This is a genomic window from Bacillus sp. B4EP4a (assembly GCF_006680105.1).
In the GTDB taxonomy this organism is placed as follows: domain Bacteria; phylum Bacillota; class Bacilli; order Bacillales; family DSM-1321; genus Peribacillus; species Peribacillus simplex_E.
Map to the genome: position 1 here is coordinate 1 of NZ_VHIK01000014.1, position 114122 is coordinate 114122.

Consider the following 114122-nt stretch of genomic DNA (forward strand, 5'->3'; position numbering starts at 1 on the left):
TGTGCTCACTTAAAATTTAACGTTGGCGCTTTGTTTTGTTCAGTTTTCAAAGAGCAATTTGTTGTCGTTTCTCTCAGAAGCGACCTCTATAATGTAACACATTCTGTCACGTTTCGTCAACAACTTTTTTAAAATGTTTTTTCCAACTTGTTAGTTGTTTAAGTTGTTGTCTTAGCGACAAGAAATAATATACCATGTACTAAATATGTTTGCAATACGTTTTTTAAAACTTTTTCAAAAAAAAACATTTTCACCTATTCCCTTCTATATATTCTTTACATCATCATCACACCCATTCCCTGTTTCCGGGCCAAGCTCATGTATTATGATTAAACGAAGCATATTTCCAAAGAAACACAAATAGACATATATAGATATCTTTTTTCCATGAGGTGAAGCAATGAATCTCGCATTAATCGGATTACTCATTTCTTACTGTATGGCCCTTTATTTATTCAGTACCGCTTTTTATGAAGCCATCAAGTTCAGCAGAGAAAAAGGCAAGGTGAATGGTACGACGTTTTTATTCAGCTTTACTTTTGCTTTGATTTTTACACGGATCACCTATTTGTTTCTCCCCTATTAAATAAAAGCAGTAAGTCGGGAGACTTACTGCTTTTATACGGGAACTTGCGCTTCTTTATTTACCTTGCTTTTCTTTTCATCCTTTAAGAACAACATCAAACCACCCAATATGATGGTACCTCCAAGGACCTGCGTCCAGAGTATCGGTTCATCTAATATGAAGTAAGCCAGAATTGTCGCTCCCACCGGTTCAAGTAAAATTCCCATCGAAAGCGTCGAAGTGCTTAACCACTTTAGTGACCAATTGAATAAAGAATGCCCTAATAAAGTCGGGAAAATGGCAAGCAAAACGAAATTGATCCAATCGGAAGCAGGATAAGGCGCCAATGCCTCTCCTTTGAAGATCACATATAAAAACAATGCGACAGCGCTGATTGCATACACGACAAAAGTATATGTTATAGAAGAGATGCGTTTGCGAACATTTTGACCAAACAGTAAATAACCGGTTACCAGCGCACATGCGATAAGCGAAAGAATATCTCCCCAAAGCGCCATACCGCTGATTCTCAAATCACCCCAGCTAATGACAAGGCTGCCTGCTATCGCAATGACGCCGCTCAATATCGCCTTCATTGAAAACCTTTCTTTAAAAAACAGGTAGGCTCCGGCAAAAGCGAATAAAGGCTGGAGGGTGACAAGCACAGTTGAACTCGCGACCGATGTGTAATTAAGCGATTCAAACCATAAAATAAAATGGAAAGCCAAAAACACTCCTGCCGCAATCGAATACAGCCAATCCTTTTTTTTAATGAATTTAAGTTCATGACGGTATTTCACCAAGAAAACCGGCAACATAAGAAGAACAGTAAATAATAAACGGTAAAAGGCGATAACACCCGATGGAGCGGTCGCCAATTTAACAAGGATGGCCGAAAACGATACGGATGCCACACCGATCGCTAACGCTACATAAGGATTCAATTTTGGCATTTGACTTAAATTCCTCCTTTCAACGGAATTACGTTTCATTGAACTCTATTCTACTATGTTAAAATTATTAGGGTAGTCTTTTTTAGAAAACCGGTATATGGCAACAGACGATCTTATTATTCGATAATAATTCGGAAGTGGTGAAACAAAATGGAATGGACATTCGACCCTCAATCGGAACTGCAAATCCTTATCAAATTGGGGATTTCAGCTCTCCTTGGACTAATTATCGGACTAGAGCGAGAAATGAAACGAAAACCCGTTGGATTAAAAACAAGCCTGGTCATTTCAATCGTCAGCTGTTTATTAACGATCGTTTCCATGGAATCCGCTTATAAGTTCCCGGGGAGCAACGACGTAAATATCACAATGGACCCCTTGCGTCTAGCGGCCCAGATCGTTTCCGGCGTCGGCTTTATCGGTGCAGGCGTCATCCTCCGGAGGGACAACAACAGCATATCCGGATTAACGACAGCCGCCATCATCTGGGGAGCAGCAGGAATCGGAATCGCCGTTGGAGCAGGATTTTTTCTCGAAGCAATAGCCGGCGTCATCCTATTGATCATAAGTGTCGAATTGGTGCCCGCAATTGTCACCTGGCTCGGACCGAAGAGGTTACGGCAAAAAGAAATCTTTCTGCAGCTGGTCGTACAAAATAAAGATGACATTGCCATTGTACTGAAAAAAATCAAAGACGAAAAAATATTTATCAAAAACCTTAGAATCAAAGATGTGGCAAATGACAACCACCTTTTGACACTTAAAGTTCTGGTCGATCATAAAGTCAGAACATCGGAAGTGTATTACACCGTCTCCAATCTCAAGGAGATTAAAAGGGTAGAGATCGAAAATACATGATAAAAAAACCATTTGACTACCCTCAAACAGTTCACTAGATAAAAGGGGTTCGGAATTAAACATTCCGAACCCCTTTTAATTTCCCACAATATTAAGAGATCGTGCCTCAACGCGTCCACTATGTTAGACCACTTTTGACCCTTGGCAAATTCCAATTGGGCATCCTCTTAAATTAATGGCTAAGTCTTGCCTGCATAAACCAATCGAAACTTCCGCAATCCTCAGGTTTTATCCCTAACATCAAAATCCAACACCATGCATATATGGACAGGTCAGTGAGAAAGTCTAGTGTTAGTGACTTCACTGTGGCCTGATCCATTATTTATTTTAGGGGTCCACTACATACATATATTTTAAATTCGCAAAATATTCAAACCGATATCCTTCTCTATACGTTTATATATAGTGAAAGGACGAACTCCGGCTTGATTAAACATTTCAAAGGAAGGTGGGCAGGACAACCAGCAAGATATTGACAGGGATTTAAACAATTATCAAGAAAATAATTTTTTCGAGGTGAGTAATGTTTAAAAAAATGAAGTTAATAAGTATATGGATTATCACCTTACTATTTGTGGTTTTTATACCAAATGTAATTGGTGCTTCTTCTGCTAAAGGTGAAAGCCCGGTGTTAGGGACAGGCTTTGACACCCACATCACCAACAATTCCCTTGCCGTAAGTCCTGATGAGCAACTAGCGATTGTCTCAGACAGCCGTGAACACTCCATCCTGGTCTATGATCTCGCCAAAGGCAAGTTGCGCAAAAAGATTGACGGCTTCGGTTCACCGAGAAACATCATTTTTATTGATGGTGGTTCAGAGTTTGTCGTCTCAGACAGTACGCTCGGTACACTTCGGTTTTACAGCATTAAAAATTTCACCTTGAAAGATGAAGTTGTCGTTGGTCCAGGTGCATTCGGGACTGCTGTGAGTCCGGATGGAAAGACAATGTATGTGAACAATCAAGCACACAATTCCGTCACGGTCGTCGATTTGGAAAAACGAAAACCCATTGACGTCATTACAGGTTTCGCCCAACCAAGGCAAGGCATTAAAGTCTCTTCAGACGGAAAATATATCTTTGTCACGAACTTTCAAGGAGATAAAGTGTCCATCGTTGATGCCACCACAAAAAAAATCATTCGTGAAATATCAGGGTTCTCCAGTATTCGCGGAATCTCGATTACCGCTGATGGAGGAACATTATATGCCGCAAACAGCGGACGCAACAGCATTTCTGCAGTTGATACGCTAGACGGTAATATAAAGGGTGAAATCAAAGTGGGACGTGAGCCATATGGCGCGGCTCTATCGCCTGATGATAAACTCCTCTTCGCAAGCAACAAAGCTGATAATACGATTGACGTGATCAATGTCGCTGATCACCGCGTAGTTAAAACAATTGGGGGTTTCAAAGAACCAAGGCAAGCAATTGTCTTTAGCCATGACGGGGATCAGGCTTATGTATTGAATCGGGATCTCTCCATTGCACGTGTTGACGCTAAAACATATGCCATCACGGATATAATTCAGGATAAGCAAAAAAAATATAAGCTTAAAACACTAGAATCTGACGAAGTAGGAAAGTATGGGGCAGATCAAAACGGAATGACACTTTATCACTTCACAAAAGATGATTCTAATGTCAGTAATTGCAAGGGCCAATGTCTTGAAATTTGGCCGCCATTCCATGCAGATAACATCATCTCGAATAAAGGAATCGACAAAAAAGACTTTAAAACAATCATAAGAGATGACGGACAAAAACAAACAACATATAAAGGGCATCCACTTTATTACTATGTGAAAGATAAACAGGCAGGTGATATAAATGGGCAAGGCGTCAATAATGTCTGGTATGTATTGAAAAAAAAGATTTTTGAGGAATAAGCGCAAGAACAAGGAATCAGGAACGCAGAAAAGTGGCCCAAAAAATTGTATAAATTAGAAAATAGAACACATAAACGCCCTTGATATTTTTGATCTGATGAAAAAATAAACTCAGAGATGGATTAACAAGATCAAATTCAATTATTATTTAGTGGTAATGATTTTTTGCCTTTAATGATAGCTGGCTGCATCTCTAATGTTGAAAAAGCCAATGAAAAGAACCACCCTCCTACTTTCGATTTCATTGGTGTAATGAATACATTTTGCGGCAGGTCTCTATCGTATAAACAAAAAAAACTGTAGGTTAACTCGATTCATCAAGTCTATAGTCTGATCCGTTTGACTGCCCTCAAACGGTTTTTTTATCATTTTTACAAAAATCTCATATTTAATATTGACTTTTCACCAAAATCCGATAAAATAATTATTGTACCTCAATTCGGGGCATTAGCTCAGCTGGGAGAGCGCTACGCTGGCAGCGTAGAGGTCAGCGGTTCGATCCCGCTATGCTCCATACTTTATACGAAATCAACGTCACGACAACGTTCGTGGCGTTTTTCGTTTTCGTTGACTTGTTTCGTTGACTTGAATGAATTACAGCTATACCAACAAACCGATAACACGTCTTTTCTTTACGATAAATAATCGTATAGAAGAAACTAATCAATCGAAAGGAGAATCGGATAATCACGGAGTATTTGTACGACCGACTACCTGTTCAAGGAATCGAAGCACATATCCGACTAATGAATGAAGGGGAAGCCGCCAACCTTGAACCGTTTGGTTTCGATACGGGTACGCCGATTGACCGAATTGATCAATACAATGCTTTAATGGTATTGTCTAAATTAGATTTCCCACTGGAAGAATCGCTTGATCCGAAAAGCCAAGCAACGAAGTATCTGGATTCAACGTCGAAACCATTATCGAAAAGTTAGTCGCATATAAGGATGAAAGAATCAATTCATGACGGTTTGGCCCGTTTTTTATTTTTTGAATATTCCTTAAAATATGAATCTATTTATATTACGGTTAAAAAAGGAAATTACATAGGGGCGATTTGCATGAAAGGGAAAAAAATTCTCGGTTGGATAATAGGGATTGCAATTGTTGTCGGATTGGGTACTTGGGGAACTTTCGCAGTATTAGAAAACGTCAATGATTATAAAGCGATCGAAAAGAAACATGAAACAGCGGCAGCGGACGAAGGGGACATCCCCCAAGACGTTGACCAAGAAGTCGTGAACACACCGATTGCAATGGACGTTGTAACATTGGCGGACGGCGGGGACGGTCACACGTTCATTGCGGATACTCATTCATTCTTGAACGATACGCTTGGTTATGGTGGCGTTAATTCGGCGGAATATAGGTCACAACGAGCGAATGCCGAAGACGTGCTTCAAGCGTTGAAGGGTGCAAAAGTGAAGAACAAAGAAATAACGGCGGACTTCAAGAAAATCGAAGAATATGCGAACGTCGTATTCAAAGAAGATAATCGTGACGCAATGGTTCAACTTCACCGATTGTTTCACGATTTGGATATCTACTTCAACGGATATGATTATGACCAAACTTGGGGTGTAACTGATTTCGAGGGCGAATAATTGGGTCATTGGTCATTTCGTTGCAAATAAATCGGAGATAGAAGCACCATACTATTGCGGCTAACAGTTCCTAACGATATAAATAGACGTGTGACTTTCGAAAGACTTGACGCTTAATTTCGTAATAGATGATAACTGGCAGCGTAGAGGTCAGCGGTTCGATCCCGCTATGCTCCATATCCGAAAACCCTTGCGTAGCAAGGGTTTTTTTCTTTGGCTTACAAGAAAATAAACGAGCGGATAAAGCCACTTCTTCTTGCATGTTTGGAAATACATCGCGACGGAGTTAATGAATCCTTTTATTAACAAAATGCACCTACCTCCTTTACGGAAGCAGGCGCATTCAAATTCAATAAAAAAAGCTTCGAAATAGCGTGGAGTGTTAACCATTGCAATGATTAACTAACTAAGAATCCTTCAGGACAATCTATGAAAAAAAGATGCGATAAGCTGTCCTAGTCTTCGAATTCCCTCATTTATTTCTTTCTCATTGGCATAACTGAACGAGAGCCGGAGAAACTCGGTTCCATCGTTTTGATCCAAGAAAAAGTATTTCCCTGGAACATATGAAACACCCTCAGCTAGTGCCTGTGATAATAGATGCGAAGTATCAACACCTGGAACTCTCAACCATACAAAGTAACCACCATCTGGTACATACCAGGAAACAGATTCTGGAAGAAATTGTTCCATCGCACGGATTAACGCAGTACATTTTGAACGATACACATCTTTTAGAAGGTCGAGCCGTTTTTCAAAATCGGTATTTTCTAAGTATACAGCCATTGTACTTTGAGCAAATGGATGGTCTAAATCTTTTTTAAACCACTCTAAAGCCTTAATGAATTCACTTTCTCCTGCTATCCATCCAATCCGCATTCCTGGAGCAACAACCTTGGATAATGACCCAACTTGGAGGACTCGTCCGCATTTATCCAAAGATTTTATTGGCACCGGATTTTTATCGAAGGATAATTCTCCGTATGCATCATCCTCTATTATGAGGAAATCAAACTCGATGGAAAGCTCCAATAAATGCTTCCGGCGCTCAATTGTCATAGTCGTCCCAGTTGGATTTTGAAAGGTTGGGATTGTATATAGAAAACGCGGGAGGGTTAGACCTGTACGTTTCCTTTCATCCAGCATTTCTTTTAATCGGTACGTTTGGAGTCCTTGTTCATCTATAGGTATACTAATAATCTGCTTCGTATAGTTTTGAAAAATCTCTAAAGCCTCCATATAGGTGGGAGACTCTACCGCTACGACCGCTTTATCATCAAGAAGGACGCGGGCAATAAGATCAATCCCCTGGCAAGCTCCTGATGTAATCAAAAGCTGATCTTCCAAAATGCAAATTCCACGCTCTCCCAATCTATTCTGGATTTGATGCTTTAGTCTTGCAATTCTCGGACTTCCGATATAATGGAGCGGCAAATCCTGCTCCTCATCAAGAAGTCTGGCTACAGCTGCCTTGAGCTCCTCAGCAGGAACAAGAGCAGGATCAGGATAGCCTGAACTCAAGCGAATGCAACCATCTGGCAGATCTGGCATCCATGCACCGGGCGGATCATTCTTAAGTGCCGCTTTAATGTTTTCAGAAAAAAAAGATTCAACATTCACTTCAACCATACACCACCTTTCCGTCAATCAAACCTGATTGATACTCGCGATTTTTGAAGATAGCTGCTTATTTCATGATACACGAAGATAGCCATCAATCTTTTGTAAAAAAACTGAAATTAATTTTAAACTTTCTTCTGATGAGAGACAACAATGCCTCTTTATATTTTTGAAATGCCGGAGTCTCTTTTACACAGACTCTCTTGGCCGGTCCAATAGAATAGGAGCTTTTTTCTTTAAACTTTATGTGTATAGATGAGGACATTTTTTGTCTATCAGTACCTGTAAAGCTGATAAAAGAACCTAAAAAATAAAGAAAGGCAGATCGTCCGCCTTTCTTCACTTTTTATGCAACTCATTCCATTTCTTAACCAAACGCTTCGGTGCCGCACGTAAATAGGCTTCTTTAATTAGATAGGTCAATTCATCCCAGTCTTCCCTATCCGGATTTTGAATAGAAACCCAACCGTGATGACCTATATATGGGGTTTTGAAAAAATTCTCTTTCTGTAGCAATAATTCTTGAGTTTCTCGATCTGACTTGAACGACAAGCTGAATCCTTTCTCGCTTTCACCTGAAATCACGAAGGATTTTCCATTGATTTTAAAAGTATTGTGACCGAAACCATCAATATATTCAGCAGCTTCGGGCAATGCAAGACAGATATTGCGTAGACTTTCAAGCATGCCTGCCGTGTCTTGTAATTTCATGTTTTAATTCACCTATTATCAAATCTATTTTGCATTCACATCGGGTTGATGAATTCCGAATAAATTGCCTTCGGTATCAATATAGTATCCTTGCCACGCCATACCAGGCAGGGCATATTTAGGCATTGCGACATTGCCGCCATTCTCAATAATTTTAGCTTCCGTTAAATCGTAATTTTCCACACCCATTGTACAAGCAAATGCATTTAAAGCTTGGTTTGTTTCCGGCGGAGCACTTTGACGCTGCATCAAAGCACCATTGATCCCAGGTTCATTCTCATCGCCAGTTACTGCTCCAAAGTAAGGCATACCTGCATAATCACTCCAATCTTGAAATGACCATCCGAATACCTCTCCATAAAACTTCTTTGCCCGTTCCATGTCATTCACATGAATTTCGAAATGAACTAATCTTCCCATGATTCCCTCCTAAGTAACATATGAATTAACCATTTACTTACCTTATCCAGTCTGTGTTCGCTTACAAATACCCTTTTATTATTATAATGTAAATGGAAATAAATTCAAAGAACTTAGAGCTTCATCATACAATCTGTCATAACTTTTCCACAAGAACCGCTTTTCAAATATCGTTTGTTCCGACCAACCGTTTGTATTACCAAATATTTGCGAAACTATGCGTATATTTTTGTGATAGTTTGACTAGACTGCTAGTAAATAATTCTAGGAGGTAATCAAAATGTTTAGATTCGGGAAGAGAAAGCTGCGGAGCAAGGTCGGTAAATTAATCGATAAGCACGGATATACTCAAGAGGAGTTTGTAAGTGCGTCAGGAATCTCACGTAATACGATTAGCAGAGTTTGCAGCGATCCTAAGTATGTACCGTCAGCCGGGGTTTTAAAGAAAATCATGAAGGCGGTTCGAAGCATAGATGCTGGCGCAAAGGCAGATGACTACTTTGATTTGTAAACAAAAAGGGCCCTAGCGTAATGGCCGGGGCTAAATGTATTTGTTCAATTCTTGTTCATGCCCTCCTTATCCATGCACCCATAATCCAAGCGTCCCCCCACTTTGAAGTCACCTAAAAAGAAATCATTGCCTGATACTGTGTCCATCTTCCCCCAACTTTTCAAAGTTCACTTATGTCCGTAGAGTTTCCGTGGAAGAAATTATTAGGTAAAAAAGATTTAAATGAGATTCAACAACATCCCCCGAATTTGAAAATTAAAATTCCCCATTTCCATTAGGAGCAGGGGTTTTCAGTTTTTCAATAAATAGGGTTCGGAATGGTCCCGAATCCTTTGCACGCTTTTGCCGAGGAATTATTACCATGATTTCTTCGGTTATATTTTTTATTTTTTTATACGGCTGAAACCTATTAGATTGAAGAAATTTGCGACAATCCTGCCGAATAACTGGCCAGCCGAGACCCCACAGACGCTTGCTTTGATGAGGCTTAGCAGACAGTCGGCAGAAAGGGAGCGGATTTCTGAAATCAACTGTAATTTTTAGATAAAAATAGACACTCTCTCTTTTCTTCCGAATTTGTCTACAGTCTGAAAACCCCCACTTCCATTAGGAGCGGGGGTTTTCAGATGATATGTATATCTTGCGGTTCTTTTGTCCCTTTTAAACAAGCCCTGCAGCGATTTCTTTAAACAACGGCTTGTTATCGATTAGGGACAAAAGGTTATGTATTCCGCTTAAGCTATTTTCGACTAACCATTTTCTTTATGAACTGAACCACAGGTGACACGATCGATTCATGTACATTCGTAAGGGCATAACCGATCAGACCCATTATTACCAGGGCCAAGATTAATCCTATTATCAATCCTGATGTTTCTCTAAGTTCTTCAAGTACAGCATCCATCATTCCTTATCCTCCCCGGCTTGCCGATGCGACTTAATTTTACGGTTTTACATCCATTTTATTTCTGACATTTATCGTTTTTTCTTGGCCTTTGTCCCATTCTGTTAAATAAGGTTCATTATAACGCATTGGATGATTATGGTCGAGGTTCCACTTTTAAACGTATTTATTGATGTCATTCACATCATTGCTTACTAATAAAGGCTCTACCTCTAGCGTTTCTCTTTAAGTTAAAATATAAACCTTCGTTTAATCCGAACAAACAAGAAACAATGTAAACCTTTTCATTTGTCCAAAACCGACAAACAAATGACAGAATTATTGTTTTTTTAGAACATTGAGAATTTTGTCGAAAAACCGTAAGCTTAATTTATTGAAATACATCTTCTTAGGGGGTGCGCTTTATATGGAAGCCATTACAAGGGACTTTTTCTTATTTTTATCTAAAAATAATCTGCTTAATAATATTGCTAAAAAAAGCGGAGGAAATTTCGCTGCTGGAAAGATCATTGGGGGAACTGATTTCCAAAGTTCCATTAAATTCATTAAACAACTTAACAATAGCGGCTTGTCGGTTACAGTAGACCATCTTGGGGAATTCGTTGATTCTAAGGAAGTGACTCAGGAACGGACGGCAGAATGCATCGAAACCATCGAAATGATCAGCAGGGAAAAACTTGATTCACAGGTTTCTCTGAAGATGACTTCTCTGGGACTTGATATCGATCATAAACTCGTGATTGAGAATATGACGAAAATTCTTGATACAGCCGAAAAACATAAAGTCATGGTCACGATCGATATGGAAGATGAAGTTCGCTGTCAGGCAACTATCGATATCTTTAGACAGTTCAAAGAAAAATACAGCTGCATAAGTACTGTTCTACAAGCATATTTATTCCGCACAGAGAAAGATTTGGAGGACCTTGGCCAATATAAGCCATTCCTGCGTCTCGTAAAGGGTGCCTACAAGGAATCTGCCGAGGTGGCTTTTCCCGAAAAGAATGATGTAGACGAAAACTATAAAAAGTTGATTAAGCAAAGTCTTCTTAACGGAAATTATACGGCCATTGCCTCACATGATGACAAAATCATCGAATATACAAAAGAGCTGGCTAAGAAGTTCGACATCCCGAATACACAATTCGAATTTCAAATGCTTTATGGCATGAGAAACAAAACTCAATACGAATTGGTCAAGCAAGGTTACAAAATGCGCGTCTATGTACCATATGGTCTGGATTGGTATGGATACTTCATGAGAAGGCTTGCAGAAAGGCCATCCAATATTGCCTTTGCCTTCAAAGGGATGGTCAGAGGCTAAATATACATTCAACATTACTAATGCTACAAAAATTCTATTAAAAGGTGTGATTATCAATGATTTCATATAAACACGAACCATTTGTTGATTTTACAAACGAGGAAAATAAAAAAGCATATCAGGAAGCACTTCAAACTGTTGAAGGCTACTTAGGGCAAGACTACCCTCTCTATATCGGGGCAGAGAAAGTGACGACTGATGAGAAAATCGTTTCATATAATCCTGCAGATAAGCAAGAGGTCATCGGCCGAGTATCGAAAGCGAACAGAGATCTTGCTGAAAAAGCCATGCAGGAAGCTGTAACCGCTTTTGAAAGCTGGAAAAAAGTGAAGCCGGAAATCCGTGCTGACGTTTTGTTCAAAGCGGCTGCCATCATTCGCAGACGCAAGCATGAGTTCTCTGCGTTATTGACGAAAGAAGCGGGAAAACCTTGGAATGAGGCTGATGCGGATACAGCGGAAGCAATCGATTTCCTTGAATTCTATGCCCGTCAAATGCTGACGCTTAAAGATGGTGTGCCTGTTCAAAGCCGTCCGGGTGAATTTAACCGCTATGATTACATTCCATTAGGGGTAGGCATCATCATTTCTCCTTGGAACTTCCCATTTGCAATCATGGCAGGTACAGCTGTTGCCGCTATCGTTACTGGTAACACAATCCTGTTGAAACCAGCTTCGACTACTCCTATCGTTGCTGCGAAATTCGTTGAAGTGATGCTTGAAGCCGGCCTTCCAGCAGGTGTATTGAATTTCGTTCCAGGAAGCGGAGCCGAGGTGGGCGACTACCTGGTTGATCATCCTAAAACACGTTTCATTTCCTTCACAGGTTCACGTGATGTAGGTCTGCGCATTTACAAACGTGCTTCTGAAGTGAACGAAGGCCAAATTTGGCTGAAGCGTGTCATTGCCGAAATGGGCGGAAAAGATACGATCGTCGTCGACAAAGAGGCAGATCTTGAATTGGCCGCTCAATCGATCGTGAAATCTGCATTTGGCTTCTCGGGACAAAAATGTTCTGCTTGCTCCCGTGCTGTCATCGTGGAAGACGTATACGATCAAGTATTAGATCGCGCTGTTGAATTAACAAAACAACTAACAGTTGGTAATCCTGTAGAAAATCATTTCATGGGACCAGTTATCGATCAAGCTGCTTTTGACAAAATCATGAGCTATATTGAAATCGGGAACCAAGAAGGACGCATTCTGACTGGAGGAGAAGGAGATAGCTCTAAAGGCTACTTCGTTCAGCCGACAATCGTTGCTGATGTCGATCCGCAAGCCCGCTTGATGCAAGAAGAAATCTTCGGACCAGTTGTTGCCTTCACAAAAGCGAAGGACTTTAACGAAGCTCTTGAGATTGCCAATAACACTGAATATGGTTTGACTGGGGCTGTCATTACGACAAATCGCCTTAACATGGAAAAAGCACGCGAAGAATTCCATGTAGGGAACTTGTATTTCAACCGCGGCTGTACTGGCGCAATCGTAGGTTATCAGCCATTCGGCGGGTTCAACATGTCTGGAACTGATTCCAAGGCAGGCGGACCGGACTACTTGCAACTTCATATGCAAGCCAAAACAACATCCGAAACATTCTGATAATGTTCGATTAAGCAATTTGAAGATGATTTGAAACACACTATGGTTATGTATCTCCCATCATGGATACGGAAACCAAAATGAGGTTAAATGGAGGAAGTGACAACTAGGTTGCTTCCTCTTTTAAAACAAAAAATTACTTATTTCAACCTGAAGGGAGTCTTTTATGGATTACGCATTAATAATTTCGATCAGCATTTACATGGCTGGCATGCTTTTAATCGGTTACTTCGCTTACAAAAGGACTTCCAATTTAAATGATTATATGCTGGGCGACCGGGGTCTTGGACCTGCTGTCACTGCATTAAGCGCCGGTGCCGCGGATATGAGCGGCTGGCTTTTAATGGGTATGCCTGGTGCCATGTTCGCAACAGGACTAAGTTCCATCTGGATTGTAATCGGTCTCACGTTAGGAGCCTATGCGAACTGGCTGTATGTTGCACCAAGATTGAGAACTTATACGGAAGTCGCCAATAACTCCATTACGATCCCCGCTTTCCTGGAAAATCGCTTTGGCGAGGGCTCACGGATCTTAAGGCTCATTTCGGCATTGGTTATCCTGATATTCTTCACCTTTTACGTTTCTTCCGGAATGGTATCCGGCGGAGTCTTATTCCAAAGTACATTTGGCCTTGATTACCACTCAGGTCTATGGATCTTGACAGGTGTCGTCGTCGCCTATACTTTATTCGGCGGATTCCTGGCAGTAAGCTGGACAGACTTTGTTCAAGGAATCATCATGGTCGTCGCCTTGGTTCTTGTACCGATTGTCACCCTTTTCCATGTTGGCGGTTTCGGTCCTTCGATCGACACGCCACGTTCCATTGATCCAGCTCTATTGAACATTTTCACAGGAACGAGCTTTTTAGGAATCATCTCATTGTTTGCATGGGGACTGGGTTACTTCGGACAGCCTCATATCATTGTCCGCTTTATGGCGATCAGTTCTGTTAAGGAAATCAAGAAAGCCCGTAATATCGGGATGGGCTGGATGATTTTCTCCAGTGTCGGTGCGATGTTGACAGGATTCATCGGAATCACGTATTATTCCCAGAACAACCTGAAGTTAGCTGATCCTGAAACGATTTTCATAGAGTTAGGGGAAATACTATTCCACCCATTCATTACTGGTTTCTTGATTTCAGCAATACTGGCAGCCGTCATGAGCACGATTTCTTCGCAGCTTTTGGTTACAGCCAGCTCTTTAACGGAGGATATCTACAAAACCTTCTTCCGTCGTTCCGCTTCAGATAAAGAACTTGTTTTCCTCGGCAGGCTTTCTGTACTGATCATTTCAATCATCGCTCTCATTCTCTCTTGGGAGAAAAATGACACGATTCTTGGACTTGTCGGGTATGCTTGGGCTGGATTCGGTTCTTCATTCGGTCCATTGGTCTTACTAAGCCTCTGCTGGAAACGGATGACAAGATGGGGAGCATTAGCAGGGATGGTCGTTGGTGCCGCTACTGTAATCTTCTGGTCCATGGCCGGATTATCCGATACACTTTATGAAATGATTCCTGGTTTTGGCGCAAGCTTGATTGCCATCGTCCTGGTCAGTCTTCTAACAGCGAAACCATCAAAAGAAGTAGAAGATCAATTCGAAGAATTCGAAAGAACACTAAAACAATAATAAATCCCCTTAAAAGGAACGGTATTTTTACATATACCGTTCCTTCTTTGTTCTTGCCCCTATACACATCATAACTTTAAAAGTATTATTATACTAAGTTGTCATACACTTCAAAAATCTACAGGGGGCCATATATGTCATTAGAAAAAATCCTGACTCTCACAAACATCAACGATATAACGGATATGGTCAGCACTTATTTAAAAAAACCAGTCGTCATCGAAAATGATCAATTTTTATTGCTGGCATATAGTTCATATTATATCGAACACTTCGACCAAGCCAATCGGCAAACCATCTTCACAAAGCATTGGCCGATTCCAATTCTGGAAAAATTCATGGATGAGGGCATTGTCGAACAGCTTAAAACCGTGGAGCATCCATTCAGGGTGAAACAAATCGAGGAAATCGGATTAAATCAAAGAGTCGTTGTGAGCGCCGTTCACAAAGGACAGGTCTTCGGATTCATTTGGGTCCAAGAAACGGAAATGATGACTGATTCCGATTTGGAATTTTTACATGAAGTTTCCCATCATATCGGCAAGCTCCTTTATCAGAAAAAACAGATAAACATGAAAAAAGATGAAGAAAAAAATGAGTTTTATCAAAAGGTCATTGACGAAGTCTATCAAACGGAAAATCAAATAAAATGGGAAGCCGCCAATATGAGTCTTCTCATTCCGGAAACTTTCCTTGTCAATGTCTTTACCATCGCTCAATCCGATGCGGAACATTTCGATGAATTATCGGATACAGTCAGTCTATTCGCCAATGCATTGAATCATTTTACACATGTATTCACAAACCAATTGAAGATCATCGTCTTGATTGGCAGTAACGGAAAAGGGAAAGACCTGCTTACCGATAGCGCCAATGATTTAACGAACACCGTTCTTTCCCAATTCAATGACAAAAAGGTATTCCCGGGAATCGGAAATGAGTACTCTTCCATTCTTCAATTAAGAAAATCCTATCTCGAAGCTCTGGAAGTGATCAACGCAGCCAAGTTCATCGGTGAACCTGAACAGCTTCCCTTCCAATATAGCAAGCTTGGGATTTTCCGTTACCTCGAAATGATCTCCAACCATCATACTAAAACGAATTATATCAATACGGATTTAGAGATTCTTCAAAAGAAGGACCAGGAAAGCCAAACCAAACTCCTTCAAACACTGGAAATATATCTGTTTAACAATTGCAGGATTAAACCGACAGCTGAACAGCTATACATTCATACCAACACGTTGAAATATAGATTGAATCAAATAACCGATCTCACCTCAATCGATTTTGATGACTTTCATTCAAGAATGCAACTATACATCGATTTACAGCTTATAAAGCAGAGATCTTAAAGAGCGTCCCCGGTTTTTGAGTTCGGGAGATTCAACAAGCTAAGGAGAGAAGAAACGCGGCTAGGTCTGCCGTTTTCCTCTCTCCTTATACATGTTTCTTCTATTATTTTTTTATAGGGTAACAGTTTCTTTCCTTTGTTACGATTTTACTGGACTCACTTTATGCGTCCCAGTAAGAACGAAATCCATGATTTCCTCTTTCGATAGTTTGCTAAGACCAAGAGTTTCAATAGTCCTTCCACTTTGCGGAGTGCCTCCAGGATGATGAGCGAAAGAAGAAATGGGCCATGAAAAAAACACCAGCGATTCCGCCGGCGTCATGTTTTTGCATATAGGTCAAGATACTCCAATCGCACCCGATATTTCCTGTTCCAATTGATTGGTCCTCTCCATTTTTGTTGATTCCGTCCATCCAAAATATCCAGCCATATAATCGATCACTCCATGTTTATGCGTTTGGACTAAATCGATATCGAATAATAGCGTCCCCGTCCTGCGGAAGAAGAAATCCACTGGAGTTGCGGCCATTTCATGATCTAGTGCGTATTTTAGCTGTACGAACAATTTCTTTGGAAGGCCACTGCTTGCTCCTCCGTCTCCTTCGCTTTTTGCGATATCGAATATCACAGGTGCGTTGGACCCGTACATGGCCAATATTTCTTCGGAGTCCTTAACTGCAAGCCCTGAGTCAACTCCCATTTGAATATGTTGCTTGATATAATCGGAGAAGTTGCTTGATCCCCCGACATCCCCACCAGAAATCGGCATTCCTTTAGTACTGCTGGCTGGGTAAGTTTTATTGGATTGCTGGGCAAGCTTCCCTGCCAAAAGGTCGACCGTCGTTTTTGCCATTTTGCGATAACCGGTCAATTTCCCTCCCGCAATCGTGATAAGGCCCGAATCGGACTCCCAAATTTCATCTTTCCTTGATATTTCGGAAGGATCTTTCCCTTCTTCAAGAATCAACGGCCTCACTCCAGCCCAGCTTGATTCAATATCATCACCCGTAATGTTCACTTCTGGAAACATATAATGTATCGACTTTAATAAATAGGCACGGTCTTCGGAAGTAACGGTCGGCACTGCAGGATCACCATCATAAAAAGTGTCCGTAGTCCCTACATAAGCTTTACCGGCTCTCGGAATGGCAAAAATCATCCGGCCATCAGGCGTATCAAAATAAAGCGCCTGCTTCAACGGGAATTTCGATTGGTCGATGACCACATGAACACCCTTGGATAACTTCAGCGTTTTCCCTTTTTTCGATTGGTCCTTCTCACGAATGGAATCGACCCATGGACCTGCTGCATTAATAACTTTGTCTGCGTATATTTCATATGAATCACCTGAAAGCAAATCGGCAACTTGGACGCCGTTCACCTTTCCATTGTCATATAACAATTTTTCCACTTTTGTATAATTTATCGGTGTTGTACCTTTATCGACAGCCGCCTTCATCACTTCAATCGTCAGACGTGCATCATCTGTCCGGTATTCAACATAGTAGCCTCCGCCCTTCAGTCCCTCTTTCTTAACGAGCGGCTCCCGTTTTAGTGTTTCCTCCGCCGAAAGTATTTTCCTGCGTTCAGCTTTTTTAACCCCCGCAAGGAAATCATATACCCGAAGGCCAATGGAGGTACTGAATTTCCCGAAGGTGCCACCTTTGTGCATCGGTAACAGCATCCATTCCGGCGTGGTAACATGCGGTCCATTTTCATAAACGATTTCCCGCTCTTTACCAACCTCGGCAACCATTTTTATTTCAAATTGCTTCAAATACCGCAATCCGCCATGAACAAGTTTTGTCGAGCGGCTTGAAGTACCTGCTGCAAAGTCCTGCATTTCAACCAAAGCCACTTTCATTCCACGGGTCGTTGCATCCAGGGCGATCCCTGCACCGGTAATTCCCCCGCCAATGACAACCACATCATATTTCTCTTTTTTCAGAAGTTCGATCGTTTCTTCGCGATATATATTTGAAAACCTCATGCCTGACTCCTCCTTTAAGTATTGCATTCTATTTTTTTTCTTGAATTTTACACATTTACTCGTGAATTCACACGGTTTACTCGTGAATTCGATCGCTTTACTCGTGAATTCACACGGTTTACTCGTGAGTTTGGTCATTATATTCAATTGGTTCATTTGTTCGCATAGTTTATATAGATATTAATATCCCTAATCTGCCATTAAAAACAAAAAAAGAGACCATAAATGACATTATCGAATTAACGATAACGCATTCATGGTCTCTCCTGTTCTCCGGCCGAGTTATTAACTTGATTTCATTATAGCATACTCCAGCTCGTTTGAGAAAGAATACATCTTGTTTTTTATTTAAATGCCATAGCGGCATGTACAGCTTTTTTCCAGCCTTCATATAATTTTTCACTATTTTGCTCTTCCATGGAGTGTTTAAAGGTTTTGTCTACCGCCCATTGCCGGGAGATTTCTTCTTGATCCTTCCAATACCCGACAGCAAGGCCTGCTAAGTATGCAGCTCCTAATGCTGTAGTTTCGTTTATGGTCGGCCTCTCGACGGGCACCCGTAATAAGTCGCTTTGGAATTGCATCAGGAAGTCATTCTTGACTGCCCCGCCATCCACTCTTAATGTCTGGAGCTCGATTCCTGAATCCGCCTCCATTGCATCAAGGACATCCTTCGTTTGATATGCCAGTGATTCAAGTGTGGCACGAATGAAATGTTCTTTGGATGTGCCGCGCGTCAAACCAAAAACGGCTCCTCGCACTTCGCTGTCCCAATATGGAGTTCCAAGTCCTACAAAAGCCGGTACCACATATACTCCATCGGTACTTTCCACCCGTTTTGCATAGGCTTCGCTGTCCTTGGCATCATGAAGCATCCGCAGGCCATCGCGCAGCCATTGGATTGCGGAGCCCGCTACGAATATACTGCCTTCCAGTGCATATTCGACCTTCCCATTCAGTCCCCAGGCAAGGGTCGTCAATAGTCCGTGTTCGGAACTGACAGCCTTGGCTCCTGTATTCATGAGCATGAAACAGCCTGTTCCATACGTGTTTTTAGCCATTCCTTCATTAAAGCAGGCTTGGCCGAATAATGCTGCCTGCTGATCACCGGCTGCCCCGGCGATTGGAATCGATTGGCCGAAGAAATGATATTCGATCGTACGTGCATACTCCTCAGAGGAAGGCCTCACTTCCGGCAGCATTGATTTTGGTACAGTCAATATATCGAGCAGTTCTTCATCCCATTTCAGTTCATGGATATTGTACATCAATGTCCGGGATGCATTGGAATAGTCCGTTACATGGGCCTTGCCTCCTGATAGCTTCCAGATCAGCCAGGTATCGATGGTACCGAATAACAGCTTGCCTTCATCCGCCTTTTGCCGGGCCCCTTCCACATTATCGAGGATCCATTTCACTTTCGTTCCGGAAAAATAAGCATCTATCAACAATCCCGTTTTATCCCGGAATAGATCATTAAGTCCCTTTTCCTTCAAATCATCACAGATTTCACTTGTTTGCCTGGACTGCCATACAATCGCATTATAGACAGGGGTACCTGTTTCCTTATCCCAAACGACTGCCGTTTCACGCTGATTGGTGATCCCGATCCCGGCAATTTGCTCTGGCTTTACACCGGATTCAGATAGTACACCGGCAATCACCGCCAGGATCGATCCCCAAATCTCATTGGCGTTATGCTCGACCCAGCCTGGTTTAGGGAAATGCTGCGTGAATTCCTTTTGGGAGGAATGGACGATTTCCCCCTTTTCGTTAAATAAAATCGCCCGCGAACTCGTTGTTCCTTGATCTAATGATAAAATGTATTTTTCCAATGTGTATGCCCCTCCTTTTAATTAACTGGCAATATTTCTGCTTTCCAATTCATGTGACTGTTTTTTACCAAATGCATAGGCTAATATCAATAGTACCAGGCTTGCACCCAAAACAGACCAAAATCCTGCTGTTATTTCTCCCATAAAGAATGCTTTATAACAAACGGCACCAAGTGAACCCCCAATAATCGGTCCAACGACCGGAATCCATGAATAGCCCCAATTGGAATTGCCTTTACCCGGGATCGGCAGCAAAAAGTGAGCGATGCGCGGCCCCAGATCGCGTGCCGGGTTAATCGCATATCCTGTCGTTCCCCCAAGAGACATCCCGATCACGACAATCAATAACCCGACTGCGAATGGATTTAGTCCCTCTGTAAAATTATTGGCACCTATAAATAATAAACCAAGAATAAGGATGAAAGTTCCAATCATCTCACTTAATAGATTTGAAAATGTATGCGGGATCGCAGGTGAAGTCGCGAACACACCAAGCTTCGCTCCTGGATCATCAGTAGCTTTCCAGTGTGGCAAATAATGCAGGAATACTAGAGTTGCTCCAAGGATTGCGCCAATCATTTGGGCAACGATGTAACCGGGCACATCACTCCAAGGAAATTCCCCAATAATCGCAAACCCTACTGTGACTGCCGGGTTTAAATGCGCCCCGCTTATGGACCCCACTGCAAAAACACCCATCGTAACAGCCAATCCCCATGCAATCGTGATAACGATCCAGCCGGCATCTTTTGCATAGGAACCCTTTAAGGATGAACCAGCCCCAATGCCTGCTCCGAATAAAACTAATATCATCGTACCTAACACTTCTCCCCAAAATGGAGTCATGAATAAAACCCCTCCCCTGATAAATTTTTAAACCATGCCAACAAATAAAAGGAGATCCACAGCAGAACTATCTTCATAAAATAAATTATGAATAGATCTGTTGTGAATCTCCTAGTCTCCGTCACATATATTAACTTGTACAATAAAATATACTAGGTAATGAAAACGCTGTCAATATTTTGTAAAAAATTAATCTATTTTTCTGTGATTTTTTTTAATTTCCCCTATTAAACGATATCCCATAATTCAGTTTTGGAAGTGGTGATTGACGACGCTCCAGCATCAAGGGCGTTCATGACTTCATCCGAAGTACGTATGAGGCCGCCTGCAAAAATCGGTGTCTGCAATCGTTCCTTCACTTCTTTTATCATCCATGGCATAGCGCCCGGCAATACTTCGATATAATCCGGCTTGGTTTTCTGCACCAGCTTATAACTTTTCTCAAGCGCATGTGAATCTATTAAAAAGATTCGCTGGATGGCAATGACTCCCTTTTGCTTCGCCTTCAATATAACGTTTGATTTAGTTGAAATCAGCCCATATGGATTATATTCCTGACAAATGAATTCTGTCGCGTACTCATCACTTCTTATGCCATGGATCAAATCGACATGATAAATCATTTTCTTATTATGCTGCTTTGCCATCATACTTACGTTTTTCAATTGTGATATATGCAAATCAAGAAACACACCTATTTCATAGGAACTTTCTAAAAATCTTTCGAAATCCTTCATGCTTGCTGAAGCAGGCAAAATCTTCTGATCCATCATTATCCTCCTCATTCCCAGAAAAACTCAAAACTTCAAGTCATTTAGTATATTTTAAAGAGCTTGATTTATCAAACACATTTTTTTCATGACCAATGTCACCATAACACTATCATACCTGTCACTCCCTTTATAGTTTTCGGCTAAGAATGTATGTAAACTCCATCATAAAGTAATTTTCATTTTCAATGCACCTTCGACGAGTTCATACGATTTAATTGTGCCAACGGGAATTTTTCTCACGATGCTCCAAGCATTAACATTCATTTTGATCGTTCTTTTTTCAAATTCAAAAAATGGAGGTCTGTTAAATATCCTTTGGTTGATGAAATCCCTGTCAATTGGTTCCATTTCCACTAATTCAAATACAATCGTTCTTTTTTCCACATGAACCGGTTTTAATGTAATCCGAAAAGCTACGTTTTTCTTAAACATCATTTTTTTCACTTCCATCGTTCCGGAAAGCACTATATGCTTTGGCGTAATCTCGACTTTAATATCCTGACCATATGATTTCATTCTTAAGATTTTCTCTATCATGGCTTCAGTTACCGTTATCGGTATGCCATTTTTGAATGGACTGAATGTACTCATCCTTGCATTCCCTTCCTGCCGCTCATACAGAACGTCGGTTATAGCATATGCCAGGTTCCTTGATGTAGTTAACTTTTCAACCCATATTAATAATCGGTATATTCAAAATCTTCCACCTTCAATACTTGACCTTTATAAAAACTATCTGTATAGTCATAATTAATTTAATAGACAACTCTTATCCAGAGAGGTGGAGGGACTGGCCCTTTGATGCCTCAGCAACAGACTGATCATGTACTGTGCTAATTCCAGAAGTGTAAAAACTTGAAGATAAGAAGAGTATATAGCTTTGCTGCCAACACCTCTTCTTATTTTTAAGAAGAGGTTTTTTATTTTTAAAAGGAAAGAAGGAATGCAACATGTCAATCACATTAACGAAAGCACCATTCAGGGCCGATCACGTCGGAAGTTTATTAAGACCAGAACGTTTACATATTGCCAGAAAGCAATTTAAGGAAGGTACCATTTCAGCAGAGCGGCTTCGTGAAGTTGAAACCGAAGAAATCAATCGGATTGTCGAAAAACAAATTGAAGTTGGATTAGAGGCCGTGACGGATGGTGAGTTCAGACGAACATGGTGGCACTTTGACTTCCTCGAACATTTAAATGGCATCGAGGGATATGTGACTGAAAAAGGTCTCACATTCGATGGTGTGGAAACAGAGAGATATAACGTTCGCAATACCGGGAAGGTTTCATTCAATCCTGAACATCCCTTCATTCGCGATTTCATTGAATTGAACAAAATCGTGAACGGACGCGCCGTTGCCAAGCAAACCATTCCCAGCCCAAATCAATTATTTGCTGTAGGCATTCATAATGAAGACATCTACCCTGATATTGAAGACTATGCTAATGATATCATCAAAGCGTATCAGCATGCTTTGAAGGCTTTTTATGAAGCAGGTGTACGTTATCTTCAATTGGATGATGTATATATTGCCAGACTTTCAGCTCCAGATTTCCAGTTCAAAGATGGAAAATATACGAGGGAACAGTTAATCGATCTTGCACTTCGCGTAATTAATGGCGCATTGGAAGGCAAACCAGAAGACCTTGTCGTCACTACACACCTATGTCGTGGGAACTACCAGTCGACTTGGGCGTTTGAAGGAAGCTATGCCCGTATCGCCCCAACTTTATTGGCAAAAGAAACAGTGGATGGATTTTTCTTGGAATATGATGATCAACGCTCAGGAGATTTCAAACCATTGGAATACATTCCAAATGGCGGAGCACGGGTCGTACTGGGTGTCGTCACTTCAAAAAATGGAGAAATCGAAGACAAGGAAGCTGTTAAGGCACGCATTGAAGAAGCCTCGCACTTCGTTCCTCTCGAACAATTATGCTTAAGTCCGCAATGCGGCTTCGCCTCCACCCATCACGGCAACAAGCTGACCGAAGAACAGCAATGGGAAAAGCTGAAATTCGTCGTTGATGTAGCAAAAGAAGTATGGAAATGATTTTTTAGCGGAGACTTTAATTCTGATTTACAGGATTTGAACAACCTAATCGGCCCACACTTATAAGGGAGCCGATTAGGTTCTTGCAATAATACATTTCCATTCCTTTAATGACTCTTTAGATAACGGTATCAAGTTTTGCTATTTATGAAACTAACGATGAATGATAAAACCATTTGACATATCGATAATTCTCGATATAATGAAATGTATGAAAACAATCGAGATATTTAAAGCATTATCCAATGAATCCAGGTTGCAAATCTTACAATGGCTCAAGGCGCCTGAACTCCACTTCACCCCTCATGAGGGAATAGACATGAAGGAAACCGGCGTTTGCGTAAGTCAGATTACGGAAAAATTAAACATGACCCAGTCCACGGCCTCTCAATACCTCTCGATGCTTCTTAGAGCAGGATTGATTAAAACGGAGCGGATAGGAAAGTTTACGTATTACAAACGAGATGAAGAGGCAATCTCAAAAATTACTGATTTCTTGAAAGAAGAAGTATGAAAATGAACCTGATCCGTACCTTAGAGGGTTGGGTTCATTTTTCTCTCTAACATTTCGATATTTCGCGATATGTTTATTTTTTTATTCATACATATTAACATATTTCGATATGTCTTTATATAAAATTAATAATCATTAATGAGGAGTGAATCTATTTTGCTTAATACATGGAAAATTTACATGTTAGCGATTATCAGTTTTTTAGTAGGAACATCCGAATTCATCATATCCGGAATTTTGGATAAGATTGCGGATTCTCTTGGAGTGACCCTTGCTGCCGCAGGACAGCTCATTACAATTTTCTCCCTTGTCTACGCAATCGGTACACCCATTCTCATGGCTTTGACAGCAAGTTTAGACAGACGAAGATTAATGTTGTATTCCCTTGGACTATTCGTAGTGGCCAATCTGCTTGCCTTTCTATTACCAGGCTTTGGACCGTTTCTATTTGCACGCATAATCATGGCACTTGGTGCAGGATTGGTTGTAGTCACCGCTCTGAATATTGCCGCTAAGCTAGCTCCGCCAGATAAACAAGCAAGTTCTATTGCGACAGTTGTCATGGGGTTTACAGCTTCCCTTATCATTGGCGTACCTCTCGGAAGAATCATGACAGATGCATTCGGGTGGAAATCCGTCTTTGGCGGAATCGCCCTATTCGGCCTGATTGCCATGATCGTTTTATTCTTTACCATTCCTCCTACCAAAGGGGATAAACCAGTACCACTTCTCCAGCAGCTGGCCCTTCTTAAAAAAAGGAAAGTTGCCCTTGGATTATCGATAACCTTCTTCTGGCTTGGCGGATATTCGATAGCTTATACCTATCTATCCCCTTACCTGCTATCCGTATCAGGGATAAGTGACTCTCTACTTAGCACGGCCTTGCTTATATTCGGTATCGCAAGCTTGATCGGATCAAAGTTTGGCGGTTATAGTACGGATCGATGGGGTGTATCATTTACACTAATTGGCGGTATGGCTCTGCATATTATGATGATCATCATGTTATCCATCGTTACGAATTCATTGATGGCCGTTTTGATAATCCTTACATTATGGTCGTTCGCAGCATGGTCATCAGGGCCGACACAGCAATATCATTTAGCGACCCTTGAACCTGAATCATCAGGAGTCATGCTCGGTCTGAATCAGTCGATGATGCAATTGGCCATGGCGGCAGGTGCTGGAATTGGCGGTGTTGCTGTAGAACAAGTATCCCTTGCTTCCATAACCTGGATCGGTGCAACAGGGGTTGCCATTGCCATGGTCATAGTTCTGGTCCTTTCAAATTCATCGTCAAGCAGTAAAATAGCACAATCCATAAAATCCTAGACCGTTATATAAACATTTATCATAAGGCTAGATTTTAGCCTTATGATAAATCCTAAAGCTGAAAGCAAACAAAAAAAGAACGGTCACCAGCACGTCCCCTTTTTACTTGCAGTTATCATCATCATCCATTTTCTTCACAAATATATCATCCGTCACCCTATCTTCCAGCTTGTTCCTCAAGGTCAATTCCGCAGCCTTCCCATCACTAGGCGACCCGTCCGAGAAATACATCGGAAACAAGGAGAAAAACATAACATAGAAAGAAAAATAGATGAATTGATACCAGATCACCGAGCTGTCCAGGATATTCTGATACACTAAACTATAGATGGTCAGCATGCTGACTAAATTAAAGATAGCCCCCCCTAAATATATCAGCGTATTCGTCAATCGATTATCATGTTTCAATCCCTTGAACTCGCAAGTCCCATTCCAAAAATAATATTTCCTCACCTCTATGTTCCGAAAGGCGAAAAGTTTATTACCACAACCGATCAAGATCTTCTTTTCTGATCCCCCAAAGATCGTAACAAAGAAAATATGCCCGCTCAAATGTATCAGCGTAACGATCGGCATGATCAAAAAAAAGGAAAATAGAAATTTAATGATATCAGAGAGACCAAACATGTTTAAGCAACCCTCCTTACCAGGATGCTACTCTGATACCCTGCCCACATTAGTTATAACTGGTAAATTTTTCACAGTAGTCATATGTTGCTTTCCACAAGTGCTATTGTTCTCCTTCTGCTTAATTTGGGTTGTTTCCAGCTTAATATGGCCTTCCTCCGCTTATTTCGACCTATCTCCAACTTAATTCGACCTTCAAAAAGAAGGCTATCCCCTTCCAAAAAAACTCGGAAAAGTGATAGCCTTTACATCTTTATTTAGCGATTGGGGGTGTGAAGAATTTCTGCGTTGTTTTGTCCTGGCCTCAAGCCTGCATGTTTATATTCAGGGGTGAAAACCGATGTTTTGATCGGGCAGGCGATTTGCTTCTGGGCATTTCCTTTTCCGTCCGGTACCTCGACGATCATTCCCCTGTCCTTCAATTGGGGGTGTTCGGCCGCTTCAGTGAAGGTCAGCACTGGTTCTGCGCAGGCCTCGAAATCAGCGAATATTTCTTGCCATTCATGAAAATCCCTTTCAAGGAAAGCCAGTCGGACGGCCGTTTTAAACCTGGTTCCGCTTTCTTCATCGCTTTTCATGCTAAGTTCATACAATTCGGGTGCACCGATCGCTTCACATAAGGCTTTTCGAAAAGGGGGCTCAAGGCTTCCTACCGAAAAATAGCGTCCATCTTTCGTTTCATAAAAGTCATAAAAGGACCCTCCGTTTAACATCAGTTTTTCTGGTTCAAGCTCGTTTCCCCCTTGTAAATTCAGAGGTGCGGATATGGCATTCAAGGCAAAACTGCAGTCGGTCATGCTGATGTCGATGGCTTGGCCTTCTCCTGTTCTTTCCCTGTGAATGACTGCAGATAATATACCGATAACAGCATGCAGTGAGCCTCCGGCAAGATCTGCTATTTGGGTTCCGTTTTTTGCCGGGCCGTCCTTTTTCGTACCGGAATAGCCTGATAAGCCTGCAATCGAAATATAATTGATATCATGTCCCGGTCGGTCTTTATAGGGACCAGTCTGGCCGAAGCCCGTGATGGAACAGTAAATCAGCTTCGGATTGATCCATTTTAATGCCTCATACCCCAGTCCTAGGCGTTCCATGACACCTGGCCGGAATTGTTCAATGACGATATCGTATTCCTTCACTAGATTTTTAACGGATTCGATGGACTCAGATTGTTTTAAATCAAGTGTGATCGACTTCTTCGATCTGTTAAGATATTGGTTCACACCCCATGAATCCATTGCTCCCGGCCTCTCTACTTTCAAAACGTCCGCTCCTAAATCCGCTAGCATCAAAGTGGCAAATGGGCCTGGCAGTAACGTTGAAAAGTCCAATACTTTTAAATGAGTCAATAAGGTCATCAGCCGTGCACCTTCCCTTTCCATTGGAAATATTAAAAGCTTTCCCCGTCGTTCTGTACATGCAATTTAGCAGAGTTTACGATTATCATATAACACCTCCTACAATTTTTGTATAAATTTCCATTTAATAAAAATAAAAAGCTAGGAATCAGCTTCCTAGCTTTTTATAATGAGCCTATAGAAAACAAGTAAAAGCCGGACACATTGTCCGGCTGATTTTACTTTAAGCTTGTTCATTCATATTTTTTGTCAAAGTCAAATTCGACTTCATCAAGTTTAACGAATTTAGTTTTTCTTACCAGTTTATATCCAAGCCATAGACCAAGGAAAAGCGGGATTCCCAGGTATGCAGCTACAACACTGCCCCAATCGATCTGGTCTGAGAAAAAGGCTTGGATATTTTGGGACAGGATGACGATCATCCCAATTAGAATGGCAAAGATCGGTCCAATCGGGAACCATAATGCCTTATATGGCAGCTTCTCCAATGAATGGCCTTGTGCGATGAATGCTTTCCGGAAACGGTAATGGCTGATGGAAATGCCGAGCCAAAAGATAAACCCTGTAATTCCAATGGCATTCATTAACCAAATATACACTTTACCATCACCGAATACGGAGGCTAAAAAGGCCAGCATGCCGATGGAACATGTCAAAATCATGCCTGCAACCGGTACTCCGCGTTTATTAAGTTTTGCAAAAATACGCGGTGCTTGTCCATCTTTTGCCATTGAGTATAACATACGCGTTGATGCATATAGACTTGAGTTACCTGCAGATAATACCGCTGTTAAAATGACGGCATTCATAAGCGAAGCGGCAAAGGCCACTCCAGCTTTTTCAAAAATGAGCGTGAATGGGCTTACCATGACGTTATCACCTTGTAAACTTGAGTTCGTATAAGGGATAAGCAGCCCTATTACAAAGATCGCCAATACGTAAAAGAGCAAGATTCTCCAGAAGACACTTTTAATGGCCTTCGGTATATTCCGTGCAGGATCTTCACTTTCCCCGGCAGCCACACCGACAATTTCGGTACCTTGAAAAGAAAAGCCAGCTGCTATGAACACGATGAAGACACCCATGAACCCACCCGGGAAAGGAGCGTCATCGACGGTGAAGTTTTTAAAACCAACTGCTTCGCCGCCCATAATGCCGAAGATCATTAGCAGCCCGACGATTATAAAAATAACGATGGCTGTTACTTTTATGAAGGAAAACCAGTATTCCCCTTCCCCATATCCTTTAACGGATAAATAGTTCAATAGGAAAATGAGCACCAAGAATGATGAACTCCATAACAATGATGGACTATTCGGAAACCAGAATTTCATGATCATTGTCGAGGCTGCCAACTCTGCCGCTATCGTCATCGACCAATTGAACCAATACGTCCATCCCAAGGCAAAACCAAATGCCGGATCGACAAATTTCGTTCCATAGGTACTGAATGAGCCGCTTGTCGGCATAAAGGCTGCCAGTTCCCCTAAGCTCGTCATCACAAAGTAAACCATTGCCCCAACTAAGGCATATGCAAGTAATGCGCCGCCTGGCCCAGCTGTATGAATGGCTGCCCCGCTGCTAAGAAACAGCCCGGTGCCAATAGCCCCGCCAATGGAAATCATCGTTAAATGGCGGGATTTTAAACCGCGCTTTAGTTCTTGTCCTTCTTGCTGCGGAGGATGTTGAACGATGTCATGTTCTTGTTTTGGTATCATAATTTTTCATCCCTTTCTATATAAGCGCTTTCATATATGGGAAATCCATTTAATAAATTTTCCTATTTCATAGACTTCAAATAGATCTAATTTACAATTCGAATTCCTTTTCTGAATATATGCAATTTTCATGCCAAATTTATAAAACGCAATATTTCAACAAATTATCAAAAAAAACACCCTCAATAGACAAAATATTTTGCACTTTACGCCACATTTTTTTGCACATTATGCCATGTTTTTTTGCACTTTTATTCATTTGGTTCAATTTAAATACATTCCAAATATTACTAAAAGAATATATTCAGAGAATATTTCTATCAAAATCCATTTTTCTCCATTTTATTCCTTTAAATGTCATATTTTTTGCGAGTTTTCTCCATTTGTAAATAATATGAAACGATGCAAAAATGAGGTTATTCTCATGAAGGAGTTGAGTGTTATGAAAGGTAAGGTATTTTTAGGAACTGCACTATCTCTCGGTCTATTATTTTCTGCCATTCCCCATCAAGAAGCTTTAGCGGCAAAAAATGTGTTGAGTGTTGAAAAGTACAATAAGCATAAGGATTCGCTAGAATTCAAGTCTGGGAAACTTACGGACCCATCGAAGCAAACTGCAGAAGATATCATTCTTACCTTTTTTGATGAAAACAAAAAGTCTTACAAGCTAGAAAAGCAAAAGGCGAAAGACTCCTTCACGATCCAGAAAGAAAGCAAGGATGAACTAGGCAATACCGTCCTTAAATTGCAACAAACCTATAAAGGCGTACCTGTATGGAATTCCACACAAGCGGTATTGATTGATACTAAAGGTGTATTGACGGTCGTGTCCGGTACGGTTGAAGCCAATCTAAACACGAAATTAGGGAAAAAGGCTAAAAAAGGCATCAGTAAATCCGAAGCTATCAAAATAGCTGAAGCGGATCTTGGGTTCACTCCTGCCTACGAACAATCACCTGAATCTGACCTATATGTATACGCAAATGAAGGCAAGGCCGATTATGTATATAAAGTCAATTTGAAATTCTTAAGTCCTGAACCAGGAAATCATAATTATTTCATATCAGTCAAAACAGGTAAAATCCTGAATAAATTTAATACACTAGATGAAGTGACGGGGACCAATTCCGTCGGAACGGGCACCGGCGTCTTAAACAATACCGTGTCATTGAACACTACCTTATCCAGCGGCCGATACTATTTACAGGACAATACACGCGGTAAAGGCATCTACACTTATAATGCCAATAACCGTTCAAAATTGCCTGGTACACTCTTTTCCAACACGACAAATGCTTTCACTACTTCTACCGATAAAGCTGCGGTTGATGCCCATTATTATGCAGGTAAAACCTATGATTATTATAAATCGACATTTGGACGGAACTCTTATGATGGAAATGGAACCATCCTGAAATCAACCGTTCATTATGGCTCAAGATACAATAATGCATTCTGGGATGGCACCCAAATGGTTTACGGTGATGGAGATGGCACGACGTTCATCCCATTGTCCGGCGGTCTGGATGTCGTTGCACATGAACTGACGCATGCCGTGACTTCCTCGGAATCGAACCTTACCTATCAGAATGAATCCGGTGCTTTGAATGAAGCGATTTCTGATATATTTGGCACCGTCGTCGAATTCAAGAACCAAAGTGCCAAAGCCGATTATTTGGTCGGAGAAGATATTTACACACCTAACATTTCCGGTGATGCACTCCGTTCAATGGCTAATCCTACATTGAATGGTGACCCTGACCATTATTCGAACCGCTATACGGGAACGGGTGATAACGGCGGAGTCCACACGAACAGCGGAATCATCAATAAGGCGGCCTATTTGATTTCTGCCGGCGGAACTCACCATGGTGTGAGCGTATCCGGGATCGGCATCGATAAACTGGGAACCATCTTTTACCGGGCAAACACGATTTATTTAACTTCCTCGTCGACATTTTCACAAGCCAGGGCGGCAGTCGTACAAGCGGCCTCTGATTTATACGGTTCTAGCAGTGCAGAAGTCACAGCTGTCAAAAATGCCTTTACAGCTGTCGGTGTGAATTAAGGGATTTACCTATATGACCGACACCTCCCTAGCTTCACTTCTAGCGGAGGTGTTTTTTTATTGTAATGGATAAACGGGACCATCCCGATTATTTCAGCCGTTCGCTACCTTTTTTCGTCCTTCATGTGACGAATTCCGTCCTACGGTACCGGTAGAGCCTCAATAAAAAACAATCGTGCCGTTTGCTAAAATTGATTAATTCCGTAAAATAGTTGCTTTTCTTCTTATTAACTGTCAAGCTTAGATGATCTGGACTATATTGAAAAGAACAAGTAGGTGACGAACATGATTGAAGTTAAAACTTCCACACTCAGTGATGGTGAGTTCAATAGAGGCGTATTCGCAACACGAGACATTAAAAAAGGTGAGCTTTTGCATGAGGCACCTGTCATTGCTTATCCGAACGAGGAGCATGTTTTCATAGAGAAGACATTGCTGGCTGATTATGCGTTTGAATATGGAATTAATCATACTGCCATGCTTTTAGGTTATGGCATGCTGTTTAATCACTCTTATACACCCAACGCTACGTATGACATAAACTTCAAGAATCATACGTTTGATTTCTTTGCTTACACCGACATAAAAGCAGGAGAAGAAATCCTGATTAATTATAATGGTGAAGTCGATAATGAGGATCCGCTTTGGTTCAATAAAGAAAATGACGGTGAAGATGAAGCTGAATGATCATTGACCATTCATGAAAGCACTTGTACTTTTGAAAAACCTCTCCAAGGTTTTCGAAAGAAACGGGTGCTTTTCCTTTTTCCTTTTACCGGCTTGATGAATTCACTGCTGGGTTTTAATCGTTCACCAAAAGAATGTTAAGCAATTAAAAAGCCCCATTAAGAACTACTTAATGGGGACAGCTTGACGACAAAAGAAAGTTCGAGATGCTCTCACCCCGAACCATGATTTTATTATACGAATGAACCCTCTCAAGGTTGAAGAAATGTGCGACACAGACGCTTGCTTTGATGAGACTTGGCAGACAGTCGGCGGAAAGGGAGCGGATTTCGGAAATCAACTGGCACTTTTTTTCAAGAAAAAAATGACTGTAAACTAGTTCTTCACTAATTTACAGTCAGGTCCCATTAAAACTTTTAATGAGGTTATTTCACCTTAACGTACGGATGGGTTACTTGATTTTGTTTTGGTTATTGATTGGAATTGGCTCTTAACCTTATCAATGGTTTCCGGTGTCGCTAAGGACCTTATTTGACTCATGGTTTTTTCACGGGTTTTCTTATTGCGCATTAAAAATGCGGCTGCTCCTATCAGGACGGTTCCAAGCATTTTGTTTGATGGCATGTTAGTTTCCTCCTTCAAGTTAGTCATATATAGTATTCCCTCTATCAGCTGATTTAAACAAAAGCATCCTTTTGAGAGAGTAGTTTCGCTTTTATTCATCATCGCCCAGGCTTTCAATATACTTTATGCTTTCGGGATTTTTCACCACTTTTTCAGCTTGATCCGGGTCAGCTTTCTTTTGCTTCATATTGTAAAGTTTATATGTCAGCACTCTTTTCACTGACTCGTTAATTCTATCGATTGGAACTTCCCCTGCTTTCACTGCTTGGAGTAATCCGTTATATACTTCAAGCTCATGGGAATATTCATGACAGACAAGTAATAAATCAGCTCCTGCAAGGATTGCCTGCTTCCCCATCTCTTCATAGGAGTAATACTTGTTCACAGCACCCATTTCCAAATCGTCGGTAACGACAAGTCCTTCATATTTGAGTTTCCCACGAAGCAGTTCTTCTATGATGATTTTAGAAAGGCTTGCTGGTTTTTCTTTATCATAGGCTGGATATTTAATGTGGGTCACCATCACGAAAAACTTTTGGTTATCCATTTCACTTATGATTTTCTTGAAAGGATAAATATCCGAATTTTCCAGATCCAGTTGGTTTGCCTCCACGGAGGATGTTTCGACATGCGGATCGATTTCGCTGCGTCCGTTTCCAGGAAAGTGCTTCAATGCACCAGTTATCGATACATCGTTCAAGCCTTGAATGGCTTTCTTTCCGTATTGATAGACCTTTTCGGGATCTTTCCCAAATGAACGTTTATCCGTTTGCGATAGATCTAGTACAGGGGCGAAATTAATGTTAATCCCCATGGATCCAAGTTCTGTTCCATTCAATTTGGCAACTTTGTACACTTCTTCAATAGATGCATTTTTTCCAAGATCCTGTTGCGCCGGGAGTGGCGATACCCTTTCCTTCATCCTGATGATGTCCCCGCCTTCCTGATCGATGGCCACCATCAACGGAAGCGAATGTGTACTTTGATTGGCCGTTTGCTGAAGCGAATTGGATAACCTGGCCACTTGTTTAGGTGATTTCATATTGCGGTCAAAATAAATGACGCCTCCTATATGTTTTTGTTCGATAAGTTCCGTAATTTCATTGCCCTTTTCAGTTCCCTTGAAACCGACCATCATAAGCTGCCCGATTTTTTCTTCAAGCGTCATTTTTTTCAGCAATTGTTCTATTTTCTCATGACTATCCGCTTCGGCGTCTTTCCCTTTTCCCTCTCTGGAATTCACATTGATATTCAACTGAATGAACAATATTGAAAAAGCGAGGATTGCGATGAAAAGCAGTCCTATATAAATTTTTTTATTCTTCATGATTTGACCTTCATTGACATTTTCTCTGTCCTTCCTTGATTGCCCTTTTTGATTTCGATGCACACTTCTTAATCATGTTCATAAAGTGTCAATTCTATATCATCAATGCGTATTTTTTTTGCATAAAGCATTAGCCACGCACCATACTACAAACATAGCCTAATTAAAAGGAGATGCCCCCCCATGAACGGAATGTTGAAGAATCTTGCCGTCACCTTCAGTCATGCAGTCGATTATGCAAAAGAAAAAATAACAGCCTTTACAGGAACAACCCCTGTTACGATAGCGGAATTGAGTGAGCACATCATCAATCAGCCTGAAACAAAACTAATCAGGAAAAACCTTTTAGGGATACCTTTTTCTTTTTATCATTTACAAAAAGAAGACGTTACGTACTATTTGGAAATGAAAAGCTCACAGGTTCTTCAGTTGGATGTTCAAGCGCATAATCATCCGATTGTGTCTTACAGGTCTTATCGAGATAAATCCAGCTTGCCCACGGCCATTAGATTTCCTAAAACCCTTTTATCCGAATGACACTTTGGTACAAATATAAAAAAGCTGATATTCCCTGCAATGGGGATATCAGCTTTTTTTCTTATAGGGAGAAAAACCGTTCTCTTTCACTTGAAATCCAATTCTCGGTATCTTCTTCATCCTTTTTAACCAAGCGGTTAACGAGGATATCATGCCAAATGTAATTTTCGAGAAAATTGATATGAATGGGATCATCTGTGTAGAACGCCGTTTCCCTCGTTTCCGGGGAGGGGCCGTAAATCGTCTCCTTGCCATCGATGGATAAGATGAACCATTTGTTTTCTCCGATATTTTCCACATAGCTTGTTTTGCGATGTATATCTATACCTGATAATGGGTTTTCAACCTGAAATGCAATTCCCTTGAGAGTGCAATGCGCAGCAATCCCTTTTAGCTCTTGTTCAAGATTTCCATACATCTCGTCCCATAAGGAAACCACCACCCTTTTCTCGGCCTTTTGAATCAAAGTACGGCAAAAGGAAAGGATGTGCCCTTCACCCTTAAGGGTCATTACACGATTGTCGGACATCGGTTCGATTTTCTCGAATTGTTTCAGTGTATGGCTGATGGATTGATAGGTATCGTTCCATTTTGATTGGACAGATTCCAGAAACACATCGACTGGTAGCGGTGAATATTGTATCGAGTCATTGATTTCCTCTTTTAAGACGATTCCTTCTTCTTGCAGTCCATTTAATATTTCATAGATACGGGCCCTGGGAATTCCTGATTCCTTGCTTACTTGATAGGCACTGGTTGGACCTTGGCGAACCAAAGAAACATAAGCCTTTGCTTCATATTGACTAAACCCGAGAGACTGTAGTTTTTGAATGATATCTTGCATAGTACCTCCTAGTGCTTTTAGTAAGTTATATGCCTATCATACCAAATCTCTTATCGAAATCTATTCGATTTCAAATGGTATGACTCATAATGTTCTTATTTACAGAACGGTTTTTATTAGTTACTATCTAAATAGTGACTAAACAAAAAAACTTGGGTTATGGCTTCAGCATAACAAGCATTTCAGCCATAATGCCATTGATACGGAGGCTTCTTGGATGGAGGATATACATATTTCAACACTCTTGCTGCTGATGTTTTTCGGATTTTTGGCAGCATTCATTGATTCTGTGGTAGGCGGCGGAGGCCTGATTTCCATACCCGCTTTATTATTTTCAGGACTTCCCCCTTCTCAAGCGATCGCAACGAATAAGCTAGCAAGTTCCATGGGATCTTTAACAAGTACCATTGCCTTCATTCGCTCAGGTAAGGTTGATTTTCGATTGGTTTCCAAACTTTTTCCACTGATTTTCATAGGTTCCCTGCTAGGCGCTTGGGTTGTTAATTTCGTCTCGCCTGAATTATTAAAGCCAATGATCTTGGTCCTATTAATAGCTATTGCCATTTATACCTTTTTTAAAAAGGACTGGGGACAGAAATCGACTTACCATAAACTCACATGGCAAAAGGCTGCACTATTTGCGTTAGCTATATTTGCCATTGGTTTTTATGATGGGTTTTTGGGCGCTGGAACGGGATCTTTCATTCTGTTTGCCTTTTTAATGATTGGCTTTGATTTTTTGCACTCTGCAGGAAATGCAAAATTTTTGAACTTCGGAAGCAATCTGGCAGCACTGATCATGTTCATATTCCTTGATACCGTCAACTTTTCCTATGGAATACCGATGGGGATCTCCATGATAGCAGGTGCATTGGCCGGATCTAAATTCGCCATTAAAAAGGGAGTGGCATATGTAAGGGTATTATTTATCATAGTAACCGTCATTCTGATCTTGAAAAATATAATGGATTATTTAATGGGCGGCTAATTTTTAGAATACAGCACATGTTCCCGCCACAGAATGTGACATATAGGAATTATTTGGGTATATGATAGGTATAGACTGTGTGGGAAGGTGTGATTGGATGATTGAAAAGTGGAATGGCGAAGAAATAGCAGATGTATCGGGGCAAACCATTGTGATTACTGGTGCAAATAGTGGAATTGGCTTCGAAACGGCTTTTGCACTGGCCGGTAAGGGGGCAGAGATCATCCTTGCAGTCCGGAATGCTTCGAAGGGTGAAAAGGCAGTCGATAGAATCTTATCGGTCCATCCTAAAGCAACTGTACACGTGATGCAGCTGGATTTAAGTGATTTAAGCAGCATTCGGCATTTTGCTGATTCCTTTCAGGAAAACTATGACTCTCTATCCGTCCTCATCAATAACGCAGGTGTGATGATTCCGCCATACAGTAAGACGAAAGATGGTTTCGAACTACAATTCGGCAGCAATCATCTCGGCCATTTTGCTTTGACAGGACTCCTTCTTCCGCGTATCCTTTCTACGCCAAAATCGCGTGTGGTCACATTGAGCAGCTTGGCCGCCATCAATGGATTTATAGACTTCGAAAACCTAAATGGTGAAAACGGTTATAAAGCGATGAAATACTATGGGCAAAGCAAGCTGGCCAATCTGCTCTTCGCCCGCGAATTACAGAATAAATTCAACCAGCATGATGCAAACCCAATAAGCATTGCCTGTCACCCGGGCCTTTCCCATACTAATCTCATGTCTCGCGGATCTGGCAAACCCATAAATAGATTCGTGCATTTTCTTTCGAAAACCATCACCCAGCCGGCGAGTATGGGAGCATTGCCTACCCTTTATGCCGCAACGGAACCAACATTAACAGGCGGGGAGTATATCGGACCCGATGGAAAGAAGAGCAGAAAAGGCTTTCCGAGAAAAGATGATATCATCGATTCCTTATATAATGAAGAAACCTCGAAAAGATTATGGGATATTTCAGAAACCTTGACAGAGGTCAAATATCGTTTCACTGAAAGCATGACGCCAAAATGACTCTATCATTCCCCTGTTTTCACTCATGATCAGTGCAAAAAGAAAGAGGGAGCATAATGCCCCCTCTTTTCGCTTTCATCATTCAGCGTCAAAAATTTCGACTTTTTCCATTTTGTCGCCATTTTTCATAGCTTTGGCTGTTTCAAGTCCAGATGTCACTTTACCGAATACTGTGTGAACACCGTTAAGATGCGGTTGTGGTTCATGCACGATAAAGAATTGGCTTGAGCCTGTGTCTTTTCCGGCATGTGCCATCGATAGGCTTCCAGCCTCATGTTTGTGAGGGTTTCCTTCTGTTTCACATTTGATTTGCTTGCCGCTTCCGCCTGCACCTGTACCTGTTGGATCTCCGCCTTGGCTTACGAAACCAGGGATGACACGGTGAAAGACTACACCATTATAAAAACCTGTGTTTGCTAAGTTTTCGAAGTTAGCCACTGTGTTCGGTGCTTCGTTCGGGAAAAGGTCGAATTCGATCTTTTCTCCATTTGCCATAAGTATGTATCCTTTTTTAGCCATGTAAAACATCTCCTTTAATATGAACTGAATCAAATCTAATAGTACCATTTTTAGAAGCAGAAAGAAAAGCAAGCGCTACTTATTTCGAATTGTATCATTATACATTCCTATATTTTTTCTTTTATAATGGGGTAGATTCATTATTATAAGGGGGAACGAACCATGATACAGCAATTTGATGCATTAGTCGTGAACAAGCAAGATGATCAATTCACCGTTAACATTCAGCAACTATCACTTGATGATCTACCTCAAGGGGAAGTGCTCATCCGTGTTCATTATTCCGGTGTGAACTATAAAGATAGCCTTGCAGCAATTCCAAATGGAAACATTGTCAGCAGCTATCCGATCGTTCCGGGAATTGACATGGCTGGTGTTGTCGTTTCATCTGAGGATTCCCGCTTTAAAGAAGGAGACGAAGTCATTGCGACCTCCTACGGAATTGGCGTTTCCCAATCAGGGGGCTATAGTCAATTTGCCCGCGTTCCTGCAGAGTGGATCGTCCCGCTTCCTGATGGCCTTACAATGAAAGAGGCGATGATCATCGGAACGGCCGGTTTCACTGCAGCCTTATCGGTTCTGCGACTGGAAGAAAATAACCTCACCCCTGAGCAAGGGAGCGTTCTCGTCACTGGTGCAACTGGCGGGGTCGGCAGTTTCGCAGTCTCGATCCTTTCCAAACTTGGCTATTCCGTTGAGGCGAGTACAGGAAAAGATTCGGAACATGGATATTTGAAGGAAATCGGCGCGGCGACCATTGTATCGCGTGAAGATGTATATGATGGCAAGCTGCGGGCACTGGGCAAACAGAAGTGGAGCGGGGCGGTAGATCCCGTCGGCGGTGAACCGTTAGCTTCAGTCCTTAGCCAAATCAAGTATGGCGGAGCTGTGGCGGTCAGTGGATTGACAGCTGGTACAAGCCTGCCAGCCACCGTCTTTCCATTCATCCTAAGAGGGGTTAATCTACTTGGGATCGATTCAGTCAATTGCCCGATGGATACAAGATTGAAAGTTTGGCATCGCCTTGCCACCGACTTTAAACTCGAAAAATTAGAACAGCTCATTCAACAGGAAATTACACTTGAAGAATTGCCTGACGTACTTCCTACCCTATTAAAAGGGGAAGCAAGAGGCAGGACGATCGTTAAGCTATAAACCAAAAAAGTGACGAGAGCATAGCTTCTCGTCACTTTCATTGTGAACTTTCATTGATGGGAAGACTGATATCTACAATCGTCCCTTCTCCCACTTCGCTGCTGAAATGAATTTCCCCATTATGCTCATGGATGATTTTAGTACTGACCATGAGCCCAAACCCCGTTCCTTTTTCAGAGGTGCTATAAAAAGGCTGCCCTAGATGCTCCATGCGCTCATTTGAGATTCCGCAGCCTGAATCAATGAATCGGATCATCGCAGAGTCTCCTCCATGGTATAACTGTATATGAAGTTTGCCGCCATTCGGCATGGCTTCTATCGCATTATTGACGACATTCGTGAATACTTGTTTTAACTGATTCGGTTCGCCAAAGACAGATGCCGAATCCGTATTATATTCCTTGATGATTTCAACATCATTCAAAATCGCTTGTAACTCGGCTAACGTAATCACACTATCCAATATATCGTTAAGCTGGATGTATTCACAAACCTTCGCTTCAGGCTCTGCTAAACTTAAAAATTCATTGGCCAGGGTTTCAATTTTTTCCACTTCGCTGACCGTCATTTCAAGATAGTCCTTTTGCTCAGGATTTTCCCTTAATAATTGTAAAAATCCTTTGACCGTAGTTAATGGATTTCTTAATTCGTGCGCGATACCCGCAGCCATCTGTCCTACCGCTGATAACATATTGGATTTACAGAGCATCTCATCGGTCTTTTTACGCTCCGTAATATCCCTGCAGAATACCTGTATGGCCGGTTGACCTTTATAAATAATCGGAAGACCGAGTGTTTCTCCATAAAATACTTGTCCGTCAAGTCGAATGAACTTTTGTTCCAGTAAACCAACCGCCTGATGATCATCTCTCATGATATCGATTCTTCTTTGGACACTTTCCCGGGACTCCAGGTGAACGAACTGAAAAACCGATTTACCGATAATATCTTCCACACTATCCATCCCAAGCATTTTTGCCCCCATGGGATTCATATACTCGATGATCCCATTGCGATGTACAAAAATCGCTTCAGGTGACACCTCCACTAAACTGCGATACCTTTGCTCACTTTCCTTCAAGGCAGCTTCAGCAAGTTTTTGATTCGTGATATCCCGATAAACGAAAACCAGAGCGCACGGCTCATTTTCATCATCCCGAATATTGAACAGGGAGATGCTTACATCGATTAACTGGCCATCCTTCCTTAGCCTGACCGTTTCAAAGCCTTTCTTTTGTACCCCTGCCTTAATCTGGTCATGCAATTCATTGACTGATTCCTTCAAGAAATCAGGAATAATAGGAAACGGCATGCCAATGAGCTCATCATTCGTCCAACCGAAAAACTCTTCAAAAGCTGCATTCACTTGAAGGGTCTTTCCTTCCAGATCAACAATGGAAATGGCGTCCGGGTTGTTCTCCATGAAAGACTTAAATTTCTCGGTATTATCCTCCGGCTGTACTCCCATTTGCCCTTGTCCATAATTAATAAGCCTTTTACTCATCAATTTTTTATTCCTTTCTTATCCGGAAATTTACAGTCTCAATTTTACAGTATCAGTAAATCATTTGCCAGTTTTATCATATGATTTTTCCTAGTTAAAGACTGATGCACAAAGAGGCCAAACCTCCATAAGGTTCAGCCTCCTCCTTAAAATGTATTATAAATGTTCGGACATTCTGTACCTGTTGGTTCATAAAAGCAATGAAGCTTGAAACGCCCAACCAGGGGCTGATTATACCAGGTTGCCGGACAATCTCCCGGTGGCCTGAAGTACCATAGGCTAAATTTCGAGGGCCATAGCCTTTCACCATTTACGTTCCGGCGCGCAAGCCTTTTTTCCCTATCCCTTGCCCGCTGATAAAAATACCCCTTCTGTACAGCTTCAAAGGCATGCTCCTGATAAACCATATCTGGAATCGTCCTCAACCCTATGAAATCGGAACAATTCGACCTAATCCGATTGACCCCTACATTACCGATCATCAACATGCCTTGATCACCTTCACCCTCACCTTCCGCCCTAAGCAATCTTGCCAATAAGGCAATATCGGCATCCGTGTGCTTAACAACGGCCATTCCATCACCTCCACTTTTTTATCCTATGTCTTGGAGATGGAAAAATACTCCGTTTATTAACAAAATCTTCATAGATAGTACACGTCCTATCAATAATACAACCCTATACTTAAGTAAGGCTGGATAGCACGCGTGGCTATCATGGTATTTGGCGAAGGCGGGGCCGATACTTTCTTTATACATAAAAAAAAGGCGACACACAATGTGCCGTCTTTTATCTTGTCATTCTTTCGCTTCAAATGCCGCTTCAAACGCCAATGATACCTTTTCGAACTCTTCATCCGATTCGATATCGAGCAGTTCACCTTCGCCTTCGACCCTGAAAAAGAAAATATCGATATCTTCATCTGTATCCTCTTCAATATCTTCAAGCAAACCTACTGCTACATATTCCGTTCCTTCTACATCCAATGATCCTAAAACCTCAACTTCATGGCCCTCATCGCTGTCATCAGTAAGGGTGAAAACTTCACCTTCACGAATTTTTCCCATACTACCTCTCCTTTCATATCCATTAATAATGGAGTTGTTTCAATAAGTATATCGACTATTCCATTTAGAAACAAATTTTGGCCCTGGAAAATGCTTAATTTCATTCTTTCCAAGAATAGAATCTATCAAGAAAAATTATGGAAGAAAAATATTATAACATAAGCCATTTATCATTTTTTAAGTATTCACCAATACTTTCCCTATATTAACATCATTTAAAAAATTATCTAAAAACGGCTATAAAAATGTAATTTAATTCCGAATATTCTTATATATACTAATATTAGCATTTTGCATCTGGATATAATGAAGGAGGAAGATTTCTTGGCTGTGAAAAGGGTCGATCACATTGGCGTCGTTGTAAAAGATCTTGAAAAATCCATCGCCTTTTATCAAGATGTGCTGGATTTAAAATTAAAAGCACGCATGACTCATACTAATGGGGTAATCGAACTGGCATTCCTGGGTTACGAAGAGTCGGACGAAACAGAAATAGAATTGATTCAGGGATATAGCGACACACTGCCATCCGAAGCAACGATCCACCATTTTGCCATTACCGTGGATGATATCGAGGAAGAATATGCCCGGATCAAAAGCTTGGATAACACTGAGCTGATTGATGAAGAGATAGTCACCCTTCCAAATGGCTATCGCTATTTCTACGTATATGGCCCGGAAAAAGAGTGGATTGAATTTTTCCAAAGGTAAAAAGCAGAGTCTTAGAGACTTCTGCTTTTTTAACGTTCACTCTACAAGCCGCTTCGTCAATGTTCAACAAAGTTTACAGTCAAAAACCCTTTTTTTACCAGTATCCCTTGTTTAACTTAGGCTCCTTTTTGTATGAATGATTTCCATAAAAAGTGAATGAAAGAAAGACTATTAAATCACCTTTCACCTCCCCACTTCACCAGCTTGACTTTTTGACACCCGGCAGTTGCCCTTTATGAGCAAGCTCCCTAAAAACGATACGTGACATGTTGAATTTGCGCATATATCCACGGGGCCTCCCCGTTACTCCACAACGATTGTGGACCCTTGTCGGCGAGGAGTCACGCGGGAGTTTGGCCAATGCGGCATAATCCCCTTTCTCCTTCAATTCCTTTCTAAGTTGTGCATACTTTTTGACCATTGCCAGCTGTTTTTCCGCTTTTATCACCTTGGATTTTTTCGCCATTTATATTCTCCTTTTTAAAGATCTTTTTTTTATAGATTCTATAAACTATTCACAATTCGTTCCGCTGTCTGTCTTGCTCCCGATATATTCCTCGATATCGGGAGCATGTTCACCAATTGTATGGATGGAGAACGTAAATATGGCATTGCAAAGAATTCCGTACAATGCAGCCATCATCATACTCGAATGCCTCCGCCAATAATAATCCATTCCAACATGAACTTCCCGCCTTTTACATCCATCTCTGCAATAAAACATAATCATTACGATTTAAACCTCAAAATTACTTCGTTTCACGGTGTAGCGTGTGTTTCTTTAATCGCGGACAGTACTTTTTCAATTCGATCCTGTCCGGGTTATTCCGCTTGTTTTTCGTCGTGATATAATTTCGATCCCCTGATTCTGTGCATGCTAAAGTAATGTTTACTCTCATTTTTGTTTCCTCCTAACGTTTTTTAATGAACGATTTCCGTAAATGCAGGCAATCGATCTTCATACAGAGACCAATCCTGCTGCAACTCAATTTCCGTTAATAAGCATTGATCTAATTCAGTTTCGATTTCCTGCTGATTCATTTGAATGCCAATCATCACCAGCTCCGTCATCCTGTCACCGTATACTGCATTCCACCGTTCCAATAATTCAGGTGCTTCCTTTAAAATTCGGCGCTGTTCTTCCTCAGGGTATGCTGCAATCCATTTACCGGCTGCTTGTAAAGTTAATGACGGTCCTGCCTGCGACAGCAAGCCTGCCGTATCATTTCTCGATGCCAGCCAAAGGAAGCCCTTTGCCCTCACCACTTGTACGGGCCAGTTTTCTAACCACTCCATTAGCCTCTCGGGATGAAAGGGTATTTTCCTTCTATAAACGAAGGAAGAAATCCCGTACTCCAGGGTCTCCGGAATATGCTCTTCATTCAATTCCTTTATCCAGCCGGCTCCTTGGCTCGCCTCTTCAAAATCAAATAAATGGGTATTCAATACATCCTTTAGCAGCACCTTGGAATGATTTGTTTCGATGATCCTCGCATCCGCATTCATTTTTTGAAGAACCGCTTTCAATTCCTCAACGGCTTCAGCATCAATTAGATCGATTTTATTCAACAGGATGACATTGGCGAACTCTATCTGATCTATTAATAGATCGACCACTTCCCTGCCATCCGCAGCATCAGTTGCCTGCATCCTGTCAATAAGTGTTTCTCCGGAAGTGAAGTCTTGCCAAAAGTTATACCCATCAACAACGGTGACCATCGTATCAAGCCGGCAATATTCCGCTAAATCAATTCCCATGCTTTCATCAACATAGGAGAAGGTTTGGGCTACAGGTACCGGTTCGCTTATCCCAGTCGATTCAATCACGATGTAATCAATGTCCCCTTGCTTCGCCAATTTCTCCACTTCAATCATTAAATCCTCACGAAGCGTACAGCAAATGCAGCCATTCTGCATTTCCACCAGTTTTTCATCCGTCCGGGTAAACCCTCCCTGTTTGACCAGAGAAGCATCAATATTGATTTCACTCATATCATTAACGATGACGGCAACCTTCAGATCATTCCTATTTTCAAGAATATGATTCAAAAGCGTCGTCTTTCCCGCACCAAGGTATCCACTCAATACCGTAACCGGAATTTTCTTCATCTCCATCGCTTCCCACTCCTTTACCTGATACCTTCGCATAAATCAAAATAATTACGATTTAAATACCAAAGCTATCTCTCATGTAAAAACACCCTTTAATAATAAAACGTAATCATTACTATTTGCAAGTTTTTTTCGAAATTACCCCCGAATACTTTTCCTGACAAATTTAATCACGATTGCTTCAATACTGCTGCAGGGAATCACGGATAAATGAAAGGTGCTGACATTCTTCATGAAATTAAAACAAAAATTAAATGGAAGCCCAATCACACATAACATCATGTGTAATGAACCTCCATTGAGTTTTATCATTTAATGTACGTTTGACAAGCTGCTGATCATCTACAACGTTTCATTTTCCAATACATTTTTCTTTTTCTTGTTGCAAATCGAGAAAAAAGTTATTGGTCACTATGCTTATTCCGCCATTTCCCACCCTGAAGATTTTACTGTCTTTTGTTCAAAAGTTTCAATTTCTCTCTGTTTCGCCAGTTTAGAAGCTTGTGACACGGACCACGTTAAATTCCCAAAAGCAATCACTGTCCCGATCGAGATAACTAACACCTTTTTACAAAGTATTTTCTTCAATAGCTTCCTCCTGAGAATGTATTGGAATACTCTAAATATAAACCAACATTGTTAACCTAGCATGGAGCAGCTGTAAATGTACGAAATTATTTTTGGACATATGTAAACTTAAGTTTGCACACAAAAAAGCTGAGTGCATAAGCAGTCAGCTTTTCATAGGTACATCTTATTTATAAAACACTTTGTCGACGTTGTATTTAGCATGAAGCTTATTGATCATGTACGTTTCATAAATTTCACGTTCCATAGCGTCTTCGACTAAAAGAATGTCAATTTTCTTGACTTCATTACGATGCTCTTTAATCGGAGAAACATTATCCTCGAAATGCTTCTTGACCCTTGGTCTTAATTTACGGGCCTTACCGACAAAAATCAGTTCATCATTCTCATTGTAAAACAAGATGATGCCGCCTTTATCACGGGGAATCAAATGAAAATCGATAAACCCGTAAATTTCAGGAATGACAGCTTCATCTCCTTCTATAACTTGCTTTCTTTGTTTGATGCTTATATCCGCTGCAGGGATTTCAATTTTAATCATTACAATTCACGTCCTCTATTTGTATAAAGTGAAACTTTCAATCGGAATCGAAACTCCGGTTTCACGCCAAGCTTATCACTTCAATCTTAAAGGTAAATGGTATCATAATTATGAGTGAAAAGCCATGTATGCCTTGATCGGTTTTGGATTAAATATAAAGAAGAAGACTCGCTGGGAGCCTCCTTCTTTGTCTGAAATATCCGTTACCACCTGTGAGCCTTTGCATTGCTTCTTAGTATAATGTTTGTTTGTGATTCTTGCGTATGGCCATTAACTTGAGAATTTGAACGCTTAGGTCTTGTCCAATTATGGTGAAACTTTTGAGAATGTGGATCTAATTGATCTTTATAGCTCATTCTGTGTCACCTCATCATTAGGATTTGGATATTCCGTTCAGTGATAGTAATCTCCATCACTTGTTCTAGTATTTTATTTTTCCAAGGCATTTATACATATTCTTTAAAAAGCGAATTCAGCTGACTTGCCTTTTGCAAGGACTTCCCCTTCTTCATCCACCGCATCACTTGTCATGACGGATATGCCCTTTATGTTTTCATCATTTAGAATGAAACCAATGTTTCCGCTTTTTGAACCGTTTCCTTCTATTTCACCAGCAAGTTCTTCTAAGTAGATATCATCTTCCCATGTCAGATGTTCTCCTCTGTCCGTTTCAAGGAAAGCAACTGGGGAAAAATTAATTTTTTTATCCGTATTGTTTTTGATTTCCACGTTCATTTTTACGATATCGAAATCTTCATCATGCGTATAGCCGTGGAAGAAATCAATCATGCTGTAATCCGGAGTGGCATGCATCACTTTCATCTCTTTGACCTTAACCTCGATCGGGCCAACATTCACTGTTTCATTCACTTTTTTATAGGCCTTCAAAGTTAATTCGCCTTTTGCATCGGAAACGTTCTGACCGATCTGGTTCAATTTTATATCATCAGGAAGCTGTGGATTCGGAACATAGACATCCTTTTTTACCAGTGGTCGTGCAACTTCCTCTGTTTTTTCTTTAGCTGTCGTTTCTTCTTTGTAAGCTGGTTGTGTATTAAGAGCACCAAATGCAGTTAATAACAGGGCACCAATCATCAGTCTGTTCATTGAATCCCTCCCTGAAGTTTTTTTACTTCTTTAATAGATCAAAGATGATTTTGGCATGATCCGTGTTATCGACCTGTCCTGCAAACCGTTCTTTATATGGTCCATATGCGTAGACCGGAACATCTTCACCTGTATGTCCCCCGGTAGTCCATGCAGTATTGGTCCGATTATCGAATATGGCTTCGATGGCATTATCGACGTTCGTCACATTCTTTGATTTGGCAGCTTCTGTTACCGTTTTGATTTCACCGTCAGTTAGCTTCACTTCATTTTGATCAATATATTGCTTTAACGTCTTTTCAACATCGGCCCCTTTGACGATGGCATCCGCCATGAAGTCAGGGGTGCGTTTGGCTGCCTTGATTGGTTCACCATACCAGTTATATATTCCTTTTGCCCCGATCGAGAATCCTCCTGTAGAGTGATCCGCAGTAGCCACCACTAAGGTATGTTTGTCTTTCTTCGCAAATTCAATGGCCTCTTTGTATGCTTTTTCAAAGTCTTCCATTTCACTCATTGCACCTACGATATCATTATCATGTCCGGCCCAATCGACCTGGCTTCCCTCGACCATAAGGAAGAATCCATCTTTGTCTTTATTCAAGCGCTGGATCGCCGAACTTGTCATGTCTGACAAAGAAGGCGTTTCACTTGGGCGGTCAATCATTTTCGGAAGTCCCTCAGAAGCGAATAAACCAAGGACCTGTTCATTTTTGTCCTTAAGCATTTGATTTTTATCAGTCACATAACTGTAACCGTCTTTTTCGAAGGCTTTCGCCAAATTGACATCAGGCCGGACAAAATTGGACTTCCCACCGCCCAATAGGACGTCAATTTTATGTTTTCCCTTGATTAAGTCATTATAATAATCGTCTGCGATTGAATTCATGTTTTTCCGATTCTCATCATGGGCGCCAAAAGATGCAGGTGTAGCATGAGTGATTTCTGAAGTGGCAACCAATCCCGTCGCTTTTCCTTTTTCCTTTGCTGCTTCCAATACGGTTTTGACTTCAGATTTATCGTTATCCACTGCAATCGCAGCGTTATAAGTCTTCACTCCGGCAGACATTGCCGTTGCAGCTGAAGCTGAATCCGTTATATTTTGTGCAGAGTCTTCTGGGTAAGTCATCTGCTGGCCAACCAAGTATTTATCAAACTCTGTCCGTTCTGCCACCTTCGTACCAGGGTTATCTTTTAAATACCGGTAAGCGGAGGTATAGGAAACACCCATGCCGTCACCGATCAGGAAAATCACGTTCTTGATTTCCGGTTCTTTTTTTGTCTTATCCTTTGCCGAAACACGATCCGCAGCGGACCATGATAAACCTCCAAATGCTAATGCAGAAGCCAGTGTGATGGGCAATACCTTTTTACTCCATGTGCGATCCAAATGAATAGCCTCCCTTTAATGTTTTCTATTTAATTAAACTATAGGTGAAGAAGATGAACTCAATGTCAAGGCAATGTAAAAATGCAGCAGGATAATTGTTAAGACAAAGTAAAGGAGACATGTCACGGAATTGCATGCCACTTTTATGAGGGACGTTGGTTGTTGGAGAAAAATCACCAGTAGTGGGGCATGTTACAGGGTTTAGCGGAGTTAACACCAGCGTGGGTAAGTGATCTTTCATTTAACTTCTTCAAATCAGGGTGATTTGAAAGTGCTAAAAAATTAATGGACAAAAGAAAATAAAGCACCCTATCAGGGTGCTTCAGAGTCAGACTGCCTATCCCTACAGTTTTTCCAGAAATCCGATCCCTTTCCCCCGGCTGTCTGCCAAACCTCATCAAAGCAAGCGCGTTTGGAGTCTCGGCTAGCTAGCTATTCGCCAGAAGTGTCACAAATTTCTTCAATTTAATCGGAGCTTTATAAAAGAGTAAAAAACCATGGAATAAACTAGTCTTAAACAGTTCGGGATGAGACCAGCCTACAATTTTTCTTTAGGGCGGAAAGCGAGTGCCTGGAGTGGAATCAACGTTTCAGTTGACATTAAAGAAATCCGATCCCTTTCCGCCCCCCTTTGTCGACAAAACTGAAGCTCTCCATTCAAAGGGCTTTTTGCACGATTACTTCATTCTACAACTAAACATTCCAAAGCACGGGCCGCATTCACTCTCGCCAACTCGATTGAATCGGCAGTCGACAGGGCGACTGCGACCCTTCTACCTGCCTTTGTAACAGGTTTTCCGAAAAGACGCACTTGTGTATTAGGTAAAGCCAAAGCCTGTTCAACACCGACTATAGAATATTCCGATAACTCATCCTGCGCTTTTAATGGACGGCTGGCACCTGGGCTGATCAGCTTGATTTCCGGGATGGGAAATCCTAGAATCGCCCGAATATGCAGGGCAAACTCCGACAAATTCTGAGTCACTAAAGTCACTAGTCCCGTATCATGAGGACGTGGGGAAACTTCACTGAAATAGACTTTATCCCCTGAAAGGAAAAGCTCAACCCCGAATAATCCGTATCCTCCAAGTTCATCCGTAATAGCATGGGCAATTCTTTTCGCTTCCATGATTTGCGCCTCTGTCATATTATGCGGCTGCCAAGATTCAATATAATCCCCGCCCTGCTGAATGTGACCGATTGGGGCACAAAACATCGTACCATTTATGGCCCGGACAGTAAGCAGCGTGATTTCCGAATCAAAACGGATAAATTCTTCAATGATCACCCGTCCATTTTGAACCCGGCCGCCTTCCATCGCGATCCTCCAGCAATCCTCCAGGTCACCTTCCGTGCGGCACACACTTTGCCCTTTACCTGAGGAACTCATCAGCGGTTTTACGACATTGGGAAATCCAACTTCCTTGGCAGCTTGGACAAATTCTTCATATGTATCGGCGAATTTGTAGGCTGCGGTCGGAATCTCCATGGTTTCAGAAGCCAACCTCCTGATTCCTTCACGATCCATAGTCAATTTAGCCGCTCTTGCCGTCGGAATGACATGAAATCCTTCTTCTTCCAATTTGATTAATTCAGATGTAGCGATGGCTTCGATTTCCGGTACAATCAAATCGGGTTGTTCTTTTTCCACAATTCCCCTTAGTTGTTCCGCATCCAGCATATCGATCACATAACTGCGATGAGCCACTTGCATGGCAGGTGCATGTTCATAGCGGTCTACAGCAACGGTCTCCACCCCAAGTCTCTGTGCTTCAATTATGACCTCTTTCCCCAATTCACCTGAGCCCAATAATAAAATCTTTTTCGATTTATACATTCAGTCTCTCCTCCTCCATATCCTCAAAATCATTATATACGAACTATAAATGAATAAACATAAATATTTATTCGTATTTTCATTTAAAATGCACCAAAAACATTAAACAAACGTATTTCATTTAAGTTTTTTTAAATACACACTTGACAAATAGGAATAATAAGCATTATGCTAGATGAAAATATATACGCTGACCAGTTCACTGGAGGCTCCCTATTCAACATGAGTAGGGAGCCTTTTCGTTTTTATCAATAAGGGAGGAAATACACTATGCAAAAGGAATTGGTAAGTCCCATTTTCCCTATTTTGAATGAGAAGAAAAATGGCCGCTTTGAGGATATGAAGTACATCAATCTGCCTGACAGATTATTCTTCGAATGGTGCCGGCAGCAATATGCCCTGAATAGAGGGGTTTACAATGCAATCGATAATTGGTTCTATCAATATGGCATTGACCATATACTTTACCGAAGGATCAACCTATTAGCCTTTTTGGAATTTGCTGCTCCCCCGGCACAAGCAGCCGGAAAGACAAAGTTCATTAAATTTGGCAGTGGCGGACTAACAAAAAAGCTGCAGGAGTTCATTGCAGATTAACCTGAATCTTATAGTGCCCTTATCAGTAATACGCCCATTCTCATCCTACTGGTAAGGGACACTTATGCGAATGTCGAAATTTGCATTACGATTATTTTTGAAAATGTAAGCGCTTTCTATTATAATGAAATTAGGTTGGATGGCATGCGTGGCCGTCACAGTATTTGGCGTAGGTGGGGCCAATACTAGCGTTAAGGAAGTCAAACTTCTTACCGTAAAACTTTAGAATTCCTTTTGTTAAGGGCTGCAATATTACTGGGACATGGAGAATGTCCGTTAATTTCAGGCTAAAAAGCGTGTCATTCATGCAATCGATAAGTAAAGCATGACTTTACTTATTTTTTGCAGCAGCCCTCATCGTTTCAAGTCTAATAGTTTATAAGACTAAAAAGCTCTTCCCCATGGTAACGGAGTTGAGCTTTTTCATTTGGTCAAAATTCACATATATAACCCTGCCAAGAAAATTCCAAGCGACTTCTGATAAATCTCATCGAACTGTGATATAGGGAGGGGATTCGTTCCTTTGCCCAGCTCCACGGTAAACCCCGGCCTGCGCCAATCCTGAATGAACCAATCCTTATACCCTGCGTAACTATTGGCGGATTTGACAGGCTCATATCCACTGACCCTCGCAAACTCATTGACTATCGTTTCCGACTCGGGCGGTTCCAAACCTTCAAACCCCCAATAAATGACTTCTCCTTGGGTATGGAACGCAAGGACTTTGCCAAAATCACGTTTTCTTGTCAACTCTGACATTGCAATGGCCTCTGGCTGTGTAAGCGGCCCTTCCCCGGAATAATTTGCCGGACCTGGCTCCGTTACATTATTGCGTTCTTTTTCCAGTTCCCATTTGGCGGGAAATTGATCATTCAGATCCACCCCGTTAATATTTGCCTTCCAGCCAGAGAAGTCTTCGCTTCCATTATTCCATTCCACGAGCCGTCGCCTCAATGACTCATCTGCAGGAGGGCCTTTAAGAACCAACTCCACTCCGTCCGGATTCACCATTGGGACGATCGACAGCATCGTCTGTTGATAAAAGGGAAACAGAGATAGACCGCGGATGTCTGCCTGATTCGTGATTGCGAGTAAATAATCATTTAAAAAGGTCATGATCACAGGCGTCGTTATCCACTCATTCGCATGAAAGGAACCATTATAGTGAACTCGTTTGTTACCATTTCCAATCAGCACTTCAGGGATATCCCTTTCAAGCACAGAGTCTCCGATCGGGGAGGTTTTAATAAATGGATAGATAGTTTTCAACCGTCTTACATCGGTCATCATCGTCTCATAATCATATTCCCGGTTTCCTTGAATTAGCCTCCACGTAATCCTTAATGGCACAGAAATTGTCTGACCAACTTGCAGGGCATTCGGGTTGAGATTGGGATTAACCAAAAATAGGGCATCCAATGAAAGATTACGTGACCTGGCAATTGCCCATAACGAATCACCTTGTTTAATATTATAACTGGTCGTCGTAAAGCCAGGAATTTTGATTTGTTGGCCAATCATAAGTGCAAGTGGATCAATCCCACTATTGGAATCAATGATAAGTTGGTAATTCACCTTGAATAATTGGCTATAATACCACAAGGAATCATTTTGCCGCACAAAAACGTCCATACTGCACCTCCTCTTAACCAAATGTATGCTGATTCGATTTAATTATTGCTTTGACATTGTTCTGCTCCTGACTGAAATCTTCGAGCAATTTGCTTGTCATCAATTAAGAAAATGCCAAGCTCCATTCCCTCCCCATCCAACCATTTAAGTGAGAGCTGGATTTTCTTGTAAATTGGACTACCAACTAACACCCGATTCTTATTACTAGTCATTAATTCCACCCTTTACCGAATCTAAGTAACTGCCCCCCCAATTAATCTGAAAGCATGACTTCCTTACAAACATTTATAACTATATATTCTTACCGAACTTGTCGGGTGTCATTTATATAACGGAGCCCTCCATAAACAAACAAAACAGGCACCCATTCATGAATGGATGCCTGTTTTCATTTAATAGATTGGGAGTCCCATATTTTACGCTTCTTGCGGTACGGGCAAACCTAAACCTTCGGCTATGCGCGTTCCGTATTCCGGATCGGCTTTGTAAAAATGACCGATTTGACGAAGCTTGATTTCTTCCAATTCCACAGGTTTCATTGCGCCCACGATCGTGTCAACAAGGCGACTTTTCTCTTCGGCACTTAATAGACGGTATAAGTCACCTGCTTGAGTGTAGTGATCATCACTATTATGACCGACTTGTGCAGCTTTCCCAGTCACCTCGAAAGGAGTGACTTTATTTTCCGTTGTTTCGGCAGGGCCGCCAAAACTATTCGGCTCATAATAAACAGATCCCTTGCCATTGTCATCTGCACGCATGAAGCCATCACGCTGATAGTTGTTCGCCTCCACTTTCGGACGGTTCACCGGAAGCTGGTTATGATTCGAGCCCACACGGTAACGGTGTGCATCTCCATATGCGAATAGGCGTCCTTGAAGCATCTTGTCTGGGGAAGCTTCAATTCCCGGTACGAATGTTCCCGGTGAGAACGTGGCTTGCTCTACTTCAGCAAAGTAGTTTTCAGGATTTCTGTTCAATACCATGCGACCAAGCTCGATCAGCGGATAATCTTTTTGAGACCATACCTTCGTCACATCGAATGGATCGAAACGGTATGTATCCGCATCTTCCAGAGGCATGATCTGAACATATAATTTCCATGCAGGGAAGTCCCCTTTTTCAATGGCATTGAAAAGATCTTCCGTATGATAATCAGGGTTTTCACCTGCTAATTTTGCAGCTAGATCCACATCAAGGTTTTTGATGCCCTGTTCTGTTTTGAAGTGGTATTTCACCCAAACGCCTTTTCCTTCAGCATTCACCCATTTAAATGTGTGGCTTCCGAAACCATGTGTATGACGAAGTGTAGCAGGAATGCCCCGATCGGACATCAGGATCGTCACTTGGTGCAGAGATTCCGGTGAATGTGACCAGAAATCCCAAACAGCCGTAGGGTTTTTCAAATGTGTTCTAGGATCTCTTTTTTGTGTATGGATGAAGTCGGGGAATTTAATCGCATCGCGAATAAAGAATACTGGCGTATTATTACCGACGATATCGTAGTTTCCTTCTTCCGTGTAGAATTTAACAGCAAATCCACGCGGGTCACGGACTGTATCAGCAGAACCCAATTCTCCTGCAACTGTGGAGAAACGGATAAAAAGATCTGTCTTCTTGCCCACACCATTGAAAAGTTTAGCTTTCGTGTACTGAGAAAGGTCGTTCGTTACTTCGAAAGTTCCGAATGCACCGGCACCCTTCGCATGAACTACACGTTCAGGCACACGTTCACGGTTGAAGTGAGCTAGTTTCTCCAATAAGTGTACATCCTGAATGAGTACCGGGCCGCGTTCGCCGGCAGTAATCGAGTTTTGATTATCTCCTACTGGCGCTCCCCAGCTTGTAGTAAGATTTTTCTTATTCGACATAATTTGAACCACCTTTTCATTAATATTTATGTATATAATGATAAAGCTTCTTAGAAAAAAATCAATACTTATTTATAATAATTTTAATATAATAATCAATTCATTATTTTTTCGTTGATGATATGACTTCACCTCCAACCGTAATATGGAGAATTCAAAATTTATAAACGTTGACGGAACAACTTATAGGCATAATAGAATTCCTAATAATGGTATACGACCCTCATAACCAATAATCCTTCATGACAAGTGATTTTATCATTTCTCCTACCAATGGGTTAGTAATCGAGAATGATAACGAATATTCATGGATACTTTGCGCTACTTTACCTATTTCCTTCTATTTATCTTATAACAAACCGAAATGATCTCCTGTGACTTTGTTCACTACATCAGGCTTTATTTACATGACGAATAGAAGGAGGCATAGAAACTGACTTTTGTGAACCTTATCTTCAGCAGAACTATTCATAAACGGACTGAAACAAAAGGCCTTCACCCTTATTTTGCTGGAGAAATTGTAAACATACTGGTTTGTGTTCGTATAGAAAATAAGATACTATTACGTTAAAATGACCGTCCAATAAGAGTAAGGGTGATATATATGAATGAGCGCAAACAACTGGTAGTTAAATATGCACACCAATTATTTATTGAAAAGGGTTATCAAGCCACTTCCATTCAGGATATTTTAGATTATAGCGGCATTTCAAAAGGAACATTTTATAACTATTTTTCTTCTAAAAGCGAATTGCTTAAGGCAGTTTTCCTGACTTCGCAAGAAAAATTCGAAAAAGAGCGGAATGAATTGCTGATTGGGCAAAACCTTGCAGATATTGAAATATTCATCAAACAATCCGAATTACAAATGCACTCCAACAAAAACAATAAAATCTTTTTCTTATATGAAGAAGTAATGATTTCAAATGATACCGAACTTAAGAACTTCATAACTCATGCTAAATTCCAGCATATCCATTGGCTATCAAAACGGTTTCTGGACATTTTCGGTGCTGATAAAAAACCTTATATTTTGGACTGTGCCATTCTCTACTCGGGGATGATGCATCAAACGATTCATTTTAATGCCTTGGCTAAAGAGCCCGATTTCAACCCTACTGAAATTATCCGTTATTGTGTCGATAGGATTAAATCGATTTTCGAAGATGTCAGCACGTCAAAAGCACAGCTATTGGAACCCGATCTCATCAAGCAATGGCTGCCTGAGTGCTTTCATACACAGCAGGATTTTCATACAGCACTCCTGCACTCTGCAAATGGCCTAAAAAAGATGATCTTAAGGCTATGCCAAGATGATGAAGCGGAAAGGGTCAAAAACTTAAAATTGATTCACTTTATCCAAGAGGAATTATTACAAAACACTGAACCGCGAACCTTTCTCATCGAAAGTGCTCTGCTTTCCTTAAACACCAACCCAAAATTGAAAAACACATTGGAATTAAGTGAATTCGAAAGAATCATTGCCAACAACTAAATAGAACCTAATGGGTCCCATTTTGCAGACAAATGGGGGTTCTTTCAGCGGAAAGGGAGCGGATTTCTGAAATCAACTGGACCTTTTTTTAAGTAAAAAGGTCCTTTCGGTTCTGGGGGAATACATATCGTATTCCTCTTTTTTTTGTGACAATTCTGCAAACATATAACTGAAATTCATGAAATTTTAGTATAATGACTTGTAGTAAAGTGTCTTCAGGAGGAGTTATTCATGAACATAATAATGCGTTTTCTTATCAACGGGCTGGTATTGCTCGTTATTGACTGGCTTCTCGACTCCATCACGATTAAATCTTACGGAACAGCCTTGCTGGCGGTTTTTATATTATCGATCATGAACTTGCTGGTTAGACCCATTCTCCTACTTATCACATTGCCGATCACCATCCTGACGTTCGGGTTGTTTTCTTTCATTATCAATGCCTTCACATTCCAAATCACTTCCTATGCCGTCAGTGGCTTTGTAATAAATTCTTTTTGGGGAGCTTTAATCGGATCATTGTTATTGAGTTTCATTCAAAGTCTTCTTATAAAACAGAGTAAAAAAAACCATCAGTAGCATGCTGTTAGTTAAAACTGTAGACAAACTCGATGAAAATCGAGTTTGTCTACAGTTTTTTTTAGGATCTACATACTGAAACAGTAAGTCGAATGCTGACGGTTTTTCGTATCATTTTCATTTCCATAACAGCCTTCGCTATTTCCCGGGCAATTCCCCTAAATTCCGCAAAGCTTCACTTTACATATAAATCGACTTCTCTGGAAATCAGTATCAAACGATTCATGGAATGGCTTCTTACTGGAGTGGTATGAACAGAAAATCCTGTAGATGCCTTCGAGCTTAACCGAAATGAGGTCATTTATAATCAGTATCAGCATAATCGCAACCCTTTCGTAGATCATCCTGAATTGGCCTCCGCCATCTGGCAAAGATGGAACGAATATGCTGTTCCTTATTTTGGAGCCAGCTTTTCCATCATCAAAAGTCTAAATTTTTAGAAAAATCACATAATTATATTTTGTTTGAATAGCATTCTAATAGTTTTTGAAAGATTATATATACGAGGAAAACAGATTGAATCACTTTGTAGTAAGCGTTTTCATTTTTTACTTTACATTCTTCCTATTAAAATATATTATTTAGTTGTAATATTATGTGAAAAATCAATAAATTATATGTATTCTCCTCTACTAGTGATAAAATGCTAGATAGAGAAAATTAAACTCCAACATAGAAAAGGGGAAAATTATGCAAAACTCCAAAGAATCTCAACTGCATAGAGGTTTGGAAGAAAGACATATCGCATTAATGTCTCTTGGCGCAGCCATTGGAGTCGGTTTATTTCTCGGCTCGGCCTCTGCGATTAAATTAGCCGGCCCAGCCATCATCATTTCCTACGCCATTGGCGGGCTTATGATCTATCTTATCATGCGTGCACTAGGGGAAATGGCGATTAAAAATCCTGTCGCAGGTTCTTTCAGTCGCTATGCTAGCGAATTTGTCGGTCCTCTTGCCGGATACATAACCGGATGGAATTACTGGTTCGTTTGGATTGCCACCTGTATGGCTGAAATTACGGCAGTCGGAATCTATATGCAATTTTGGTTCCCTGACACCCCGCAATGGGCTTGGGCGTTAGCCGCTCTTGCCATCATGACGACGATTAACTTTCTTGCTGTAAAAGCATATGGTGAATTGGAGTTTTGGTTCGCCTTAGTGAAAGTCATTACGATCATCCTTATGATCGTCCTTGGCTTCGGAATGATCATCTTCGGATTGGGGAACGGCGGAATCGCGGTCGGATTCGGCAACCTTGTTGAACATGGAGGGTTTTTCCCTAATGGGATTTCCGGTGTCATCCTCTCTTTCCAAATGGTCATGTTCGCCTATTTGGGAATTGAAATGCTTGGAGTAACCGCAGGTGAAGTTAAAAATCCTGAAAAATCTTTAAAAAGAGCCATCGATACCGTTTTTTATCGGATTTTACTTTTTTACGTTTTAGCTCTGACAGTCATTTTATCGATCACTCCATGGGATGAAATGAATGGAGAAAACAGCCCATTCGTTATGATGTTTGATAAAATCGGTATACCAGGCGCAGCAGGAATCATTCAGTTTGTCGTACTGACAGCAGCCCTTTCATCTTGTAACAGCGGGATCTTCAGTACAGGAAGAATGTTATTCAACCTAGCGCAGCAAGGTGAATCACCAAAAAGTTTCGAACGTACTACAAAGTCAGGCGTTCCTGGCGTTGCCATCATCGTTTCGGCTGTCGTGCTTCTTTTCGGTGTTTACCTTAACTACATGGAAGCCGATAAAGTTTTCACTTACGTCACAAGTGTCGCTACATTCGGTGCCCTCTGGACATGGGGAACCATACTTGTCACACAGATCATGTCTAGACGGAAAATGAGTCAGGGAGAAAAGCAAGGCTTGTCTTACAAAATGCCGCTTTTCCCATTCACTTCTTATTTCACTTTAGCCTTTTTAGTATTTGTAATGGTAGTACTCGGCTTTTCAGCAGATACAAGAATCGCTCTAATCGTTGGTCCGATTTGGATCTTACTGTTGGTAGCCCTGTATTATGTGACTGGCTTGCATAAACGGAATAGATAAATGTCAGAGGGTGCCCAATCTAATTGGCACCCTCTATTTCTGCCTTTCACCTACTACCCCTTCTTTTGATCACCCAATAAGCCACCGCACCAGCTCCGCCTAAAATGATGAGGATAGGCAAGTTTCCTATTATGAAAACAATGATTCCTGAACCCGCTTTAAGTAATAGATTCGCACTCGTTGCAAGTTGTTTCTTCGTTCTCTCCCATGTATTCAATTCCTTATTATCAATGCCCGGCACAACTATCCGGTCCTGTGATAACGTGATGGTAACCGTCGAATATGAGGTTTGGTTTTCAAGATACTTCATTTGCCCGGTCAGCTGTTCTATTTCTTCTTGCACCACGGCAAGATCGGATGATATTCTCAGTAAATCTTCCGTCTTCTCAGCATCCTTCATGAATGCAAGTAATCTTTCCTCTACTGCCCTCTTTGATTTCAATCTTGCTTTTAGATCTACATATTGCTCCGTTACATCCTGTCCTGTCACAGTCCTTCCGACCACTTCTGAAGCCTCGCCCTCGCTATCGGCCAGAAAATCCTGAAAATGGGATTCAGGGACCCGAACAGTGATCATTCCTTCCACCAGTTCTTCATCTTCCCTGTATACATTGGACTCGACCACATATCCGCCATATTCAGCCACCTTATTCTCAATCTTCATTTGTGCTTTTTCAAGGTTCTTCACCTTCAGCTCAAGCTGGGCTTGATGGATGACCTTTCTTTCATCCGTCATCCCCTCCTTTTCCGCTGCTTCTTCCTGCACCTTATTCCCGGAAATTGAAGCGTCCATTTTACTGTCCGCCGTTTCATCCTGTGCTTTAGATGCTGAATCATCTTTTTCATTACTGCTGCATCCAGCAAGTAAAAGTAACAAACAGAACATAAGCATCATTGTTTTACGGTTCATCGGTATTCCCCCTTTTCTTAATAGTACCGACGTATAATTTGGAAGAAAGTTACACTTGGTCATTAAAGGCCATGTTTTATTTTCATATGAATAGGTAAAGGTATAAGAACATCCAAGTTATGAAGAAAGAAGTGAATTCATTATGAACTACGGAAAATTCGCTAAAAGTTTATTGGTACCTGTGGTCGGAGGTTCACTTGTGGGTATATTCGCCACAAGGAATTCAAAAGAAATTTATGATGAACTCAAGAAGCCTTCATTTGCGCCTCCTTCCTGGACTTTCCCCGTTGCTTGGACAAGCCTTTATACCATTATGGGAATAGCGAAATATCGCATTGCATCCAAAGAAAAAAAATCGAAGTCCGCTGAACGCCTCTATGATACTCAACTAGGGTTGAATTTCTTATGGTCTTTTTTATTCTTCAAATGGGGATTGCGCGGAACAGCCTTTATTGAAATGGCTGCACTGCTGACCCTGATTACTTTAACGGCATTCGAGTTTTATAGAATAGACCGTGCATCCGGTTTAGCGATGATTCCCTACATAGCATGGGTCACCTTCGCATTAGGATTGAACTTTTCCATTTTCAGAAACAATTAATCACATAAAGAAGCGCCCCTTGTATTAAGGGGCGCTTCCTTTAGAGTTTCACGAGTAAATGATCAATTTACGAGTAAACCTAAATTAATTATTGATATTCGTAATTCTGCCTTCGATTTCTGCCGTGATCTTCCCGCCTTTAAAGGTTTCTTTCACATAGTTAACGAATGCTTCCAGGTCAGCATGTCCAAACACACGCTCTTTTCCTTTCAGGACGGTATAGTTATCACCGCCGCTAGCCATGAAATCATTGACGGCCACCGTGTATGTTTCGGTATCCTTGATCGGCGTTCCGTCCGCTTCCTTCAATAAGGTGACACGTTCCGTGACAGGTTTACTGAAATCGGCTGTGTAGCTAAGTCCAGAAATTTGCAAAGTTTTCGGAGATCCTTCGACGACCCATTGCTGTTGAAGCAGCGTTTTCACTTCTGCTCCAGTCAGTTCCAGCTTAACCAATACGTTTCCGAACGGTTGGATTTTCGCTAAATCGGAAAAAGTGACTTCCCCCTTTGGAATATCTGCACGAATTCCACCTGGGTTCATGAAGGCAAAATCGGAATTCAAATCTGCCTTCATCGAATCGGCAATTAAATTCCCAAGGCCCGTTTCCTGTGTATAGGCATTAGCTCTTAAAATTTTCTCATCCGTTGTCCCAAGCGGGGCCTTCAACTCGGGGAACATGTCTAGGTAGTCGTTAATGAATTTCGTCGTCCCGGCATCAGGCGTGATGCCATCTTGTGTAACCGTAACAATCTCAGCTGATCTTTTAACAATATCCTTTGTGTTTGGGTCGATTTCCAAATCCACATCTTCAAAAGCCGTTCCATAAGAGTAAGCTTGTACAATCAATTTATCATCCACATAGTTGTTGACCTTTGCATGATTATCTCCGGCTAAGATCACATCTACTTCATCATCCACGGCATTAGCAAGATCAGCCACTTCGCCTGTGATGAACCCTTCCTTTTCCGTGCCTGGGTCATGTGAGATGATCACAATCGATTTGACGCCTTTTTCTTTCAACTCTTTAACCGCCTTATTTACGGCAGGTGCCTGTTCTATGAATTCCACATTCTTAATGCCATCCGGACTTACTTTTTGAGGTGTGGCATTCGTGACTACACCTATGAACCCAATATCAACTCCGCCGACCTCTTTTATGACGTAAGGGTCCAAAATCGGTTTTTTCGTGTCTTTATATACGACATTGGCTACTACATACGGGAAGTTCAATTTATCGAATACCACATCGGATGTTGGCGACTTTCCTCCATTGATTTGAGCCATCAGGGTTTCTACCCCTTTGTCGAATTCATGGTTCCCGACAGTTCCGACATCGAATTTCATATTATTCAAAAACTGAAGCGTCGGTTTGTCCTGAATCAATGAAGAAACGGGAGCACTTGCCCCAACAGCATCCCCTGCCGAAAGTAAAAGTGTATTTTCAGGGTTTTCAGCTTTACGCTGCTTCAAGTGCGCAGCTAAATAATCAGCACGCCCTAGTTTGATACCGCCAAAATCGGAGGTGGTATCAAGCTGGCCGTGAAGATCATTGATCCCGAGCAGTTGCACCTTGACGTTTTCTTTCCCCAAATTGAATTTGTAAATGCCAAAGCCTTTATCATCCTTTTTGCCTGTATAGGAAATCGCGCTGTCTTCATTTAAATATTCCGCACCTTTTGGTGATGAGGTGAAGGTAACGTTCACCTTGCCTGAAATCGGGGCGATCGACCAGTTATTATCAGCGGTTGGATTGATCTCACCCTCTTGTGTGATGTAATCCATCAAGATTTGGCGATTTTCATCCGCAGAGTCAACTACATATTCGCTGCCCTTGACTCCCGGGAAGTTCCCCCCGCCCGAAGCACGGTAATTATTCGTCACGACGATGAAGTCTTGATTCGGATCCACTGGTTCACCATTATACTTCAAATCTGCAATCCTGCTGGAATCCGACACTTTTACCCCTTTTTCATCATAGCGCGGAGCCTTGGTGACATCGATTTGGTAAGTGACGCCGTCAATCACATCAAAATTATAGACGGCAAACTTTCCATTAAGCAGCTCCTGTTCCTCGGACTTGGCCGGATCGATTGTATTATATTTCCCTGCAGACATCTCAAGCCACTCTTTAACCACAGACCCTTTGATCTTGATTGCCTTCAATGTATTATCGTATAAATATAAATCACCGGCGCTGCGAATGGTCAGTCCGCCTTCCTTGATTTCGGTGAATTCCTCGACTCCATTGCGACCTGCTTTGAAAGGGGCCCCTACAGAGAGAATGGGCAGGTCCTTGTATTCTGGGCGGTTGCTTTGGATGTATTTCTCTACATACCATTTCTGTGCGCTTGTCACGACCTGTACGGAAGGATCGTCTTGCACAAGGGCGAAATAACTATGAATTGGAGCTGTAGTCGTTCCAATTGGCGTGTTAACATACTTGATCGTTCCTTCGTGATCCTTCTTCACGGCTTTGACGACAGACGCATCTTCAGCTGCTTTTTTTCCTGTTATTTTGTCGTTGATTGCCCGTGTTGATGAATCGGAATTGACGACTTTCCATTTCCCCTTGATATTTTGGATATCAAGATCGATGATCCCGAGATTACTGCCGCCATATCCTGCTTGAACGGCTGGTACACCATTGATGGTACCCTTTTTATTATCCACGCCTTTAAGGATTTTTCCTTGGCCATCTTTGAATAGGCTGTCTAAAGAAGCCTCATCTTGTGCCGGAAAGACCTTATGCGTATGGGAGAACGTGATGGCATCGATGCCGGATACCTTGCTTAATGAGTAGATGACATCCTCGGTATTCTTGGTGTCGCCATTAAACCCGGAATGTGTGAGCGCCACGATGACATCCGCGCCCTTTTTCTTCATTTCAGGTACATATTTATTCGCTGTCGTGACGATTTCCTTTGTAATGACCTTACCGTCAAGATTCGCTTTATCCCAATCCATGATTTGCGGAGGGGCAAATCCAATGTAGCCTATTTTCACTGATTTTTCTTTTCCATTGATGTCCTTCACTTTCTTCGTGACGATTTTATATGGAGTATATTTATTTTTATCATTCTTTGGATTATTGTCTTTATCTTTTTTATAAACATTGGCATTGACGTATGGGAAGTTCGCATCGTTGATGGCCTCGTCCAAATAAGATAAACCATAATTGAATTCATGATTGCCGAACGTGGCCACATCGTAGTCAAGCAAGTTCATCGCTTTATAGACGGGATGGACTTCACCTTTTTTCAGTGGCGCTATTTTCGCTTTGTACGTACCTAGCGGGGTCCCTTGAATAAGGTCGCCGTTATCCACTAAAACGCTATTTTTCACTTCTTTTCGTGCCTGTTTGATTAAAGAAGCCGTGCGCGAAAAGCCGACCGAGTCCGATACGGCATCCTTATAATAATCATAGCTCACCAGATTAGTGTGTATATCAGTCGTTTCCATGATCCTTAGTTCAAATGGTGCATCCGAAACGGAGGCTGCCAGGCTGTTGCCGAAGTTACTAGTATTGCCGTTATACTTGGAGACAACCGATACTTTGACCCAATAACCCGATTTGTACGAATTGAAGTACGCGGAGAACTTTTGGGCCGATTTAATATCCGCCTCAATGGCTGACTGTGAAATGACCTTCTTCCCATTCATCAATTGGAAGACAACGGTTTCATTTCCTTTGTTCCCTTTTTTCGGTGTGACCGTTACAGTCGCTTTTGTGCCTTTTGTGTAATTAACAGTAGGAGCTGTAATGATAAATGGTTCAGTCGTGACAGGTTTCTTATTAGACTCTTTGGCAGATGTCTCCCCCGGTACGGTAAATGGGGCTGCAACCAAACTCACAGCAAGAATCGGGGCGAGCATCTTATTAACATGCATCTTGAACGACATACTTCACAACCCTTCTATTTTTTGTAAAATGCTAGAATAATATATCATGATTTTGTCGAATAAGCGCCAAAATTTACCGTAATATTACGAATTTTGAATAAATGGTACTTTTTAACCATTTCCATTCAGAGTCCATAGCTCGTTATACCTTCAATCATGTATATAATCATCATTGAATCCTTAGGGAGAAAGTTCCCTATTAATAAAAATCTAGCTTAGATAGATATCAAAGATAAGTTTCTTAGACTCTATACTTCAATGAAACATTTTGAAAAAACCTCGGAATTCCTTTCAATATAAAAAACTGGTAATGCAACTTGCATTACCAGTTTTAAAGTATAAAGCCTATAAAGCCCGATCTATTAAACTGGCGGATACCGGTTCGATGCCCATTTCCCTCGACCAGATGGACAGCTGGCCTATATGGTGAATTTCGTGTGCTATCAGATGGCGCAGTATCCTGCCTTTTTCGTATGTCCCCTCCATCCATGATGGCTGAATCATTCCATTCTCATCATCAATTGAATGCGAGTTTAAATAGTCCATGACCTCAGAATGATAACGGATAGATAGATCTTCCACTTTTTCGATCGTATCATAAGCGTCCAAATCGATCGCGACATCAGGCTTCCCTTGTATGGCCTTGATCCAGCTGCATTCGACATCGATAATATGGGCAAGAGTCTTCAGTATATTGCCCATCCCTCCTGTGCGCTGCCGTTTCAGTTCCTCACTCGGCATGGCCCTGCACCATTTGAACCACTCACTTCGCACCTGCCAGTTATAAATGAATAATGTCAACATCATCCCAGCCCCTAACTCTTTGTCGTCCCTTTGTATTGATAATAATCCTGTCTTTGGATGGTTTTGAATCCACAAGATTCATAGAGTCTTAAAGCATGCTCATTAGTCGCCTCGACCTCGAGAAAAATTTCATATCCCAGCTGGCATTGTTCGGCTACTACCTTTTTCAATGCCTTTCTGCCAAGTCCTTTTCCCTGGTATTTTGGCAAAATGGAAAATCCGTAAATCCATGCTTCCCGGCCTGAGTGATCAACACGGATCTTACCGACCGCGCGGCCATCCTTTTCAATCATCATGGTTTTCAGAGTATCCTCATATAGGATGCGCTGATAATAATCCTTCGCCTCTTGTTTCGTAAATTGAAAACATTGAATATCCAGCTGAATTTCCGTTTTCTCATCATCTCTCCTTGAAGGACGAACGACTGCATCGCCATAATCGTCAAGCTCCGTTTCGGACCACTTCATTTGAAACTCAGAAAAAGCAAACTCACATGGGAGCTGTTTCAAAAATCCTGTCCCTGAATGGGATTGGGCAGGTGAGTTCAAGAGAATCAACTTATAGTTGCGCTCCACAGCACTCCTTATAGCCTCTTCCAGCAGCTTTGTAAAAATGCCTTGCCTCCGGTAATCAGGATGCACCATCCCGCATATCTCCATTTTGTTTCCGAAATCGTAAAGACCAATAAAACCAACAAGCTTCAATCCATCATAGTGAAAAAAGTCATTCTTATGCACACCATTTCGACTGCGAAGCGTTTCCCAGTTCAGCTTTAAAGTAAAACCTTCACGTTCACATTCTTGCTGTAGGATTCGAATATCTTCTAGCTGTTTATCCTTCAAATTATCCACCCCTTTTCCATATTATCAGTTTATTACCAAAAAATAAGAAAAGCAGCACCCTTTTACTTGGATGCCGCATACTATTCATAAGTTTATTGATGAATGTTGTTTTTTTAAAAGTATTTTCACTTTAATCCATAAAACTAAAATCGTACGAGGGGAGGATTTCCTATCTAATTCCATTGTCGGATGAATTATAGTAGTAAAATGATTCCAAATGACGATTATTTTTTACCTATTTTGTGCTATATTCCAAATAATGGTTTACCATTATTTTACTTGAGTTTAAAGGAGGGATTTAACTAAGTCTTGATTTTCAGAGTACCCATTTCTTTATACCCGAATTCCGGACCCTTTTTAGAATAGAATCCGAAATTCGGTGTTTATCACCTGGCACATTACGTCCTGAGGTTATCGTTTTTTCGTTTTATGAGCGGACTTTTTTAAGTTCTCTACGTCCGTTGTCAGTTCTTTTAATTGTTTACCGAAGCGGAAGAGCAAAAACATAGAAACGACGAATGGATAGCCAAATTCGCTAACTAATGAAACCCACATACTAGCATCCTCAATCATCATCCTCTTCACCCCTTTTCTTGTATCTGATATCTAAAGTGAAACTTGTTTAAAAAAATCAATCTAGCACTATTGATTTATGGAAAAAAGAACGAATGTTCCTATATAATTGATTTATTCCCCTTGTCTTTCACTTTATTAATTAAAGGAGGGATAACAATGAACCAATTAACTTCTCATTTTTTTTCTCATTCATTGGAGTTTCTGCAGCAACAGTACTCATCTTTCTTTGAACAACCGATCATTCAAGTATTTTTACAGAACCCAGAGCATTTAAAGATTTTCACTGAAACTCTTGATTCCCCTTCAACCTACAACATTGGTCATCTGAACGAGACTTTCAAAATTTTCTATTACCGGGCTAAAGTATACAAATACATGTGCTCCTTAATTTACTTTTTCTCTGTTGATTTTGATAAAAGGGCACGGAAGCAGCGGGAACGCTATCGAATGGTACTTGATGCGACACCAAGGGATACTGGTGGATTGATCGATCTAATCGGCACCTTGGACGGTCAACTTGAAAAGATGGGGGAAACGAATGAACTCGCTTCACACATAAGTGATGAAGAGATGATAAAAGCCTTGAAGAAGTTAACAGTCAAACAAAGCCTGGTATTGACCATGATCTTTTCCTACGGCCTATCCAACAAGGAAATTGCTGCCTATTTCCATGAGTCGCCACAGAATATCTCAAGCATCCGTAAACAAGCTTTAAAAAAACTTCGAAAGCACTATATGGATGAGGTATATGTTAGAAAGGAGAAAAGCCATTGTGGATAAAAAACTGTCAAAAGAAGAATTGTTGGATCTCATAGACTCTTTGAATCCTAAAATAAAAAAATCGTTAAAAAACACGAACTATCAAGACCGAAATGATCTGGAGCAAGAAATTAAACTCAAGATCATTGAATCATATGAAAAAATCGCAGCAATCGAGGCCCCTAATTTTGAGGAGTTCCTTGCAGAATTCTTTACTAAGCAAAAACAATGAAAAAGTACCAAGTCCAGAGCAAGGATGCTGGACTTGGTATTTTTTTTCTGAATATCAGTATGATGGTTTCAATGTCAGCTTATCCCCTTTTGGATCATCCATTGTGGTCTTGTGATAAGTACCTTCTGCCCAATCATCAAGCTGATCATGGTACCACTTACTTTTAACGTTACCTGATTGACCCGGGCCAACGAGGTGATATCCTTGATTCATGTCGGCTAGGTCGATGACGAATCTCCAGGAGCCACCGTGATTAACGGTTCCATCATCTAAAAATGCCGCCGCCTGTACGGTGACACTGCTACCGCCTACCGGTATTCCGCCGCCGCTGTTAAATAAATAATTTAACGGGACTACACTCGATAGCGGGTGGTTAAACCTGACCTGATGATAGTCTCCCCATTCCCAATCAGTTATATCGTCACCTTGTGATTCTTCAAGATCCGTTAACGTCATCTGTAACGACTTGGCAAGCACCTGCTCAAGTCCGCCTGCCTCTTCAATCCAAGGGCCCGGTTTACCGTCCAGCGCCCGCCTTAGTAGTTCATCAACGGCCGAACGCCTTCCATTAAAGAGGTTGAGGGTTTCTTCCGGTATTTCTTCCGTAAGCAGAACATCCCCTATTTTTTTCATCCAGACATTGAAAATCATCGGTGCCGCTTCATCAACGGAATCAATATGATTCCATTTCTTCAGAATCGTTAGTGCCTGGTCTTCCTGTTTCCCCGATGGACCTTTCAATACATCCACGAATTGAGGAACAAACTCCTTGGCTTGCAAATTCACCTTATCCATCTGCAGGCTTTGCATATCCTCTGCCGTAAGCTTTTTATTGGCTTTTAAAAACTCCTGTATCCTCATCTGACGGTACGGCTGTGCCCAGTTATTGCTGATGTGGTAAGGGTAATCATCCGAGATGACTTTATTATTCGCTGTCGAAATGAATCCCTCTTCCGGATTCACCGTTTTTGGAAGTTCATCGAAGGGAATAAAGCCTTTCCACTCAAATTCATCCGTCCAGCCAGGTACAGGCAGCATACTATCGCCTTTTTTCCGGATTGGGATTTTCCCATTCGCCTTATAGGCAATGGTCCCATCGGTTGAGGCAAAGACGAAATTCTGTGCCGGCGTTTCGAATTTCAAGAGGGCCTTTTCGAATTCTTTCCAGCTCCCCGCTTTATTCATATTCAGTACCGCTTCAAGCTCGGCGGATGGATCAAGTGCCGTCCACCTTAATGCAAGCACGGTATCTTTTCCGCTTTTCCCGGCAAACTCGGAGACCACAGGTCCATGGCGGGTAACCGTCACTTGATAGTCAAGTGTTTTACCATCCTTCACCTTGATGGGTTCGTCCAAGATATCGGCTTTTTCCCATTTACCTTTGTAGGAGAATTCTTTCTCGTTTTCCGGGTTCCTCCTCTCGATATACAGATCCTGAACATCAGGACCGGTATTGGTCACACCCCAAGCGACCTTTTCGTTATGACCTAGTATGATTCCCGGAATCCCCGCAAAAATAACACCGCTCACATTGACTGACGGGGCCTCCAAATGCATTTGATACCAAACGGATGGTGTAGCTAATCCCAGATGGGGATCATCCGCCAATAACGGCTGACCGGAATCCGTTTTCATGCCTGAAACGACCCAATTATTGCTGCCATTGAATTCATAAGGAATAACGGCCCCGGCAAAACTTTTTTCAATATCCAGTTCTTCCTTGCTGATGATATATGGAGCGTTCTTTGGATAATCAGGAAATAAATCATATGCTTTTTCCTTTGGGAACGTTTGCAGCAAATACTGCCTAAACGCCTGATCCTCCCAGTTCCCGCCTAAATCAAAGGCCATATATTTACCGATGGTCAGCGAGTCGACGGGTGTCCAAGGCTCTGGTTCGTATCCAAGCAGAGTGAACTCCGCCGGCCATTTCCCATTCTCCTTCAATTCATCGATATAAAGATTTACCCCCTCGGCAAACACATCCAAGGCTTCTTTCCCATCACTTGAATATGCTGCATAAGAGGCTTCAGCCGCCCGCCTCAAGCCAAGTGTGCGGAAATACTTATCATTTTTGACGGTTTTCTCACCAATCACTTCACTCAATCTTCCTGACGCCTGACGCCTGCTTAAATCCATTTGAAATAAGCGGTCCTGTGCTTGGATATACCCTTGGGCTAAATACAAATCATGTTCATTCGCTGCGTTGATATGCGGGACCCCACTTGAATCCCTCACCACCGTAACCGGTTCCAAAAGACCTGGAAGCGATATATCCCCCTTTGTTTCCGGCAAGGATCTTGAAAGAAATACATTTGCAGCTATCAAAACGGACAGCAAAAGAATAATCAGGATACCAAAACTCCATAGCGCACGCTTTCTCCACTTCCGTTTTGGCTTTTGCTGAGGTATGGCAACTTCCATCGCTTCATCTTCCTCTCCCCTTAAAACTCTCTTTTTTTCTATTTTAGATATTCCGCGTTTATCCCCATCTTTCCTACCAACTTCCTTACATTCTCTCTTTTTATTTCCGAAAGGTTGGAAAGGCGCAAGGTCGGACTTTACTCGCACAAGGACGGATTATTCCGAGCAAGGTCGAATTAGTGCCGCTTAAAGTCGAATTACTACCGCGAAATTGCTCCGATAAACTTTGAATCAAATGCAAAAACACCGATACAATGTATCGATGTGGCAGGGGATGCTAGCTATTTGCAAGAATGTATTCAATCACTTTATCTGCATCGTCTGTATAAAAGAGAGCCTTATCAAAGTCATGGGCCGCCTTCGTCTCGGCTTCCATGTATTCAATCGGGGAAAGGAGTCCAAAGAGTCTCTTCCATTTGTTGGTTTTCTCCAGAAGTTTTCTTTCCCTTTTTATATCCTCTGGTATGAATTCATTAATGATAAAACACGGGTCGGAAAATGAAGGGTCCTGAAAACGTTCGTTCAAGGCTCGCAATTTATCCCGATCCCATTCCACCCTTACCAAGTCCGATATGACCGAGACATTTTGGACCGAGTCGAGGATGCGTTTGGACAAAACATCATATTCTTCATCCTCCAGCCCTTTATCCGTCATGATTCCTACACAATACCATTTTTCGTTATGATCAGGTTCTTCACTTTTCTTGAAAAACACTCTTCATCCACCTTCCTTACACGCTTTACATGTCCTATTTAATACAAATGAAGATCAACATGTCCGCCGACGTCATTTCACTATAACATGGAGAAATGGCGATGGGCGATAAAATATGAATGCTGCTGGAATGTTAGCCTGACATAGAAAAAAGATACCCTGAAAAAGGATACCTCCATCATACTGGCTGAACAGCCAGTCCCCTTTGTTTAAACAGATATTCCAGAGCCTGCCTGAACGATAGAAAGGCTTTTACCCGATTTGCAAAATCAAGTGTGACGATCTCTTTCACGACATCAGGAGTAAAGCCGACAAAAATCGTTTCCGTACCCATCAACGCCAGTGCCCCCACTAATTGATCCAGCAGGGAGAGCATATTGCTTTCCTTCGTAAAGGTAATTCCCGAGAAATCCATGATTATTACTTCCGCATGCAAATCTGCACATTTTTGCAGCACAGTCGATTGCATCGACTCCATTCTCCAATCGTCAATGCGTCCGATAAATGGCAAGAGCAGCACATCCTTTAATACGGTCTGAACGATCGGGGTGGACAGTTCTTCCATGACTTCTTGGTTTTCTTTTATCTTCCGCAAAGAATCGTTTGCCATTTTCGCCATTTCTTTATAATGATTCACGTAACTGATACTTACACAGTGTATGAATTGGTCCAGGATTGCATCTATTATCGAGCTTGCCTTTAGCAGAATTTCGATGGAGTAATAGCGATTGCTTACTTCTTCTTCAATGAAACTCCAGAAAAGATTGCGTATCAGCTGAGCTTCCTCAATATTCTTATCTAAAGGAATGCCCATATCCACGATGCGCTTACCTATTTCCATACCCGTTATTTTCATACTTTCCATCGCTTGTGCCTTTCCATGAATCAAGGCATCTGCATGTATTTGAATAAGCTTTGACCGTACCTCTTTACTCGTTTCAAAATCATAGAGCGGTTCCTCTTCTTCAAACAACTCGATATGCTCCACTAAGATATATTTAAATTTTTCAATTTTTTCACCGATCATTCTTAATTCTTCCATATGGACCTCCCATACAGGGCTTTTATACATTTTATCAAATAATGAATGGTTAAGGATATAAAATCATTCTATTGCCAATATGATAATAGACGTTTACCCTTTTCTACATAAGGGTATTATGATATATGACTTGGAGGGATTATCATGAAAAAAGATCAAAAAGACTTTGAATCTGAAAACATGAGCGATTTAGTCGAACTCATAAACAGTAAAAATAACAGCCGCAGAATCATGGATGTACTTCGGCGTAATAAAAAGGATAAAAGTAAAACCAAAGATAAAAAATGAAAAAGCCCAGTCCAAAACGGTCTGGGTTTTTGAGTGGATAAAAAAAAGAGCTGAGTTGCTTTATTATGCAAACCCAGCTCTTCCGGCATTAAATATTGATAGCCTCTACCTTTTTCTCCGGATTTCCTTCACATGGTTCCCTTCAGTAGTAATATAGACTGTTTCATCAATTTTGTATGTTAAATAACGGTCACAATCAATTTCCAACGTTTTCCCATTGTTGAATTTCATTGCGCAATTGGATCCCTCTTCGGTTTCCGTCACATCAATGACTTCGTTCGTCTTAAAACCGACTGCCTTGCCATCGGAGAAATGAGGATAATATTTTTCAACAATCTCCACCTTTTCCAATCTGCCCGGACTTGTTAAGTATACAACGAATAATATAATTAAAACGGCTATTAACCCAATGAGAATTACTGCTTTTCGTTTCACTCTATCTATTACCCTCTTCTCTTATCAATCTATTATTCAATATCCATTTTCACTAGATTATATTCAGGATTCCGGAAAAACATGATAGAAAAGATCATTTTATTTAAACGGTTTTCACTTTTCCAGCCATCATTGCACAAACGGCCGCCAGGATGATCAGAATGGATACAGCCGAGATGACTCCTCCCCAGCCGAACTTCATCAGGAATAAACCGCCTGATGCCCCCACTACACTTGATCCCGCATAGTAAAACAGGAGATATAAAGCGGACGCTTGTGCCTTTTCATTCTTATCAGCCAACCTTCCGACCCAGCTGCTCGCAATTGAATGAGCTCCAAAAAAACCAAATGTAAACAATGCAAGCCCCATTATTTTAAGCAAAAGCGGATCCAATAAGGTTAAAAGGGCGCCCATCAGCATGATTGCGATTCCGATAAGAAGTACATGCCTCCGACCATATTGATCGGCAAGCTTCCCCATCCATGTGGAACTGAATGTCCCCACAAGATAGATAATGAAAATGAAGCCTATCAATGTTTGTGATAAATGATATGGCGGTCCCATTAAAGGTATGCCCACAAAGTTATAGACGGTAACGAACGAGCCCATTAATAGGAAGGCCATGCCGAATAATAGTACTAGTCTGCCATTCCTTAAGTTATTAATAAGGGAGGTTTTGATTCTCAAAAATGAGGCCCCTACGCGGATGGCATGCTGCGAAGGCGGAAGCATCCACCAAAAAGCCAGACTGATGATCAAACTTAAAGCCCCAAGGCTTCCAATCGCTATGTTCCATGAAAAATGGTCGGTCAGCACCCCAACAATCAGCCTGCCTGCCAATCCGCCGATACTCGAACCACTCACATAGATCCCCATCACATAGCCCAGGCTTTTCGGATGAAATTCTTCATTGATATAGGCCATCGCAATTGCCGGGAAACCTGCAAGCACCGCTCCTTGAATCGCCCGTATTGCGATAAGGATGTATAGGTCATCCTGGATAAAGCTGACACATATGGATAACAATGCAGACAGAGTGAGGGCCGTCCCCATTATTTTTTTCCTATCGATATTTTCTGAGAAAAAGGAAACAAGCAATAAACAGATGGCAAGCGTTCCTGTTGCAAAAGATAATGTAAGACTTGCCATTGCAGGAGAGACTCCGAATTGCTTTGCGAAAACCGGTATGACCGGTTGGGTACTATACAGATCCGCAAACGTTACAAAGCTACCAAGAAATAAAGCCAAGATTGTTTTCCTGAATGATTTACCAGCAGGCTCGATATAATTCACTTTTGTTCAGACCCTTCACTATTTAACTTTCCCCCTATGTTAATACGAACTTCCCGAGTTGTCTATTTCGCCACTTTTGTCCAAAGGGAAAGTTTCGTTCCAGCAATTTTTTAAAAAAACCCTCCACTGCATGCAGTGAAGGGTTTTTCATTAATATGACCGTTTATCATTCCGCTCACTTTTTTTAAGCAGCCAGTACACAGGCATTCCTATAATGAGGATGATCACCGAGTACAGGGCATTTAAAGGTGTTTGGATTAATGTGCTTAAAACAATATATATTGCACCAGCAATCGCCACGATGGGGATGAATGGGTAAAACGGCACTTTATAAGTTTTTGCATCCGGATCTTTTCTGCGTAAGATGAAGACCGCAAAGAAGGCTAATCCATAAAAGCAGAAGACAGAGAATACGGCCATATTGGTAAGTTTGTCAGGGTCTGTTGCAACCATCATGATGATTGCAATGATCACTTGTAATATCGTCGCATTTATAGGCGTTTTGAACTTGGGCGATATTTTTCCGATTTGTTTATGGCCTGGCATCATTTTATCAGTCGCCATCGCCAAGGTAATGCGCGGAAAGGTCAAAAGCTTTCCGTTCAAGCAACCGAAGATTGAAATCGCAATTCCGATTGATATCAATTTCCCGCCCAATTCACCGAATAAAAGCGTTGCCGCAACATTCGCTGCATTCGTACCATGAGCTATGACTCCCTCCGCCCCCAATACATGTAGCATGGCAAGGTTCACAGCCAAGTAAGCGACCATGACCACGACTAATCCCGTTATGATTGCCCGCGGCAGCGTTTTCTGCGGGTTTTTCATTTCCCCAGCCATGAAGCCGACATTCATCCAGCCATCATACGCCCAGAGCGTAGCCAAAATCGCACCGGCCATACTGATTTTCATTGAACTTTCACTATCGATATTGAATACAGGCATATCACCTTGTGCGATACCGAACACCGCTATGAAGATGATGGGGATTAATTTAGCAACGGTCGATAAGGTTTGGATGATACCGCCGTATTTTGTCCCCAGCAAATTCATGCCTGCTATGAAGATAATCGTAAGAATCCCTATCGCCAAAGAGTAGCCTGAAGCGATCTTAAATATTCCTGCAACTAATAACCCGAAGTATAAACTGAGTGCGCCCATGACTGCAGGTCCATATACCAATGTCTGAACCCAGCCGCATAGGAATCCCCACGCTTTTCCGTACACTTCTTCCATATAGACATATAAGCCTCCCGTTTTAGGGATACGTGTACTCACTTCCGCAATCGTCAACCCGCTTGCAAGGGTAATCAGGCCGCCAATCAGCCAAGCTAATAAGGCCATGGTTGAATTACCGCTTAACTCAAGCACGTCACCAGGTCTCATGAAAATACCAGAACCGATAACTGTACCAACTACAATTGATGTTCCAACCCAAAAGCCAACCGTTTTCTTCAATTGGTCATTTCCCATGTTGTCCTCCCCAGGTGTACACATGTACTTTATTTATACTAAAATTATATCATATAAATTATATGAGAATAGTTTATGCAATCATTTGAATATTACAAAAAATATTCAAACACGTTGGTATCACTACGCTCAGGGAGCTTTATTTCATTTATATTTTTTTTACTAATTATGTCTGAAACTGCATCAAAAACCGAATATTTTTTTATTACAAAAGGATTTATTGATAATTAACTCGATAATAACGAATTAAAAACCATAAAACTCAATTATCATTCGTAATGAATTTTCTGGGATTCCAGCTTTTTTTCGGCCACAAAAAAAGCCACCCCGAATCAACAGGGTGGCTCCTCTCCTATTTCACGCTTCATTTCGTATTACCAAATAATGAATAGAAGCACAACCGCCAAGACGATCCGGTAAATGGCAAAAGGAGTCAATTTAACTTTATTGATTAAAATCAAGAAAAAGCGGATACAGAATAACGCAAAGATAAATGCACTGATGAAACCTGCAATAAAGAATGGCAGAACTTCAGGCGTGAAGAACTCCCAGTATTTCACGATTTTCAAGAGACTGGCACCAGCCATGATCGGCACTGCCATGATGAACGTGAAATCGGAAGCAGCGCGATAGCTCATTCCTAAAAGCACTCCTCCGGAAATGGTTGAACCTGAACGCGAGAATCCCGGCCACAGTGACAAACATTGAATTAACCCTACACCGAAAGCTTGTTTATAAGTGATTTGGTCAACCGTTTCTGCAGTCAGTTTTGGACGGAATTTATCCGCAGCAATCATCAATAACGCGCCAAGGAACAATCCGACGATGACCGTCTTCATCGTAAATAAATGTTCATCAATGTAATCTTCGAATAATAGACCTAAAACGCCAGCCGGCAGCAATCCGATGAATATCTGCAATAGGTTAAGCTTTGGTCCCTTCACAGCACCTGTATCTTTCAACCTCCTTAACCCAAGCAAGTCCATGAACCGTCCCCAGAAGAGCACGACGACGGCGAGTATCGAACCAAGCTGGATGACCACCTTAAAGGCATTGGCTACTTCACTCCCGAAGATCTCGGTCGATTTCAACCATAAATCATCGACGATGATCATATGCCCTGTAGACGATACAGGAGCAAATTCAGTTAATCCTTCTACAAGACCAAGGATAACTGCAACAAAAATTTCCCACATATTCATTTTATTCACCTCATATTTCGAACACCTATTTATGGAAATACCATATGTATTTTACTCGTTGTTTAAAATATTGTCTATTAAACATTGCTGAAACAATTCATTGATACATGTATGATAGGGTTCAAGATAAAGTTTAAAGGGGATGTGATGATTTTGCAAAACATACTTATTTTTGCCCATAGGGGGTCCAAGGGAACGCATCCTGAAAATACCATGGCTGCATTTCAAAAGGCGGCAGAAATTGGGGCTGAAGGGATCGAGTTCGATGTCCATCTCAGTTCTGATGGGGAATTGGTCATCATCCATGACGAAACACTTGATCGAACGACCACCCTTACTGGTTATGTAAAAGAGCATTCAGCACAAAGGCTGAAAACGGCTGATGCCGGGAGCAAATTTTCCAGTGAATTCCTTGGGGAGCGGATTCCTTTTTTAATGGACGTTTTCGACTGGGCTAAGGGAAATGCTTTATTGATGAACATCGAAATCAAGACGGATAAACTCGCTTACGAAGGAATTGAACAGAAGATCATTGATTTAATTCATCAATATCAAATGGAAAAGCGGGTGATCCTCTCTTCCTTCAACCATCAATCGATTGAAAAAGTGAAGAAGCTTGCTCCAGAACTTGAACGTGCATTATTGTTCGAGGGGCTTCCTGAAAACTTCGAAGAAATCTTACGTGATAAAAAAGAATCGGGTTTCCATCCAGATAAAAACAGCCTGACTCCAGCAGTTAATGAAACAGCGAAAAAACTTGGATATAAAATCCGGCCTTGGGTCGCCAATGATGAAGCCGACATCGTCAAGCTGGCAGAGTTGGGAGTCGACGTCATCATGACCGATTTCCCTGAAAAGGCAATCAAGATTTTAAAGGCTTGGCAGGCAACTAGCTGAACAATGCGAAAGAGAAGGAGCGATGCTCCTTCTCTTTCTAATCCATTTTTATTCAGTTAATTAACGAGCATATCCGCCTAATTGTTGTTCAGCCATTTGAACCAAACGTTTTGTGATTTCCCCACCAACTGATCCGTTAGCGCGAGAAGTAGTGTCAGCACCTAGGTTTACACCAAATTCACTAGCGATTTCATTCTTCATTTGTTGAAGGGCTTGTTCTGCACCAGCTACTACTAGTTGATTGCTGTTATTGTTGTTTGCCATGTGTTTTCACCTCCTACTAATATTAATTAGCATTTTAAGCTTAAATTATTATTGCCAATTTATTGAATTTTTTTTGATTACGGTCTCTCAAACCTAAGCTCTTTATCATGAATTTCTTTTTATGCTCATAAACTGTTAGGAAACTTTCAGTAGGAGGGAAAAGAATTGCAAATACATGTGGTTAGGCCAGGCCAGACGTTATATGGCATCGCCCAGACATACAGCGTAACCGTTGACAGGCTCGTCGAATCAAATAAGATCCCTAACCCAAATAATCTTGTTTCGGGGCAGGCCCTTGTCATTCCAATCGTCGGCAGTTATTATTTCGTTCAACAGGGTGATAGTTTATATTCGATATCTCAAAAAGTTGATGTCCCTGTTCAAGAATTGGCAAAAATAAATGGCATTTCCGAAAATCAAAACCTATCCGTTGGATACCGGCTCTATATTCCGGCACGAAAGAAAAGGACCGCCGAATTCAACGGTTATGTCGAGCCGCGGGGTACATCGGTTGCACCGGCCCTTGAAACGGCCGCCAGGGAAGCCGGGCCCTATTTAACCTATTTAGCCCCATTCAGCTTCCAGGCGCTTCGTGACGGCTCCTTAAAAGAGCCTTTGCTCAATGAATTCCCTGCCATCGCCAGAGAAAATAAAAATGTCCTGATGATGGTCATCACGAATCAGGAAAATGACCAATTCAGCGATGAGCTTGGGCGAATCATTTTAACAAATACTTCCGTTCAGAATAAGTTCCTGAACAATATCGTTACAACGGCAAAGAAATATGGATTCCGGGATATTCACTTTGACTTTGAGTTTTTAAGGCCGGCCGATAAAGAAGCGTATAATCAATTTCTCCGAAAAGCCAAGGAACGATTCAAGAAAGAAGGGTGGTTCATTTCCACGGCACTTGCCCCTAAAACAAGTGCAGAGCAAAAAGGCCGTTGGTATGAGGCACATGACTATAAAGCACATGGTGAAATCGTCGACTTCGTTATCATCATGACTTATGAATGGGGATATAGCGGAGGACCGGCAATGGCTGTGTCTCCTATTGGACCTGTTAGGGAAGTTCTCGAATATGCTGTCACCGATATTCCCTCAAACAAGATCCTGATGGGGCAGAATCTATATGGCTATGATTGGACCCTGCCTTTTGTACAGGGATCCACTGCCAAGGCCGTGAGTCCGCAGCAGGCCATCCAGATTGCGGCGGCCAATAATGTTGCCATCGAGTATGATGAAACCGCACAGGCCCCGCACTTCAACTATACCGATATAGAGGATAGGCGCCATGAGGTGTGGTTTGAAGATGCCAGATCCATTCAGGCAAAATTCGATTTAATCAAAGAACTGAACCTAAGGGGAATGAGTTATTGGAAGCTCGGCTTAGCCTTCCCTCAAAACTGGCTGCTCATCAGTGATAACTTTAACGTCCGGAGAAGGGTCTAAGAAAAGATAAAGGAATACCGAAACGCAAACTGGCATATAATCAATCATCGAGCATGAAGTCCAGTTCAGGATACGTGACTCAACCATAAAAGCCTTCCGACATCACCGGAGGGCTTTTATCATTTACCCGAAACCGAATGGCAACTTTCCAATATTCATCATTCAAAGTTTGTCTGTCCGCAACCTTATGAGCCAAGCCTTTTTTGAACATACTAAAAGGAACAGCTTAAGGGGTGTGAAAAACATGATTCGAATCGGTTCATTCATCAGCACCGTTCCCAGATTTCCGCGTTTCATCAGATTGCTATCCACCATCGCATTATTTTTACTTTCATTCGGAGTCTTGATACACTTTGTGGAGCCGAAGAGATTCCCTACTTTACTTGATGGCATCTGGTGGGCAATCGTGACTATGTCAACGGTTGGTTACGGGGATTTCACTCCCGTTACAAATCTTGGAAAAATTATTGGAATGGTCCTCATTTTGTCAGGCGCCGGCCTGATTACCTCTTATTTTGCGTACATTGCAAAGATTTCCATTTCCAATGAGCAGCAATTTCTAACAGGAAAGAAAGTATTCGGCGGCGGCGGTCATATTATCATTGTGGGCTGGAATGGCCGTTCCCAGAGAATCATCCAAAACATTCATGATCGTAAACATCATCAATCCATTGTCCTTATAGATGATACGCTGCAAAAGCACCCGCTTCCAAGAACGAATATCCACTTTATCCAAGGAAAAGCTACATTGGATTCCGTTTTGCAGAAAGCAAATGTAAAACAAGCCATACGCGTCCTGATCACGGCTGACCTTAAGCAAGACGAGCTGCAAACGGATATGTTCTCGATATTAACATTGCTGGCCGTCAAAGGGCTGAATCCTCATGTATATTGTCTTGTGGAAATATTAACGCATGAACAAAAGGAAAATGCTTTACGGGCAGGGGCGGACGGTATCGTGGAAACGAATAAATTCGCGAGTGAATATATGCAGGATTGCTTATCGAAGGGGATCCTTGCGGAAGCCGAAGAGCAAAAAGAGCGGGATGGTTTGAACATCAAGCAGCTGCCCGTCCAGGATGACTGGCATGAATTGACGTTTAAACAGTTGAACGTTAAGCTATTCGATCAAGACATTTTATTGGTCGGCATCATTTCAGGAGGCAAGACATTGATCAAGCCCCCTGGAGATGTAATCATACATCGTGATGACACCTTGCTCATCATTGAAGATTAATGTAATAAAAGCTTTTCCAAATCACGGACAAGCGCTTTTCCTAATGAGATATAGTTTTCCGGAAATTCGGCATCCGGATCTTCAGGCTCAGCAAACTGATTGAAGGAAGCGGAGAGGTTTCCGATATTTCCTTCATCATCCATCCCGTCCTCGTACTTATGAGATAACAAAAACGGTTGTAATAGTTCGACCATTACCCCATCCTTATCGAGTGAACCATCAACAGCCTTGAAAGGGACTCGCAAGAATTGGTAGCCATCACTGCCATCAATCTTATAATCAAAAGACCCGTGGTCATAATCCCATCCCCCGCCTATCACATATCCTTCCGGTTTTAACTTCGTCTCCAGATCGAACAAACCGAATGTTTTCCCTTCCAACTGAGAAGAAATTTTAATCATTGTATAAAACCTCTTTCGCTAATTTTCTATTAGCTTAACCAAAATGCCTTAAAAAAACCGGGCCTATTGTTCCCTCGATTGGCGAAAGGAATTTGGCTTCCAAGCCACCCTTATGCTTTTGTGAAGTTTCTCTCTCTTCATCGCTTCCTTGATGGCACTGCTTTAACTTTCAACAAAAAAGGCATCAAGCAGGATGTTATTCCCGCTTGATGCCTTTTATATTATAAGCGCTGTTCGAGCTCCGCTTTTTTCTTTTCATAACCCGGCTTTCCTAAAAGAGCAAACATGTTCACCTTATAGGCTTCCACTCCAGGCTGATCAAATGGATTTACACCCAGTAAGTATCCGCTCATTGCACAAGCTTTCTCGAAGAAATATACAAGGTAGCCAAAAGTATAAGCATCGAGTTGCGGAACCGTTACGATCAGGTTTGGAACGCCACCGTCCGTATGGGCTAACAGCGTACCCTCAAATGCTTTATTATTCACGAATTGCACCGTTTCACCTGATAGGTAATTCAGGCCATCCAAGTCATTGGCCGCTTCTTCAATCAAGATTTCATGACGTGCCTTTTCCACTTTGATGACTGTTTCAAAAAGATCACGCCGTCCTTCCTGAACATACTGCCCTAATGAATGCAGGTCAGTCGAGAAGTTAGCCGATGAAGGGAATATTCCTTTTTGATCCTTTCCTTCACTTTCCCCAAATAATTGTTTCCACCACTCAGAGAAGTATTGAAGTCCAGGCTCATAGTTTATCAGCATTTCAATCGTTTTCCCTTTATTGTAAAGGATATTCCGAACCGCCGCATATTGGTATGCCTGATTCTCACCTAACTCGGAAGAACTGAAGTCCACCCTAGCGCGCTCGGCTCCCTCCATTATTTGATCGATATCCGCCCCGCTGACCGCAATCGGAAGCAGCCCTACAGCCGTTAAGACCGAGTAACGTCCGCCAACATCATCAGGAATGACGAAAGTTTGGAAACCTTCCTCCGTCGCTACCGTTTTTAATGCACCCTTCTCTTTATCAGTGGTAGCATAAATGCGGCCCTTAGCTTCTTCAACGCCGTATTTTTGTTCCAGCAGTTTTCGGAAAATCCTGAAGGCCAGTGCAGGCTCCGTGGTCGTACCGGATTTAGAGATGACATTGATCGAGAAATCCCTATTTTCCAATAGGTCCATTACGTCCTGCATATATGTAGAGCTTATATTATTACCCACAAATAAAATTTGCGGTGCATTTCTTTTATCCGACGGTAAAATGTTATAAAAACTATGTTGAAGCATCTCAACTGCTGCCCGTGCTCCCAGATATGATCCACCGATTCCGATAACCAGCAGCACTTCTGAATCTTCTTTTATTTTCGCGGCCGCTTTTTTGATTCTTGAGAACTCTTCTTTATCATAATTGGCAGGTAAATCAAGCCAGCCAAGATATTCATTGCCTGCCCCTGTCTGCTCATGCAGGGAATGGTGTGCCACTTTTACAGCATCCTGTAAATAGGTAATTTCATGCTCCCCGAAAAACGGCAGGGCTTTTGAATAATCGAAACGAATATGGGCCATTCAAATTCCTCCTTGAATTCTTTAGTTTCCCTTTCACTTTATCTGATGTAATTCTCATAATCAAGAAATCGATCAAGTAATTAAGGAATTATGCATATAAAGTAATCTCCCACCTGACAAAGCGGGAGAAAGGATCATATCACTCGTTTATAATGAAGCCCGTAAAATGGCAAGGACATCTTCACGGTTCAGGACTTTGAATCTTCCAAATTCCCCTCTGCTCATCGCTTTATCAGCCATGACTTCCAATTGTGAGTCATCGATGCCATAATCCGAAAGATTGGTCGGCGCCCCTAAGCTGCTCCAAAATGACCTAAGTCTTTCAATGCCTTCAAGGGCCGCTTCCTCATCTGTCTTACCTTCAGGATCTACATGGAATACACGGACTGCCACTTGTTTAAAGCGTGCGACATTTTCATGTAGCACATGCTTCATCCAATTTGGGAATAAGATGGCCAATCCTCCTGCATGCGGGATGTCATAAACAGCTGAAACGGCATGTTCAATGTTATGCGTTGCCCAATCACCGCTGTAACCGACCCCAAGCGACCCATTCAAGGCCAGGTTTCCGGCATACAGGATAGTAGCCCGGTGCTCATAATTCTCCAGGTCTTCCAATAGTTTAGGTGCCGTTTCAATCACCGTCGATAACAACGATTCACAAAAACGGTCTTGAAGCGGCGCATGCGTTTCCGGATGGTAGTACGTTTCGAACACATGTGACATCATATCGACCATTCCATATACCGTTTGGTCTTTTGGTACTGAAAAAGTATTTTCAGGATCCAAAATGGAGAACTGCGGAAATACCAATGGACTTCCCCATCCATATTTCTCTTTCGTTTCCCAGTTTGTTATGACAGATCCGGAATTCGCCTCAGAGCCGGTTGCAGCTAAAGTCAGCACCGTTCCGAATGGAAGCGCCTCTTCGACTGGTGCCTTCTTAATGACAAGATCCCATGGATCCCCCTCATATTTAGCACCCGCAACGATGGCCTTTGTAGCGTCGATGACGCTTCCTCCCCCAACAGCAAGGACAAAGTCGATACCATGTTCTTTACAAAGATCAACACCTTTTCGGACTGTCGAGATGCGTGGATTCGGTTCAACTCCGGAAAGCTCGTGCACCTCTGCATCGATCACTTTCAAGGTATTGACCACTTTTTCATATAAGCCATTTTTCTTTATGCTTCCTCCACCGTATACAAGTAAAACTTTATCGCCATACGCAGGAATTTCAGTTTTTAAGCTTTCAAGCTGACCTTTCCCGAAAATGACTTTAGTAGGATTTTTATAAGTGTAATTCTCCAATGGATATCTCTCCTTTAATGCCATATTGACTCCGTTTTTGAATTGTCCAAAGTGCAAGTGCTAGCTTTTCTTTTATTCATTATGACCAATGTTCCATTTAAATACAAAATATCCGCCCGGAACTTTTGTAGTGATGCATATTTACATGATGAAAAAGCATGATAAATAAAGAACTGATTTTTTCAAAAAAAAGGAGGCAGTACAATGAGTGGAATACAAAGAACTGCACTTGTTCTTACAATAATAGGGGCAATCAACTGGGGATTAATAGGTTTTTTCCAATTTGACTTGGTCGCTTCGATTTTCGGAGGGCAAGATGCTGGATTAGCTCGTATCGTTTATGGATTGGTTGGAATTGCCGGTCTCATTAATCTTGGTCTTCTCTTTAAACCAAGCCCTGAAATTTCCAGAGAGCCTGAAACTAAACCGACTCGTTGATGTCATCGACATTGTTTATGTTTTATAAAATAAAGCCGGACCATGGATAAACACATGACCCGGCTTTATTTCATTCATGTGCCCACTACCGGCCATGAAATGGACAAAAAAAACCGGCTGATCGAAGGATCTGCCGGTTCCCAAAATTATTTTTTGATTAAGTCTTCGCGTTGAGATTGTTCAATCCACTCTTGAAGTTTGTCTTTCAATGTGTTGAAACCTTCAGTAGATTCGATGTGAGATGTCGCTTTAACAGAAGCTTGGCGTTTTTTCGGAGCTTTTTTCGGAGCTTCAGTACGCTCAGGAGCTTCTTCTGTAGCGCGGATCGATAAGCCGATTTTTCCAGCAGCTGAATCGATGGAAAGCACTTTAACTTTCACTTCATCGCCCACTTTTAAATGTTCGTTGATATCTTTAACGAAGCCGTGAGTAATTTCAGAAATATGAACTAAACCTTGAGTTGATTCATCTAGAGCAACAAATGCACCGTATGGTTGAATACCAGTTACTTTACCAGCAACTACCGCACCAATTTCGAATTTTTCAGACATGGTAACACTCCTATTTTATATATATTTTTTCGTCTTTTCACGCAATAAAAAATTATATCACATAATTGGAAAATAATCAAAGTTAAGTATACCATACTTTTTGGGATTTTACTCATTAAAAATGTTTGTTTTTTGGAAATAATAAATATTATAAGTTCTTTATGTATAACTTATCCTAAAAATTTGCAAATAACCTCTATTCCCCTTAAAATATTTGCTTATTTTTCTAAAGATTGCAATAGTGGAACACTATCCAATTCCCCATAATCATAGTAAGATGAGAAAATGTTTAAAAAAAGTAATATACAGCTAGATATTCTTTACATCTAAAGGAGTTTTTCCATCATGTCAAAACAAGATCAATGGACTTCAAAACTTGGGTTCATCCTGGCAGCCGCGGGATCCGCTATTGGATTGGGCGCCATCTGGAAGCTCCCATATATGACTGGGGCAAATGGTGGAGGGGTCTTTTTCCTGCTCTTCATTTTATTCACCATACTTATCGGTGCACCGATATTAATAGCGGAATTCACGATTGGCCGCAATGCACAGAAAGATGCCATTAGCGCATATAAACATATCGCCCCTGGAAAGCCTTGGGCGTTGATTGGATATGGCGGTGTCGTCGCTTCAATCATTCTGCTTTCCTTCTTCAGTGTTGTTGGAGGCTGGATCATCTCATATTTGGCAAGAAGCTTTACAGGTTCTCTCACAAACTTGACGCAAGAAGAATATGGGAACTTCTTCAATACGATAATCAGTAATCCATATGAAACGGTTATCGCTCAGTTATTATTCATGGTCTTTACCATTTGGGTCGTGCAAGGCGGCGTTTCCAAGGGAATTGAAAAGGCTAATAAATATATGATGCCTTCCTTGTTCATACTTTTCATCATTCTTCTTATCCGTTCCTTGACTCTGGATGGAGCGATGGAAGGTGTTAAATTCTTCTTGAAGCCGGACTTTTCCGCATTAACAGGGGAAACGATCCTATTGGCACTTGGCCAATCCTTCTTTGCACTAAGTGTCGGTGTTTCCGTGATGGTAACCTACGCTTCCTATTTAAATAAAAAAGAAGATATTACAAAATCGGCCTTTTCGGTAGTTGGACTGAATATCTTCATTTCCTTGCTGGCAGGTTTGGTCATCTTCCCGGCTGTTTTCGCACTGGGTTTCAGCCCTTCAAGCGGGCCTGGACTGGTTTTTGTCGTGTTGCCGGCAGTATTCAATGAAATGGCGCTTGGCGGGATCTTCATGTTCATTTTCTTCATATTATTATTATTTGCCACCCTTACGACGGCATTCTCCATTCTCGAAATCGTCGTTGCAGCCATGATCAAGGGTGATGCTGCAAAGCGGAAGAAGGCTTCCTGGATAGCTGGTATCACCGTTTTCCTGATTGGGATTCCTAGCGCATTATCATTTGGCGTGCTTTCGGATCTGAAGATTTTCAATTTATCCATATTCGATTTCGCCGATTATCTGACAAGCAATATCGCGCTGCCAGTCGGTGCCTTATTCATATCCCTTTTCATCGGCTATCAAATGAAAAGGATCGAGGTACAAAAGGAGTTCGAGTCTGGCGCTGATTCCGGCCGATCACTTTTTAAACTTTGGTATTTCCTGATTCGCTACATCGTGCCGATCATGATCATACTCGTATTCCTTAAGTCCACTAATCTCATTTAACATTCACATGCCGTTTCGATATTTCTCGAAGCGGCATTTTTTTCACAAAACCTACATATTCATTTTCTTTCCTTAAGTAATAATATGGTAAAATAATTACATAAAAAAATATATTTCCTAAGGAGTGTCTGTCTATGTCAAATATCGCGAAGAACATTCGGCAATACCGAGAAGAACACAACCTCACTCAACAGGAACTGGCTTTGAAATTACGAATCGGCACGAAGAAGATTGAAAAGTATGAATCGGGTGAATCGGTTCCAGATACACAAACCATTCTACGGCTTTCCACCGTTCTTGACATTCCAGCTTCAGAATTCCTGAAGGATGCCCAAACTGGGAACGATGATGGAATCGACGAGGACATAAAAAAGCTGATTGAAGAAATCGGAACAAAAAAAGCGGAGCTCATTCTAAGAACAGCCAAGGACTTTAGCGAAGAACAAATTCTGAATGTTATGCATACTTTATATAAAACACAAGCCTAATTCAAAAAAAGGTCGTAGCATGTGTATTTTTTTTCAGGGTACTGGATATACTATGATTAACACTTTCTATGTTAATCCATTAGATTAACTCTTTTTTCTAATTCCCCCTATGGAAAGGGATCCGGCTGCTTGGAACAGCCGGATCCCTATTTTTTTGCTTTTATTTGCAATGATTCTTCATGAAACGTTCCATCCTTCTAAGCGCTTCTTGAAGCTGTTCCATGGAGGATGCATAGGAACAGCGGATATGACCTTCACCGCTTTCCCCAAACACATCACCCGGCACAACGGCTACAAGTTCTTCCGTCAGAAGTTTTTCAGCAAATTCCATCGAAGTCATCCCCGTTTTTTCGATTGAAGGAAAAGCATAAAAAGCCCCGCCAGGATTATGGCAATCCAGGCCTATCTCGTTAAATGATTTCACGATGTAATTTCGTCTCCGCCGATAACTGCGACGCATTTCCTCCACATCCTGCATTCCGTGCTTTAAAGCTTCCAATGCAGCATGCTGTGCAACGGTCGGTGCACACATCATCGCATATTGATGAAGCTTAAGCATCGCCTCGGAAATTTCCTTAGGTGCACAAACGAACCCAAGACGCCATCCAGTCATCGCAAACCCTTTCGAAAACCCATTGATGACAATTGTCCGCTCAAGCATGCCGTCAATGGCAGCAAAAGAAGTGAATGTCTCATCATAAGCAAGTTCTGCATAGATTTCATCGGAAATCACCAGCAAGTCATGCTTTTTAACGATGTCAGCAAGCATCACTAATTCTTCCTGCCCAAGTTGGGTTCCCGTCGGGTTATTCGGTGAACAGATTAAAACGGCCTTCGTTTTAGGCGTGATCGCCGCCTCGAGTTGTTGGGGAGTCAACTTAAAGTCATCTTCCCTGGATGTTTGGACCGTGACCGGTATTCCCCCAGCCATGGTCACAAGCGGTGCATAGGCGACGAAACAAGGTTCGACGACAATGACTTCTTCACCCGGATTCAAAATGGTCCTCAAGGCAATATCGAGGGCTTGGCTTGCTCCGACCGTGACAATGATTTGATCCTCCGGTCTATACGAAACATGGAACTGCTTCTCCATGTACCCGCTGATTTCCGACCTTAATTCATATAATCCGGCATTGGCCGTATAAGAGGTATACCCTTCCTCCAAGGAGTTGATCGCCGCTTCCCTTACTGCCCAAGATGTAACGAAATCCGGTTCACCCACACCAAGGGAGACGACCCCTTCCAAATTGGCTGCCAAGTCGAAAAAGCGGCGGATGCCTGATGGTTTAAGCTCTGCAATCGTTTTTGAAACATAACTCGTTTTAATCATGGTGACACCACTATCCTTTTATCTTCTTCAGTTTGCTCGAAAATGGTGCCATCATGCTTGTATTTTTTCATAATGAAGTGAGTCGTCGTAGAAATGACGGAATCCAGTGTCGAAAGCTTTTCCGAAACAAAGCTTGCCACTTCGTTCATCGAACGTCCTTCGACAATGACCGAAAGATCATAAGCCCCAGACATTAAATAAACGGACTCGACTTCTTTGAATTTGTAAATCCTTTTTGCGACCTCATCGAAACCGACGCCGCGTTTTGGAGTGACTTTTACATCGATCATCGCTGTGACACCGTGGTATTCATCCACTTTAGCCCAGTTAATGACTGTTAAATAACGGACAATGACCCGCATATCTTCTAATTTCTTCAATGTAATTTCAATGTCCGAATCTGATTGATCGGTCATTTTAGCCAAATCCTTCATATCAATCCGGCTATTATTTTCAATGATTCTCAAGACTTCCAATTCCTCTTCATTCAAGTGCATTGGAAAACCCCCCTTTTGGAATTCACTAATTTAGATGTGATGGTTTGGCTGGCAGATAGTCTCACGAATTACCTTATTAGACTTTTTTAAAAACCTATATGACAATATAATTTAATAAGTCCTATTCTGTCAGGATAAACTTACACTATTATATCAAAATTGGTTGGTGACCTGTTATAGTAATTGTCTTTTTTCATCGTTATTATTACAATTACTGTTATGCAACAGTATTAAAGGACCTTTTTTGGAATATTAAGGGGAACGTGGATTTTTATCATTGACCAATTACGGAGGAGGAGCTTTTATGGAAAGTCATACAATCAAAGGCGTCGAACGGGTGGGTAATATGGAAATCTATTTTGAATATGACCGAATCGATGATTCCCTCCCCACCCTTGTCCTGCTTCATGGATTTTTGTCGTCGAGCTTCAGTTTCCGTAAATTAGTGCCCTATTTAATCAAGGAATACAATGTGATTTCCATAGACCTCCCGCCATTCGGGCAAAGCGGAAAAGATTATCGATATACATATTCATTCCGGAACATCGCTAAATCCGTCGTTATGTTCTTAGAGCGAAAAGACATCAGGAAATTCAGCACCATCGGCCATTCCATGGGCGGGCAAATTTCCCTGCAGCTCATCAAATCATATCCCGAACTTGTCGACCATGCCATTCTTCTTGCCGGTTCAGGCTATCAGCCTGGCTATTCGGAGAAAATGAAGATGGTCAGTTACCTGCCTTTCTTTTCATTCGGGATAAAAAGGTATCTACAAAAATCAGGTATCGAAAAGAATTTGAAAAATGTCGTCCATGACCCGGCCATGATTGACGATGAAATGCGGCAGGGATATCTAGGGCCCTTCATAAAGAAGCATGATATTTTCCGGGCATTAGGGAGGATGCTTCGGGATAAGGAAGTCGATTTGTTGAAGGAGGACCTTAGTGATATTCATACACCATGCCTGCTTATTTGGGGAAGGCATGATCGAGTGGTGCCATTGAATATTGGCCAAAGGCTCCATGAAGACCTGCCTAATTCCAAGCTTGTTGTGCTTGAGGATTCCGGGCACCTACTTCCAGAGGAGAAACCGGAAGAAGTGTATCAATTAATTAAAGGGTTTATTGGAGTGGCCACCCCAACGTAAACTCACGAGTAAATGGGCGAAACTCACGAGTAAATTGCGCAAACTCACGAGTAAATCGCCGAAACTTACGAGTAAAAGCCCATTTCACGAGTAAATCGCCGAAACTCACGAGTAAATTGCGCAAACTCACGAGTTAATCACTGAAGCTCACGAATAAATCACGCAAATTCACGAGTATACTGCACAAACCACGAGTATACTGCACAAACTACGAGTATAGAGCAAAAAAACAACATAAAAAGGTGCCCCTGATTTCTGGGTACACCCTTTTTCACCTTTAGATCGAACAGCTGGCATCATTTTTTATGATGAGCAGCTTTTGTGCAACTTCCAGGCACTTTTTCATCTGAACGGATTCATCGAACGAGAACTCGTAAATGGATTTTATTTTTTCCGCCAGTTCCTTTGGGTCATCTATATCCCGGATGGCTATGACCGTATCTGCAATTTCCGGCTCATAAAGATCCCATCCTATCTTGAATGGGTCCCATTCTTGCAATACGGCAACCAACGCTAAATTCATTTGCTGTGTATCCATGTAATCATCACCTGCTCAATATTTTCAAAGAACATGATTTCATAGTATCATAACAACAGGCTTTTCGCGAAATGACAAATTTTATTCGGTGGTGGATATTTTGAACAAGTCAATATTCGAAGAACAAATAAACAGGGAAAATTCAGGGTCTGCAAAATGGGATAAAAACTCGCTCACATCATTGTATGGGCGCGAAGATGTTCTCCCGATGTGGGTTGCCGATATGGACTTCCCATCTCCTGAGGGCATTCAAAAGGCATTGATGGAACGTTTGAACCATCCAATTTTCGGATATACGGTCCCTTCTGAAACGGTTTTCACCGAAATTCAAAGCTGGCTTAGAGACCGGCACTCCTGGCAAATCGATAAAGAGTGGATTTCATTTAGCTCTGGCGTCGTTTCTGCAATCGGTACAACAATCCAAGCATTCACGAACCCGGGCGATAAAATATTGTTACAATCTCCAGTCTATACCCCATTTTTTGATATGATCAAAAACAATGACCGGGTAGTGGTCAATAGTCCCCTTATCACGGAAAAGGACCGCTTCGAGATTGATTTCACCGATTTTGAGGACAAGCTGAAAAGCGGAGTGAAACTATTCCTTTTTTGCAGTCCGCATAACCCTGGCGGACGCGTTTGGACAAAGGACGAACTGTTACGAATCGGGGAGTTATGTGAAAAATATAATGTAGTCATCGTCAGTGATGAGATACATGCTGACTTATTCCATAAAACATCAAGGCATTATCCGATCGGCTCGCTTTCAAAAAATTTGGCGGACATAACCGTTACATTGATGGCGCCAAGCAAAACATTCAATATTGCCGGCCTTCAGGCTTCATTCCTGATTGCCAGTAATGAAAAATTGCAGAAGCAACTGCAAAAGGCGCAAACGAAACTGGCCTTCCATGGTCTTAACATCTTTGCCTTAACAGCAATGGAAGCCGCGTATCGAGAGGGCCTGGAATGGCTTGAAGACATGATTGGCTACATTGAGGATAATATAAAAGTGGCAGAGGAATTCATTGCTGCTGAAATTCCTTCACTGCATGTCATGCATCCGGAAGCCTCTTACCTTTTATGGATTGACTGCCGTGATCTTGGATTGACCGACAAGGAAATCAAGGATCGACTGATCCATCAAGGGAAGCTCGCATTGGAACCTGGTTCAAAATATGGACCTGGCGGAGAAGGTTTCGTCCGAATGAATCTCGGTTGTTCACGCAGCGTCCTGATGGAAGGGCTTAAACGTTTGAAATTGGCGTTTTCATAAATAAAAAGAAGAACCAGGCTTAGAATCCTGGTTCTTCTTTTTCAAACTTTCTCTTCATCGACATAAGGATCATGCTCATATCGTGGCAAATCCCCAAACGAGGTTTGAATATTTTCTTCAAAAAGTTCTTCTTTCAATTCTTCATATTGGGAGTTCGGATAAACCGTTATCTCTTTACCGTATAGATCCACACCAACGAAATTTTCATAATTTTCGACATATCCGATATTTTCTTCGGACTCGACATACATATCTTCGTAATCGTTTGGCGGATTTACAAAATCGGAAGGCGATTCAGATGTTCCATAACTGGCAACATCCTGCCAAGAATCCTCCGCATCGTATGCAACCGATTCGTGACGGTCATCATAATCGAACTTTCCAAATGGGGGTCCCAGCACTTCCTCTTCCACCGGCCGATTGTCCGAAGTTTCCTGCGATGGGGTATGCTCGACACAATAAGTAGTGGTAGGGATGGCATTCAAACGTTCAAGAGGTATTTCCTTTGAACAAACCACACACTTTCCATACTCACCTGCCTCGATGGCGGAAAGCGCTCGTTCAATATCCCTTATTTCATCCCGATCATGCTCGGAAAGGGCCAAATCCTTTTCCCGTTCATATAACTCGGTTCCTTCATCTCCGGGATGATTATCGTAACTCGATAACTCACCTGTCGAATCCTCCAAGCTTCTTCTTAAATCGTGGTTGCCTGAATCATTTAATCGGTCTTCCAACTCTTGCTTCGTTTGCTGCAATTGCTGTTGAAATTCTTTAATCTGCTGATTGGATAGCATGTGCAACATCCTTTCAAAATCGTTCTTCCCTCTAGTATTTCTCTCTTCCCGCCATTCCATAAAGGTACTTTTTACCTTAGGGATAATTTAATTCAGATAACAGAAGCTAACTTAGAAATATAAATTTAAGGAGGGCTCCATTTGTATTTCTATAAAGAAGACTTAATCAATATGATCGTTCCCGATAAACCTGATCCGAATGCAGCAAAAGTACTTCAGGAAGCGCTTGGAGGACAATTCGGTGAAATGCGGACGATGATGCAGTATTCTTTCCAAAGCGCCAACTTCCGCGGCAAAGCTAAACAGTATCGTGATTTTCTTGGAGGAACTTAGCCATATTGAACTTGTCCAATCAACCATCAACCAGCTGCGGTGCTGGCGGGAATATGCCTGAGATTCCGCTATCGATGGCGCCCCATTGGATGAAGTCATCAAAGGCGGCGCAAACCCCCATCACTTCATCATCGGTGCGAAAGCATCCCTGCCCGTCGATGCTGCGGCAATCCATGGAATGGTTCATGGGTTTATGATCACGGTAATCTTGTGGCTAACCTTTTGAACAATGTCATGCTTGAATCCACGGGAGTCCTGCAAAAGTCCAGGATTTATGAAATGAGTTCCAATAAATCGATGCGCGAAACACTGGCATTTTTAATGGTTCGCGACAATGCCCACCAAAATGCATTTGCCAAGGCATTAGAGACTCTTGGGGTTGACTGGGGGAAATCTTCCCTGTACCTAATTATGATTTGAACAAATATCCTGAATGCCGCAAATATGTGGATTTAGGCTACCATAATGCCCAATTCAATTTCCGGTTGGACCAAACACAAATCGGCGAGATTTTCAAAGAGGAGACACCGAGCCGAAATGGAGGAAACCTTGCTGTTACCGATCCGCCAAAAGTATTCCCTGTCCCTGAAATGCCGGATATGCCTAATGAACATAACCCTGGCTTAAGTGATTTGAATAATTAAAAAAGAAGGCGGACACATCATTCCGTGTTCGCCTCCTTTTTTAATTATTGATATATTTCTCGAAAACAAATCCAAAATCTTTAACATGGTACTTTTTCCGGCTGTCCATCAACCATTCGAAAGCTGCAGAATTAATTTCCTTGAAACTTGCAGCCATTTGGCTTCCATCAGTGCGAACCTGGTTCAAAGTGGAAGAAGCAAGGTTTACGCTTTGCTGGGCATATTGAAGGGCATACTCATTCTCATGGCAAATTTCCGATATTTTCACGAGTGATTTGAATAAGTCTTTTAATTCTTCAATGAATTTCTTATGGACATCAATCGAGAAAGTCTTTGCACCGATCGAAAATTTAATTTCCGCATCCAAATCCACGGTCCCTGCGGTTTCAAGCGTAGCGTTGGAAATATTATGCTGGCTGTAGCTATACCTAGTAAGTGTACGCTTTTTGCTTATGGCACTTGTGCCGTCCAAATGTATGAAAGCTTGATTCGTAAAACAATACTCATCGGTTTTTGATTTGATCAGGAAATAAATTTTTTCCCCATCTTCATGCATGATATAGTCATCTGCATCCACCTTGTCATAATCGGCAGGCTTAATCACACTTCCAATATCACTAAGACCAAGGGCATCCGCCGCCATTTTCTTAAACATCCCTATTCCCCCTATCAAAATCCAGGTGAATTTCACCTTATTATAAGTATTTCTCCAGTATTATCTCGTCTCTGATCGGAATTCCATCAAAACTGTAAAATGGTATTTCGGGCTTGATTTTCCGTGATTCTTCAACGGCATTTTTAACGATTTCCGAAATGACATAACCACGCTTTTGAAAAAACTTCAATGCCTGTAAATTATCGTTCGTTGTAATCGCTTTAATAGTATGGCAATTTTTTTCTTTAGCGATATTTTCCATCACATAAAGCAACGATGAGCCCACACCTTGATTCTCATGCTCACTATTCAAAGAGATGATCTGACAAACATGGTCGGATAATTTGTATGTTCCCAACCCCGTGATTTTTTCATTCTCGTCCATCACCCCAAAACCCTCAAGTTCCGCATAATGAAACAAGCCTCTTGAAAAAACGACTTGAGTCGTCTCCCAATGCTGAATGAAAAAATCCTTAACCGTATCTGCCGCAATCATTCTTTTCGCTATGATTTGCATAACCAATTACGCCCCCAAAATTTCTATCTCTATGTTTATAGTATAAAATGCTTATGCTGATAAGGGAACATTTAATTCTTCACGACCTTCTAACAAAACATAATACCACTCATATTCAGATAATCAATATCAAAAAACGGGGCTCGCGATTGCTGGCATCTTCCGGGATCAAGAAATGGTATCATCCTTGATTCGTTGGTTCCTTTTTGTGACCTCATCTTCGAATTGCTTGGTTTTCATTTCTTCCTTCTTTGAATATCTTATAATTGCCCTCATCGTAAAAACGGCTGCCACTAAAAAAATGAAGCAAGTTATACCAGCCGAGATATATTCAGTCTTGTCTTCTGGAAAGTAAAGAAACAAACCCAGTAAAGCATGATTGAGAAAGTCCATCCGATACATCCTTCCTGATAGGGAATTAAACTGCATTATCCCATTATATCAATTACCAGAACAATCCACTAGTGGGCCTAATCCACTAAAACCTAAAAAAACGAGAGGCAGTAAGCCCCCCGCTTCTCTTTCATTTATAAAATGGTGATCCCTTTAATGACCACGTCCACTGCTGGCTTGTCTCCCGCAACTGTCTCCACGTTAGCAATCGTATCAACAACGTCCATGCCTTCGACCACTTGTCCAAAAACAGAGTGTTTATGATCCAGCCATGGTGTGCCACCTTGTTCCATATAAGCACTGATGATTTCCTCCGGATAACCGGCTTGCTTCATTTGCTCACCCATCCTGCTGTCCACATGCTGGGCTTGTACGACGAAGAATTGGCTTCCGTTTGTTCCCGGGCCTGCATTAGCCATGGAAAGAGCTCCGCGCAAATTGAATAATTGCATGGAGAACTCGTCCTCAAATGGAGTTCCCCAGATACTTTCTCCACCCATTCCAGTCCCTGTCGGATCTCCGCCTTGAAGCATGAAATCCTTGATGACACGGTGGAAGATGATTCCTTCGTAATAACCGTTTTCAGCATGTGTCAAGAAATTCTCCACTGTCTTTGGAGCCAGTTCAGGGAATAGTTTAATTTTAATATCGCCCATCGTCGTTTGCATGATGACCGCTTTTTCATTTTCCAAAACTTCACTTGTTAATTGTGGAAAGTTTGTCATTGTATATAACCTCTTTCTTTTTAAAATAAAATGGCATGAAACACCATTTTTCATCTTCATTTGTACACTTTACACGATTTTCATAAAAAAAGCATCTTTACGAAATTGAACGAATTCGCTGTGAAAAATCGTTGTTCTTATGTATCATGAAGGAAGTTAAAAGAAAGGTGGTAGGGAAATGTCAGAACAGGATTTTAAGATCGGCGATAAGGTTACCGCCATATATAAAACTGGAAAATACATCGGGGAAGTCACCGATATCAGACCTGCTGCATATCTTGTTAAAGTGTTGGCTGTCTTGAAGCATCCCATGCAGGGAGATCTTCATAACCCGAAGCAAACGGAAGTGTCCATGTTCCATCAGCGGCGTGCTCTTGCATTCCGGGAGCAAACCAATGTACCAAAGAATATGGTAAGGAACTTTGATGAGGAGATTCCTGAGTATAAGGAATCCTTAAGAGAAGCAGTTGAGAAAATGAAAAGCACTTTAAGCGAAGCCCAAACGGAGTGGAATGATAAAAGCTTACACTTGCTTGAAGATCTAGCGGCTGATTATTTCAAATAAAGCATGATAAAAGCCAAATCAGTAGTATATGATTTGGCTTTTATAACGCTAAATGATTCAATACCTTTGATAAATCAATGCGATCGCCAATTGTCGTCGGTTCATGATTTTTCATATAACTTTTATCTTTCTCTACTAACTTAAAGATATTATATGTCGTAATGGCATCATCCAGCGCCCTGTGATGCTTGCCTGTCCCTTCTTTGCCATAGGCCTGTACAGCTTTCCAAAGTCCGGTTTGGTTTTGATCCCCGAAAAAGCGTTTATACTCCAGGCAAAGATCAATTTGTTTCCCTGAAAAAGGGAAATCCAACCCTGCTTTCTGACAGTTCTGGCGAAGCACCTTCATGTCCATATTTCCCCAGGTAACAATCGTCGTCGGGTGCTGCTCATCTATTTTCTTCAATAAAGTGACCAGCTCTTCAAATGAAATCCCCCGGTCCACCTGATCCTGTGCAATGTTCAAGAACTTCTTGCATCTTCCCGTCAAAACTGGAAATTTCATCGGGTTAACAAAAGATGAGAATTGTTCCTGAATGGTCTCATTAATGACGGTGACTAAACCAACCTCAATGATTTCCGGATAAAACCCTACTGGATTGGCTTTTCCTTCCGGCATCGTAAATTCAAAATCAATGAATACATATTGCTGTTGTTCCTCCATTTTTATGACCCCCTTCATATTCCTGACATCAACATATAAACAAAAAATGGTTTTTTCTCATTATAACAGAAGATTTAGAAAGTTTTTTTCTTAGGATCGTAACACACCATTCGGATACGGATCTGACGTCATACCTAATTTACCCAAAACTCTTTATTGTCTACCTTATTTGGATTATGATGGATGAATGAACCAAAAGTACCATTTTCATCCCTTCAATCCAAGGACATACTAAAAATATATTTGTTAGGAAGTTGAACTATGCGCACGTATCTTGGTTATATCACGATTTTCCTCTTAGTTCCCATATTGATCCTTTTCATTTTCCTTTCTTATCAGGAGTGGTCCTCAGCACAATCTCCCTATCATGTACTCGACGAGCAAATTCCCATTGAATCGATAAAACTGGCTCAGAATAGTTACATGAAGGCCGCAAATGGAAAGGTCATCAGTGAAATTTCCACTGGTGAGAAACGGAATTACCTAAAACTTGAAGACATCCCCCTTTTCCTGGAAAATCTGTTCATCGTTACAGAGGATCAGAAATTTTATGATCATGCAGGCGTTTACATATCCGGCATAAGCAGGGCGCTTCTTATCAATTCACAAAATAAAACAATCGAACAAGGCGGCAGTACCATTACCCAGCAACTGGCCAGGAATGTTTATCTCTCACATGATAGGACGTATAACCGAAAACTCAGTGAACTCATTTATGCCCATCAGATAGAGAGAAAAAAATCAAAACCGGAAATCATGGAGCTGTATTTGAATGCCATATATTTCAGTAATGGAGCTTATGGAATCGAAGCTGCTTCCCAATATTATTTCAGTAAACCTACTGGAGAGTTATCCAAGGCGGAACTTGCCTTCCTGGCCGCAATCCCCAATAATCCGGAAAACTATAATCCTCTTAAACATTTCGATGCGACGAAAAAGCGTCAGGAGAGATTACTGAAACAAATGGTGGCCGAAGGTGATTTAGAACAGGACGAGTACGAAAAGCTTATCAAAAGTACGATTAAATTAGACTTGTCCACCCCGGTCGACTTATATCCCGATTACGTGACGTATGTTCATCAGGAATTGAAAAACCTGGTGGCATCCTCCGAGGGTCTCGACAATTCCCTGCAAAGTCCCGATGTCGCTATACGTAAGCAGGCGGAAGCCGAGCTGGATAAAAGGGTAAAAAAGCTTTTGAATTCCGGTGTAACCATCCATACCGCCCTCGATACTAAACTGCAAACACAGTCAAAGACTGCTGTTCAATCAAAACTCGGTGTCAATGATATCGAGGGAGCTTTAGTGGTTATACAGCATCATACGCACGAGCTTGTCTCTTTGATTGGGGGAAAGGATTATAAAAAAAATTCTTTCAATCGGGCATACCAAAGCTATAGGCAGCCAGGGTCAGCCATTAAGCCACTTCTCGATTATGCTCCCTATTTAGAAGAAACGGATGCTGACATCAATCAGCTCGTTAGCGGAGCAAGCTATTGCAGCAATAGCTATTGCCCAAAGAATTATAGCGGCGACAGCTACGGGATGGTCACACTAAGAACTGCCTTCGCTCAATCCTATAACACACCCGCCATAAGACTTTTTGAAAAGACGGGGGTGGAAACGAGTTTCAAGTACCTGGATGCTTTCGACTTTAAAAAGCTGAGCGAAAAAGACCACCATACAAGTTCGGCTATAGGCTGATTCGAATATGGCATGAGTCCCCTTGAACTGACGAATGCCTATACTTCCTTCAATGACGGAAACTATCAGCCAGCGCGCGCCATTACTAAAGTCACCGATCAAGAAGGTAAAGTCCTTTATAAATGGAAAGACCGTTCCAAGGAGATATGGAATAAAAGCACCGTAGCCAAGATGCGGCAGCTGCTCCACGAAACAACCCTTTCCGGGACAGCCCGCAAAGCCTACTTTCCTACGGATTATGTCGGCGGTAAAACCGGTACGACCAATGATGTGAAAGACATGTGGTTTGTCGGTCTGACAGCAAACTATACAACGGGGGTTTGGGTTGGAAGGGACAAACCATCCAATCTACAATCCATTTATTCACAATCACCCCATGTATTGATTTGGAAAGATATCAGCCAGACTGCCGAGTGAAAAAAGAAGGTGCCGAGATGTCACCTTCTTAGTTTGTCGATATCCCTGAACGATTTTATCAAGGGAATTATTACTATGATTTTAAAACAAGGCATGGTTATACTCCATGTTTTTTTACTTTTTTATATGGATGAAACCCTTACTAGTTTGAAGAAATTTGCGACACTCCTGCCGAATAACTATCTAGCCGAGACCCCACAGACACTTGCTTTGATGAGGCTTGGCAGACAGTCGGCGGAAAGGGAGCTGATTTCTGAAAACAACTGGAACTTTTTTTAGAAAAAAACTGTAGGCAAACTCAATGATTATCGAGTTTATCTACAGTCTGTAAGGTGCCGATGATGGCACCTTCTTTTTTGCTATATGGGAAGACTTGCAATAACGCTGTTATAAAGCTTCAATCCCGCATAAGCGACTATTGAAATCAGTGCCGTCCAAGCGAAGATTGGAAAGAAGACCAATCCCACCAGCCTCGATAAATTCAGGCTCGGGCTTAACTTATTGACAAAATAAATTAAAGCCACGATATTCGTTGCGATAAAGATCGACCCAAGCCCGATGATGAATTGAACACTGAACAATGAACAGGCACCGCCAATCACATATATGACAGATCCCTTTCTTACACTGTTCAGGGCTTTACCTTCCGAATCCTTGGAAAAGAATAATAAAGACAGCTCCAATATCGTATCGGAGACCAGCTTCAATGCAGCAAAAACCATGAAGAATAATAGGAGCAATACGATCAGCAGCGCCAGCTTGATGCCGGTTTCAGAAAAGAACTCTAGCATCCCTTGGTAGATTCCCAAATTCCCAAATAACTTGAGCATTTGCATTTCCCCATAAACGGCAAAGGAGAGGCTGAATAATAAGATTGAAATGATTGGTAAATAGCTAAGTAAATATGTGTTTTTCATGACTTCTCCATCCATGCGTCTTTTATCCTATATTATGCTAGATAATCCACCATTTCACAATGGATACTCTACTAATTCACCCTTGAAAAAATTTTTTTAATAAATTTTTCAGGTCGTTTCCCCCTCCTTTTCTACCTATATATAAAACTTCATTCAAGTTGGCCTTCACCGTTTTCAAAGCCATGCAAACCCACATAAATTGCGTTATACTTTTAAGCGAGGCAAGTATTCGATAAAAAAATACATATTCAGCGAAGATTTCCTAACGTCTAGGATTGCTCAAAAAAAGCATAATAAGACGACTGACTTCGTTTTTAAAAAGGGGGGAGTTTATGTCTTTACTTCATTGGGCGGTGCTATCACCGTTTCTATTAGCAATTATTGTACCAATATTATACAAACTATTTCGACAAATACATACAGGATGGTTTGTATTGATTTTACCGATTCTCCTTTTCACCTATTTTTCAAGGTTCATTTCCTTGACCAAACAAGGGGATATCATTATGGAAAGCGCTACATGGATTCCTTCTCTCGGAATTCATGTTGATTTCTATATAGATGGACTAGGGCTTTTGTTCGCCTTGCTCATTACAGGTATAGGTTCACTCGTCGTTCTGTATTCAATTTTCTATTTATCCAAAGAGAAAGAAAAGCTGAACCAATTTTACGTCTTCCTTTTGCTTTTCATGGGAGCGATGCTTGGTGTCGTCCTATCCGATAATCTAATTGTCCTTTATTCATTTTGGGAATTCACGAGTTTATCATCTTTTCTATTGATAGGATATTGGAATGAAAGGGAGCGTTCACGTTATGGGGCGCAGAAATCCCTGCTGATCACTGTGCTTGGAGGCTTAAGCTTGCTTGGAGGCATCATTCTCCTTTCCATTATGGGGAACACATTCAGCATTCGTGAATTGATTGCCCAAAGCGGGGAACTTATGGACCACTCGCTCTTCATTCCTGCACTTTTGCTTGTGCTGCTTGGCGCGTTCACCAAATCCGCACAGTTCCCGTTCCATATCTGGCTTCCTGATGCGATGGAAGCCCCGACACCGGTCAGTGCTTACCTTCATTCCGCCACAATGGTCAAGGCCGGAATTTATTTGGTAGCCCGATTAAGCCCTGTTTTTGCCGAATCAGGATTATGGTTCTGGCTCGTTTCGATCGCCGGTTTGATCACCCTGTTCTGGGGCTCATTCTCTGCAATCAGGCAGACTGATTTAAAGGGGATTCTCGCTTTTTCCACCATCAGTCAGCTCGGATTGATCATGTCGCTTTTGGGACTTGGTGCGGCGGCCCTCCACTATGAATCTTTGGGGGAAAATATATACTTGGCAGCCACGGTTGCTGCAGTATTCCACTTGATTAATCATGCAACCTTTAAAGGCAGCCTTTTCATGGTTGCAGGCATCATTGACCATGAAACCGGTACACGTGATATTAGAAAGCTTGGCGGATTGATGCAGCTGATGCCGATCACTTTCACCGTCGCTGTCATAGGTACTTTTTCAATGGCTGGACTTCCGCCCTTCAATGGTTTTTTGAGCAAGGAAATGTTCTTGGCCAGCATGGTGAATGTATTGGAATTGAATATCTTCAATATGGAGACATGGGGGGTCCTTTTCCCTGTGGTGGCATGGGTAGCCAGTGTATTCACTTTTATATATAGCATGATCGTCGTGCTCAAACCCTTTACAGGCAAACTTCAGTTGCAACTATTGGACAAGAAGCCCCACGAGGCACCGGTCGGGATGCTGATATCCCCGATCATCCTTGCTTCGTTGGTCATCGTTTTCGGTATTTTTCCAAACTTGCTATCTTCACGAATCATTGAACCTGCGGTAGCAAGCATACAGCCAAGCTTGACGGGTCCCGATTTCCAGGTCCATATCGCCTTCTGGCATGGATTGAATACTGAAGTATGGATGACCGTCGGCATCATAGCATTTGGAATCCTTTTATACAAAACGCTTCCGAAGTGGCAGAAGATCACTCAGTGGATTCCTGAACGTATCTCCCTGAATGCTTTGTATGATAACGGGGTTAGAGGGCTCGAACGCTCAGCATCTTCCATCATGAAATTTTTAATGACAGGTTATATTCGGACATATTTGCTTTCAATCTTCCTTTTCTTCATTCTTTCATTAGGGTTTACGCTCTATTGGAAGGATGCATTTAAATTGGATACAGGGAATTTTGCCCCGATCGGCCTATATGAATTGGTATTAGCAGCGATCATCGTGTTTGGCTCGATCGCCATTCTGTTTGCAAGATCCCGTTTAACTTCCATTATCATCTTAGGAGCGGTCGGTTATGCGATTTCCTTATTTTTCGTTTTGCTGCGGGCACCGGATTTAGCCCTGACTCAACTAGTCATCGAAACGATTTCGGTATCCCTGTTTTTGCTCTGTTTCTTCCACCTTCCGTTAATGGCAAGCAGAAAGGAAGAACGGATGACATTCAAGTTGAATAACGCCTTGATATCCATTGGTGTAGGAGTCATCGTGACATTGATTGCCTTATCGGCACATAGCAATAAACTATTTGATTCCATATCAAATTACTATCTTGAAAATGCTTATAAGGAAGCAGGCGGAAAAAACGTCGTAAATGTCATTCTCGTAGACTTCCGCGGACTTGATACGATGTTTGAAATCAGTGTCCTTTCCATCGCTGCGCTCGGAATATTCGCGATGATCAAATTGCGTTTGACGGGGGGAAAAGATAAATCATGAAGCAAAATGACCTGATTCTACAAACGGTTACGAAAGTCGCCGCCTTTGTTATCCTGCTGTTCGCGGTTGCCATCTTTTTAGGCGGGCATTATTCGCCAGGAGGCGGGTTTGTCGGCGGGTTAATGACTTCAGCCGCCATAGTCCTGCTGTTGCTCGCTTTCGACATTAAGACCGTTACCGGCATCTTGCCGATTGACTATAAGTTAATGATCGGTTCAGGCTTGTTCATATCAAGCCTGACCGTAGCCGGGGGGCTGGTGTTCGGGGTGCCCCTCATGACACATGTTTATCATTATGTTGATTTACCGCTTCTTGGGCACATCTCGCTTCATACCGCGGTACTTTTTGATCTGGGTGTTTATCTTGTGGTTGTTGGTGTAACGATGACCATTATTCAAACGATAGGGGAGAGTGAATAATGGAACTTTTAATGGCTATTGTCATTGGAATACTATTTATGTGTGCGACATATTTAATGCTTTCCAAAAGCATTTTAAGAATCATAATCGGTACTGGGCTGCTCAGTCACGGCGCCCACCTTTTGATTTTGACGATGGGCGGTTTGAAAGGCGGTTCCGTTCCATTGCTGAGTGATGAAGCAGCATCCTATGTCGATCCGCTTCCGCAAGCGCTTATCTTGACGGCAATCGTCATCAGTTTCGGGGTCACATCATTTCTGCTGGTACTTGCATATCGGACCTACCAGGAACTCGGTACGGATGACATGGAAGAAATGAGAGGTACCGAAGCGAATGAATAATCTTACTTTCATGCCTGTTTTATGGCCGCTTTTCACAGGCATCTTTCTCATTTTCTTTGCAAAAAAAATCAAGCTGCAAAGAGGGATATCCCTTTTTTCCTCTCTTATGGGAATTGCGATTTCCCTTTATTTGGTGTTTACGGTCCATACTCAAGGGATCTTGACTTTAGGTGTCGGCAGCTGGGATGCGCCATTCGGGATCGTGATCGTCGCAGACATGCTTTCTTCACTGCTCGTACTGACCACAAATATCATAGGATTGGCCATACTGCTTTACTCGTTTCACTCCATAGGGGAGGAACGTGAAAGACATTATTATTATCCTGTTTATCAATTTTTACTGATTGGTGTAAACGGTGCCTTTCTTACGGGGGATCTTTTCAATCTATTTGTTTTCTTCGAAGTCATGCTGATGGCTTCCTACGTGCTGCTTGTACTGGGAGGGACGAAAATTCAGCTGAGGGAATCATTGAAGTATATCATCGTCAATGTGCTTTCCTCTTCCTTTTTCGTCATCATGGTGGCGTACCTTTATTCAGTTCTAGGAACATTGAACATGGCGGACATCAGCCAGAGGATAGCGGAAGTCAACCAGCCTGGAATCGTCTCGGTGATAGCAATTGGCTTTTTGATCGTATTCGGTTTGAAGGGAGCCATTTTCCCGCTCTTCCAATGGCTGCCTGGGTCTTATTATGCTCCACCCATTCCCGTGATGGCCCTATTCGGTGCATTGCTGACAAAGGTCGGGATCTACTCTATTTTCAGGACCTATACACTCATGTTTTATCATGACCAGGATTTCACCCATACTTTCCTTGCGATACTTGCCATCTTGACCATCATCATCGGTGTCATTGGTGCGATAGCCTATTGGGATGTAAAAAAAATCATCATTTACAATATCATCATCGCCGTCGGAGTTATCCTGTTCGGCATCTCCGTCATGAATGAACAGGCCTTATCAGGCTCCATTCTGTATATCATTCATGACATGCTGATTAAGGCTGCACTCTTCCTGCTTGTTGGCATTATGATCAAAATCAGCGGATCGGATGATTTACGGGACATGGGCGGCTTGATCAAGCAATACCCGGCCGTTGCATGGACCTTCTTCATAGCTGCCATATCATTGGCGGGTATACCGCCGTTCAGCGGTTTTGCCGGCAAGCTCCTGATTCTTCAGGGAGCTGCCGAAAAAGGGGCCTACTTTGGAATGGCCATTGTCTTACTTTCAAGTTTGATGGTCCTATATTCCGTCATGAAAATATTCATGAATGGCTTTTGGGGAACTCCGAAAGCTGATTATGCCTTAACTAATGAAACGGTTAATAAAATGCTGGTCCCTGCCGTCCTACTTGTTATCATTTCCGTTTTATTCGGAGTGGGAACTGAATCGATTTACCCATTCATTACACAAGCTGTGGATTCATTAATGAATCCCGAAATCTATAACAAAGCGGTTTTAAAGGAGTAGTGCCTGATGTCATTCCAAATTTTACTGAATGTGTTCCTTGCGGTTATCTGGATGTTTTTGAAAAATGAGTTTAACGGGAGCACTTTTATCATCGGATATATGTTGGGGCTCGGCATCATGTTCGTCTTCCGTCATTTTTTCAATGAACGTTTTTACTTGAAAAGGGTGAATGCCGTCGTTCTATTGCTGCTCATATTCGCAAGGGAACTCATACTTTCCAACATTAGCGTCCTTAAGGCCGTGCTTAAACCGAGCCTGGATATAAGACCTGGCATATTCGCATTTGAAACCGTGCTGACCAAGGATTGGGAAATTACGATACTATCGAATTTAATTACGTTGACACCAGGAACACTTGTCGTTGAAGTATCGGAAGATAATCGGATTCTTTATATCCATGCGATGGATATTGCCGACAAAGAAGAGGCTGTGGACAGCATTAAAAATACATTTGAAAAAGCGATTATGGAGGTGAGCAAATAATGTTCGATTTAATGCTTAAAATCGCGCTGCTCGGTGTTTCGCTTTCCATGGTTGGATTCTTATACCGTTTAATCAAAGGGCCTTCCGTACCGGATCGGGTCGTCGCACTCGATGCGATGGGAATCAATCTTATCGCAATCGTTGCACTTGCCTCCATTGTCATGGATACAAGTGCATATCTGGAAGCCATTCTTCTGCTCGGAATCCTATCATTCATCGGAACGGTCGCTTTCGCCAAATTCCTTGAGAGAGGGGAGATTATCGAAGATGACCGCAATCGTTGAAATCCTATCGGCCCTATTCATTTTAATGGGAGTCTTTCTCTTTTTAGTCTCGGCATTCGGTATCATCCGGCTGCCCGACGTCTATACAAGAAATCACGCTGCCTCAAAATGCTCGACACTTGGGATCATGTTCATCCTGATCGGCACCTTGTTATATTTTTACTATAAACATAGCCATTTCGATTTCCGGGTCGTGCTCGCGATCATCTTTATCTTCATGACCGGCCCTGTAGCCGGGCATTTAATCAATCGCTCGGCCTATCATTCTGGCGTCAAGATGTGGGATCGGAGTGTCCAGGATGATTTAAAGAAAACCCGCTGATTCCTGCCATTGCAAAAGAGCTGCCCTGATTACAGGAGCAGCTCTTTTCTGTCTCAATCCTTTAAAAATACCTGGTCGCCCACTCTGATTTCACCTGTTTTGATGACCGAGGCATATACGCCAAAATGATTATTCCTTTCCTTGACGACAGTTTTCAGGAGAGTTGGATCTCTCTGGGAATCGCTTGGATCGACCGTTATGATCATACAACGCTCACAATACCTTTTGATCTCCAATTCCACTTCATTTCCGATTAGAATCCTTTTTCCGAACCATTGCTCTTCTAAAAAGGGTGTTTTGTTCACTAAAGATAGCACCAAATTTTGCCTGAATCTCCTGCCATCGAGTTCTTTTCCCCAAAGCTTTGTCAATTCGCCAATCGAGGCATCACTGACAAGCAGGATGTTTTCTTCTTCAATCGCCCCCAATGGGATATGTCCAGGCGGATAAACAATGGTGGTAGCCTCCTGGTTTAATAACCGCTCCATTTCCTCATGAAAGGCTTCCCCTCCCCATGTCAGCACCTGTCCTGTTGGGGTCTTCACCTTGATTTCCGGATATTGGTCAAGGGTTTCCTCACCAGAAAAAGCAGCTTGATAACGGACCATTTCCGGGACTTGGGTTATCGTAAGGAATTTCCCATTTTTATCTTTAAAAGCATGACTGCGATCTCCATATAGTCCATAATCCATCACCCTCGTTTTCTGTACCTGTTCACCAGTGAATGATTTTACAGGATGACGGGTGATTTCTTGTATATGTCCAACCAGCATAAAAATACCTCTTTTCATACAATAATCTTTTGCCATATTATACTTAAACCGGACATTGTAGAATCATTACACCACTTTATTACGATTGTTCTTTTGATTCACTTTGGCTTTGGTAAGTCGATAACGGCCAATGTACAGCGTGAAACGCAGATAAGATGATCCTCTTCATCATGGATTTTCACATCCCATACCATCGTCGTCCTCCCGCGATGGATGATGTTCCCTTCTGCGGTAACAAAACCGGAACGGACGCCCCTTACATGATTGGCATTGATTTCAAGGCCGACGACAGCTTGTTTTGTACTATCCACTAGCTGCATGCCGCCAAAACTTGCAACAGATTCCGCAAGGGCAACAGAAGCTCCCCCATGCAATAAACCATACGGCTGCCTAGTTCGTTCATCCACAGGCATCGTCGCAATGACTTTCCCATCACCGACTTCTTTCATTTCTATCCCAAGCGTGCCTATCAATGACTTTTCAATATTTCTCTCCATCCCATTACCCCTAACTCTCATGTTTTTTTCTTACCATGTACATCAAAAAAATGAATCACTATTCATATCAGTATACAAAAAAAGGATGACCCAAGTCTATTAAGTCATCCGTCAATAATATGAATTGTATTATTTGGAGAGGATTTCTTTTAATTCAAGCCAGCTTGTCAGCCTTGGAATATCCAATTCCCTGTTATAGGAGTTATCTATTGCATACACTTTCGTTGGAATATCCAATAAAGTTTCCAGCACTGCCGGTTTATCATCAAAATAATAATCCAATTCCAATTTGCGGATCGTATCAATTTTTTCATGATCCTTCATACCGCAGTAAAAATGGTCATCCTTAACCGGAAAGCCGTTTTCAATCAGCCATTTTTTCGTCCGTTCACCATGCTCCGCTTTTCTGGCGGTGATGTAATAGATTTCATGACCATCGCGTTCAAGCTCCTGCAGCGTTTCCACTGCGCCCTCGAAGGCTGGACAGGATGAATAATACACTTCCTCGGCAAGGCTGTTCCACATCTTGCCCCCAGCCTCTTTATCAAGCCCGAAAGCTTCATGGATCTCCAACGTCTTTAAAGCTCTGAATTTCGTTATCTCTATGTTCGTATTAAGCTTTTCATTATAAAGATGAAACGCGAACTCCCTCAAGTTAATAAGGGTATCGTCAATATCAAAACCGAATTTCATATCCTTCACTCCCATTTAAACATAAGCGGCGGCAAACTGTGATGCGAAGGAAACTTCCTTGTCCACCTGAATGGCCTGTAATCTTTCAATTTCGGCTTTTCTTTTTGGCTCAGCCATTTTTAGCCCCAGGAAACCAGTATCCCCCTGCAGGATGCATCCAGAAATAAGCTCGGCTAATATATCGGCATCCTTCATGGCACAATTGAGTCCGAACGCACCTGTAGGTGTCATTGTATGGGCTGCATCACCTAATAAAGCAACGCCATCCTTTGTCCATGTTTCACAATAGCTGCTGTAAACATCCAATAAAATGAAGTCATGCCAAGAGCGGATATTTTCACTCACAACCTTTTTTAATTCAGGAAAGGATAAAAGCAAATCTTCAATGAACGGATCAAAATGCTGTTTTCGCAAATGGGGAAACGAACCATGTTCTATATTCCAGCCAATTTGGATGAAACCTCCAGCCTGAGTGAAGAGGGCAACCTGTGAGCCATTGACCAATGCCATCTTGATCGAAGGCTTCCATCCCTCTGGAGCTGGAATTTTTGCCCACAGTAAATCATAACCATGATTTTTAATCACCACTGGAATTCCCGCTTTTTTTCGAACGATGGAAAATCTGCCGTCCGCTCCGATTATCAATGAACTTTGCACTTCCAGGTCATTTCCGCCATTTCGAGCCTTGACACCCGTAAAACGGCCCATTTCATTTTGTATCAAGTCCGTGACCCTCGTATTCATCATCAATTGAAAAGAGTCCAGCTTTTCAGCTTCATTCAATATAGCTGTAAGCAGATGATTTTGAGGGACATGTATCCCAACATGATCGACAGGCCAATCAGGAAAAATCCTTTTGAATAATTGGCCGTCATTCCAATATTCAATTTGTTCCATCCTAAGCAAGCCTAGTCTTTCCACACTCTCGAATAAACCGTGCTTTTTAAGAATGCCCTCTCCTTCATCGTTCAAGAACTCGCCCCTGAACTCCCTTGAAACTTCAGAATGCCTCTCAAGCAATACGACTGAAATGTCCTGCTTGGCCAATAGGTAGGCCAGCAGGGCTCCTCCAGGTCCTGAACCTACTATGCATACATCTGATTTAACCAACATGCCTCTTCACCTGTTGTCTATTTTTATTTAGGATAAGCCGTGATGCGTATGTCCTCACCAAACGTTTCCACGCCAGAGAAGAAAACATCCATTGCTTCATCCATCGTATCAACATTCATTCCAGTATACGGTGTTAGTGAGTTTCTTCCGCCCAATAGTTTAGGGGCTATATAAATCAAGTATTTATCGATGAGCCCTTCCCTAAGGAAAGAGGCATTCACTTCGCTTCCGCCTTCCAGCAAGACATCCGTAATCCCTTTTTTATATAGTTCTTCCATCAAAAACCTTAGATTCAGTCCCGTCTCGTTTTTAGGGACGAAAATGAATTCGATCCCTTTTTCACGTAAAATGTCCATTTTATCCGCGGATGCATTTTCATGCGTTACGATCAAGGTTTTCGCATCTGATACTTGTACAACATTGGCATCCAAGGGAACACGTAATTCACTGTCTAAAATGATCCGGATCGGATTTTTCCCTCCGCCTTCCGGAAGTCTGGTCGTCAGTGATGGATCATCGGCCAATACAGTCCCGATACCAACAAGAATGGCATCCACCTCATCACGCAGCAAATGAACGGAATGACGTGATTGTTCCCCTGTTATCCATTTTGAATGGCCTGTGTGAGTTGCAAGTTTTCCATCGAGCGTCATCGCATACTTCGATATGACAAAGGGCCGATTCGTCAGCATATTGTGAATGAAACGCTCATTCAGCCTTTGAGCTTCCTTTTCCAGGATGCCAACTTCCACTTCAATGCCCGCATCCTTGATGATCGATATCCCTCTGCCGGCTACTTCCGGATTCGGATCTTGAGTAGCCACCACAACTCGCCGCACACCTGATTCTTTCACCAAATTTGCACAAGGAGGTGTCTTTCCATAATGCGAACAGGGCTCAAGAGTCACATATAGCGTTGCACCTTCTGCATACTCACCCGCCATTTTGAATGCATGTACTTCCGCATGCGGTTCACCGGCTTTACGGTGGATCCCTGTCCCGGCTATCACACCGTCTTTGACTATGACTGCACCGACCACTGGATTCGGATTCGTCTTTCCTTTTGCACTGGCCGCCAAATCCAGTGCCAGCTTCATGTAATATTGATCATCATTCATACTATAGCTCTCCTTATACAATCAAAGTTGGCTTCTTTTGGGGGATATGTCCAGACTTCTTAACTTTTGTATCCAGATAGAAACTATTATCTTCCGTCAAACCGCCCCAAAGCGGAATATGGTCCTTTGCCGCAAGTCCATGCTTCATGAGGGCGTCCAGCTTTTTCGGGTTGTTCGTGATTAAAGTCACCGGATCCTCGCGCAGTTCGCTCAACACTCGAATGGCTCCCTCGTAAGATCGCGTATCATCTTCGAATCCTAAAGCCTCATTCGCCTCGACCGTGTCATAACCCTCCTGCTGAAGCAAATAGGCAAGAGACTTGGAAAACAGGCCGATCCCTCTTCCTTCATGGTCCGCAAGGTAAAAGATGGCCCCGCACCCATGCTCGGCTATCATCTTCATCGATTGGTGGAGCTGGTAGCCGCAATCACAGCGTTTACTGCCGAAGATATCACCCGTGTGACAGATGCTATGCATCCGGACAAGTGCATCCCCGGAATTTTTAAAATCTCCATACACCAATACGGAGGATTGCTGTCCAAAAGCGAGATTGGCTTCCGAAAGCGAATCAAGCACCGCTTCCTTGTCATTATCCGCGCCGTCAAGCTGAAGCCATGTATACCATTGGAAAACCGTTGAGAAATCTCCTTGTTCAACAGGCAGGTTCACAGGCCCCACAAGGCATATATCAGCTTTTCCCGGAGTTTTGATGATATTCATTTTATCTATTAAAAGGTTTTTTGTTTCCTCGGTTATTTTCATGTTAACATCACCTATTTTATAATTTATAGTGTGCCTTCTCCTTACTTTAGGTAAGTAAGTATATTACTATACACTATACCTGTCAATGAAGCAGTTTACAAATAATAGTGTGTCTTTGGTCATAATTTTCAAGAAGTTTTTTTTTGCAGTAGAAAGGTCATTCACAAACCGCTATCATATCGGCTGGCCTTTATACATATTTTAACGTATAACGAAAACGTGTCTATAGACAGACTTAAGGAAAGGACGGAAACCTTTTGGAGGATTTCCCTTATTTTTTTTATGACCCTATTCTATTTCCGCCTCACGTCGGGGCAATGAATATGAATCGGGAGCGGGAAGGAACATTGCGTCCCTACTCGGCACCCAACCCAGATCTGCTGGTTAAATCGGCAAAGACCTCGCAATCTTTAATGCTTGATGTAAAAAAAGTCATGGATACTTTAGCCACATCGAAGCCTTTCTCGAACCGGTTGATGACTGCTGCCCAAGCATCGGAAAAGAGTGTCGTGATCGATATGATCCGAAAGATAGGAATTAAGAACGAACCTGATATCACGTATAACCCCGATGGGATCCGTTTTGATTTCTATCCTAAAGCGGGAGAAGAAAATTGTCATATCATCGTCAGCTTGAAATGGAGTGATGTATAACGTCCACCACACTCTTTTGGTAAAAAAACCGAAGCCTATTTTCGGCTTCGGATATTTGGGTTCATCTTGTTTTCGTTTCAAAGGTTTCAACCAATAGTGCAAGCGTTCGTGCCATGACACCGGTAGCCCCCGCCCTGCACAATTCGGAGCTGCTCGAGGTTGTGGAAGTTCCGGCGATATCCAGATGAACCCACGGAGTGTCTTCAGCAAATTCGCCGATGAAGGCCCCGCCCATGATCGCATGTCCTGCCCCGCCAGGTGAATTATTCAAATCCGCCATTTTACTATTGCGTACCCGTTCTTTATCCTTTTCTGTAATCGGCAATCTCCAAATGGGCTCCCCGGCCTCCTCTGAGGCTTTGACCACTTGCTCATAGAATTCCGTATCATTTGTCATTGCACCCGTCATATCCATGCCCAGCGCCGTTATTACACCGCCCGTTAAAGTGGCAACGTCAATAAGATAGTCAGCACCATGATGTTTAGCGTAAGTCATGGCATCCGCCAAAACCAGCCGGCCTTCCGCATCCGTATTCAATACCTCTATCGTCTTGCCGCTCATGGCAGTGATCACATCATCCGGCTTGAATGCATCACCGCTGATCATGTTATCAGTGGATGGAATGACAGCCACGACATTTTGATCCGGTCCTAATTCGCCGATAATTTCCATTGCACCTAAAACTGCCGCCGCACCGCCCATATCCGTCTTCATCCCAACGATTCCAGCCTTCGTTTTCAATGAGTATCCACCCGTATCGAATGTGATGCCCTTACCGACCAGCCCGATAACATCCTTCCATTCATCCTTACCTTGATACTTCAGGACGATCATTTTCGGAGGCTCGACCGAACCTTTATTGACAGCAAGGAGTGCGCCCATTCCCAACTTGAGCATATCTCCCTTCTCGAGTATCTCCACTTCAAAACCATAACGTTCGCCCAATGCGGATGAATAATCCGCCAAATCCGTGGAAGTCAACAAATTGCCTGGTGTGTTGACCAATGTTCTGGCTGAGTTCGTCGCCCTTCCAAAGATTCTCCCTACATGAAGCGCGGCACCGACCTCTTCTTGATCATATTCACTGTAAACCGTAATCGATTCGAGGCTTTTTTCGACCTGGTTCGATTTTTGCTTATACCCGTCAAATTTATAGGAAGCAAGTTCGAAAGCCTCGGAACAAGCATGCGCTGCGTCCAATGCATCCAGATTTTCAGTCGTGAATGTATCCAAAGCGATCGAAAGAGTCGTAATCTTGGATTCATTAATCGTCTTACGCGCCTTCCCAAACGCTTCGCGGAGGGTTTCAAAGGATAGCTCCTTTTCCTTGCCCAACCCTACAAAAATCAATCTCTTTACGCTTAATTTACCTAATGTATGTATTTTGACCACCGATTTTTTCTTGGAAGAGATTTCTCCGGCTTTCACTAACTCTGTTAGCTGGCCGTCCAATCGTTCATCCGCTTCTTTTCCTATGCCTGTAAATTTTACGGGTCTGTCAAATACGCCTAGAATCAGGCATTCGTCAATCAAATCTATATTCAGGGAACCTTTTACTGTGAACATTCTGCTACCTCCTCCATTCAATTACATTCATTATAACGAAATCTTCAAAAATTTTCGAATAAGGCCCGCGTAAATAATAATAAAAAGGGATATTGTTTAGAATGGGTGACTTTAGAGTAATAGTATAAGAAAGATCATATTTTGCTATTACCAGCAGGGAATCGACAGGACTGAATGGAACTAATAATAAGGGCCTTATTCCGAGCAGGATGTATTTACCCAGATATGGATTTCATCTTTACTTATAACTAGAAAGAAGGCTGATACTCTTGGAATTATTACTCAACTTCCCTTTAATCGCAGCATTGATTGCCATTTTCTTTGCTCAATTCATTAAAGTGCCCATCCACTTCATAGCATTTCGTAAAGTGAACTGGTCACTCATTAACTCCACAGGCGGTATGCCAAGCTCCCACTCTGCGGCCGTGTCAGCCCTAACCGTAGCGGTAGGGATCGAAACCGGAATGGATTCCCCTGTGTTTGCGGTTGCCACGATCTTTGCAGTCATCACGATGTTCGATGCGACAGGAGTGAGACGGCAGGCAGGAGAACAGGCAGCCGTCTTGAACCAGCTCGTTACCGACTTCAATACATTTGTCGAGCAAGCAAAGAACTGGCAGAAAAAAGAAGATAAACAGAAACAGCAACAATTAAAGGAACTGTTGGGCCATAAGCCAATCGAGGTATTTTTCGGAGCCTTGACCGGAGTATTCATTGCACTGGCACTTCACTTTTTCATCTTTCAAGGGTAGGTGTTCAATTTGAAAATAATCTCTCTTTGCCCCAGCAATACGGAACTATGCACATATCTAGGGATTGAAGATCAGCTGATCGCCATCGATAACTACTCTGATTGGCCTGAAACCATACAGCACCTTCCTAAGGTTGGGCCCGATTTATCGATCGACATCGATCATGTTGAATCACTAAAACCCGATTTGGTGCTGGCTTCACTGAGTGTACCGGGCATGGAAAAAAATATTGAGGGGTTAAAAGAACGGAACATCCCCCATATCATCTTCAACCCGCAATCACTTGAAGATATCGCAAAAGATTTACTGACCTTGGGCGAGGCCATGGATCTTAAGGAAAAAGCAGAGGAACAGGCTGCCAAATTCCGTGATGCCATCCTTCAATATAAAAACGTCGCCGACAAAATCGAAACAAAGCCGTCCCTGTATTGGGAATGGTGGCCTAATCCCTTATTCAGCCCAGGGGGAGTTAATTGGTTATCCGAGATCAGCACGCTTGCGGGAGGATATAACCTTTTCGAAGATGTAGACATGGCAAGCATTCAAGTCACTTCCGAAGATGTCCAAAAAAAGGATCCCGACCATATTTGCTTAGCTTGGGTCGGTGTCCCTTTACGAAAAGTAAACCCAGAGCTGGTCAAGAAACGGAAAGGGTGGTCTGATATGAAGGCCGTCCGGAATAACAATATTCACATCATGGAAGAACCATTATTCTGCCGGCCTTCTCCGCGTTTGCTGGATGGTCTTTACAAATTGGCAAAGACCCTGCATCCTGAAGCCTACAAAAGCATGGCCTAAGGGCGTCCCAACTGAAACAGACAATCAAAAAGGCTGCCTCAATCGAGGCAGCCTTTCACCTTCACTTTCTCCGATTTGTCCATCAATCATTAAAAAGCAAAGGAAGCTACATTCTCGTTTAATGTTTTCTCAGCAATTTTCGACTTGAATACCTGCTTGATCTTGGTTTCATTCAACTTGCTTAACTGCTCTTCAGATAACTCGCCATTCCCTTTTTGCACAACATATACTTCAAGGGTTTTCTTGCCCCAGTTCTCGTATACATCTTGTACCGTTTCGTAGTATAGGTCCAGGTGGTTTCCTTTGATCGCACCGCCCTTGTCCGCTACAACCCCATAACCATAGCCCGGAATCCAAAGGATGGTTCCGAGAGGGAATACGGCAAGATCGGCGGCAATGGTGGAAAACAGATCCCGTTTCACCTTCACCCCTGAATAAGTGATTCCATAGGATGGGCTTTCCGGGTACTTTCCTGTCGATTCATACCCTGCTGTATATCCTGTAGCCAAAACTTCATGCTTCGGGTATTTCGAGAGCTCGATTGCCTCC

118 protein-coding genes, 1 tRNA gene, 2 pseudogenes and 1 riboswitch (1 of these 122 running past the window's edge) are annotated in these 114122 nt (G+C 41.9%); of the genes and pseudogenes, 53 read left to right on the forward strand and 68 right to left on the reverse strand.

The genetic code is table 11. From position 1 onward, the window contains the following. Positions 1-400: 400 nt before the first annotated feature. On the forward strand, positions 401-586 hold the full coding sequence (locus tag FNK51_RS07350; RefSeq protein ID WP_141992917.1) for a hypothetical protein: 186 nt from the start codon (positions 401-403) through the stop codon (positions 584-586). A gap of 32 nt (positions 587-618) precedes the next feature. Here FNK51_RS07350 and FNK51_RS07355 read toward each other — a convergent pair whose 3' ends face one another. Continuing rightward, positions 619-1518: a DMT family transporter gene (locus FNK51_RS07355; protein WP_141992918.1), complete on the reverse strand. Its 900-nt coding sequence runs from the start codon at positions 1516-1518 to the stop codon at positions 619-621. A 150-nt stretch (positions 1519-1668) separates the two neighbouring features. Between FNK51_RS07355 and FNK51_RS07360 the strand changes: the two genes are divergently transcribed. The 5 genes from FNK51_RS07360 (at position 1669) to FNK51_RS07380 (ending at position 5874) form a co-directional block, all read left to right on the forward strand. Continuing rightward, a complete protein-coding gene (locus FNK51_RS07360) occupies positions 1669-2376 on the forward strand; it encodes an MgtC/SapB family protein (protein ID WP_141992919.1) in 708 nt (235 codons plus the stop codon). A gap of 523 nt (positions 2377-2899) precedes the next feature. Then, positions 2900-4267 carry a beta-propeller fold lactonase family protein gene (locus FNK51_RS07365; RefSeq protein WP_141992920.1) on the forward strand — a complete coding sequence of 456 codons (1368 nt, stop codon included), beginning with the start codon at positions 2900-2902 and terminating at the stop codon, positions 4265-4267. A gap of 441 nt (positions 4268-4708) precedes the next feature. After that, positions 4709-4781: transfer RNA gene (locus FNK51_RS07370), tRNA-Ala, on the forward strand. 184 nt (positions 4782-4965) lie between these two features. Then, entirely contained in the window at positions 4966-5205 is a 240-nt protein-coding gene (locus FNK51_RS07375; protein WP_141992921.1) for a hypothetical protein, read from the forward strand. A gap of 126 nt (positions 5206-5331) precedes the next feature. Then, positions 5332-5874 carry a hypothetical protein gene (locus FNK51_RS07380; protein ID WP_141992922.1) on the forward strand — a complete coding sequence of 181 codons (543 nt, stop codon included), beginning with the start codon at positions 5332-5334 and terminating at the stop codon, positions 5872-5874. Between the two features lie 417 nt (positions 5875-6291). On the opposite strand, the gene FNK51_RS07385 is transcribed toward FNK51_RS07380, so the two are convergent. From FNK51_RS07385 to FNK51_RS07395, 3 genes are all read right to left on the reverse strand, one after another. After that, entirely contained in the window at positions 6292-7494 is a 1203-nt protein-coding gene (locus FNK51_RS07385; RefSeq protein ID WP_141992923.1) for an aminotransferase-like domain-containing protein, read from the reverse strand. 339 nt (positions 7495-7833) lie between these two features. Then, a complete protein-coding gene (locus tag FNK51_RS07390) occupies positions 7834-8205 on the reverse strand; it encodes an MmcQ/YjbR family DNA-binding protein (RefSeq protein ID WP_098372318.1) in 372 nt (123 codons plus the stop codon). 24 nt (positions 8206-8229) lie between these two features. After that, entirely contained in the window at positions 8230-8625 is a 396-nt protein-coding gene (locus FNK51_RS07395; protein WP_141992924.1) for a VOC family protein, read from the reverse strand. A gap of 280 nt (positions 8626-8905) precedes the next feature. Here FNK51_RS07395 and FNK51_RS07400 point away from each other — a divergent pair, with 280 nt between their 5' ends. Then, positions 8906-9136, forward strand: coding sequence for a helix-turn-helix transcriptional regulator (locus FNK51_RS07400; RefSeq protein WP_141992925.1), 231 nt, complete (start codon positions 8906-8908; stop codon positions 9134-9136). Positions 9137-9875: 739 nt separating this feature from the next. On the opposite strand, the gene FNK51_RS26450 is transcribed toward FNK51_RS07400, so the two are convergent. Next, complete coding sequence (locus FNK51_RS26450; protein ID WP_179891108.1) at positions 9876-10043, reverse strand: hypothetical protein; 168 nt, start codon at positions 10041-10043, stop codon at positions 9876-9878. A gap of 403 nt (positions 10044-10446) precedes the next feature. On the opposite strand from FNK51_RS26450, the gene FNK51_RS07405 reads away from it, so the two are divergent. The 4 genes from FNK51_RS07405 (at position 10447) to FNK51_RS07420 (ending at position 15950) form a co-directional block, all read left to right on the forward strand. Next, a complete protein-coding gene (locus tag FNK51_RS07405; protein ID WP_141992926.1) occupies positions 10447-11364 on the forward strand; it encodes a proline dehydrogenase family protein in 918 nt (305 codons plus the stop codon). A gap of 56 nt (positions 11365-11420) precedes the next feature. Next, complete coding sequence (pruA, locus tag FNK51_RS07410) at positions 11421-12962, forward strand: L-glutamate gamma-semialdehyde dehydrogenase (RefSeq protein WP_098372313.1); 1542 nt, start codon at positions 11421-11423, stop codon at positions 12960-12962. 166 nt (positions 12963-13128) lie between these two features. Continuing rightward, the gene (gene putP / locus FNK51_RS07415; RefSeq protein ID WP_141992927.1) at positions 13129-14595 is read left to right on the forward strand and encodes a sodium/proline symporter PutP; all 1467 of its coding nucleotides are present in this window, start codon (positions 13129-13131) and stop codon (positions 14593-14595) included. A gap of 134 nt (positions 14596-14729) precedes the next feature. Then, positions 14730-15950 (forward strand): PucR family transcriptional regulator, encoded by a 1221-nt coding sequence (locus FNK51_RS07420; RefSeq protein WP_098372311.1) that lies wholly within the window; start codon positions 14730-14732, stop codon positions 15948-15950. Between the two features lie 336 nt (positions 15951-16286). On the opposite strand, the gene FNK51_RS07425 is transcribed toward FNK51_RS07420, so the two are convergent. The 5 genes from FNK51_RS07425 to FNK51_RS07445 form a co-directional block, all read right to left on the reverse strand. Next, positions 16287-17939 carry a glycerol-3-phosphate dehydrogenase/oxidase gene (locus FNK51_RS07425; RefSeq protein ID WP_141992928.1) on the reverse strand — a complete coding sequence of 551 codons (1653 nt, stop codon included), beginning with the start codon at positions 17937-17939 and terminating at the stop codon, positions 16287-16289. 344 nt (positions 17940-18283) lie between these two features. Next, on the reverse strand, positions 18284-19774 hold the full coding sequence (gene glpK / locus FNK51_RS07430) for a glycerol kinase GlpK (RefSeq protein WP_141992929.1): 1491 nt from the start codon (positions 19772-19774) through the stop codon (positions 18284-18286). Positions 19775-19795: 21 nt separating this feature from the next. Continuing rightward, positions 19796-20620: an MIP/aquaporin family protein gene (locus tag FNK51_RS07435; RefSeq protein ID WP_076368047.1), complete on the reverse strand. Its 825-nt coding sequence runs from the start codon at positions 20618-20620 to the stop codon at positions 19796-19798. Positions 20621-20847: 227 nt separating this feature from the next. Then, positions 20848-21390, reverse strand: coding sequence for a glycerol-3-phosphate responsive antiterminator (locus tag FNK51_RS07440; protein ID WP_286177135.1), 543 nt, complete (start codon positions 21388-21390; stop codon positions 20848-20850). Between the two features lie 165 nt (positions 21391-21555). Continuing rightward, positions 21556-21984, reverse strand: coding sequence for a hypothetical protein (locus FNK51_RS07445; RefSeq protein ID WP_141992931.1), 429 nt, complete (start codon positions 21982-21984; stop codon positions 21556-21558). Positions 21985-22159: 175 nt separating this feature from the next. After that, positions 22160-22261, forward strand: a riboswitch (SAM riboswitch). Between the two features lie 82 nt (positions 22262-22343). Here FNK51_RS07445 and FNK51_RS07450 point away from each other — a divergent pair. The 3 genes from FNK51_RS07450 to FNK51_RS07460 all read left to right on the forward strand — a co-directional run bounded on the left by FNK51_RS07450 (position 22344) and on the right by FNK51_RS07460 (position 25293). Beyond that, complete coding sequence (locus tag FNK51_RS07450; RefSeq protein ID WP_098372307.1) at positions 22344-23447, forward strand: 5-methyltetrahydropteroyltriglutamate--homocysteine S-methyltransferase; 1104 nt, start codon at positions 22344-22346, stop codon at positions 23445-23447. A 211-nt stretch (positions 23448-23658) separates the two neighbouring features. Beyond that, positions 23659-23961 (forward strand): ArsR/SmtB family transcription factor, encoded by a 303-nt coding sequence (locus FNK51_RS07455; RefSeq protein WP_061466270.1) that lies wholly within the window; start codon positions 23659-23661, stop codon positions 23959-23961. 156 nt (positions 23962-24117) lie between these two features. Further along, positions 24118-25293 (forward strand): MFS transporter, encoded by a 1176-nt coding sequence (locus FNK51_RS07460; protein WP_141992932.1) that lies wholly within the window; start codon positions 24118-24120, stop codon positions 25291-25293. Positions 25294-25395: 102 nt separating this feature from the next. On the opposite strand, the gene FNK51_RS07465 is transcribed toward FNK51_RS07460, so the two are convergent. The 3 genes from FNK51_RS07465 to FNK51_RS07475 form a co-directional block, all read right to left on the reverse strand. After that, a complete protein-coding gene (locus FNK51_RS07465) occupies positions 25396-25920 on the reverse strand; it encodes a hypothetical protein (protein WP_141992933.1) in 525 nt (174 codons plus the stop codon). A gap of 257 nt (positions 25921-26177) precedes the next feature. After that, positions 26178-27278 carry a CaiB/BaiF CoA transferase family protein gene (locus FNK51_RS07470; protein ID WP_141992934.1) on the reverse strand — a complete coding sequence of 367 codons (1101 nt, stop codon included), beginning with the start codon at positions 27276-27278 and terminating at the stop codon, positions 26178-26180. A gap of 233 nt (positions 27279-27511) precedes the next feature. After that, positions 27512-28996 (reverse strand): amino acid permease, encoded by a 1485-nt coding sequence (locus tag FNK51_RS07475; RefSeq protein ID WP_141992935.1) that lies wholly within the window; start codon positions 28994-28996, stop codon positions 27512-27514. A gap of 442 nt (positions 28997-29438) precedes the next feature. Between FNK51_RS07475 and FNK51_RS07480 the strand changes: the two genes are divergently transcribed. Together FNK51_RS07480 and FNK51_RS07485 are read left to right on the forward strand one after the other, a co-directional pair. After that, entirely contained in the window at positions 29439-31064 is a 1626-nt protein-coding gene (locus FNK51_RS07480) for a M4 family metallopeptidase (protein ID WP_141992936.1), read from the forward strand. A 285-nt stretch (positions 31065-31349) separates the two neighbouring features. Next, positions 31350-31751: an SET domain-containing protein gene (locus tag FNK51_RS07485; RefSeq protein ID WP_034310428.1), complete on the forward strand. Its 402-nt coding sequence runs from the start codon at positions 31350-31352 to the stop codon at positions 31749-31751. A 435-nt stretch (positions 31752-32186) separates the two neighbouring features. On the opposite strand, the gene FNK51_RS07490 is transcribed toward FNK51_RS07485, so the two are convergent. Next, complete coding sequence (locus FNK51_RS07490) at positions 32187-32375, reverse strand: hypothetical protein (protein WP_034310424.1); 189 nt, start codon at positions 32373-32375, stop codon at positions 32187-32189. A gap of 91 nt (positions 32376-32466) precedes the next feature. Continuing rightward, on the reverse strand, positions 32467-33702 hold the full coding sequence (nagZ, locus tag FNK51_RS07495) for a beta-N-acetylhexosaminidase (RefSeq protein WP_141992937.1): 1236 nt from the start codon (positions 33700-33702) through the stop codon (positions 32467-32469). Between the two features lie 183 nt (positions 33703-33885). Between nagZ and FNK51_RS07500 the strand changes: the two genes are divergently transcribed. Then, on the forward strand, positions 33886-34239 hold the full coding sequence (locus FNK51_RS07500) for a hypothetical protein (RefSeq protein WP_141992938.1): 354 nt from the start codon (positions 33886-33888) through the stop codon (positions 34237-34239). A 61-nt stretch (positions 34240-34300) separates the two neighbouring features. Here the strand turns inward: FNK51_RS07500 and FNK51_RS07505 are convergent, their stop codons facing one another. Next, positions 34301-35083, reverse strand: a complete 783-nt coding sequence (locus FNK51_RS07505; RefSeq protein ID WP_141992939.1) for a TrmB family transcriptional regulator — start codon at positions 35081-35083, stop codon at positions 34301-34303. A 217-nt stretch (positions 35084-35300) separates the two neighbouring features. Here FNK51_RS07505 and FNK51_RS07510 point away from each other — a divergent pair, with 217 nt between their 5' ends. Together FNK51_RS07510 and FNK51_RS07515 are read left to right on the forward strand one after the other, a co-directional pair. Continuing rightward, positions 35301-36071, forward strand: coding sequence for a sulfite exporter TauE/SafE family protein (locus FNK51_RS07510; protein ID WP_141992940.1), 771 nt, complete (start codon positions 35301-35303; stop codon positions 36069-36071). Between the two features lie 97 nt (positions 36072-36168). Further along, positions 36169-37107, forward strand: a complete 939-nt coding sequence (locus tag FNK51_RS07515; protein ID WP_141992941.1) for an oxidoreductase — start codon at positions 36169-36171, stop codon at positions 37105-37107. A 78-nt stretch (positions 37108-37185) separates the two neighbouring features. Here the strand turns inward: FNK51_RS07515 and FNK51_RS07520 are convergent, their stop codons facing one another. Continuing rightward, the gene (locus FNK51_RS07520) at positions 37186-37626 is read right to left on the reverse strand and encodes a peptidylprolyl isomerase (RefSeq protein ID WP_141992942.1); all 441 of its coding nucleotides are present in this window, start codon (positions 37624-37626) and stop codon (positions 37186-37188) included. Between the two features lie 162 nt (positions 37627-37788). On the opposite strand from FNK51_RS07520, the gene FNK51_RS07525 reads away from it, so the two are divergent. Next, the gene (locus tag FNK51_RS07525) at positions 37789-38781 is read left to right on the forward strand and encodes an NADPH:quinone oxidoreductase family protein (RefSeq protein ID WP_141992943.1); all 993 of its coding nucleotides are present in this window, start codon (positions 37789-37791) and stop codon (positions 38779-38781) included. 37 nt (positions 38782-38818) lie between these two features. On the opposite strand, the gene FNK51_RS07530 is transcribed toward FNK51_RS07525, so the two are convergent. From FNK51_RS07530 to FNK51_RS07540, 3 genes are all read right to left on the reverse strand, one after another. After that, entirely contained in the window at positions 38819-40285 is a 1467-nt protein-coding gene (locus FNK51_RS07530) for a PAS domain-containing sensor histidine kinase (protein ID WP_141992944.1), read from the reverse strand. 146 nt (positions 40286-40431) lie between these two features. Continuing rightward, a complete protein-coding gene (locus FNK51_RS07535) occupies positions 40432-40860 on the reverse strand; it encodes a cell wall hydrolase (protein ID WP_141992945.1) in 429 nt (142 codons plus the stop codon). 222 nt (positions 40861-41082) lie between these two features. Then, positions 41083-41352: a DUF1292 domain-containing protein gene (locus tag FNK51_RS07540; protein ID WP_034310405.1), complete on the reverse strand. Its 270-nt coding sequence runs from the start codon at positions 41350-41352 to the stop codon at positions 41083-41085. Positions 41353-41658: 306 nt separating this feature from the next. Between FNK51_RS07540 and FNK51_RS07545 the strand changes: the two genes are divergently transcribed. Continuing rightward, on the forward strand, positions 41659-42063 hold the full coding sequence (locus tag FNK51_RS07545) for a VOC family protein (protein WP_053536686.1): 405 nt from the start codon (positions 41659-41661) through the stop codon (positions 42061-42063). 196 nt (positions 42064-42259) lie between these two features. Here the strand turns inward: FNK51_RS07545 and rpsN are convergent, their stop codons facing one another. The 10 genes from rpsN to purT all read right to left on the reverse strand — a co-directional run bounded on the left by rpsN (position 42260) and on the right by purT (position 49638). Then, positions 42260-42529 (reverse strand): 30S ribosomal protein S14, encoded by a 270-nt coding sequence (gene rpsN, locus FNK51_RS07550; protein ID WP_098372293.1) that lies wholly within the window; start codon positions 42527-42529, stop codon positions 42260-42262. 45 nt (positions 42530-42574) lie between these two features. Continuing rightward, positions 42575-42709 carry a hypothetical protein gene (locus tag FNK51_RS27110; RefSeq protein WP_260397954.1) on the reverse strand — a complete coding sequence of 45 codons (135 nt, stop codon included), beginning with the start codon at positions 42707-42709 and terminating at the stop codon, positions 42575-42577. A gap of 103 nt (positions 42710-42812) precedes the next feature. Continuing rightward, positions 42813-42962, reverse strand: coding sequence for a 50S ribosomal protein L33 (rpmG, locus tag FNK51_RS07555; protein WP_034310390.1), 150 nt, complete (start codon positions 42960-42962; stop codon positions 42813-42815). 22 nt (positions 42963-42984) lie between these two features. Next, the gene (locus tag FNK51_RS07560; protein ID WP_286178595.1) at positions 42985-44178 is read right to left on the reverse strand and encodes a GTP-binding protein; all 1194 of its coding nucleotides are present in this window, start codon (positions 44176-44178) and stop codon (positions 42985-42987) included. 414 nt (positions 44179-44592) lie between these two features. Then, positions 44593-44763, reverse strand: a complete 171-nt coding sequence (locus FNK51_RS26455; RefSeq protein ID WP_181762212.1) for a hypothetical protein — start codon at positions 44761-44763, stop codon at positions 44593-44595. Positions 44764-44929: 166 nt separating this feature from the next. Continuing rightward, positions 44930-45310, reverse strand: a complete 381-nt coding sequence (locus FNK51_RS07565; RefSeq protein ID WP_170946990.1) for a nucleotide excision repair endonuclease — start codon at positions 45308-45310, stop codon at positions 44930-44932. A gap of 197 nt (positions 45311-45507) precedes the next feature. Then, positions 45508-45660, reverse strand: coding sequence for a YpzG family protein (locus tag FNK51_RS07570; protein WP_076368068.1), 153 nt, complete (start codon positions 45658-45660; stop codon positions 45508-45510). A gap of 103 nt (positions 45661-45763) precedes the next feature. Further along, a complete protein-coding gene (locus FNK51_RS07575) occupies positions 45764-46411 on the reverse strand; it encodes a DUF4352 domain-containing protein (protein WP_141992946.1) in 648 nt (215 codons plus the stop codon). 22 nt (positions 46412-46433) lie between these two features. Further along, positions 46434-47801, reverse strand: a complete 1368-nt coding sequence (locus FNK51_RS07580) for an alkaline phosphatase (protein WP_483296116.1) — start codon at positions 47799-47801, stop codon at positions 46434-46436. A gap of 682 nt (positions 47802-48483) precedes the next feature. Next, positions 48484-49638 carry a phosphoribosylglycinamide formyltransferase 2 gene (gene purT, locus FNK51_RS07585; RefSeq protein ID WP_141992948.1) on the reverse strand — a complete coding sequence of 385 codons (1155 nt, stop codon included), beginning with the start codon at positions 49636-49638 and terminating at the stop codon, positions 48484-48486. Positions 49639-49908: 270 nt separating this feature from the next. Here purT and FNK51_RS07590 point away from each other — a divergent pair, with 270 nt between their 5' ends. Further along, the gene (locus tag FNK51_RS07590; RefSeq protein WP_286178596.1) at positions 49909-50235 is read left to right on the forward strand and encodes a hypothetical protein; all 327 of its coding nucleotides are present in this window, start codon (positions 49909-49911) and stop codon (positions 50233-50235) included. A 438-nt stretch (positions 50236-50673) separates the two neighbouring features. Here the strand turns inward: FNK51_RS07590 and FNK51_RS07595 are convergent, their stop codons facing one another. The 3 genes from FNK51_RS07595 to katA form a co-directional block, all read right to left on the reverse strand. Then, positions 50674-51867 (reverse strand): M14 family metallopeptidase, encoded by a 1194-nt coding sequence (locus FNK51_RS07595; protein ID WP_098372289.1) that lies wholly within the window; start codon positions 51865-51867, stop codon positions 50674-50676. Positions 51868-51905: 38 nt separating this feature from the next. Then, entirely contained in the window at positions 51906-52079 is a 174-nt protein-coding gene (locus FNK51_RS26460) for a hypothetical protein (protein ID WP_181762213.1), read from the reverse strand. 204 nt (positions 52080-52283) lie between these two features. Continuing rightward, positions 52284-53738, reverse strand: coding sequence for a catalase KatA (katA, locus tag FNK51_RS07600; RefSeq protein ID WP_141992949.1), 1455 nt, complete (start codon positions 53736-53738; stop codon positions 52284-52286). A 604-nt stretch (positions 53739-54342) separates the two neighbouring features. Between katA and FNK51_RS07605 the strand changes: the two genes are divergently transcribed. The 4 genes and pseudogenes from FNK51_RS07605 to FNK51_RS07620 all read left to right on the forward strand — a co-directional run bounded on the left by FNK51_RS07605 (position 54343) and on the right by FNK51_RS07620 (position 57870). Next, complete coding sequence (locus FNK51_RS07605; RefSeq protein ID WP_098372287.1) at positions 54343-55233, forward strand: TetR/AcrR family transcriptional regulator; 891 nt, start codon at positions 54343-54345, stop codon at positions 55231-55233. Positions 55234-55464: 231 nt separating this feature from the next. Next, the gene (locus FNK51_RS07610; RefSeq protein ID WP_098371410.1) at positions 55465-55812 is read left to right on the forward strand and encodes a phage holin family protein; all 348 of its coding nucleotides are present in this window, start codon (positions 55465-55467) and stop codon (positions 55810-55812) included. A 237-nt stretch (positions 55813-56049) separates the two neighbouring features. After that, a pseudogene (locus tag FNK51_RS27755) lies at positions 56050-56183 on the forward strand (endonuclease); the annotation flags it as partial. 319 nt (positions 56184-56502) lie between these two features. Then, positions 56503-57870, forward strand: coding sequence for an amino acid permease (locus FNK51_RS07620; RefSeq protein WP_141992950.1), 1368 nt, complete (start codon positions 56503-56505; stop codon positions 57868-57870). 46 nt (positions 57871-57916) lie between these two features. On the opposite strand, the gene FNK51_RS07625 is transcribed toward FNK51_RS07620, so the two are convergent. After that, positions 57917-58780: a DUF4349 domain-containing protein gene (locus FNK51_RS07625; protein ID WP_141992951.1), complete on the reverse strand. Its 864-nt coding sequence runs from the start codon at positions 58778-58780 to the stop codon at positions 57917-57919. 142 nt (positions 58781-58922) lie between these two features. On the opposite strand from FNK51_RS07625, the gene FNK51_RS07630 reads away from it, so the two are divergent. Next, positions 58923-59381, forward strand: coding sequence for a TspO/MBR family protein (locus FNK51_RS07630; protein WP_141992952.1), 459 nt, complete (start codon positions 58923-58925; stop codon positions 59379-59381). A gap of 84 nt (positions 59382-59465) precedes the next feature. Here the strand turns inward: FNK51_RS07630 and FNK51_RS07635 are convergent, their stop codons facing one another. From FNK51_RS07635 to FNK51_RS07650, 4 genes are all read right to left on the reverse strand, one after another. Further along, complete coding sequence (locus FNK51_RS07635; protein WP_286178598.1) at positions 59466-63284, reverse strand: bifunctional 2',3'-cyclic-nucleotide 2'-phosphodiesterase/3'-nucleotidase; 3819 nt, start codon at positions 63282-63284, stop codon at positions 59466-59468. 345 nt (positions 63285-63629) lie between these two features. Then, positions 63630-64088, reverse strand: a complete 459-nt coding sequence (locus tag FNK51_RS07640) for a DinB family protein (RefSeq protein ID WP_141992953.1) — start codon at positions 64086-64088, stop codon at positions 63630-63632. A gap of 11 nt (positions 64089-64099) precedes the next feature. After that, a complete protein-coding gene (locus FNK51_RS07645) occupies positions 64100-64930 on the reverse strand; it encodes a GNAT family N-acetyltransferase (RefSeq protein WP_141992954.1) in 831 nt (276 codons plus the stop codon). A gap of 411 nt (positions 64931-65341) precedes the next feature. Further along, positions 65342-65506 (reverse strand): YvrJ family protein, encoded by a 165-nt coding sequence (locus tag FNK51_RS07650; RefSeq protein ID WP_098371416.1) that lies wholly within the window; start codon positions 65504-65506, stop codon positions 65342-65344. Positions 65507-65662: 156 nt separating this feature from the next. Here FNK51_RS07650 and FNK51_RS07655 point away from each other — a divergent pair, with 156 nt between their 5' ends. Both FNK51_RS07655 and FNK51_RS07660 read left to right on the forward strand, forming a co-directional pair. Then, entirely contained in the window at positions 65663-66286 is a 624-nt protein-coding gene (locus FNK51_RS07655; RefSeq protein ID WP_141992955.1) for a sigma-70 family RNA polymerase sigma factor, read from the forward strand. Next, positions 66279-66497 (forward strand): hypothetical protein, encoded by a 219-nt coding sequence (locus FNK51_RS07660; protein ID WP_081395591.1) that lies wholly within the window; start codon positions 66279-66281, stop codon positions 66495-66497. Before FNK51_RS07655 ends, FNK51_RS07660 begins: the two co-directional genes overlap by 8 nt. Before the next feature lie 54 nt (positions 66498-66551). Here FNK51_RS07660 and FNK51_RS07665 read toward each other — a convergent pair whose 3' ends face one another. The 3 genes from FNK51_RS07665 to FNK51_RS07675 all read right to left on the reverse strand — a co-directional run bounded on the left by FNK51_RS07665 (position 66552) and on the right by FNK51_RS07675 (position 70678). After that, on the reverse strand, positions 66552-68921 hold the full coding sequence (locus FNK51_RS07665; protein WP_141992956.1) for a penicillin acylase family protein: 2370 nt from the start codon (positions 68919-68921) through the stop codon (positions 66552-66554). Positions 68922-69198: 277 nt separating this feature from the next. Further along, the gene (locus FNK51_RS07670; RefSeq protein ID WP_098371419.1) at positions 69199-69636 is read right to left on the reverse strand and encodes a hypothetical protein; all 438 of its coding nucleotides are present in this window, start codon (positions 69634-69636) and stop codon (positions 69199-69201) included. A gap of 178 nt (positions 69637-69814) precedes the next feature. Beyond that, a complete protein-coding gene (locus FNK51_RS07675) occupies positions 69815-70678 on the reverse strand; it encodes an STAS domain-containing protein (protein ID WP_141992957.1) in 864 nt (287 codons plus the stop codon). 144 nt (positions 70679-70822) lie between these two features. Between FNK51_RS07675 and FNK51_RS26465 the strand changes: the two genes are divergently transcribed. Further along, positions 70823-70966 carry a hypothetical protein gene (locus tag FNK51_RS26465; RefSeq protein WP_181762214.1) on the forward strand — a complete coding sequence of 48 codons (144 nt, stop codon included), beginning with the start codon at positions 70823-70825 and terminating at the stop codon, positions 70964-70966. A 105-nt stretch (positions 70967-71071) separates the two neighbouring features. Here FNK51_RS26465 and FNK51_RS07680 read toward each other — a convergent pair whose 3' ends face one another. The 4 genes from FNK51_RS07680 to FNK51_RS07695 all read right to left on the reverse strand — a co-directional run bounded on the left by FNK51_RS07680 (position 71072) and on the right by FNK51_RS07695 (position 75370). Next, entirely contained in the window at positions 71072-71401 is a 330-nt protein-coding gene (locus tag FNK51_RS07680) for a hypothetical protein (RefSeq protein WP_061465409.1), read from the reverse strand. Positions 71402-71504: 103 nt separating this feature from the next. Further along, complete coding sequence (locus tag FNK51_RS07685) at positions 71505-72695, reverse strand: MFS transporter (protein ID WP_141992958.1); 1191 nt, start codon at positions 72693-72695, stop codon at positions 71505-71507. A gap of 150 nt (positions 72696-72845) precedes the next feature. Continuing rightward, a complete protein-coding gene (locus FNK51_RS07690) occupies positions 72846-74168 on the reverse strand; it encodes an APC family permease (protein ID WP_141992959.1) in 1323 nt (440 codons plus the stop codon). A 374-nt stretch (positions 74169-74542) separates the two neighbouring features. Further along, positions 74543-75370 (reverse strand): undecaprenyl-diphosphate phosphatase, encoded by an 828-nt coding sequence (locus FNK51_RS07695; RefSeq protein WP_286177032.1) that lies wholly within the window; start codon positions 75368-75370, stop codon positions 74543-74545. 153 nt (positions 75371-75523) lie between these two features. On the opposite strand from FNK51_RS07695, the gene FNK51_RS07700 reads away from it, so the two are divergent. Continuing rightward, positions 75524-76267, forward strand: a complete 744-nt coding sequence (locus FNK51_RS07700) for a glycerophosphodiester phosphodiesterase (protein ID WP_181762215.1) — start codon at positions 75524-75526, stop codon at positions 76265-76267. A 60-nt stretch (positions 76268-76327) separates the two neighbouring features. Here the strand turns inward: FNK51_RS07700 and FNK51_RS07705 are convergent, their stop codons facing one another. Continuing rightward, a complete protein-coding gene (locus FNK51_RS07705; RefSeq protein WP_063234094.1) occupies positions 76328-76531 on the reverse strand; it encodes an alpha/beta-type small acid-soluble spore protein in 204 nt (67 codons plus the stop codon). Between the two features lie 165 nt (positions 76532-76696). Between FNK51_RS07705 and FNK51_RS07710 the strand changes: the two genes are divergently transcribed. Both FNK51_RS07710 and FNK51_RS07715 read left to right on the forward strand, forming a co-directional pair. After that, on the forward strand, positions 76697-77983 hold the full coding sequence (locus FNK51_RS07710) for a glycoside hydrolase family 18 protein (RefSeq protein WP_141992961.1): 1287 nt from the start codon (positions 76697-76699) through the stop codon (positions 77981-77983). A 244-nt stretch (positions 77984-78227) separates the two neighbouring features. After that, positions 78228-79220 (forward strand): potassium channel family protein, encoded by a 993-nt coding sequence (locus FNK51_RS07715; RefSeq protein ID WP_181762216.1) that lies wholly within the window; start codon positions 78228-78230, stop codon positions 79218-79220. Here the strand turns inward: FNK51_RS07715 and FNK51_RS07720 are convergent. From FNK51_RS07720 to FNK51_RS07730, 3 genes are all read right to left on the reverse strand, one after another. After that, on the reverse strand, positions 79217-79621 hold the full coding sequence (locus FNK51_RS07720) for a YugN-like family protein (protein ID WP_098371426.1): 405 nt from the start codon (positions 79619-79621) through the stop codon (positions 79217-79219). The two genes, FNK51_RS07715 and FNK51_RS07720, sit on opposite strands and share 4 nt — an antisense overlap. Before the next feature lie 221 nt (positions 79622-79842). Continuing rightward, positions 79843-81189: a glucose-6-phosphate isomerase gene (locus tag FNK51_RS07725; protein ID WP_098371427.1), complete on the reverse strand. Its 1347-nt coding sequence runs from the start codon at positions 81187-81189 to the stop codon at positions 79843-79845. A 147-nt stretch (positions 81190-81336) separates the two neighbouring features. Further along, positions 81337-82500, reverse strand: coding sequence for an iron-containing alcohol dehydrogenase (locus FNK51_RS07730; RefSeq protein ID WP_098371428.1), 1164 nt, complete (start codon positions 82498-82500; stop codon positions 81337-81339). A 204-nt stretch (positions 82501-82704) separates the two neighbouring features. On the opposite strand from FNK51_RS07730, the gene FNK51_RS07735 reads away from it, so the two are divergent. Continuing rightward, the gene (locus FNK51_RS07735; RefSeq protein WP_063234087.1) at positions 82705-82938 is read left to right on the forward strand and encodes a DUF378 domain-containing protein; all 234 of its coding nucleotides are present in this window, start codon (positions 82705-82707) and stop codon (positions 82936-82938) included. 146 nt (positions 82939-83084) lie between these two features. On the opposite strand, the gene yugI is transcribed toward FNK51_RS07735, so the two are convergent. Then, positions 83085-83489 carry a S1 domain-containing post-transcriptional regulator GSP13 gene (yugI, locus tag FNK51_RS07740; protein WP_034310304.1) on the reverse strand — a complete coding sequence of 135 codons (405 nt, stop codon included), beginning with the start codon at positions 83487-83489 and terminating at the stop codon, positions 83085-83087. 345 nt (positions 83490-83834) lie between these two features. Here yugI and FNK51_RS07745 point away from each other — a divergent pair, with 345 nt between their 5' ends. Next, entirely contained in the window at positions 83835-85178 is a 1344-nt protein-coding gene (locus FNK51_RS07745; RefSeq protein ID WP_141992963.1) for a sodium-dependent transporter, read from the forward strand. 134 nt (positions 85179-85312) lie between these two features. Continuing rightward, on the forward strand, positions 85313-85666 hold the full coding sequence (locus FNK51_RS07750; protein WP_098371430.1) for a helix-turn-helix domain-containing protein: 354 nt from the start codon (positions 85313-85315) through the stop codon (positions 85664-85666). A gap of 160 nt (positions 85667-85826) precedes the next feature. On the opposite strand, the gene FNK51_RS07755 is transcribed toward FNK51_RS07750, so the two are convergent. Both FNK51_RS07755 and FNK51_RS07760 read right to left on the reverse strand, forming a co-directional pair. After that, entirely contained in the window at positions 85827-86996 is a 1170-nt protein-coding gene (locus FNK51_RS07755) for an aminotransferase (RefSeq protein WP_098371431.1), read from the reverse strand. After that, on the reverse strand, positions 86993-87493 hold the full coding sequence (locus FNK51_RS07760) for an Lrp/AsnC family transcriptional regulator (RefSeq protein ID WP_098371432.1): 501 nt from the start codon (positions 87491-87493) through the stop codon (positions 86993-86995). The genes FNK51_RS07755 and FNK51_RS07760 overlap by 4 nt, the downstream gene beginning before the upstream one ends. A gap of 304 nt (positions 87494-87797) precedes the next feature. On the opposite strand from FNK51_RS07760, the gene FNK51_RS07765 reads away from it, so the two are divergent. Next, a complete protein-coding gene (locus FNK51_RS07765; RefSeq protein ID WP_141992964.1) occupies positions 87798-88640 on the forward strand; it encodes an alpha/beta fold hydrolase in 843 nt (280 codons plus the stop codon). Positions 88641-88917: 277 nt separating this feature from the next. On the opposite strand, the gene FNK51_RS07770 is transcribed toward FNK51_RS07765, so the two are convergent. After that, a complete protein-coding gene (locus FNK51_RS07770) occupies positions 88918-89178 on the reverse strand; it encodes a DUF1871 family protein (protein WP_098371434.1) in 261 nt (86 codons plus the stop codon). Positions 89179-89269: 91 nt separating this feature from the next. On the opposite strand from FNK51_RS07770, the gene FNK51_RS07775 reads away from it, so the two are divergent. Beyond that, the gene (locus FNK51_RS07775) at positions 89270-90454 is read left to right on the forward strand and encodes a MalY/PatB family protein (RefSeq protein ID WP_353617858.1); all 1185 of its coding nucleotides are present in this window, start codon (positions 89270-89272) and stop codon (positions 90452-90454) included. Between the two features lie 41 nt (positions 90455-90495). Here the strand turns inward: FNK51_RS07775 and FNK51_RS07780 are convergent, their stop codons facing one another. Further along, a complete protein-coding gene (locus FNK51_RS07780; RefSeq protein ID WP_141992966.1) occupies positions 90496-91251 on the reverse strand; it encodes a TraR/DksA C4-type zinc finger protein in 756 nt (251 codons plus the stop codon). Between the two features lie 141 nt (positions 91252-91392). On the opposite strand from FNK51_RS07780, the pseudogene FNK51_RS07785 reads away from it, so the two are divergent. Then, positions 91393-92228: pseudogene (locus FNK51_RS07785) on the forward strand (manganese catalase family protein). Positions 92229-92268: 40 nt separating this feature from the next. Here the strand turns inward: FNK51_RS07785 and FNK51_RS07790 are convergent. The 4 genes from FNK51_RS07790 to FNK51_RS07805 form a co-directional block, all read right to left on the reverse strand. Next, the gene (locus FNK51_RS07790) at positions 92269-92883 is read right to left on the reverse strand and encodes a PH domain-containing protein (protein WP_098371437.1); all 615 of its coding nucleotides are present in this window, start codon (positions 92881-92883) and stop codon (positions 92269-92271) included. A 40-nt stretch (positions 92884-92923) separates the two neighbouring features. Next, positions 92924-93400, reverse strand: a complete 477-nt coding sequence (locus FNK51_RS07795; RefSeq protein WP_141992967.1) for a GNAT family N-acetyltransferase — start codon at positions 93398-93400, stop codon at positions 92924-92926. Positions 93401-93568: 168 nt separating this feature from the next. Further along, complete coding sequence (locus FNK51_RS07800) at positions 93569-93793, reverse strand: hypothetical protein (protein ID WP_063234074.1); 225 nt, start codon at positions 93791-93793, stop codon at positions 93569-93571. A 134-nt stretch (positions 93794-93927) separates the two neighbouring features. Continuing rightward, complete coding sequence (locus tag FNK51_RS07805) at positions 93928-94518, reverse strand: peptidylprolyl isomerase (RefSeq protein WP_098371439.1); 591 nt, start codon at positions 94516-94518, stop codon at positions 93928-93930. 178 nt (positions 94519-94696) lie between these two features. On the opposite strand from FNK51_RS07805, the gene kapB reads away from it, so the two are divergent. Continuing rightward, positions 94697-95083: a kinase-associated lipoprotein KapB gene (gene kapB, locus FNK51_RS07810; protein ID WP_141992968.1), complete on the forward strand. Its 387-nt coding sequence runs from the start codon at positions 94697-94699 to the stop codon at positions 95081-95083. A 40-nt stretch (positions 95084-95123) separates the two neighbouring features. Here the strand turns inward: kapB and kapD are convergent, their stop codons facing one another. Continuing rightward, positions 95124-95747, reverse strand: coding sequence for a 3'-5' exonuclease KapD (kapD, locus tag FNK51_RS07815; protein ID WP_098371441.1), 624 nt, complete (start codon positions 95745-95747; stop codon positions 95124-95126). Positions 95748-96008: 261 nt separating this feature from the next. Here kapD and FNK51_RS07820 point away from each other — a divergent pair, with 261 nt between their 5' ends. The 3 genes from FNK51_RS07820 (at position 96009) to FNK51_RS07825 (ending at position 98147) form a co-directional block, all read left to right on the forward strand. Next, on the forward strand, positions 96009-97451 hold the full coding sequence (locus tag FNK51_RS07820) for a transglycosylase domain-containing protein (protein ID WP_353617856.1): 1443 nt from the start codon (positions 96009-96011) through the stop codon (positions 97449-97451). A 12-nt stretch (positions 97452-97463) separates the two neighbouring features. Then, on the forward strand, positions 97464-97868 hold the full coding sequence (locus FNK51_RS27510) for a hypothetical protein (RefSeq protein ID WP_353617857.1): 405 nt from the start codon (positions 97464-97466) through the stop codon (positions 97866-97868). A 75-nt stretch (positions 97869-97943) separates the two neighbouring features. Continuing rightward, positions 97944-98147 carry a hypothetical protein gene (locus FNK51_RS07825; RefSeq protein WP_141992969.1) on the forward strand — a complete coding sequence of 68 codons (204 nt, stop codon included), beginning with the start codon at positions 97944-97946 and terminating at the stop codon, positions 98145-98147. Between the two features lie 80 nt (positions 98148-98227). On the opposite strand, the gene FNK51_RS07830 is transcribed toward FNK51_RS07825, so the two are convergent. Further along, the gene (locus tag FNK51_RS07830; RefSeq protein ID WP_141992970.1) at positions 98228-98785 is read right to left on the reverse strand and encodes a DUF5366 family protein; all 558 of its coding nucleotides are present in this window, start codon (positions 98783-98785) and stop codon (positions 98228-98230) included. 332 nt (positions 98786-99117) lie between these two features. Between FNK51_RS07830 and FNK51_RS07835 the strand changes: the two genes are divergently transcribed. The 7 genes from FNK51_RS07835 to mnhG are packed head-to-tail and all read left to right on the forward strand — an operon-like array spanning position 99118 to position 104846. Then, complete coding sequence (locus FNK51_RS07835; protein WP_141992971.1) at positions 99118-101523, forward strand: Na+/H+ antiporter subunit A; 2406 nt, start codon at positions 99118-99120, stop codon at positions 101521-101523. Continuing rightward, positions 101520-101942, forward strand: coding sequence for a Na(+)/H(+) antiporter subunit B (locus FNK51_RS07840; protein ID WP_098371445.1), 423 nt, complete (start codon positions 101520-101522; stop codon positions 101940-101942). Before FNK51_RS07835 ends, FNK51_RS07840 begins: the two co-directional genes overlap by 4 nt. Then, positions 101942-102283 (forward strand): Na(+)/H(+) antiporter subunit C, encoded by a 342-nt coding sequence (locus tag FNK51_RS07845; protein WP_076368129.1) that lies wholly within the window; start codon positions 101942-101944, stop codon positions 102281-102283. The genes FNK51_RS07840 and FNK51_RS07845 overlap by 1 nt, the downstream gene beginning before the upstream one ends. Beyond that, positions 102276-103757 carry a Na+/H+ antiporter subunit D gene (locus FNK51_RS07850; RefSeq protein ID WP_098371446.1) on the forward strand — a complete coding sequence of 494 codons (1482 nt, stop codon included), beginning with the start codon at positions 102276-102278 and terminating at the stop codon, positions 103755-103757. The genes FNK51_RS07845 and FNK51_RS07850 overlap by 8 nt, the downstream gene beginning before the upstream one ends. A gap of 6 nt (positions 103758-103763) precedes the next feature. Further along, entirely contained in the window at positions 103764-104240 is a 477-nt protein-coding gene (locus FNK51_RS07855; RefSeq protein WP_141992972.1) for a Na+/H+ antiporter subunit E, read from the forward strand. 11 nt (positions 104241-104251) lie between these two features. Continuing rightward, on the forward strand, positions 104252-104524 hold the full coding sequence (locus tag FNK51_RS07860; RefSeq protein ID WP_377394681.1) for a Na(+)/H(+) antiporter subunit F1: 273 nt from the start codon (positions 104252-104254) through the stop codon (positions 104522-104524). Further along, on the forward strand, positions 104508-104846 hold the full coding sequence (mnhG, locus tag FNK51_RS07865; RefSeq protein ID WP_098371449.1) for a monovalent cation/H(+) antiporter subunit G: 339 nt from the start codon (positions 104508-104510) through the stop codon (positions 104844-104846). Before FNK51_RS07860 ends, mnhG begins: the two co-directional genes overlap by 17 nt. 53 nt (positions 104847-104899) lie before the next feature. Here the strand turns inward: mnhG and FNK51_RS07870 are convergent, their stop codons facing one another. From FNK51_RS07870 to FNK51_RS07895, 6 genes are all read right to left on the reverse strand, one after another. Further along, entirely contained in the window at positions 104900-105619 is a 720-nt protein-coding gene (locus FNK51_RS07870; RefSeq protein ID WP_098371450.1) for an MOSC domain-containing protein, read from the reverse strand. A gap of 98 nt (positions 105620-105717) precedes the next feature. Further along, positions 105718-106116 (reverse strand): hotdog fold thioesterase, encoded by a 399-nt coding sequence (locus FNK51_RS07875; RefSeq protein WP_098371451.1) that lies wholly within the window; start codon positions 106114-106116, stop codon positions 105718-105720. Positions 106117-106245: 129 nt separating this feature from the next. Further along, a complete protein-coding gene (locus FNK51_RS07880) occupies positions 106246-106809 on the reverse strand; it encodes a 5' nucleotidase, NT5C type (RefSeq protein ID WP_098371452.1) in 564 nt (187 codons plus the stop codon). 15 nt (positions 106810-106824) lie between these two features. Then, entirely contained in the window at positions 106825-107922 is a 1098-nt protein-coding gene (locus tag FNK51_RS07885; protein WP_141992973.1) for an FAD-dependent monooxygenase, read from the reverse strand. A gap of 23 nt (positions 107923-107945) precedes the next feature. Then, complete coding sequence (gene ribD / locus FNK51_RS07890) at positions 107946-109040, reverse strand: bifunctional diaminohydroxyphosphoribosylaminopyrimidine deaminase/5-amino-6-(5-phosphoribosylamino)uracil reductase RibD (protein ID WP_141992974.1); 1095 nt, start codon at positions 109038-109040, stop codon at positions 107946-107948. Positions 109041-109053: 13 nt separating this feature from the next. Then, complete coding sequence (locus tag FNK51_RS07895) at positions 109054-109803, reverse strand: GTP cyclohydrolase II (RefSeq protein ID WP_076368137.1); 750 nt, start codon at positions 109801-109803, stop codon at positions 109054-109056. A gap of 323 nt (positions 109804-110126) precedes the next feature. On the opposite strand from FNK51_RS07895, the gene FNK51_RS07900 reads away from it, so the two are divergent. Beyond that, positions 110127-110456: a YuzC family spore coat inner layer protein gene (locus tag FNK51_RS07900; protein ID WP_141992975.1), complete on the forward strand. Its 330-nt coding sequence runs from the start codon at positions 110127-110129 to the stop codon at positions 110454-110456. Positions 110457-110517: 61 nt separating this feature from the next. Here FNK51_RS07900 and FNK51_RS07905 read toward each other — a convergent pair whose 3' ends face one another. Continuing rightward, positions 110518-112023, reverse strand: coding sequence for a leucyl aminopeptidase (locus tag FNK51_RS07905; protein ID WP_098371457.1), 1506 nt, complete (start codon positions 112021-112023; stop codon positions 110518-110520). 269 nt (positions 112024-112292) lie between these two features. On the opposite strand from FNK51_RS07905, the gene FNK51_RS07910 reads away from it, so the two are divergent. Together FNK51_RS07910 and FNK51_RS07915 are read left to right on the forward strand one after the other, a co-directional pair. Then, entirely contained in the window at positions 112293-112775 is a 483-nt protein-coding gene (locus FNK51_RS07910; protein WP_098371458.1) for a divergent PAP2 family protein, read from the forward strand. 9 nt (positions 112776-112784) lie between these two features. Further along, positions 112785-113573 carry a cobalamin-binding protein gene (locus FNK51_RS07915; protein ID WP_141992976.1) on the forward strand — a complete coding sequence of 263 codons (789 nt, stop codon included), beginning with the start codon at positions 112785-112787 and terminating at the stop codon, positions 113571-113573. An 89-nt stretch (positions 113574-113662) separates the two neighbouring features. Here FNK51_RS07915 and FNK51_RS07920 read toward each other — a convergent pair whose 3' ends face one another. Further along, positions 113663-114122, reverse strand: partial view of a 3D domain-containing protein gene (locus FNK51_RS07920; RefSeq protein WP_141992977.1) — the 3' portion only. It continues 233 nt past the right edge of the window; the window shows 460 of its 693 coding nt (coding positions 234-693); the start codon falls outside the window, past its right edge — the gene reads right to left on this strand; its stop codon occupies positions 113663-113665.

What these genes read in the sequence shown, in the direction of transcription:
- FNK51_RS07860 (WP_377394681.1), top strand. Translation starts at nt 104,252, where the DNA reads ATGCTTAAAATCGCGCTGCTCGGTGTTTCGCTTTCCATGGTTGGATTC.
- FNK51_RS07570 (WP_076368068.1), bottom strand. Translation starts at nt 45,660, where the DNA reads ATGAGCTATAAAGATCAATTAGATCCACATTCTCAAAAGTTTCACCAT.
- FNK51_RS07445 (WP_141992931.1), bottom strand. Translation starts at nt 21,984, where the DNA reads ATGAGTACATTCAGTCCATTCAAAAATGGCATACCGATAACGGTAACT.
- katA (WP_141992949.1), bottom strand. Translation starts at nt 53,738, where the DNA reads ATGTCGAATAAGAAAAATCTTACTACAAGCTGGGGAGCGCCAGTAGGA.
- FNK51_RS07760 (WP_098371432.1), bottom strand. Translation starts at nt 87,493, where the DNA reads ATGCACTTGAATGAAGAGGAATTGGAAGTCTTGAGAATCATTGAAAAT.
- FNK51_RS07350 (WP_141992917.1), top strand. Translation starts at nt 401, where the DNA reads ATGAATCTCGCATTAATCGGATTACTCATTTCTTACTGTATGGCCCTT.
- FNK51_RS07805 (WP_098371439.1), bottom strand. Translation starts at nt 94,518, where the DNA reads ATGACAAACTTTCCACAATTAACAAGTGAAGTTTTGGAAAATGAAAAA.
- FNK51_RS07825 (WP_141992969.1), top strand. Translation starts at nt 97,944, where the DNA reads ATGATTTTAAAACAAGGCATGGTTATACTCCATGTTTTTTTACTTTTT.
- FNK51_RS07765 (WP_141992964.1), top strand. Translation starts at nt 87,798, where the DNA reads ATGGAAAGTCATACAATCAAAGGCGTCGAACGGGTGGGTAATATGGAA.
- FNK51_RS07900 (WP_141992975.1), top strand. Translation starts at nt 110,127, where the DNA reads ATGAATCGGGAGCGGGAAGGAACATTGCGTCCCTACTCGGCACCCAAC.
- FNK51_RS07820 (WP_353617856.1), top strand. Translation starts at nt 96,009, where the DNA reads ATGCGCACGTATCTTGGTTATATCACGATTTTCCTCTTAGTTCCCATA.
- FNK51_RS07530 (WP_141992944.1), bottom strand. Translation starts at nt 40,285, where the DNA reads ATGAGTAAAAGGCTTATTAATTATGGACAAGGGCAAATGGGAGTACAG.
- FNK51_RS07390 (WP_098372318.1), bottom strand. Translation starts at nt 8,205, where the DNA reads ATGAAATTACAAGACACGGCAGGCATGCTTGAAAGTCTACGCAATATC.
- FNK51_RS07610 (WP_098371410.1), top strand. Translation starts at nt 55,465, where the DNA reads ATGAACATAATAATGCGTTTTCTTATCAACGGGCTGGTATTGCTCGTT.
- FNK51_RS07490 (WP_034310424.1), bottom strand. Translation starts at nt 32,375, where the DNA reads ATGCCATCAAACAAAATGCTTGGAACCGTCCTGATAGGAGCAGCCGCA.
- FNK51_RS07485 (WP_034310428.1), top strand. Translation starts at nt 31,350, where the DNA reads ATGATTGAAGTTAAAACTTCCACACTCAGTGATGGTGAGTTCAATAGA.
- FNK51_RS07505 (WP_141992939.1), bottom strand. Translation starts at nt 35,083, where the DNA reads ATGCAAGATATCATTCAAAAACTACAGTCTCTCGGGTTTAGTCAATAT.
- FNK51_RS07665 (WP_141992956.1), bottom strand. Translation starts at nt 68,921, where the DNA reads ATGGAAGTTGCCATACCTCAGCAAAAGCCAAAACGGAAGTGGAGAAAG.
- FNK51_RS07575 (WP_141992946.1), bottom strand. Translation starts at nt 46,411, where the DNA reads ATGAACAGACTGATGATTGGTGCCCTGTTATTAACTGCATTTGGTGCT.
- FNK51_RS07870 (WP_098371450.1), bottom strand. Translation starts at nt 105,619, where the DNA reads ATGCTGGTTGGACATATACAAGAAATCACCCGTCATCCTGTAAAATCA.
- ribD (WP_141992974.1), bottom strand. Translation starts at nt 109,040, where the DNA reads ATGAATGATGATCAATATTACATGAAGCTGGCACTGGATTTGGCGGCC.
- pruA (WP_098372313.1), top strand. Translation starts at nt 11,421, where the DNA reads ATGATTTCATATAAACACGAACCATTTGTTGATTTTACAAACGAGGAA.
- FNK51_RS07355 (WP_141992918.1), bottom strand. Translation starts at nt 1,518, where the DNA reads ATGCCAAAATTGAATCCTTATGTAGCGTTAGCGATCGGTGTGGCATCC.
- FNK51_RS07635 (WP_286178598.1), bottom strand. Translation starts at nt 63,284, where the DNA reads ATGTCGTTCAAGATGCATGTTAATAAGATGCTCGCCCCGATTCTTGCT.
- FNK51_RS07855 (WP_141992972.1), top strand. Translation starts at nt 103,764, where the DNA reads ATGTCATTCCAAATTTTACTGAATGTGTTCCTTGCGGTTATCTGGATG.
- FNK51_RS07800 (WP_063234074.1), bottom strand. Translation starts at nt 93,793, where the DNA reads ATGGACTTTCTCAATCATGCTTTACTGGGTTTGTTTCTTTACTTTCCA.
- FNK51_RS07695 (WP_286177032.1), bottom strand. Translation starts at nt 75,370, where the DNA reads ATGAATATGTGGGAAATTTTTGTTGCAGTTATCCTTGGTCTTGTAGAA.
- FNK51_RS07520 (WP_141992942.1), bottom strand. Translation starts at nt 37,626, where the DNA reads ATGGCTAAAAAAGGATACATACTTATGGCAAATGGAGAAAAGATCGAA.
- nagZ (WP_141992937.1), bottom strand. Translation starts at nt 33,702, where the DNA reads ATGAAGAATAAAAAAATTTATATAGGACTGCTTTTCATCGCAATCCTC.
- FNK51_RS07480 (WP_141992936.1), top strand. Translation starts at nt 29,439, where the DNA reads ATGAAAGGTAAGGTATTTTTAGGAACTGCACTATCTCTCGGTCTATTA.
- FNK51_RS07560 (WP_286178595.1), bottom strand. Translation starts at nt 44,178, where the DNA reads ATGGAGATGAAGAAAATTCCGGTTACGGTATTGAGTGGATACCTTGGT.
- FNK51_RS27510 (WP_353617857.1), top strand. Translation starts at nt 97,464, where the DNA reads ATGAGTCCCCTTGAACTGACGAATGCCTATACTTCCTTCAATGACGGA.
- FNK51_RS07640 (WP_141992953.1), bottom strand. Translation starts at nt 64,088, where the DNA reads ATGTTGACATTATTCATTTATAACTGGCAGGTGCGAAGTGAGTGGTTC.
- FNK51_RS07715 (WP_181762216.1), top strand. Translation starts at nt 78,228, where the DNA reads ATGATTCGAATCGGTTCATTCATCAGCACCGTTCCCAGATTTCCGCGT.
- FNK51_RS07875 (WP_098371451.1), bottom strand. Translation starts at nt 106,116, where the DNA reads ATGGAGAGAAATATTGAAAAGTCATTGATAGGCACGCTTGGGATAGAA.
- FNK51_RS07525 (WP_141992943.1), top strand. Translation starts at nt 37,789, where the DNA reads ATGATACAGCAATTTGATGCATTAGTCGTGAACAAGCAAGATGATCAA.
- FNK51_RS07835 (WP_141992971.1), top strand. Translation starts at nt 99,118, where the DNA reads ATGTCTTTACTTCATTGGGCGGTGCTATCACCGTTTCTATTAGCAATT.
- FNK51_RS07625 (WP_141992951.1), bottom strand. Translation starts at nt 58,780, where the DNA reads ATGAACCGTAAAACAATGATGCTTATGTTCTGTTTGTTACTTTTACTT.
- FNK51_RS07465 (WP_141992933.1), bottom strand. Translation starts at nt 25,920, where the DNA reads ATGTTTGGTCTCTCTGATATCATTAAATTTCTATTTTCCTTTTTTTTG.
- FNK51_RS07745 (WP_141992963.1), top strand. Translation starts at nt 83,835, where the DNA reads ATGTCAAAACAAGATCAATGGACTTCAAAACTTGGGTTCATCCTGGCA.
- FNK51_RS07720 (WP_098371426.1), bottom strand. Translation starts at nt 79,621, where the DNA reads ATGATTAAAATTTCTTCTCAGTTGGAAGGGAAAACATTCGGTTTGTTC.
- FNK51_RS07905 (WP_098371457.1), bottom strand. Translation starts at nt 112,023, where the DNA reads ATGTTCACAGTAAAAGGTTCCCTGAATATAGATTTGATTGACGAATGC.
- FNK51_RS07595 (WP_098372289.1), bottom strand. Translation starts at nt 51,867, where the DNA reads ATGGACGTTTTTGTGCGGCAAAATGATTCCTTGTGGTATTATAGCCAA.
- FNK51_RS07755 (WP_098371431.1), bottom strand. Translation starts at nt 86,996, where the DNA reads ATGATTAAAACGAGTTATGTTTCAAAAACGATTGCAGAGCTTAAACCA.
- FNK51_RS07605 (WP_098372287.1), top strand. Translation starts at nt 54,343, where the DNA reads ATGAATGAGCGCAAACAACTGGTAGTTAAATATGCACACCAATTATTT.
- FNK51_RS07435 (WP_076368047.1), bottom strand. Translation starts at nt 20,620, where the DNA reads ATGACTCCATTTTGGGGAGAAGTGTTAGGTACGATGATATTAGTTTTA.
- FNK51_RS26450 (WP_179891108.1), bottom strand. Translation starts at nt 10,043, where the DNA reads ATGATGGATGCTGTACTTGAAGAACTTAGAGAAACATCAGGATTGATA.
- rpmG (WP_034310390.1), bottom strand. Translation starts at nt 42,962, where the DNA reads ATGAGAGTAAACATTACTTTAGCATGCACAGAATCAGGGGATCGAAAT.
- FNK51_RS27110 (WP_260397954.1), bottom strand. Translation starts at nt 42,709, where the DNA reads ATGATGATGGCTGCATTGTACGGAATTCTTTGCAATGCCATATTTACG.
- FNK51_RS07365 (WP_141992920.1), top strand. Translation starts at nt 2,900, where the DNA reads ATGTTTAAAAAAATGAAGTTAATAAGTATATGGATTATCACCTTACTA.
- FNK51_RS07705 (WP_063234094.1), bottom strand. Translation starts at nt 76,531, where the DNA reads ATGGCAAACAACAATAACAGCAATCAACTAGTAGTAGCTGGTGCAGAA.
- FNK51_RS26465 (WP_181762214.1), top strand. Translation starts at nt 70,823, where the DNA reads ATGAAAAAAGATCAAAAAGACTTTGAATCTGAAAACATGAGCGATTTA.
- FNK51_RS07675 (WP_141992957.1), bottom strand. Translation starts at nt 70,678, where the DNA reads ATGGAAGAATTAAGAATGATCGGTGAAAAAATTGAAAAATTTAAATAT.
- FNK51_RS07455 (WP_061466270.1), top strand. Translation starts at nt 23,659, where the DNA reads ATGAAAACAATCGAGATATTTAAAGCATTATCCAATGAATCCAGGTTG.
- FNK51_RS07780 (WP_141992966.1), bottom strand. Translation starts at nt 91,251, where the DNA reads ATGCTATCCAATCAGCAGATTAAAGAATTTCAACAGCAATTGCAGCAA.
- yugI (WP_034310304.1), bottom strand. Translation starts at nt 83,489, where the DNA reads ATGTCTGAAAAATTCGAAATTGGTGCGGTAGTTGCTGGTAAAGTAACT.
- FNK51_RS07535 (WP_141992945.1), bottom strand. Translation starts at nt 40,860, where the DNA reads ATGGCCGTTGTTAAGCACACGGATGCCGATATTGCCTTATTGGCAAGA.
- FNK51_RS07690 (WP_141992959.1), bottom strand. Translation starts at nt 74,168, where the DNA reads ATGGGAAATGACCAATTGAAGAAAACGGTTGGCTTTTGGGTTGGAACA.
- FNK51_RS07395 (WP_141992924.1), bottom strand. Translation starts at nt 8,625, where the DNA reads ATGGGAAGATTAGTTCATTTCGAAATTCATGTGAATGACATGGAACGG.
- FNK51_RS07885 (WP_141992973.1), bottom strand. Translation starts at nt 107,922, where the DNA reads ATGTTGGTTAAATCAGATGTATGCATAGTAGGTTCAGGACCTGGAGGA.
- FNK51_RS07420 (WP_098372311.1), top strand. Translation starts at nt 14,730, where the DNA reads ATGTCATTAGAAAAAATCCTGACTCTCACAAACATCAACGATATAACG.
- FNK51_RS07735 (WP_063234087.1), top strand. Translation starts at nt 82,705, where the DNA reads ATGAGTGGAATACAAAGAACTGCACTTGTTCTTACAATAATAGGGGCA.
- purT (WP_141992948.1), bottom strand. Translation starts at nt 49,638, where the DNA reads ATGTATAAATCGAAAAAGATTTTATTATTGGGCTCAGGTGAATTGGGG.
- FNK51_RS07750 (WP_098371430.1), top strand. Translation starts at nt 85,313, where the DNA reads ATGTCAAATATCGCGAAGAACATTCGGCAATACCGAGAAGAACACAAC.
- FNK51_RS07770 (WP_098371434.1), bottom strand. Translation starts at nt 89,178, where the DNA reads ATGGATACACAGCAAATGAATTTAGCGTTGGTTGCCGTATTGCAAGAA.
- FNK51_RS07725 (WP_098371427.1), bottom strand. Translation starts at nt 81,189, where the DNA reads ATGGCCCATATTCGTTTCGATTATTCAAAAGCCCTGCCGTTTTTCGGG.
- FNK51_RS07380 (WP_141992922.1), top strand. Translation starts at nt 5,332, where the DNA reads ATGAAAGGGAAAAAAATTCTCGGTTGGATAATAGGGATTGCAATTGTT.
- kapD (WP_098371441.1), bottom strand. Translation starts at nt 95,747, where the DNA reads ATGGAGGAACAACAGCAATATGTATTCATTGATTTTGAATTTACGATG.
- FNK51_RS07475 (WP_141992935.1), bottom strand. Translation starts at nt 28,996, where the DNA reads ATGATACCAAAACAAGAACATGACATCGTTCAACATCCTCCGCAGCAA.
- FNK51_RS07630 (WP_141992952.1), top strand. Translation starts at nt 58,923, where the DNA reads ATGAACTACGGAAAATTCGCTAAAAGTTTATTGGTACCTGTGGTCGGA.
- FNK51_RS07515 (WP_141992941.1), top strand. Translation starts at nt 36,169, where the DNA reads ATGATTGAAAAGTGGAATGGCGAAGAAATAGCAGATGTATCGGGGCAA.
- FNK51_RS07840 (WP_098371445.1), top strand. Translation starts at nt 101,520, where the DNA reads ATGAAGCAAAATGACCTGATTCTACAAACGGTTACGAAAGTCGCCGCC.
- kapB (WP_141992968.1), top strand. Translation starts at nt 94,697, where the DNA reads ATGTCAGAACAGGATTTTAAGATCGGCGATAAGGTTACCGCCATATAT.
- FNK51_RS07405 (WP_141992926.1), top strand. Translation starts at nt 10,447, where the DNA reads ATGGAAGCCATTACAAGGGACTTTTTCTTATTTTTATCTAAAAATAAT.
- FNK51_RS07425 (WP_141992928.1), bottom strand. Translation starts at nt 17,939, where the DNA reads ATGAGGTTTTCAAATATATATCGCGAAGAAACGATCGAACTTCTGAAA.
- FNK51_RS07845 (WP_076368129.1), top strand. Translation starts at nt 101,942, where the DNA reads ATGGAACTTTTAATGGCTATTGTCATTGGAATACTATTTATGTGTGCG.
- FNK51_RS26460 (WP_181762213.1), bottom strand. Translation starts at nt 52,079, where the DNA reads ATGACTAGTAATAAGAATCGGGTGTTAGTTGGTAGTCCAATTTACAAG.
- putP (WP_141992927.1), top strand. Translation starts at nt 13,129, where the DNA reads ATGGATTACGCATTAATAATTTCGATCAGCATTTACATGGCTGGCATG.
- FNK51_RS07880 (WP_098371452.1), bottom strand. Translation starts at nt 106,809, where the DNA reads ATGAAATTCGGTTTTGATATTGACGATACCCTTATTAACTTGAGGGAG.
- FNK51_RS07795 (WP_141992967.1), bottom strand. Translation starts at nt 93,400, where the DNA reads ATGCAAATCATAGCGAAAAGAATGATTGCGGCAGATACGGTTAAGGAT.
- FNK51_RS07620 (WP_141992950.1), top strand. Translation starts at nt 56,503, where the DNA reads ATGCAAAACTCCAAAGAATCTCAACTGCATAGAGGTTTGGAAGAAAGA.
- FNK51_RS07510 (WP_141992940.1), top strand. Translation starts at nt 35,301, where the DNA reads ATGGAGGATATACATATTTCAACACTCTTGCTGCTGATGTTTTTCGGA.
- rpsN (WP_098372293.1), bottom strand. Translation starts at nt 42,529, where the DNA reads ATGGCGAAAAAATCCAAGGTGATAAAAGCGGAAAAACAGCTGGCAATG.
- FNK51_RS07655 (WP_141992955.1), top strand. Translation starts at nt 65,663, where the DNA reads ATGAACCAATTAACTTCTCATTTTTTTTCTCATTCATTGGAGTTTCTG.
- FNK51_RS07850 (WP_098371446.1), top strand. Translation starts at nt 102,276, where the DNA reads ATGAATAATCTTACTTTCATGCCTGTTTTATGGCCGCTTTTCACAGGC.
- FNK51_RS07790 (WP_098371437.1), bottom strand. Translation starts at nt 92,883, where the DNA reads ATGTTTAAGAAAATGGCGGCGGATGCCCTTGGTCTTAGTGATATTGGA.
- FNK51_RS07450 (WP_098372307.1), top strand. Translation starts at nt 22,344, where the DNA reads ATGTCAATCACATTAACGAAAGCACCATTCAGGGCCGATCACGTCGGA.
- FNK51_RS07830 (WP_141992970.1), bottom strand. Translation starts at nt 98,785, where the DNA reads ATGAAAAACACATATTTACTTAGCTATTTACCAATCATTTCAATCTTA.
- FNK51_RS07540 (WP_034310405.1), bottom strand. Translation starts at nt 41,352, where the DNA reads ATGGGAAAAATTCGTGAAGGTGAAGTTTTCACCCTTACTGATGACAGC.
- FNK51_RS07500 (WP_141992938.1), top strand. Translation starts at nt 33,886, where the DNA reads ATGAACGGAATGTTGAAGAATCTTGCCGTCACCTTCAGTCATGCAGTC.
- FNK51_RS07650 (WP_098371416.1), bottom strand. Translation starts at nt 65,506, where the DNA reads ATGATGATTGAGGATGCTAGTATGTGGGTTTCATTAGTTAGCGAATTT.
- FNK51_RS07400 (WP_141992925.1), top strand. Translation starts at nt 8,906, where the DNA reads ATGTTTAGATTCGGGAAGAGAAAGCTGCGGAGCAAGGTCGGTAAATTA.
- mnhG (WP_098371449.1), top strand. Translation starts at nt 104,508, where the DNA reads ATGACCGCAATCGTTGAAATCCTATCGGCCCTATTCATTTTAATGGGA.
- FNK51_RS07360 (WP_141992919.1), top strand. Translation starts at nt 1,669, where the DNA reads ATGGAATGGACATTCGACCCTCAATCGGAACTGCAAATCCTTATCAAA.
- FNK51_RS07590 (WP_286178596.1), top strand. Translation starts at nt 49,909, where the DNA reads ATGCAAAAGGAATTGGTAAGTCCCATTTTCCCTATTTTGAATGAGAAG.
- FNK51_RS07470 (WP_141992934.1), bottom strand. Translation starts at nt 27,278, where the DNA reads ATGACCTTATTGACTCATTTAAAAGTATTGGACTTTTCAACGTTACTG.
- FNK51_RS07545 (WP_053536686.1), top strand. Translation starts at nt 41,659, where the DNA reads ATGAAGGAGGAAGATTTCTTGGCTGTGAAAAGGGTCGATCACATTGGC.
- FNK51_RS07895 (WP_076368137.1), bottom strand. Translation starts at nt 109,803, where the DNA reads ATGAAAATAACCGAGGAAACAAAAAACCTTTTAATAGATAAAATGAAT.
- FNK51_RS07440 (WP_286177135.1), bottom strand. Translation starts at nt 21,390, where the DNA reads ATGGATCAGAAGATTTTGCCTGCTTCAGCAAGCATGAAGGATTTCGAA.